Source organism: Paenibacillus gyeongsangnamensis (genome assembly GCF_027533625.1).
GTDB lineage: Bacteria > Bacillota > Bacilli > Paenibacillales > NBRC-103111 > Paenibacillus_G > Paenibacillus_G gyeongsangnamensis.
On the sequence record NZ_JAQAGZ010000001.1, the window covers coordinates 288358 to 403700 of the forward strand.

The following is a 115343-nucleotide window of genomic DNA, read 5'->3' on the forward strand; positions in this document are numbered from 1 at the left end:
GAATGGACCAGCCCGGGAGATTTCGGCAGCAGCAGCAGGGGGACGTACACGCCGGAATGGTGGAGAACCGGGTTGAACCAATACGGTCATCTGAAGGTGATTCGCGTTCGGGAGGAAGGAACGTTTATCGACGGTCAGCGAGTCACGGGGACGAAGCTGAGTAATCTTCCGCTCGACCGAAACTACTGGACGCTCAGGATTGCTGTGGAAGAGGGGGCGGAGCATGTCGGCGGCTTAACGCTGTATGGAGAAGGCTTCGGCAACTACAACCAGGATGTGCTGTTCCGGGTTTATTACCGGTAAGAGACTATAGGGGTCCGCACATTCGTCACGGGCCGGTTCAGTAAAATCCCGGCTGCCGCGGGAAAGCAGCCTGAAGTGATCCTCCGGGTACATTTAGCGAAGCCGGGTTCACTAGTAGCGCCTGGAAGTTCACTACGCCCAGCCATGCCGTGCGATGGCCGACTTTACCGAACCCAGGCTCACTAGTAGTGAACTCTGGTTCAGTAAACTCCCGGCTGCCGCGGAAAGTTGATCATAGAAATCCAAAGTCTCGGCTATGTTTGGCAAAAATGTACTACCCATGCAAAAATATACAAACTGCCGGGAGCCGTTCGTACAAAATAATCCAATTGTATGGAATTTCTCTAAGCGATAAGGTGAAAAGAGAGTTTTTCCATCCTATTTCCATTCTATGGAATGACCGACACAAGCCAAGCCACTTCACGTGCCAGGAGGTGAGATCGCCTGCTGAGAGGAAAATTTTATCGGAGAAGCCTCATTCTCATTTTGATCATTACGAGCATTCCCGGTCTCATTACCGGCGTTCTGATTTACAAATTTGCCGGCGGGCGGATCGAGAACGAAATGGTGCAGCTCCATAAAAATCAGATCGCGCGCCGCGCGGAGCAGATGGATAGCCAGCTCTCCTTCCTGGAGCTGTCGCTTTCCCATTGGGCGTTCGATACGAAATTCGATTACGGTTTGAAGGAAACCGATTTTTTCAAGCAGTTCCAGAGCACCAAGGATTTGACCAAAACCTTGCTGCTGATGCAGGGTTCCCTCCCTCTGACGAGGCGTATCGAGCTTTATGCGGAAGGGCTGCAAACCGTCCATTTCGATCCGGAATTCAGTCTCGTAACGCCGGATTCGGAACCGAACAGCGAATTCCGCAGGCTGCTTGCCGGGGACGGTTCCGTCTACTGGACGCAGCTGCCGGCCGGGGAACGCAAGGAGATCGCGCTTGTGCAAAAAATACCGGGCACCTCGCCGGAGCCGTTCGGCGTGCTAGTGGCCCGGCTCGACCGTGACCGGTTGTCCGAGCTATTGAAAACGCTTGCTCCGTACGATGACGGCGAAGCGCTTCTGCTCGACGCCGGAGGCAAGCTGCTGGCCGCTGCGGGAAGCAGCGCACTCCCTGCGGGATTTCAAGAGCTGCTGCTCAAGGAAGCGGCCCGCCGTGCCGGGACCGAGCCATCGTTCCTGCTGGAAGTTGGCCGCAGTACCTATTCCGTCTCGACCGGCACCTTCGGCCGGATCGCTTCGGATTGGACGTATGTCTCCGCGGCTCCGATCAATGCGATGACGGCTCCCGTCCTCTTCTTGTCCAAGGTCATCGCCGCCGTAAGCGCAGCCGGACTGCTGCTGGCAGCGATTCTGGCCTGGTTCGCCTCCAATCGCATTTACCTGCCCTTGGGCCGTCTTCTCCGGATGCTGACGGAAGGGAGTGCGGTTGCCGCTATCGGCCGGGAGGATGAGTTCAAGCTCATCGAGAAGGAGTGGCGGCAGCTGAGCGGGGAAAGCTTGGCCCTACGGCATAAGCTGGAGGACCAGCTGCCGCAGGTGCGGGAGGGCTTCCTCCTGCAGCTGGTCTACGGCTATTTATCCGCCAGCTCGGAGGAGGATTTGCGGAGGCGGATGAGGCAATACGGCTGGGCGGTAGAGGACCGCGTCTACCGGGTGCTGGTGCTCCAGCTGACGGGCATGACCCAAGCCGATCAGAAGGGCCGATTCTCCCCGGGCGATGAGGGGCTCGTCACCTTCGCCGCCGCGAATATGATCGGGGAGCTTGCGGCGGAGCGCTTCAACCAGGCGGAGGTCATCAATTTCCACAATTTGACCGTCGGCCTGCTGCTGCTGATGCCTGCGGAACGCTCCTCTTCGTCTGCGGTCTACGAATTGGCGGATTCGCTCACGCAAGCGGTGAACCGCATGCTGAAGATGCGGGTGACGCTGAGCATTGCCGCTCCGACCGCCGAGGTGAAGGCGATTCCGGCGCAATTCGACGAAGCCCGGATTGCGCTCAGCTACCGCATGTTCGGGCATGAGAACCAGCTGATCGATCTGGAGCTGCGGCATGCCGGCGAGCCGGAGCGGGGCTTTCAATATCCGTTTGCAGAGGAACGGGAAATGATCCAGGCCATGCGCACCGGCCGGCAGGCGGAGGCGGAAGCTGCCGTTTCGGTTTTCCTGCAGGCGCTTACAACCGGCGGGGCCAAGGAGGTCGAGGTGCAGCAGGGGCTGCTGAACCTGCTCGGCAGCCTGCAGCATGCGGCCATGCAGTCCGGACTCAGCCCGGCGAAGCTGTTCAAGGGCAGCAATCCGTTCGAGCAGCTCGCATCCATTCACGAGGAGGAGCAGATCCGCTCGTGGTTCGTGTCCAAAGTCATCCGCCCTTACATTACCGCGATGGAGGAGCGGTCCGACGATCAGGTCAAGAAGATGATCGAGGAAGCGATGCTGTATATGCAGGAGCATTACCGGAACGATATTTCTCTTGACGAATTGGCGGAGCATTGCGGCACGAACGTCTTTATGCTGAGCCGCTCCTTCAAGCAGGTCACAGGCAAGAACTTCATCGATTACTTGACGGAGCTGCGCATGGCCAAGGCCAAGGAGCTGCTGCGCAATTCCGAACGGAAGATCAACGACATTGCGGAGCAGGTCGGCTACCAGCACAGCTATTTTAACCGCATCTTCAAAAAATACGAAGGCATTACCCCGACTAGGTATCGGGAGAACAGCAGAACGTAAGGCCATAAGGCGCTCCTGATCGCACAGGAGCGTTTTTTGTTCAAAATAATCGCACTGCTGCAAGAAAGTTCCAACGCCTTGCCCCGCCTGCATTTCACAGGATCAAAAATGTCCGATTGCATCCAAAATCATGCTGCCGCACAATGAGTCTAATTCAACAACCGAAAGGGGAGAGACGATGGAGCATACGACGGCAAACGAACGCACCCTGAATAAGAAAGCGCATACGGACAGCAGGGTGCTGCGGCGGCTTCGAAGGGACAAGTGGCTGTATGCGCTTCTCCTTCCGGGCGTGCTGTATTTTCTCGTCTTCAAGTATGTCCCCATGTGGGGCGTGGTGCTGGCATTCAAAAATTATCAGCCGTTCCTCGGCTTTTGGAAGAGCGAATGGGTTGGCCTGGAGCACTTCCGCAATTTCTTTCAGAATCCGGACTTCCTGAGGCTGATCAAGAATACGCTGCTCCTGTCCTTTTATAATCTGATCTTTTTCTTTCCCGCTCCCATTGTGCTGGCGCTGCTGCTGAACGAAATCCGGGTATCCCTCTACAAGCGGACGATTCAGACCTTGATCTACGTCCCTCATTTTATTTCGATGGTCATCGTGGCAAGCATCAGCTACGTGTTTCTGACGACGGAGGGGGGCGTCGTTAACGAGCTGCTGCAGCAGTATACAGGGTACAAGATCCAGTTCCTGGCCGACCCGCATTGGTTCCGGCCGCTGATCATCGCGCAGACGGTCTGGAAGGAATGCGGCTGGGGGACGATCATCTTCCTGGCGGCGCTGGCCGGCGTCGACGCGGAGCAGTACGAGGCGGCCATCATGGACGGCGCGGGCCGCTGGCGCCAGCTGTGGCACATCACTTTGCCCTCGATCCGCAGCACCATCGTGATTCTGCTCATCCTTCGGATGGGCGATGTGCTGGACAACGGCTTCGAGCAAATATACCTGATGACCAACGCCTTGAACCGCGAGGTGGCGGACGTTTTCGATACCTACGTGTACCTGATGGGGATAACCCAGGGGGCGTTCAGCTACAGTACCGCGGTCGGTTTATTCAAGTCGGTCGTCGGCGTCGTTCTTGTGTTCGGCAGCAACTTTCTGGCCCGCAGGTTCGGGCAGTCCGGCATCTATTGAACAAGGAGGCAGACCTTCATGGCCCGAACGTATACAAGCATATCCGGCACCATATTCGATTGGTTCAACTATGTTTTTCTGGCGGTGTTCGCCGGATGCACCGTCATTCCGTTTCTGTACGTGATCGCAGGCTCCTTCGCCTCGGATACCGAGCTGACGCAGCGGGCGTTCTTCATCATTCCACACAGTTTCTCCATGTCCGGGTACCGGTTCATTTTTTCATCCGATACGTTGTTCCGGAGCATCGGCGTTTCCGCTTATATTACGATCGTCGGCACGCTGGTCAATCTGCTCTTTACCGTGACGATGGCGTATCCGCTCGCACGCAAAGACTTGATGGGGCGAAACACCGTGCTGAATCTGGTCGTGTTCTCGATGCTGTTCTCCGGCGGAATGATCCCCACGTACCTCGTGGTCAAAAGCCTCGGTCTTCTCGATTCATATTGGGCCTTAATGCTGCCGGGTGCAATCGGGGCGTTCAACCTCATCGTGGTCAAGAACTTCTTCCAGGAGCTCCCTCCCGGGCTGGAGGAGTCGGCGAAGATCGACGGCTGCACCGAGATCGGGGTGCTGTGGCGCATCGTGCTGCCGCTGTCCAAGCCGGTGCTTGCCACCTTCGGCTTGTTCTATGCCGTCGGGCATTGGAACAACTTCTTTTCGGCGCTGCTCTACATCAACGATCCGACCAAATGGCCTCTGCAGGTCATGCTGCGGCAGATCGTGCTGCTTTCTCAAGCGACGATCGGCGACATGTCCCAGCTCGACCCGAACTTCGTACAGCCGCCGGAGCAAACCGTCAAGATGGCGGTCATCGTCGTCGGCACGATTCCGATTCTGCTCGTTTACCCATTTCTGCAAAAGCATTTCGCCAAAGGCGTGCTGGTCGGCTCCATCAAGGGCTGAACGGCTCCTAATACAAGCTTGAAACGACAAGGGAGGTTATGTAGTTTATGAACAGACACAAGATGAAGCGCCTGGTATCCGGCGCCGTTATGACGACGCTGGCTATGTCCGTGGCGGCCTGTTCTCCGGGAGCAGGCAAGCCGGCGGAGGGAGGAGGCGGGAAAGCCGCTTCCGGCAAAGACGGCCCGCTTGATATCAGCATCATGGCGCCGATTTTCAAGACGACTTATCCGAAGGATCACAGTCCTGTAGCCGCCGAGCTGGAGAAGTACACGAATGCGAATATTCATTTCGAATGGACGCCGAACTCCTCGTACGGGGACAAATTCAACATTACGCTGGCGTCGGGCAAGCTGCCGACCGTGATGGTCGCCCTGGACAAAGGGGCCAGCTTCGTCAATGCCGTCCGCTCCGGCGCTTTCTGGGAGCTCGGGCCGTATTTGAAGGACTACCCGAACCTGAGCAAGGCGAATCCGATCGTGCTGAACAATACGTCGATCGACGGCAAAATCTACGGCGTATACCGGGCGCGGGCTTTGGGCCGGAACGCGATCGTTTACCGGAAGGATTGGCTCGAGAACCTGAACATGCAGCCGCCTAAGACGATCGACGACTTTTATCAGATGCTGAAGGCCTTTACCTACAACGATCCGGACAAAAACGGCAAGAACGACACGTACGGCATGGTCGTCTCCAAATGGACGGGGGGCTGGGCCGGGCCGCTGGATCAAATCGCTCTATGGTTTGGCGCGCCGAACAAGTGGGGGGAAGATGCCGGAGGCAAGCTTCAGCCGGCTTTCCTGACGAAGGAATATATGGATGCGCTGAAGTTCATGAAGAAGCTGTATGACGAGAAGCTGATCAACCAGGACTTCGCCGTCTTTGATACGGCCAAATACAACGATCCGCTGAACAATAGCCAAGCCGGCGTCATCGTCGACGTGGCGGATGCGGCTGCGCGCATCGAGGATAAGATCCATCAGGCACAGGAGAAGGCGGGCAAGGATGACAAGAGCAAGCAGTTTATGGACGTTGTCGGCTCGGTCAGCGGACCGAAAGGATTGCGTGCGCTCCCGACCTCCGGCTACGCGGGAATGATCGCGATTTCCAAATCCGGCGCCAAGACGGAGAAGGAGCTTCGCCAAGTGCTTGGGTTCCTCGATAAAATGAACGACGAGAAGGCGCAAATACTCTCCGGCAACGGCATCGAAGGGAAGCATTACACGAAAGTGCAGGGCGGCGTCGAGCCTTCCAAGGACACGAACCTGCTGGAGTCCGAGCTGGAGGGCTTGAACCAAATTCTGAACTTCCTGCCGGAGGACCGCACCTTGAAAGTCGTACAGACGCCGATTCGACAGAAGCAGGACCAGGTGCAGAAGGAGAACGAGAAAATCGTCGTGCCGAACCCGGCGGAGCCGCTCATCTCGAACGTGTATACGCAGAAAGGGCCGCAGCTTGACAACATCATCAACGATGCGCGCGTCAAGTTTATCGTTGGCCAGATCAATGAAGCCGGCTACCAGGCCGCACTCGATCTATGGAAGAAAAGCGGCGGGGACGATTACGTGAAGGAAATCAATGAGCTGTACTCCAAGTCGAAGTCAAAATAAGCCGGATTCGGTATAGTACCTGATGTGGCTGCAATGGGCATCCCCTTACGAAAACCTTCCCGTTTCCGTAAGGGGATGCTTGCGCTTGCAGATCGGGAGCCTGTTTATTCCGGCTTTAATAAGCAAGAATATACAGGCTTCGGACGGCGTCCTCCGGCCTAAGAGCCGGCGATGGCTTGCCGCTCCCGGAGCGGGAGCTTATTCAGCACGAGTCCGTAGGATTCCTCCAGCATCTGCAGCAGCTCCGCCTCGGGCACCCGCCCGTTCAGTAAGACAGTGTTCCAATGCTTCTTGTTCATGTGATAACCGGGGATGACCGTCCCGGCGTACTGCTCCCTGGCGATCCAAGCCGTCTCCGGATCGGTCTTCAGGTTGGCGCTGGGCTGCCCCTGATAGGCTCCGAGCAGGGCAAACATGCGGCTTCCGACAAAAAGGACCGGCATCGCGGGATCGAACGGATAACGGACCTCCGTTCCCGGAAGACTCAAGCCGCGGGTGATGAGCTGGGCATGGTTCACGGCGGGTATTCCTCCTTACCTAATTCCATCCTCTCATTATAGCAAACTGGCAAATGAATGATAGAAAAAGGTGAATTTAGAGCAAAACCAGATGAACAATCTCCATATTCATGAGCTTTCCTTTTGTTACAGGATCGTCCCGCTGTCATAGGAACCAAGATAAACGTTTAGCGGGCGCTGATCTTGGACTGCCCATTTTTTGTTCATCGTTCATAGGACTGAGCAAGATATGGTCATTGATGAATCAGCCCCAGTTTTGTATGATAAGTGAATGGATGATAGAGCCCCGCGGATCCTTGCGCATCCACGGGGTTTCTTTGCGTAGAGGTGACAAACGGTGCTGCAATGGTTCGAATTGAAATGGAAGCGTTCTTTGGGGCGAAAAACGATTTTGCGAAATATGATGATTCTATCCTTGTTCGCATCGATAATTCCTGTTATCGCGGTCGGGTTCGGAAGCTATTTGTTTTCGGCTTCCGTCGTGCAGAGCGAAGTCAATGGGTCGAATTTGCGAATATTAAATAATGTATCCTCGACGATCGACTCGGCGCTGGACCGCATTCAAAACAATGCGATTCAAATGCTGCTGGGCAGCTTTTTCACATCCAATTTAACCGATCTGAAGCAGACGAATTATACGGGTTTCTATTCCAGCATCTCCCGCGAATTGGCCGCACTCCAAAGCGGTAATAAGGAGGCGAGCGATATCGCGATGTATGTGCCTGACGAAGGGTATCTGATATCACCTAACTACGGCGGACGCCGAATTACCGGAGAAAAAGAAAGGGAGGCTCTGCAGCAGGAGCTCGCTTCCGAGGATCAAATCAAATGGATCACCGGTCCTTATCCCAATCTGCCCGGATATGGCGGAAACGGCGTTACCTTAATCGCCAAAGTACCGCTGCAGTCGAATAAACCGATTGGACTTTTGTTTATCCGCATTGAAGATTCCATGTTCCGCAGCATTTTGGACCGCTTTGTCAGCTATCCGAATGAACATATGTACATTTTGAATGCAAACGGCGAGCTTGTCGCCTCAACCGGAAAAGAAGCAGTCCCTGAGGGACTGTCCAGTCGAGTTAAGGGCAGTGAAGGCGGCGTCAAGCGTTCTTTATTCGAATGGAATGGAACCGAGTACATGGTGACGCCATCCATTTCCGAAACATACAAGTGGCAATACATGGACATGGTGCCGGTCAAGCAGCTTAACGCGAAAGCGGGCGGAATTGCCTTGATTACAATCAGTATCGTCGTTATTGTTCTTATGCTCGGCATATGCTTTGTACTTTGGGGCACGCGCCGTGTATATCGGCCGATTGAACGGCTTATCGACCATGTGAAAGACGGTGCGGAACAGGCAGCCGATACGGACGAGATCGGCTTCGTCCGTATGCGTTGGGCCGAGCTTAGCAGCACGACAAGCAAGCTGCAGCTGAGATTGAGGGAACAGCAGCCCCTGCTTCGCGAATCGTTTGCGCTCCAGCTGCTCCAGGGCCGTTACCAGCATTATTCGGGCAATCAGCTGGTCGGCATGCTTCGCAGGTATGAGGTGCCTGCCGGCAGGGAGCACTTCGTCTTCGTCATCGCTTTCGATGCGCATCACGGAGAAAGCTCCCGCTTTCAGGAGTCGGACAACGAATTAATTGTTTTTGCAGTGAAAAATATGACATCCGATTTGTTGCGGTCGCAAGAAATGGAGGGCATCGTCATCAATCTGCTGAACGATCAGGTGGCTGTGTGGCTGTTCCCTAATGCGGAACAATCGGTAAGCGGGCTTCCAGATATCAAATCGTCCGTCGAACGGATTCGGATGCTGATTTCCGATTATTTGGGTTTGCCGGTATCGGTAGGATTGAGCCGTCCGACGGAAAAAATCGAAGAGCTGCCCGAGCTGTATGAGGAAGCCGTTCTCGCCGTCCGCTCGCGGATTATTGTCGGGAGCAGCCAAGTCATAACCCATGTGATCGGTGACTCGGAGCTTCATTACCGTTATCCGGTGGAGATTGAAACGCATCTAGAAAACTCTCTACAGCTGGGTGACCGGAATGAAGCGGAACGGATGCTGAACGAATTCGCCAAGTCGATGCAAAATGCGGTGCAAGAGCCTGAGCTCGTTCAAATGTCCTATTACCGGCTGCTTATTGCCGTCACACGTACTTCCTATTTGCTCGGACTGGATTCGGCTCAGCTGTTCGGGGAGAAAAACATCGATCCCTATACGCAAATCCGCAAAATTAACAGCATCCATGAACTGAACCATTGGTTCAGGGATTACTTGATTGAGCCGGTCACCGCATATGTGCGTGGCAAACAGGATCAAGAGCACGTGCAATTGATCCAAAAGGTCGTGCGGTACATCGAGGACAACTACCACTTCGATTTGTCGCTCGATCAATGCGCCCAAATCTGCGGGCTCAGCCCGCATTATTTGAGCAAGCTGTTCAAAAAAACGATGGACCTTTCCTTCATCGAATATTTGACGAAGTACCGGCTGGATCGGTCAATTGAGCTGCTGCGCGGCACGGATTTGACCATCGCCGAAATTGCGGAGAAGGTCGGCTACCAGACCAAAAATTTTATCCGCGTCTTCAAAAAGCACATTGGCGCAACGCCAGGCCAATTCCGGGAAGCCGATAAGGAATAAGCGTGAAACCGCATCCCCATCTTTTGTTCTACGGCATCAAAAGAAGACAATAAATGCGCATCGATACGATGAGGGGCCTCTGCAGGAGGCTCCTATTTTGTTACCGCCCTGTGCAAGAATTGGTCATTGCCGGCGGGGAACGATCTCCTGTACGATCTGACATGTGCAAGTCGTAGAATGGCTTGCGGTCATTTACATCAAGGTGCGAGGTGAGGGTATTGTCGGAATGGTTATCGGGATGGGCGGCTGCGGTAAAACGAGATAAATATTTGTATGCGATGGCGGCGCCCGGGTTATTGTTTTTCATTATTTTCAAATATGTCCCGTTGTGGGGATTGCTGCTTGCCTTTCAAAATTATTCACCCTATCTGGGCTTCTGGAACAGCGAATGGGTCGGTTTGAAATATTTCAATGAGTTTTTCGCCAATCCTGAGTTCCTGCTGCTGTTTCGAAATACAATGGCGATCAGCCTGCTGAACATTGCATTTTTCTTTCCGATACCGATTGTGGTAGCGCTGCTGCTGAACGAGGTTAGAAAGCTTGCATTCAAGAAGCTCGTGCAAACCGTCATTTATTTGCCTCATTTCCTTTCCTGGGTCATCATTGTCGGGATCTGTTTTCTGATTTTCGGTCAAGGCACGGGCATTGTGAATCAGTTGATCAGATCGAATGGCGGACATTCGATTGAATTTCTGACGAATCCGGACTTATTCTGGGGCATGCTGACAGCACAAAGCATATGGAAAGAAGCCGGATGGGGAACGATCATCTTCCTGGCCGCGCTCGCCGGCATTAATTCGGAGCTGTATGAAGCCGCGCAAATCGATGGCGCGAACCGCTGGCAGCAAATGCTGAACGTCACCATTCCGGGCATCCGCAGCACTATAATAGTTCTGCTCATTCTACGTCTGGGCCAGGTGATGGAAGTCGGTTTCGAACAAATTTATTTGATGATGAGCGGCCCGGTTGCTCACGTTGCGGATGTTTTCGATACGTATGTTTACCGGGTAGGTATCCAACAAGGCAGATTCAGTTACGCGACGGTTGCCGGACTGTTCAAATCGGTGGTCGGGCTTATTCTGGTCATCTCCGCGAACAGCCTCGCGAAAAAATTCGGAGAGGAGGGGTTGTACTAGGATGAACAAGAGTCTAGGATCCGACATTTTTACGGCGTTTAACTATACGATATTGACGTTGTTCGCTCTGGCCACCTTGCTGCCGTTCATTTATGTCATCATTATTTCATTTACGGATCCGACCGAATATTTGACCAAGTCTCTTGTGCTGATCCCTGAGACATGGAGTCTGTCGGCGTACAGGTTTATTTTCTCGACCAACGCGTTTGTGAAAGCGATGGGGGTCAGCGGTTTTCTGGCTGTCGTCGGCACAGTGCTCAGTTTGATCGTCACCAGCGCGCTTGCTTATGTGCTTTCGCGCAAACGGCTGAAGGGTAAAACCTTTTTCCTGGTCATGATCCTTTTATCCATGCTCTTCAATGCAGGCATGATACCGAACTATTTATTGGTGGACAGCCTCGGATTGATCGATTCGCTCTGGGCGCTTATTTTGCCGGCCTTAACGAGCGCTTGGTATGTTTTCCTGATGAAAAACTTTTATCAGGAGATTCCGGATGAACTGGAGGATGCCGCGAAAATTGACGGCTGCTCGGATGTCGGCGTCTTTATCCGAATCATGCTGCCTGTCTCGGTGTCCGCGCTTGCGGCTTTCGGCTTGTTCTATGCGGTAGCGTATTGGAACACCTATTTCAGCGGCGTGCTTTATATCAACAGCGATTCCATGCGCCCGCTGCAGGTGCTGCTGCAGATGCTGCTCATTTCCGCGTCGCAATTCGGCGATCCTTCGGTCGCGGCTATGATGGAAAGCGAGAAGACCGTTCCGCCGCAAGTCATTAAAATGGCGGCTGTCGTCATTTCTTCACTGCCGATCGTCATCGTGTATCCGTTTTTGCAAAAATATTTCGTCAAAGGCATGATGGTCGGTTCGGTGAAAGGCTGATTGTGAACCGCACCTATTGAAAGGGGTGATTTGAGCCAATATCGCTTCATCGCTTCGAATTAATGAATGACTTGGGCAAGCTAAATAAACGGGAGGGTTCGTATGAAAACTATGGTAAAGAAAATGACTGTCATCGTTACAGCTGTCGGCTTAGCCGCCACACTCGCAGCTTGCGGCAACACAACAACGGACGGTAAACCGGCTGCAGGAGGAGCATCTAGCAAACCGGCGGTACCGACGGATATTTCCGTTACGACGCTCGCCTTTGCCGCTGCGCCAACGGGAGAATTGGAAGCGGTAAAAAAGCTGAACGAAAAGTTCAACGTCAACCTGAAGCTGAGCTGGATTCCTTCGAATACGATTACGGAGAAGCTGAACGCGCTGCTTGCTTCCAGAGATTTGCCGGACGTGCTTTTCCTTGAAGATTTCAATTATACGCCTGCGTTCCTTAATGCCGTAGATCAAGGCGCGTTCTGGGATTTAACGCCTTATGTCAAAAATTATCCGAACCTGGCCAAGTATCCGGACAATGTATACAAGAACGCTTCTGTCAAAGGTAAGCTCTACTCGCTTCCGCGTGTCAGACCTTTGGATGGCCATGAAGCTTTAATCATTCGCAAGGACTGGCTCGACAAGCTTGGCTTGCAGGCGCCAAAAACGATGGACGAATTGAGTAAAGTTATGGAGGCGTTTACCAAGGGCGATCCGGACGGTAACTCCAAGGCGGATACGTACGGTATTGCGCTGTCAGGCTCTCCAGGACCAGCCGGCTATGTGTTGTCCATGTTTGGAGCGGGTACGAAATGGAAAGAAGAAAATGGCAGCTTGACGCCATACTGGTGGACGCCGCAAGCGAAGGAAGCGCTGGCTTTCTGGAGCAAGGCGTATAAAGCGGGCACCATCCTTCCGGATATGCCGGTGCTGAAAAACGGTCAAATCAAGGACATGATTGTCCAAGGTAAAGCCGGTATTGCGATAGGTAACGTTTACGATGCTTACAAATGGAATCAGGATCTGCAGAAAGCCAATCCGAAGGCGAACCTTGTCGCCTACGAACTGCCGAAGGCTCCTGACGGCAAAGCTTATTATGAGCAGGCGAGCGGTTTTTACGGGCAATTCCTGATTAACAAGAAATCCGTGGATGAAGCCAAGCTGAAGAAAATTTTGGAAGTATATGACTACACAGCTACAGAGGAAGGCTACAATCTGGCCGGCTACGGAATTAAAGACACCGATTACACGCTGAAGCCGGACGGAAGCATCGAGCAAACCGAGGAAGGCAAGAAAAAGGGCTACGGTGGCGATACGACCGTCCAATGGCTGACTGGTTACTTTGATAAATATAACCGTGCGAAAGTGCCGGGTATGCCGACCGATGTGCTTGAGCAAAATAAAAAGCTGATCGATGCGATTACTTCGATTCCGGATCCGACTTACGGTGTAGCCAAATCGGCGCCATTCAAAGAAAAAGGCGCGGATTGGGATAAGAAAATTAACGATATGCAAGTTAACGTCATCATCGGTAAAAACTCGCTCGAAGACTGGGATAAATTCGTGAAGCAGTTCCAAGCTGATCCAAGCTTCCAGCAGCTGTAAAAGAAACAAATGACGGCTACAAAGAAAAAATGAAGAAGTAAAGCAGATTGGCAGACCCGACTACGTTACTTAGTCGGGTCTGAAATCAAAAAGCCGGGTTTTCTCAAAAAAAGGATATGAAAGCTAAATATCGTCGATATACAAATCCCGTCACAGGCTTTACATTTATATTACGCTTTTAATAATAGCTTAAGAGGTGATGATGAATGAGGAAAGTAAGCGTGCTCGTAGTCGTTTGCTTATTATTCAGCATATTCGCATCAAACATCTTTAACTTTGAAAGCGCTATCCACAGAGCGGAGGCGGCAGCAGTGAACTTGATGACAAACGGAAGTTTTGAACAGACAACATCGGTTTTGGACGCCAATTGGAGCGGCGTCACCAGTCCCGCTCCGGCAGGCTGGGGGTTATGGATTCCAACAGGTAGCGGGAAAGCGCCGAATCAAACAGTCAATGTAACCCTGGATCCGACACAGTATCATGAAGGGAGTAAGTCCATTTTATTTGACGCTTTCGCGACAAGCCGAGTATCTGTTAGTCAAAGCGTTACGTCGGTAACAGCAGGTAAATCCTACAGACTTAAAATGTGGGTAAAAACCGACAACGTTACAGGCACTGGCGCTTACTTCAGAACGCAATATTATAATACGAGTAAAGTGGGGGACGGGCCTGCATCAGCCAAATTGCTCGGCACGAACGATTGGACCTTGCAGCAAGTTTTTATGACCATACCGGCGGGCGTAACGAGGTTGGTGATTGAACCGTTCCTTGAAACGGGCAAAGGTAAAGTATGGTTTGACGATATTAGTCTGGAGGAATATAACGGGATAACAGGAATTGCTTTGGATCAAACGGCCTTTTCCATGGCTAAGGGCAGCACGGTTACGTTAACGCCAACATTCATACCGGCGAGTGCAGCCGATCAATCGGTTGTCTGGAGTTCCAGCAATCCGAACGCAGCAACCGTAGACGGCAACGGGATCGTAACTGGAGTCGGGTTAGGCTCTGCCACAGTCACGGTGGCAACACCGGACGGAACGATTAAAGCGCAATGTCTCGTTAACGTCGAATCGGACGAAACTATTCAATCATACAGCCAGCTACGGCTGAAATGGTACGATAAATTAACTGGAGGCATCCATAACAGTACGGATGACCCGGATATTCAAGCTAACCTGTCCAAATTAGCCGACAGCGTAACCAATTCAAATGCAAACGGATACTGGGATCTCATGAATAATGCAGCCAATCGGACATCTGTGTGGAGCGATTTGTCCAGCACGACGGATACGGCTCAAACTACAAGTTCTTACGGCAGGTTGAAAGCCATGGCGCTCGCTTATTCGATCGAAGGCTCAAGACTGTATCACAATGCGGCGCTGCGGGATGATATCGTCAGTACGCTGGACTGGCTGTACGCCAACCGTTATAACGAAACCAAGGGCGAGATCAGCAATTGGTGGGACTGGGAAATCGGAACGCCGCAAATCCTGAACGATATTATGGTGCTTATGTACGATGATTTGGCACCGGCGCAAATCACCAAGTATATCAAGGCTATTGACCGTTTCGTTCCGGACCCGAAGAAGCGGACACTCAACAATGTCACGGAAACGGGAGCCAACCTGCTTGATAAAGCGTTGGTTGTAACGATGCGTGGTGTGATCGGCAGCAATAGCGCGAAAATTACGCAAGGACGCGATTCCATCGGACCGGAGTTTGCATATACGGACCATGGAGACGGCGTTTATAAGGACGGATCGCTCGTTCAACATACCAACATTGCGTACACAGCGGGATACGGGGCCGTATGGCTCAGCAGGGCCGCAGATATGACGTTTTTGCTGAACGGCTCGCCTTGGCCGGTAACGGATCCGAATGTTAACCATGTCTATGACTGGGTTAAGGATACCTTTGAGCCGATTATTTATAAAGGTCTTTTTATGGATATGGTCAACGGCAGAGGCATCTCCAGACAAAGCTCCGGAAGCGCCAGAAGCACCATTGTCACTTTACTTCGATTAGCTGAAGGGGCCCCGGCGGATGTAGCCTTATCGATTAAGCGAATGGTGAAGGAATGGATCGGTTCGGATACGACGTATGCCAACTATTATGACGGACTTGGGATTTATGAACTGACCTTAGTCAAAAGCGTGATGAATGACGCCGGGATCCAGCCTAGAGGAGAACTGATCAAAAATCAAGTATTTGCGGGGATGGACAGGATCGTCCATTTGCGCGACGGCTATGGCTTCGGGCTCAGCATGTTCTCGAACCGCATTTCTGATTTCGAGAAAGGCAATGACGAGAACTTGAAAGGCTGGTACACGGGTATCGGGATGACTTATTTATATGATAAGGATCTCAACCAGTACCGGGGTGATTTTTGGCCAACGGTGGATTCGTTCCGGCTGCCCGGCACGACTACGGACGGATCGGGCAAAGGCGTAAAGCCCGGCGAGTGGAAAAGCTACATGAATCCGAGAACATGGGTCGGCGGCTCCTCGATCGACGGTCTTTACGGCGCCGCCGGCATGGACTTCTCGCTTTCACAAACGACGGGAAGCGATCTGCAGGGCAAAAAGTCATGGTTCATGTTCGACGATGAAATCGTCGCGTTAGGCGCCGGAATATCGAGTACTACTGCCGGAACTCCGCCGGTAGAGACGATCATCGATAACCGCAAGCTGAACGATGCGGGCGATAACACGCTCACGATTAACGGCACCGTAGAGTCCAGCCAGCTCGGTTGGTCGGAAACGATGAGCAATGTAAAGTGGGCTCATTTGGCCGGGAATGTGCCGGGTACCGACATCGGCTATTATTTCCCTGAAGCTTCTAGTGTGTATGGTTTGCGCGAAGCGAGAACCGGCGCTTGGAAAGACATTAACAGCGGTCAGTCGGCGACTCCGGTCACGCGTAATTATTTGAGCCTAGCTTTTGAACACGGGACTGCGCCTTCGAATGCTTCCTATTCGTATGTGATACTGCCTCATAAAAGTCCGGCGGAGACGGCGCTTTACAGCAGCGCGCCGGACGTCGAGGTACTGAGCAATACGACGGATGTACATGCGGTCAGGGAGAAGAAGCTCGGCATTACGGCGGCAAATTTCTGGAATCCGGCATCTGTCGGTTATATTTCAGTGTCCAATCCGGCATCGGTGATGGTGAAGGAAACGGAGACGGAACTTACCGTAGCGGTATCCGATCCGACGCAAAAGCAAAGCACGATTGCGCTTGAACTGAACAAAGCAGGCTTATCAGTCGTTCGTACCGATGACACGGTCTCAGTCGAGCAGACGGTGCCGTCGTTAAAGCTGACTGTTCAAGTCGCAGGATCACTCGGAAAAACGCATGTCGTCACGTTCAAAAAGGATACGACGCCTCCGGTAACGACGGATAACGCGAAGCCGGGATGGCAGCGTACGGCGCAAACGGTAACGTTGACCGCAAGCGATGACGCCAGCGGCGTGCTGAAGACATTGTACAGCCTTGACAACGGCACGTTTACGGAAGGAAATACGATTACACTTGCCGAAGACGGCGTACACCAGATTCTATACTACAGTATCGACAATGCCGGAAATCAAGAAGCAATCAAAACGGCGGTCGTCAAAATCGATACGACAGGTCCTATCATCGTGCCGACCGTCACGATGGACGTTTACTGGACGGATGGGGGCACTCTACAGTTCGATATCTCTGATCCGGTAAGCGGTGTGGCAAGCGACTCCCTCGTATTGGACGGTGTTCAAGTCGCAAGGCCGTTCGCGTTCAGTCCATTATCGCTCAGCATCGGCGAACATACCGTGCTTGTAAAAGCAGTTGATGCCGCCGGCAACGAAACCAACGCTTCTTTCTTTTTACATGTACGCACGGATGCCGACCATTTGGATGAAGCTGTTCGATTTGCTTTTCAGCAAAGCTGGATCGCAAACGAAGGGATGATGAACAGCCTGTTGTCGAAAATCGAAAGCATTAGGCGGCAAGCCGATCGGACACAGAAGAAGAACGAATGGAATGCGCTTGAAAATCACATTCGCGCACAATCCGGCAAAGAGATTGATGCGGCTTTTGCTGAAAAATTATTAAACGTCATCGCATATTTAAAATCTTAGTACGAAAATGTCCGGGAATTGGCGTTGACCGCCAATCCCGGGCTTCTTCGTGCGTATTAAGAGTTCGCATTTTTTGCATTTCCGGTGAGCATAAAATGATCATTGTAGAGACGGCGACTCTTTTTGTATACTCCCCGAGAATGACTGAGCAGGAGGCGAAGGAAGTGTCAGAGGATTATCAAATGACAATGAATGAAATGGAATTGGCCAGGCCGACAAAGCAGCAGCTGGAATGGCAGGATATGGAGCTGGGTATGTTTTGTCACTTTGGCATAAATACCTTTTGCGATCAGGAGTGGGGAGAGGGTGCGGATTCGCCGGAGCTGTTTAACCCAATCTGCTTGGACGCGTCGCAATGGGTGCGGACGGCGAAGGCGGCCGGATTCAAATATTTTATTTTAACGGCGAAGCATCATGATGGCTTCTGTCTCTGGCCGACCCGAACGACCGATTATTCGGTCAAGTCAAGTCCATGGAAAAATGGACATGGGGATGTCGTCAGAGAATGTGCGGAAGCGTGCAAGAATGAGGGAGTCGGGTTCGGCATTTATGTATCCCCATGGGATCGCCATGAGCCTTGCTATACGGATAAGGAAGCCTATGACGATTTTTATGCAGCGCAGTTGACGGAACTTTTGACGCAGTATGGTCCCTTGGTTGAAGTTTGGTTCGATGGCGCAGGCTCCGAAGGAAGGGAATACGACTGGGCTCGTATTATCGGATTAGTGAAGCAGCACCAGCCGGATGCCATGATTTTCAATATGGGAGCTCCGACGATCCGCTGGGTGGGCAACGAGGATGGCGTAGCGCCATATCCGTGCTGGAATACAGCTGAAAGCGCCAGGGTCAGTATGTTCTCGAATGAATCGTTGTCATGGCTGCCGGATACGCCGGCTTGGGTTCCCGCTGAATGCGATGTTCCGATTCGGAAGGAGCGCTGGTTCTGGCAACCGAATGATGAGAACAGCTTATTAAGCTTGGAGCAACTGATGAACATATACTACCGCTCGGTGGGGCATGGCTGTAACCTGCTGCTCAATGTAGCTCCGGATACAACCGGTTTAATGCCGGAAGCGGATGTGAGTCGTGTTCTGGAGCTGGGAGAAGAAGTGCGGAGAAGATTTTCAGCGCCTGTTGCCCGGACAGCGGGTTCAGGACAAGTTCTGGAGCTTGCTTGGGAAGCAGAGCAAGTCGTCGATCATGCTGTCATGATGGAAGCAATCATGCATGGAGAACGCGTTCGAGCCTATGTTCTTGAAGCATGGCAGCAGGATCAATGGGTGGAACTGCTGAGCGGAAGCGCGATCGGTCATAAGAAAATCGATCGTTTCGCGCCGGTCAAGACGAGTAAGGTACGGCTTAGCATATTATCGAGCGTCGGAGAAGCGCAGCTTCGCGACTTTGCCGTTTATTTTAGTTGATTAGAATTTATAAGTTTTCGTAAATTATAGCATCGCATCAACCTTGGTAAACGCGCTGGTCCTTGTAAGACAAGGACGGCGTAGCCGTTTATCCTAGGCGGGTGCAACTGAGAGGAGAATTGGTATGGAGAAAGTGGAACGTGTCATCATCATCGGTTGGGACGGTGCAGGGAACTTCGTTCAGGCGGCGAATACGCCTGTTCTGAATCGATTTGTCGCGAGCGGGAGTCAATGAAAGTACCACCAACCATTATCACTAAAGGAGAGGTTTCTTTGTATCTCTCAAATATACCATGGACCAACTCTGTCTGCCAATGGACTTAGAGGAAGACATCCCCAAAACCACCTTGTTCGAATCGTCAACACAGCTGTGAATCGTTTAGACGACTCCATTTTCGCAAAAGCTATCCCGGTGGTGGTCGACGACAGCTACCATCCTAAGATGCTCGCGAAAGTCATCATCTACGCCTACAACCAGCGAATCTACTCCTCTCGTCAAATCGCCAAAGCTGTCCGTGAAAACGTCATGTTCATATGGATTGCCGGAAGACAACGTCCGGATTTCCGTACCATCAACCGGTTTCGTTCTGAGCGAATGAAATAAGTATTAGAGACCTTGTTTACAGCGGTCCTTCAGTTTATTACCGAGGAAATGAAGGATAGCAAAAGCTGAATTTAGAGCAAAACCAGATGAACAATCTCCATATTCATGAGCTTTCCTTTTGTTTACAATGAAATGGCAAACAAAATGGAAGGGTGAGCAAGCCATGACAGCACCATATGCTTCGCAGCCGGATATTTCCCCTGATCTTGAGTTATTTGACCGGGATTGGATATTGCGTCATGCCGAGGAAGCGATGAAAGAAAGCCCGGTGCATATTACCGATGCGGTCGCAGAGCAAAGCGAGGGGGGCCCGCACGATTTTTACTCCAACGGGGATTATTGGTGGCCTAACCCGGATACGGCCGACGGCCTGCCCTACATTCGCCGGGACGGGGAAAGCAACCCCGGCAATTTCGACAGCCACCGCGTGCTGCTGCGCCGGATGCGGACGAGTGTCGCCCACCTGGCGGCAGGCTATGCGGTAACGCGGAACGAAGCCTATGCGAACCATGCGGTCCGGCTTCTCAAGGAATTTTTCCTGGATGAAGCGACGCGGATGAACCCTCATCTGCTGTATGCCCAAGCCATTCCGGGCATTTGCTCCGGCCGCGGCATCGGCATTATCGATACCCTGCATCTGGTCGATATCCCTTTTGCCGTAAGAGCCCTGCAGAACTCGCAGGCGCTTTCTCCCGAGATCGAAGCCGGCTTGAAGCGCTGGTACGTCGACTATTTGGAATGGATACAGACGCACCCAAACGGGATTGAGGAAATGAACGCGGACAATAACCACGGGGTTTGCTGGTTCGTGCAGGCGTCGGCCTTCGCTTGGTTCACCGGCGACGAGGAGGTGCTGGCGTTCTGCCGCAGGCGGTTCAAGGAGACGCTCGCGCCGCTGCAAATGGCCGCGGACGGCAGCTTCCCGAGGGAGCTTGGCCGCACGAAGCCTTACGGGTATTCCATCTTCGTGTTGGACAATATGGTAACGCTGTGCCAAATTTTATCGACGCCGGAAGACGACCTATGGTCCTTTGAGCTCCCGGACGGCCGGGGTATCCGGAAGGCGCTCGATTATTTGTACCCGTATCTGATCGACAAGAGCACCTGGCCGCTCCCTCCCGATGTGGAGCACGACGAAGGATGGCCGGCCAAGGTGCCGGCGCTGCTCTTTGCCGGACTTGCATTGAAGGAGGAGGCTTATATCCGGCTGTGGTCGTCGCTCGACCCGGATCCCCAGGATCCCGAAGTACGCCGCAACATCGCGATTCGCCAGCCTATTCTGTGGCTAGTCTAATAAGATATTTGCCATGGTACCCGGTGGGGTATCCCATTCCGGGAACTATCGCTCCTTCAGGGGATACCCGCCTTCCAACCTTTGCATTTTATGCATATCCGGGTTTCTCGTCAATCTGAGGCATTCCTTAAGACAAGGAGTGCCTCTTTGATATTTTATGCGAACGCGAACGATTGCAGCGGCGCCGCCAAAGGCAGGCCCTCCCGCCGCTCGAACGCCTCCCGGCTCTCCGCGGTTTCGTAGTTATAGTTGTAGTGCATCAGAACGAGCTTGCGCCGGACGGGCTCCGGAAGCGACCGGAGGTCCGCAAGCGAAGCGTGCGAGGCGATGGTAAGATCCCATAGGTGACAATCATGAAAAATACGCTCCACGGCCGGTTCGATCCTGCCGAGAAGATCCGAATCGGCAAGGGCGTCGCCGCTGAAGTGAAAATACGGCTTCGCCCATAAGCCGTAAGATACCATGGACGGCACGTGGCGGGTTCGGACGCACTCAAAGCGGACACCCGAGAGCTCGAATACCGGGTCTTCACTGTCGATAAGGCGAAGCTCGAAATAATGCTCCAGCTCGCGAACGCCGCCCGTGGTTAGCGATAGGCCGCTGCGAACGCTGCTCCACAGATCGCCGATCAGGTCAGATACGATGTATAGGGACGGTTTGGCATCATTGCCGTGCATCCGCCGGTGAATTTCGTGCCAATAGGCAAATTGCTGGATGCCGTTGATATGATCCTCATGAAGATGAGTGACGAACATATTCGTAACCTCATGCAGCCCGAGCCCAAGGCGTTCCAGCGCGGAAGCGTTGGATGCGGGGCAATCGATCATCAGCCGCGTGTCGTTCCATTCCAGCAGGGCGCTGTTATGTCCAAGGCTGCGGGGGTAAAAATCACCGGTACCGAGGAAAGTCAGGTTCATGTTCAAAGGCTCCTCTCGCCATAAAGAATGCGTACGAGCTCATCTTACACGATGTTTCTTTGGAATGCATCCGGCCGGGCTGCATTGCATTTGATTCCGGGGAGAATTCACGGTTGAATTGTATGCCTTGTCTGCAGTCGGTCGTTTGCTGTGCGGATTGTCCCGCAGAGCTCTGCGTACTGCAGCCGCTTTTCTTTTCGCTGCGGAAGCCTTGAGGGAATACCCGTCAAGCCGGAGGCGAAGACTAACCGGGAAGTGCCCTATAACCGAGCGTTTTTTCCGCTCCGCTAAAGGATGATGGACAGTGAGAAGATGGATTACCGTCCTATGCACCCTGCTGCTGCTCTTATCTTGTGCGGGCCGGATGGCCGCCGCTCCTCAGCCGAATGCGTTCCCTGGCGGAGGATTGGAGGAGGAAGGCGTATACATCTTAATCGACAAGAAAGCGAACCGGCTGACGCTGTTCCTCAACGGGCGTCCGCAGTATTCGTTCCCCGTGGCGACAGGGCGGCGCAAGGAGCTTACGCCCGTAGGGCGGTTTCGGATCGTAACGAAAATCGTCAAGCCTTGGTACGTACGCAAACAAATTCCGGGCGGTTCGCCGCACAATCCGCTCGGTACGAGGTGGATGGGGCTGGACGTACCCGGCACCGGCGGATATACTTACGGGATTCACGGCACGAATCGCCCCTACTCGATCGGGCACGGCGCTTCTTCAGGATGCATCCGGATGCACAATAAAGACGTGGAATGGCTGTTCCGCCACGTTCCCATCGGAACCGTGGTCGTGATCAAGGAATAAGCATCGTAAAGGAAACAGGATGAATACAAGCGGTCGGACCCGGACATGCTATGTTTCAGCGGTGAAAAGAGAGGTGTGGTTCCGTTGAGCAAGCAAACGGGTTATGCCAAGGAAGCTGCGTCGAATCGAAGATAGAAGCGGAGGGATGTGCCAAAGAGCGGTTATTGTAGTACACGTACTGCAATCGTGATGAGGTAAGACCCGAGCTGAAGCAAAGATTTCGAAGGCAAGTGCCCAATATCAATTCACCGCTGGAAGGACTCCGAAAGGAGTCCTTTTTCCTGTTCGACAAAAAACGACGGCTTTACAATGAACCGTTTTCAACGAACTCTTTTTTTTTTTGCCGCGATAACATGCTGTAACTCCGTGGTTTTTCACACATTTTTTACATTTAGATCATAGTTTCATCATGAATGTAGATTAATTTGAACATAGGACACTGCGCCTATTTTGGGGACAGCTTCATCCTTCCGAACCGACCCGTGTCAGGACGTAAATAGGCGTTTTCACAATGGGCGCAAACCGAAGAAGATAAGAATGCTCAGCCAGCGAAGGTGCACATGGAGGGTAAGTTCATATGATCAGGTGGATCCAGAACGTATCGAAGAAATGGTTGGTAACGACGGTAGCGGTTATTGCGGTCATTGCCGTAGTTGGCGTTACCATAATGTACGGCGGCTGGGGCAAAGGAACCCAGAGTAGTTCAGGCGCTCAGCCTTCCAAAGGAGGGCAGCAGCGGGGCGGTCCGCGGTCGTTCCCGGTTCAAACGCAAATCGTCACGATGCAGGATGTCGGAGGCAGTCAGGTATTCAACGGGTCCATCAACCCGCAGTTTACGACGAACGTGTCCTCCCGCGTAAGCGGAAGAGTAACCGAACTAATGGTGAAGGTAGGCGACCGCGTCAAGACGGGACAGCCCATCGCCAAGATCGATACGACTCAGATTCAGCAGCAGATCGAGCAAAGCCAAAGCTCGCTGGCACTCAGTCAGGCTAATTTGCAGAAGGCCGCTCACGATCAGGCGAACGGACAGCTTGCTGCGCAGCGGACAAATGAAGTGAATAAAGCCGGATATGATAAAACGCTGCAGGATGCACAGAACGCGGTGGCCACCGTGCAGCAGCAGGTAGCCGTGGCGCAAGTCAACTACAATAAGGCGATATCGGATCAGCAGAACGCCATTGCAGCCGCCAAGCAAGCGGTAACCGTAAACCAGCAGGCATTAAGCAATGCCGTCAATTCCTATAATCAAGCGTTAACGACGGCGCAAAACAATTTGAACTCCACCCAGGATTCGCTGCAGAATTCCCAGATTTCCTCGACAAACAGTCTGGAGTCGCTGCAGCTTGCCGCCCAGCAGGCGGCTGTCAACTACCAGAATACGGTAAACAACGGCAAATCCACCAGCTCGGATATCGCAGCCGCGCTGCAGAAGCTGCAGTCCGCCCAGCTCGCTCTGCAGCAAGCTCAGGAATCGCCGGCTTCCAGCGTGTCCACGGCCCAGAGCGCATTAACCAAAGCGCAGGCCGATTTGGCGGCGGCGCAAAATTCCCAGACGGTCGTTACGGCGCAGGAACAACTCAACAGCAGCCTGCTGGCCCTTTCGACGGCTCAGAACAATTTGTCCGTGATCACGGATACCAACCAGCAATCGCTCCAATCGGCCCAGCTGGCAGCGAAGAATGCTCAAACCACTTATGAGAACAGCGTAAAGAACGTACAGGCTCAGCTAAGCAAAGACGAGCAAGCGTACAATGTGGCGAGCTCTACGGATAGCGTAGAGGTATCGCAGGCTTCGTATCAGCAAGCCTCCACCAATCTGAAGGTGCTTCAGGAGCAGCTGCAGGACGGCGTGCTGATGTCCCCTGTCGACGGGGTCGTCACGGCTCTTAACACGCCGGTCGGACAGAACGCGGGGAACAACGGCAGCATCGTCTCCGTCGCCGCGCTGGACCCGGTCATTGCGACGGTGAACGTCTCCGAGGCCAATATAGGCAAAATCAAGGTTGGCATGAACATGAAAGTGAACGTGCCGACGCTGAATAAATCGTTCGACGGCGTCGTATCGGCTGTACGTCCGACACTTGATCCGACAACCAAATCGTACGGCGTCGATGTGAAAGTAACGGATCCGAAGAATGAGCTTCTTCCGGGCATGTTCGCGACTTCCAGTCTGACGAGCGAGGGACGCAAAGCGATCATGATCCCGGCGAACGCGGTAATCAACCAGGCGAGCGGCAACGCGGTATATATCGTCCAGGACGGCAAAGCCAAGAAGGTGGCCGTCAAAATCGGAACGATGACCAGCTCCCAGTTTGAGATTACGAGCGGGCTGAAGGAAGGCGACGAGCTGGTTGTGATGGGACAAGAGCTTCTGTCCGACAAAGCTGCGGTTCAAGTCGTTCAGCCGGGACAAGAGGGCCAAGCTGCACCAAACGGCCAACAGGGCGGCAAAGGCGGACAAGGCGGCCAGCAGCAAGGCGGCCAGGGCGGTCAAAGCGGCCAGCAGGGCGGCAAGAACGGTCAAAGCGGCCAGCAGGGCGGCAAGAACGGTCAAAGCGGCCAGAACGGCCAAGGCGGCCAGAGCAACGGCCAAAACGGTCAAAGTGGTCAGGATAACCAAAACGGTCAGCGCCAGCATAGAGGTCAAAATGGCCAGGGTGCCCCTAACGGCCAGGATAACCAAAGCAGTCAAGACAGCCAGAGCGGCCAAAACGCCCGCCGTCAACAGAATAATCAGAACGGCCAAAACGGCCAGAGCGGCGGCCAGGCAGATCCAGGCGACGCTCCGGCAGGTAACGGCAGCAGCTCAGGGCAAGGTGCGAAAGCGGGTGGAGGGCAGTGAATTTAGCTAATTTTTCAGTCGATCGCCCCGTCACGATACTAATGATCATGATCGCCCTGCTCGGACTGGGCTCCATAGCGGCACCGCTGCTTCCGGTCGACCTTTATCCGAACATGGACATTCCGACGGCCAACGTATCGGTCAACTGGACGGGGGCTTCGCCCGCTCAGGTGGAAAAGCAGGTGACGAGCCTCGTCGAATCGGCGGTCGGGACCATCGCTAATGTCTCTCAGATCACCTCCAACTCCAGAACGGGTTCAAGCAACGTCAGCGTCGATTTCAACTACGGCACGGACATCAGCCAGGCGACGCTCATGATGCGGGATAAGATGGACCGCGTCAAAAGGCAGCTTCCTACGGATGCCGACGCACCGGTTATCTCGCGCGTCGATCCGAACAGCCAGCCGATCATGAACCTGTCCGTTTACGGAAAAGATGTGGATCCGATCACGCTGCGCGATATTACGGACAACATTGTCAGCCCTGCGGTACAGAGGGTGGACGGCGTGGCTTCGGTCGGCGTCACCGGGGGTCGAACGCGCCAAATTCAAGTGATCCTGGACCAAAACAAGCTGACGCAGTACGGGCTTTCCATTAATACGGTTTCGTCCGCGCTGAGCAACGACAACCAATCGCAGGATGCGGGGCTCGTGTACCGCGGGAATCAGCTGGTCACCTTGACAATCAACGAGCAGTTTAAATCGACGGCCGAAATTCAGAAGGTCAGGGTATCGTTGGGCAAGGGGCAATCGATTTCCATCGGCGAGCTGGGACAGGTGGTCGACACCTACACGGACGTGTCCTTCGACGCCCGCCTCAACGGGCAAACGAGCGTCGGGGTCTCGATCCTCAAGCAATCGGACGGAAATACGGTGGCCGTAGCCAATAACGTGCGGAAGGCCTTGTCGGATATTCAATCCAAGCTGCCGAGCGGCGTGAAGATCGCCGTGATCAGCGATACGTCCACCTACATTAAAAATTCGATCAACACCGTTATCGACCATACGCTGCTCGGCGGCATTTTTTCCGTTATTATTCTGCTGCTCTTCCTGAACAGCGTTCGGGCTACGCTGATTATCGGCGTCGTTATCCCGATTTCGGTCATCAGTACGTTTACGATGATGTATTTCGGCCATCAAACGATCAATATCATCACCTTGGGCGGCCTTGCGCTCGGTCTCGGCTCGCTCGTCGACTTTGCGGTCGTCGTCCTGGAAAGCATATACCGCAAAAAGGACGAGGGCTTATCGCCCATCGACGCCGCCAAGAAAGGCACGGCCGAAGTCGGTACGGCGGTGCTGGCCTCCGCGCTGGCCCAGATCGCCGTATTCGCGCCGGTCGTCTTTATTAACGGTGTGATCAAGAACTTCTTCTCCCCGATGGCGCTGACTGTGAGCTTCTCGCATATCGCGGCATTGTTTGCGGCGATTACGCTGGTGCCCATGCTGGCGGCAAAGATTCTTACGAAGCATCATGACGAGACGCTTCCGGAAGGACGCTCGTACAACCCGGCCGTCTGGTTCGGCCGCGGCTTGAACCGCTTCACCCGCGGGTATGCGGCTCTGCTGCGCTGGTCTCTGCTACACCGCTCGGTCATCATCGTGACTACCCTCGCAATGCTCGTAGGAAGCGTTTATTTGACGAAGTTCGTGGGCAATGAAATCATGCCGAAGACGGATGAAGGTCAATTAAACATCTTTATCAGCATGCCGCAGGGGACGAAATTCGAAATTACGAACCAAATGGCTTCCGCCGTGGAAGATAAGCTGAAGACGATTCCGGAAGTGGATACCGTCTTTACGACCGTCGGGAGCAACGGCGGCGGCGGCTTCCAGATCGCGTCGACGAACTCCGCGAACCTTACCGTCACGCTGAAGCCGGCGAACGAACGCAAACTGACGACGGCACAAGTGGTGGATCAGGTCCGAAATCTCACGCAGGGCTATCCGGGCGCGCAGATCAACGTCTTCAGCCGTTCCTCCGTTCGTTTGCCCGGTCTCGGCGGCGGCGGTGGCGGCGCTGACATTACAGTCAACCTGAACGGTCCGGATTTAACGGTGCTGGGCAAGCTGGGAGATACGGTAGCCCAAGCGCTCAAGGATATTCCCGAGCTTCGCAGCGTTCAGAATACGCTCGATCGCAACATTCCCGCATTTACGATGACCATTGACCGCGATGCGGCCGCTTATTACGGCGTAACGCCGCGGGAGGTTATGACGGCGCTGCGGAACGCGTACCAAGGGAACGCGGCAACGCAGTATAAAGCGGGGGATACGCAAATTTCCGTCCTAGTGCAGCTCCCTAAAGATTTTACCAACAATCTGGAGAACTTGAATCAGCTTGTCATTATTTCGAGCAGCGGCGCGCAAGTTCCCGTCAGCGCCGTAGCCAAGGTGGAGACCGGCTCGAGCCCGGTTCAAATCCGCCATAACAATTCGCAGCGTTTGGTTACAGTGACTGCATCGCTCGTATCCAATGCTACCCTGATCGATGTCGCCAAGGAAGTGCAGGCGCAGCTCGATACGATTCAGCCGCCTGACGGATATTCCATTACGCTGGATTCGCAAGCTAAAACCAATTCGACCTTCAGCAGCCTGTATTGGATGCTCCTGCTTTCCGTCGTACTCGTGTACATGGTTATGGCCAGCCAATTCGAGTCGCTGTACGGTCCGTTCATCATCATGTTCTCCCTGCCTCCGACTTTTATCGGCGCGATCTTCGGGCTCTGGGTGACGCATCGGACCATCAACATGAACTCCGTGATGGGGATGATCATGCTGATGGGGATCGTGGTGAACAACGCTATCGTGCTTGTGGATTATACCAACCAGTTAAGAAAACGCGGTTTGCCGTTGTTCGACGCTTTGATCGAAGCGGGTAAAGTGAGGCTGCGCCCGATTCTGATGACGACCGCGACAACGGTACTGGCGATGATGCCGCTGGTTATCGGGTTCGGCGAAGGCGCGGAATCGCAAGCGCCTATGGCCACCGTGGTTTCTTTCGGGCTCACTTTGTCGACGATGGTAACGCTCGTCCTGGTTCCTGTCGTATATACGTTATTGGATGGGGCTATGGGTTCCATCAAACGACGGTTTAAAAAATCTGCCCCTCCATCATTGCCGGCGGATCCGACAACGTCTGCTTAATCCGGGACTTTGGAGACGAGAAAACAAGCATGGAGGAGATAAAAACAATGAACCGGACATTACCTCGCAGTAATCCTATAAAGCGGCAGCTCAAGCATTTGTATTTTTTATTGGCTTTGCTTCTGCTGTTCGGCTCCATACTGCCAGGCGGCAGGGTATGGGCCGACGACGTGGCGCCGGTCCCTGCGCCGGGTATTGCGCAAATCGCCGGAGGGCTCAGCCATACGGTGGCGCTTCGAACGGACGGCACCGTATGGACTTGGGGCGACAATAGTCACGGCAAGCTGGGAAAGGTCCAGGTCCCGAGCCGATACTCACCTAACAAGGTCAATGAACTGAGCGATATTGTGGCGGTCGCCGCGGGAGCCAACCACTCGCTGGCGTTAAAGAAGGACGGTACGGTATGGGCCTGGGGACAAAATTCGGCGGGGCAAGTCGGCGACGGAAGCAATGTCGACCGGATTACGCCCGTTCAGATTACGTCCTTGTCCAACATCGTCGCGATTGCCGCAGGCGTCAACCACTCCGTCGCGCTGGAGAAGGACGGCACCGTTTGGACCTGGGGGGATAACTCCAAAGGCCAGCTCGGCGATGGAACCTATGTCCTGCAATACAGTCCGAGGGTCGTGCCGGATTTGCCGCGGATCATCGGCATCGCTTCCGGAGCCTATCATGTACTGGCCATATCCCAGGATAGAACGGTTGTAGCTTGGGGCGATGACACGAACGGCCAGCTCGGCTACGGGGCAAGCGGCGGGACGCTGAGCAGCAGGGTCTATGTGAACTTCCTGAGCGACATTAAGCAAGTGGCCGCAGGTCTCAATTTCTCGCTGGCCCTTAAGAACGACGGAACGGTTATGGCCTGGGGCTCGAATTATTACGGTCAGCTCGGATCGGGGAGCTCGGAGGACAGCAATAACCCCGTACCGGTTCTCGGCTTGACCGACATCAGCTCGATTACTGCCGGAAACAACCATGCGGTTGCTCTAAAGAACGACGGAGATGTGTATACCTTTGGCCTGAATAACTTCGGTCAGCTCGGAAGAGGCAGTCTGCAAAACAGCGCAGTTTTCACCAAAGCTTCCGGTTTGAACCAGGCTCAAGCGGTCGGTGCGGGACCGTTCCAGAGCTATGCGGTCCGTTCGGACGGCACGGTTTGGAGCTGGGGCAACAACACCATGGGACAGCTGGGTGACGGCACCACCACGAACCGGATCCTTCCGGCCGTGATCCCGAACTTTAGCTTGACGGCTCCCGCTTCGGACAGCGGAAGCAACTCGACCGGCGGCGATCCGTCTTTTAGCAATACTGCTATGGAGCTTCCAATTTCTTCAGGAGACAGCTTCAATCTGCTATTGAAGAACGGCAAGGTATGGTCGTGGGGCGACGGTACCTATGGACAGCTTGGGACCGGCAAGAATGCATTCAAGAATACGCCAAGCGCGATCGACGGCCTCACTGATGTTGCGGCACTGGCGGCCGGGGCCAATCATGCGGTCGTTTTGAAGAAAGATGGAACCGTATGGTCCTGGGGGCAAAATCAGTTCGGCCAGCTGATGGACCAGACGACGACGGGGAAAAATGTTCCCGCGCCGGTTCCGTCGCTGAAAGATGTAACCGCTGTGGCCGCAGGAGCCAATTTCACTCTGGTACTGAAAAAGGACGGCACGGTATGGGCCGCCGGCGACAACACATACGGGCAGCTGGCCGACGGCACCTCGGACAGCAAGTCGGCTCCGCAGCAGATCAGCGGTCTGCCGCAAATTAAAGCCATTGCGGCGGGAACCTATTATGCTCTGGCGCTTGCTGCCGACGGCACCGTGTGGGCATGGGGCGATAATAGCAGCGGCCAGCTGGGCGACGGCACCGTGGCTCCGCGCCGCAATGCCGTGAACCTATCCGGCTTAAATGGGGTGAAAGCCATCGCCGCCGGCCGGGGTCACTCGCTCGCATTGAAAGCCGACGGGACCGTCTGGACATGGGGCTACAACGCCTTCGGCCAGCTGGGCGACGGCAGCACGACCAACCGCACCGCGCCTGTGCAGGTCATGGATCTGCCGCAAGTCGTGTCCATTGCCGCCGGTTCTTATCATTCCCTGGCATTGAAGTCCGACGGGACGGTCTGGGCTTGGGGTTACAACGTATTCAATCAAGTCGGGGACGATTCGACGGTCAATCGCTCCAAGCCGGTCCAGGCCAAAGGATTGTCCGGCATCAGCTATATCAGCGCAGGAGCGTATCATTCGGCGGCATTCGCTTCGAACGGCACGGTATGGACCTGGGGGAGCAACCTGCTCGGACAGCTCGGCGACGGAGGCTATAAGAACCGTACGGTCCCCGGCATCGTGAGCGGGTTCCGGCCCGTCATGACGGATTTGGCCGGACACTGGGCTCAGGGTATCATCGCGGCAGCATTGGAGAAAGGGTATGTGGACGGCTACGAGGACGGTACGTTCCGTCCGGACCTTCCGATTACCCGGGCTGAGCTCGCGAAGCTTACGGCGGCGGCGCTTCGTCTGCCGACACCTAATGCGGCTTCCGGCGAGCCTTGGTATCAGCCTTATGTTTCGGCGTTGACGGTTGCCGGCTTGTACGGGGCGAACGACGGTGGAAGCGATTGGAACGCGCCGGCGACTCGCAGCGACATTGCGCTGCTTGCCGCTCGCGCGATAACCAAGGAGTTGCAGGGGCCAGGAGTCACGGTGGACAAATCGTATGCGATGCAAATCGCCGTGAAGAAGGGAGTGCTGCAAGGACTCTCGGGAGGACAGCTGGCTCCGGATGAAACGACGACGCGTGCGCAGTCGGTTACACTTGTGGAACGAATCTTGTCCGTTAATTCCGGCGTTACGCTGCAGCCGGATCCCGATGCGCTGAAGCAGCTCGGACTATAAGCTTCTTCTTATTCGAACCGCACCCGTAATTCCGCTGTGAATTGCAGGGTGCGTTTTTTTGCCGTCTCCGGCATATACGACGCAAAAAACCTAGCGGTGATTCGCCAGGCTCCTTCCCGGGTGGGATACTCCGCCAAGATCCCCCGGAATGAATGAATGGAAGAAGATAGGCGGATACACATGCCGTTTGCCGCGGTGGGCATATGATAACGTAGCGAAAACCCATCCTACACGGACAGGAGCTACAACCATGCATAAACATGACGCCGTGGTGCTCATCCTGGTACTCTTCATTTTACTGCTGATAGCAGCGCTGCTACTGATCTAATTGCATAGCTTTTTGTACATCGGAAACAGCCGGGACCTCTTGCGGGAACCCGGCTGTTTCTTTGTACCTAGTGGGGTGCAGCGGATTAGAAACCTTTATATTGCGGTTCTTCGTTCTCCAGCTGCGTCACGCGCGCGTTGACTTGATTCACGATTTGCTGCGTTTGATTGGCGCAATCCTGGAACAGCTTTTTCGCTTCTTGGTTTTGCGTTCCAAGTGCGAAGGTTTCTAGGCTGGCTTGAGCGCTTTTTAGTGATGCCAGCGTCGTTTTTACTTGGGATGCTACGGTCATGTCTCTCACCTCCATGAAGTAATGTGCTTCAAAACGGACCGTGTCATAAGTGTAAAAAATAACCAAAAATAACGAAGCACGGTTTGACAAATAATCTAATTGTTGCGTAAGCGAGATGATTTGCAAAGGAGAGAAAACATGGATTGGATGCAAGTGGTTTTCAAATCGCTGGGCGCCGTGGCGATGCTGTTTCTGATCACAAGAATATTGGGGAAAAAACAAATCTCCCAGCTGACCTTTTTCGAATATATTACAGGAATTACGCTCGGAGAAGTGGCGGGCTTTATTTCGACGGATATGGAAGCCCACTATATCAACGGAGTGGCGGCGCTGATCGTTTGGTTTCTTGTCCCTTACTCTCTGGAGCTGCTCACCCTGAAGAGCAAGCGGCTCAGGGAATGGTTCGAGGGCAAGGGTACTGTCATGATCAAGGAAGGCAAAGTGCTCGAGGATAATTTGAAAAAAGAACGGTATACTGCCGACGAGCTATTGGAGCAGCTGCGCACGAAGAGCGTATTCAACGTAGCGGACGTGGAGTTCGCCATACTCGAGGCGAGCGGCGAGCTGAACGTTCTGCTCAAGAAAGACAATCAGCCGCTGACGGCGAAGCATCTCGGCATTCAGGTCGCTCCGGAGCGGGAATCCCAGGCCGTCATTATCGACGGCAACCTTATGGACGAGCCGCTGGCCACGGCGGGCCTCAGCCGGGAATGGCTTTTCACCGAGTTGGAGAAAATAGGCGTTACCTTGGAGAATGTGTTCATCGGCCAGGTTGATTCCTACGGGCAGCTGTACATCGACGTGTACAACGATATGCTGCAGCTTCCGCAGCCTTCCGTGAAGCAGCTTCTCATGGCCACGCTAAAGAAATGCGAAGCGGACCTGGCCTTGTTCGGGCTCTCGACGAAGAACGAAGACGCCAAACGGATGTATGAAGGGTGTGCCGAGCAGATGGGCCGGGTCGTGGAGACGATGACTCCGATCCTGAAGCGATAGCGGGCCTTGCGAACGAATCTGAAGGAGGAACTCCCATGTCAACGAAATCGAAGATGAAGAACCTCACGTGGACCCAGCAGGAATACCAAGAGTTTGCGAAGCAGAGGGAGCCCGCCAGACCTCTATTCAAAAATTGCATCCGCGCTTTCCTTGTTGGCGGATTCATATGCCTGATCGGACAAGGGCTCATGGAGCTGTTCATCCATGTGTTCGGATTTACTCAGAAGACGGCGGGCAATCCGACGGTGGCGGTGCTGATCCTCCTCTCGGTCGTGCTCACCTGCTTCGGGGTCTATGACAAAATCGCCCAATGGGCGGGTGCCGGCTCCGCCGTCCCGGTCACCGGCTTTGCGAACTCGATGTGTTCCACCGCGCTCGAGCATAAAAGCGAGGGCTACGTGCTCGGCGTCGGCGGCAACATGTTCAAGCTGGCCGGCTCGGTCATCGTGTTCGGAACAGTCGCGGCGTTCATCATCGGCATCATTCACCTTCTCCTCGGAACGGGGGCGAAGTAAAGAATGCTGCAGGGAAGCCAAAGCTGGAAATTTAACAAGCGTCCGGTCATCATCGGGACGGCGACGATCGTAGGTCCGGACGAAGGGCACGGGCCGCTCGGCAACGAATTCGACATCGTCCATGCCGACACCTTGATCGGTCAGGACAGCTGGGAGAAGGCCGAGAAGAAGATGCTGGAGGAAGCGGCCAAGCTGGCCGTGGAAAATGCGAAGCTGACGAAGGAAAAAATCCAATTCTACGTCGGCGGCGATCTCATGAATCAGATCATCAGCAACAGCTTCGCGGTCAAAACGATGCAGACGCCGTACCTCGGCATCTTCGGCGCCTGCTCGACCTCCATGGAAGGGCTGGCGCTGGCATCGCTCATCGTGGAGTCCGGATACGGCCACAACGTCATGGCCGGTACTTGCAGCCACAACAGCACCGCGGAGAAGCAGTTCCGGTATCCGACCGAGTACGGCTCGCAGAAGCCCCCTACGGCGCAGTATACGGTGACGGGAGCCGCCGCGGCGGTCGTGTCCAATCACGGCCACGGACCCGTCGTAACCGGAGCTACGATCGGCCGCGTCGTGGACATGGGCATCAAGGACCCGTTCAATATGGGGGCGGCGATGGCTCCGGCGGCGGTCGATACGCTGCAGGCGCATTTTCGGGATTTTGCCCGGGAGCCCGGTTATTATGATCTGATCGTGACCGGCGACCTTGCCAAGGTCGGGTATGGCATCGCCTGCGATTTGCTAGAGAAGCACAAGGTGCCTATGAACCAAACGACGTACTATGATTGCGGACTGATGATTTACGATTTGGAGAAGCAAAACGTCCAAGCCGGCGGCAGCGGCTGCGGGTGCTCCGCAACCGTCACCTACGGGCATATCCTGAAACGGATCAAAAAAGGCGAACTGAAGCGGGTGCTGGTCGTAGCTACGGGAGCGCTGCTGTCCCCTCTGTCGTTCCAGCAAGGGGAGAGCATTCCGGGCATCGCCCACGCCGTCGCCATTGAAAGCGGGGTGCACTAACCATGAATTGGATGCAGTTTATATGGGCCTTCGTGATCGGCGGAGCGATCTGCGTCGTCGGGCAGCTGATGATCGACGTCATGCGGATGACTCCCGCGCATACGATGAGCGCGCTGGTCGTTGCCGGAGCCGTTGTCGACGGTATCGTCATCGGCAATAAAAGCCTGTACGACCGGTTTATCGAATTCGCCGGCGCGGGAGCGACCGTACCTATCACGAGCTTCGGCAACTCGCTCGTGCACGGCGCTCTGGGCGAGCTGAAGCATCACGGGGCGATCGGCATCATCACCGGGATTTTCGAGGTGACGAGCGCGGGCATTTCGGCAGCGATCATCTTCTCGTTTCTCGCCGCTCTCGTTTTCAAGCCGCAAGGCTGACGGTCACAGTTTGGAATCAGAAGCTTCAAGCCCGAGCGGCTTGAAGCTTTTTTGCATTTTTCCCCTGGAATGTGGTTTTTTACAAACAAATTCGGAGAATTTGCATGTATACGGCGTTTTTTAAATCTTGTAAAATGTAGGATAAGCTTCTTTTTCATTCTAAGCAGTGGATCGAACGTTTTACCCCTCTTTTAGCATATAGGATGAGCTGTATTTTTTACTTCAAGGAGGATCAGGAAGATGGAGACAATGACCAAGGACCACGCTCCCGCGCTCAAGCGGATTCAAGCCAATTTGGAATCTTGCATCCTTGGCAAGACCGATGAAATCATGCTGCTCTTGACCGCCATGCTGGCCGGGGGACACGTGCTGCTGGAGGATGTTCCAGGTACAGGCAAGACGGTGCTGATCAAGGCGCTTGCCAAATCGATCAGCGGTCAATTCCGCCGTATTCAGTGTAATCCCGACCTGCTGCCGACCGATATTACCGGCGTGTCCATCTATCATCCGAAGGATGAAGTGTTTCTGTTCCGTCCGGGTCCGATCATGACGAATATTCTGCTGGCGGACGAAATCAACCGCGCCACGACCAAGACGCAGTCCGCTCTGCTCGAAGCGATGGAAGAACGGCAAATCACGGTGGACGGTGGGACGCACGATTTGCCGCGCCCGTTTCTGCTGCTCGCCACGCAGAATCCCATTGATTTTGAAGGAACGTACATGCTGCCGGAGGCGCAGCTGGACCGGTTCATGATGAAATTCAGCCTTGGCTATCCGGATGAGCAGACCGAGACCCGCATGGTCGTCTCCCAGAGCGTTGCGCATCCACTCGACTCCTTGGAGCCGGTGGCGGACGTCGGGCAGATTCTGGAGATGCAGGCGCAGGCGAAGCAGGTGCATCTCGAGGAAGCGGTAGCCGAATATTTGGTAACGATTACGCGGATGACGAGAGAGCATCCCGCGATTTACCTCGGAGCGAGCCCGCGCGCGACGCTGGCACTCGTGCAAGCCGCCAAAGCCTACGCTCTTCTGCAGCAGCGAGACTATGTCATTCCGGACGACGTGAAGTTTCTGGCGCCTTACGTGCTTGGACACCGGATTCTTCTTCAGGCGGAAGCGCGCATGGAAGGCGCCACGGTTCTTTCCGTGCTGGAGTCGGTATTCGGACGGGTGAAAGTCCCGGTACGTTGGGAGAAGTGAGCCCATGAGAACTTCCTTCGCCCACAAGCTGGCGGACCGTCCCCGGTTCAGCCGAAAGTTCTGGGCTGTGGCTGCAGCCTTTGTCGGCAGCCTCGGATTTCTACTGTTCCAGGGCGGGAAGCTGGCCTTAATGCTCTTCGTCATCATTTCGATTCTTAATATTTATTTGCTGCTCGGGCAGTGGAGCGGCATCAAGCGGACCCAGGGCGTCCGCAGTCTGACGAATACGGAATTCGGGGCGACGCTGGAAGCGGGGGGCTCGCTCGGCGTTAAGATTCAGCTTCAGATTCCCGGCTTCTGGCCGATGCCTTACGTTTTCGTACAGGACCATTTGCTTCATAAGAACGGACACGAGCTCACGTTCGAGGCGACGCTCGTGCCGGATTGGCGGCGGCGCGGAGTATGGGAATACAAGACGCCGGCGCTCCGCCGGGGCCACTACTCGTTCGGCCGCACGGAATGTGTAACGGAGGATATATTCGGACTGTTCGAGCACCGCGGCGAGCTGGATCTTCCGCAGAGCATCGCCGTACTCCCGAAGACCGTTCCGATCAAGGAATGGAAGCAGTTTCATCAGATGATGAAGGGGACGAACCATCATTCCACCACGACCCGCGCCGTGCGGGAGACCACGCAAATCAACGGGGTGCGCGAGTATATTTACGGGGACCGGATTTCGCGAATTCACTGGAACGCTACGGCCAAGACGGGAAAGTGGAAATCCAAGGAGTTCGAACGGGAATCGCTGCCGAAATCTTATCTGATGATCGACCGGCACAAGCGCGCTTACGAGGACCCGGAAGAATTTGAGCTGACGGTGTCCGTAGTGGCTTCGCTCTTTCAATACGGCGCGAGCCGAAGCCTCTCGCTCGGCTTGATTTCGAGCGGAGCGGCATCGGTGTATTTTGAGCCGAATAAGGCCCAGGCGCAGCAAAAAGCCGTCCAGCGGCATTTTATCGATGTGGAGGCGGACGGGGCTTACAGCATCCGGCAGGTGCTGAAGGAGAAAGTGCAGATGATGGTGCCGGGCAGCTTCGTCGGGCTGATCAGTCCGGTGAGCGGCGAGCCTATGCTTCAGGTTCTCCTCTGGCTGAAGCAGCAGCACCTGAACCCGTGCCATTTCTGGGTCAGCTCGAATAACGTACAGAAGGAAGCATGGCTGAAGCAGCTCCAATCGCGAGGCATTGCCGGATATGCCATCAGCGGTTTGGCCGAGCTGCCGGTCTTGCTCGGAGGGAGGAACGTATGAAATCCGCTCCTAAGCGCTGGCTTCGGACCCTTCTATGGCAGGATTGGCCTCACCGGCTGACCGTCCTGCTGTCCGGGTTGTTTCTGCTTCAATTTGCCATCTGGTTCTCGAAGGAAGACGGGCTATGGCTGCCGGAGACGTTTGTGATTGTCGAGCTTACGCTTCTCGTCACCATGATTCTGGAGCATTTGCCCCGGATGCACTGGCTGCTTCGGGGATCGCTGCAGCTGATAGCCATCGTCGCGATTCACGTGCTCGTGCTCCGAAGCTACGGAGTGATCGAGCCGATGCCGCTCAGCAGCTTCTTTTCCTCGAGACTGTTCTTGAATTTATATGAGCTTACGCCGTACTTGTGGTTCGGGCTCGGCACCTGGGTCGTATACTTGACGATCATTTGGTGGGTTGAGGTCAAGTGGCGCGTATACGTTCTGATGATCGCAAGCGTGCTCGTTCTGAGCGTGCGCGATTCGTTCTCGTCGATCTTTCTCTGGCCCCAGGTCGCGATGATGGTCGGCTGCGGGCTGTTCCTGCTGATCTTAAGCCATTTTCAACAGCTTCGCCGGCGCGATTTGTCCGCATGGAACTATTTGGCCGAGTATCCGATTTCCATCGCTTTTCCGGTAATTGCGCTTGTTAGTCTGACGGTGTTCGTAGGAGCGGTTATGCCGGAGGTGGGACCGCTGGTAACCGATCCTTACACGGCTTGGCGAACCTATCGCGGCGAGCCGATGAGTTTCACGACCGGCAAGGGCGTTCAGGTCTCGCAGGCTGACCCGCGGGACTCGTCCTCCGGCTACAGCCGAAGCGATTCGAATTTGGGGGGCGGCTTCCAATTCGATTATACGCCGGTCATGTCGGTCGATACGACACACCGCAGCTATTGGCGCGGCGAGACGCGCTCTCTTTATACGGGTAAAGGCTGGGATGAAAGCGATTCGGAGAAACGCGGAGCATGGAATCCGGTGAAGCCCGATAATGGGCTTCCGCCCGATCCTCGGCTGGCGGGTTCGAAGCTGAAAACGATCGAGGTGACGCAGAAGGTTACGCTGCAGACGGAGGAACGTTTTCCGGTGCTGTTCGGAGCCTATGCCTTGCAGCGGGTAACGGATTTGAACGGCGAGAAGGCGAGCTTCGATCCCCTCCAATGGTCGGCTCAGCAAGGCGAACTCCGATTCAGCGAACGTCAGCCCTATCCTAAGACGTATACGGTCGTGTCGCAAATGCCGATCATTGACGAGGAGGCGATGCGATCGGCTTCTCCTGAGCCCACGGGACGCGAATGGCAGGAATACCTGCAGCTCCCCGACAATTTGCCCGCAAGGGTAAAGCAGCTGGCGGCCGATATTACGAAGGATGCGGCGAATCCTTATGATAAAGCGAAGAAAATCGAGCAGTATTTGCAAACGAATTTCAGCTACACGAACAAGCCGGATTTGACGAAAGGGCGAAGCCGGGATTTCGTAGACCGCTTCCTGTTCGAAATGAAGGAAGGCTATTGCGATTATTATTCCACCGCCATGGCCGTAATGGCGCGATCGATCGGGCTTCCGTCCCGTTGGGTCAAAGGCTATGCCTCCGGCTCTACGGCGCTGGATCAGGAGCTGATGGGATTCGGCGCGGATCAGGGATTGATCGATCCGGACGCCGCTGGCGTGTATACCGTCCGCAATTCGGACGCGCATTCCTGGGTCGAGATCTATTTCACGGGCTACGGCTGGGTGCCGTTCGAGCCGACGGCCGGCTTTACGCTTCCCCGTGCGGTACAAGCGCCGGAGCCGAGCGAGGCCGTTCAGCCCGTGACGCCTGCGGCTCCTGAATCGGCCCCGGACGCTGCGCCGGCCGTTCAACCTCATTACGTTTGGTATAGTCTTATTGCTGCAGCCGTGTTGGCGCTGCTCGGCTTGCTCGGCTGGAAGCTGCAGGTGATCGAGCTGGTCCAGGAAAGAGCGCGCCGCCGCCGGGCTTCGCTGCTTAAGCAGAAGGTCATCGTGGAGTGCGAACGCATGCTCCGCATCTTCCGCCGTAACGGATACGTGCGCGAGGAGCATGAGACGCTTCGTGAAGCGATCCGCCGCTGGACTAAGCAAAGCAAGTGGATGAAAGCCGATCTGGATTTGATCCTGCAGGTGTTCGAGAAGGCGAAATACGGCCGCTCGGACATTACCGAAGAGGACTTGCGGCATACGGCGCAGTCGGTCGAGAAGCTGCGGTCGCAGCTGTAGAATGTACTGGGTAGATAGAGAAGACGAACGGCAGCCGGCTGTTCGTCTTCTTGTTTTGTTGGTTCATGCTTACGAAGCGAATTTACTGAGTAAACCGAAGCTCTGGCTACTATAAAAGACTCCGATAAAGAGTATTCTTAATTCGCAAGGCGCAGCGGGAAGCGGGCTGAAGAAACCGGGTTTCACATGTCCTGCGGAGTGCCTTGCTGCCGGCGTTATCCGGGTTAAGCAGGCAATGCGGACGGCCATTCCGGGCACGGAAGGCCGCCGGTGCATCCGCGGCGGCCGCAGGGCTTTCTTTTTGCAACAAAAAGGACTATTATGGTATAGTTTGCGTATACAGGCCAGTCTTATGAGGTGAAAGGATTGCTCAAAAAGCTGATTCCGAGCTTGCAAGTGACCACCATTTACGATATCGACTTGAATGATTTGTGGCAGAAGGGCTGCCGTGGCATCATTACGGATTTGGATAACACGCTGGTAGGGGCCAAAGCGCCGCTTGCCACGCCGGAGCTCATCGATTGGCTCAAGGTGGTGGGGCAGATCGGGTTTCAGGTGGTCATCGTGTCCAACAATCGCGAGGCCCGGGTGACCCGGTTCGCGGAACCGCTCTCCCTGCCGTTCATCTACCGTGCGAGGAAACCGACGAGCCTTTCCTTCCGCCGGGCGCTTCAGATGATGAAATTGCAGCCGGAGCAGACGGTGGTCATCGGGGATCAAATGCTTACGGATGTGCTTGGCGGCAACCGCATGGGTTTATATACGATACTGGTCAAGCCGATTTCCTTGGTCGACGAGGGCTTCTTCACGAAGGTGAACCGAAGAATCGAGAAAGCGGCGTTAACGATAATGAAAAGGTAGGGAATCTATGAAGTTACATCAAGAAGGCGGCACGGAGGCCGCCCGTTGCGCCGGCTGCGGCGTCAATCTTCAGACCGGGGACGCATCGAAGCTCGGCTATGTGCCGGAGCAGGCGCTCGCGAGGACGCCGGTCATATGCCAGCGCTGCTTCCGGATCAAGAATTACAACGATGCGGCCGGTTATACGCTGGATCAGGACGATTTTCTGCGGTTGCTGAATCATGTGGGATCAACGGATTCGCTTGTTGTAAATATCGTTGACTTGTTCGATTTTGAAGGCAGTATGATCGCCGGACTCCCCAGGTTTGTTGGGAACAACCCGATTGTGCTCGTCGTGAACAAAATCGATTTGCTGCCCAAGGTGACCAACTATAACCGGATCGTTAACTGGGTGCAGCGGCAGGCGAAGGAGGCCGGGCTGAAGGTGGTCGAGGTTGTGCTCTGCTCAGCCAAGAAGAACATGGGCTTCGAGCGCGTTCTTCAGGTGCTCGACAGCTGCCGGAACGGCAAGGATATTTATGTTGTGGGGGCCACGAACGTCGGCAAATCGACGCTGATCAACCGGCTCATTCGCGATTACAGCGATTTGGACGCCGAGCTGACGACGTCGCAGTATCCGGGAACGACGCTCGATTTGGTGAGGATTCCACTGGACGACGGCTCGTATATCATCGATACGCCCGGGATCGTCTATAAGCACCGGTTAACCGAGCTGGTGGAGAAGAAGGATCTTCAGAAGCTGATGCCGGACAAGGTGATCAAGCCGCTCGTGTACCAATTGAACGAGAAGCAATCGATCTTTTTCGGAGGCTTCGCGCGGTTTGATTTCGTGCAAGGGGAACGGCAGTCCTTTACCTTCTATGTGTCGAATGCAGTGCCCCCGCACCGGACGAAGCTGGAGCGGGCGGACGAGCTCTACGCGGAGCATAAGGGCGAGCTGCTGGCCCCTCCGACGAGAGAGGATCTGGAGCAGCTTCCGCCGTTAACGAAGCATGCCGTCCGCGTACCGAAAGGGAAGCAGTTGGACGTATCGATCTCCGGTCTCGGCTGGGTGAAGGTCAACGGGCTGGAAGGCGCGGATTTGGCGGTGCATGTTCCGAAAGGAGTCAAGGTGGCGGTTCGGGAGTCGTTGATCTAAACTCCCGGCGCCACCCTGTTTGCGCTTGAACTTTGGGAACGGAGGAACGAGAGAACAATGGGGAAACAGCCGCTTGACAGTCATACGATTATGTACGGGGTGTTCGGCGATCCGGTCCGGCACTCGAAATCTCCGATTATGCTGAATCACGCTTTCGAAGCGTCCGGCATCAATGCCGCATATGCCGCTTTTCACATTGCGCCGGGTACGTTGAAGGACGCGGTAGCGGGAATTCGCGCTCTTGGCTTCCGCGGCGCGAACGTCACGATTCCTCATAAAGTGGAAGTCATGGAGTATATGGACGAAATCGACGAGGGTGCCCGCATCATCGGCGCGGTGAACACGATCGTCAATGAAGGCGGCCGTCTGATCGGCTATAATACGGACGGCATCGGCTACGTCCGTTCCTTGATGGAGGAAACGGGCGTGCGTTTAAAGGGCCGCAAGGTGCTGATGCTGGGAGCCGGCGGCGCGGCGCGCGGCGTAGGCTACGCGCTTGCGCAGCAGGGGGCGGAGCATATTTATATCGCCAACCGGACGGAGTCGAAAGCGGCGGAGCTCGCCGATTCGATGTGCTCGTTCTGCCGCGCCTCCGGAATTGGCTTGGATCGCATCAGCGAGGTGGCTGCCGAAGCGGCGCTCATCGTAAACAATACGTCGCTTGGCATGCATCCGCATGTGGACGAGGTGCCGATGGATACGTCGCTGATCGCTCCGCAGACGGTGGTCAGCGATCTGGTGTACAACCCGTTAATCACGCGTTTCCTCCGGGAAGCGAAGGAGCGGGGTGCTATTATTCATAGCGGCCTAGGCATGTTTATTTATCAAGGCGCCTACGCCTTCGAGTATTGGACGGGACAACCGGCTCCGATCGCCGCCATGCGGGAAGTGGTGGAGCAGTCGTTTCAGGATTAGACCGATTTAGGCCCGGTCTCATAGGCGGAAGCCGCGACCGGGTAACCATTCCATGAATAGAGGTAGAACAACTCGATGTTAACAGGCAAACAAAAGCGTTACCTTCGCTCCATGGCGCATCATCTGACGCCTATCTTTCAAGTGGGCAAAGGCGGGGTGAACGACCATCTGATCCGGCACATCTCCGAGGCGATTGAAGTCAGGGAGCTGCTCAAAATTTCCGTGCTGCAAAATTGCATGGAGGACCGCGACGAGGTAGCGGCAGAGCTGGCGGAAGGAGCCGGCGCCGAGCTCGTGCAGGTCATCGGCAAGACGATCGTCCTGTATAAGGAATCGAAGGATAATAAAACGATCGTGCTCCCGTAGTCCAAGGCTAACGTCATGGGTTGAGGGGCGCCAAGCGATAAGAGGGTGAGCGGGATGAAGGTCGGCCTGATGGGGGGCACCTTTGACCCCATACATATCGGGCATTTGATTGCGGCTCAATGCGCCCTGGAAGCGGCAGGGCTGGACGAGGTATGGTTTATGCCTACGAATGTCCCGCCTCATAAAAAACAGCTTCCCGGAGCGACGCCGGAGCAGCGCTGGGAGATGGTGAATGCCGCGGTGGAGGGTCATCCGGCCTTTCGGGCGATCGATGTGGAGCTGCGCAAGGGTGGGGTTTCTTACAGCGTCGATACGGTGAAGCTGCTGATGCAGCTATATCCCGGACACCGTTTTCACTATATCGTAGGTGCGGATATGGTGCAGTATTTGCCCAAATGGTACAAGATCGAAGAGCTGGCGAACCTGGTCGTCTTCATAGGGCTAAGCCGTCCCGGCTACGGGACGGAAGAAGAGGCGCTGCCCGAGCCGATCCGCGATTCCGTACGGATGGCGCGGATGCCCTTGATTGAAATCTCATCCACGGAGATCCGGAAGCGGCTCGCGGAAGGAAGGCCGGTGCGCTATCTGGTGCCCGACCGGGTAAATCAGTACATTGAGGTGAACCGTTTATATGAATCGTGATGAGCTGATAGAATCCGTTCGGTCGCAAATGCCCGCGAAGCGGTGGGAGCATACCGAGGGCGTTATGTCCACCGCCGTGATGCTGGCGAAGCGTTTCGGAGGCGACCCGGCTCGTGCGGAGCTGGCGGCGATTTTGCACGATGTCTGCAAATATTGGCCGGTAGAGGAGCAGGGGCGTGTCATTCGGGAAAACGGTTTGCCGCAGGATTTGCTGGAATACGACAAAGAGCTGTGGCACGCCCACGCCGGCGCCTGGGTGGCCCGGGATCGGTACGGGGTGGGCGATGAAGAAGTGCTGGATGCGATTCGTTACCATACGTCAGGCCGGGAGAACATGACACTGCTGGACAAAATCGTTTGTTTGGCCGATTATATGGAGCCGGGGCGCGATTTTCCAGGCGTGCATAATATTCGGGAAAACGCCGAACATAGTCTTGAGAGGGCGCTCCTGGCCGGGTTCGACGGGACGATCCGTTTCCTGCTGGAGAAGGGGAAACGGATCTACCCGCTGACGGTGATGGCCCGCAACGGGCTGCTGCTGGAGCTTCAGAAGCAGGATGCGAAATGATTTGAAGTGAATGCTTACGAAGAAGGCTTTGCTGACGCAAAGCCCTGAGGAGGAAAATAAATGATTCAACCCGACGAGCTGATGGCTCTGGCGGTCGACGCGGCCGAGGACAAGAAGGCGATGAACGTCATAGCGCTCAATCTGCGAGGCATTTCCCTCGTGGCCGATTATTTCATTATTTGCCACGGCAACTCGGAAACGCAGGTGCAGGCAATCGCGACCGAAATCCGCAAACGCGCGGAGGAGAATGGAGCCAGGCTCCGCGGCATGGAAGGAATGGATACGGCCCGCTGGGTGCTGGTCGACCTTGGCGACGTAGTCGTTCATGTCTTCCATCGCGATGACCGCGAATATTATAATATAGAGCGGCTGTGGTCCGATGCGAAAGTGGTCGAACGGGTATGAGGCTGGAAGCCGGTAAGGTCGTACGCCTCGATGTGGCACGTGAGGTCTCGCCTCACGGCTATTTTTTAACCGACGGGAACGTGGATATTCTGCTCCATTACAGCGAAGCGGTCGGCGAAGTGAAGCCGGGCGAGCAGGTCGATGTGTTCCTGTTCTACGATACGCAGGACCGGCTGGCGGCAACGATGCGAAAGCCGCTTATTTCCCTCGGGGAAGTCGCGCTGCTGGAAGTGGTGGATTTCCATCCGCGCTTCGGCTGCTTTCTGGAGATGGGCCTCGGCCGTCACCTGCTGCTGCCGTTCCGCGAGCTGCCGGAGCTGAAGGAGCTTCGCCCGCAGGTCGGGGACAAGGTATTCGTTGTGCTTACCCATGATCGGCAGGGGCGCCTCGTTGCCAAAGTGGCCGGTGAAGAGGAGCTGAAGAAGCTCATCTTCGCCGCTCCTACAGATTGGCGGAACCGCCAAGTCGAGGCCAGAGTGTACAAGCCGCTTCAGATGGGTACCTTTGTCGTCTGCGACGGCGGGGTCGTCGGCTTCGGGGTCATCGGACTCATTCATTCCACGGAACGGACCCGGCTGCTGCGGCTTGGAGAGCAAGTTCAAGTCCGGATCACTTATGTCCGCGAGGACGGGAACGTCAACCTGTCGATGCGGGATCGCAAGGAAGTGGGCCGCGACGAGGATTCCGAGAAGCTGCTTGCGTTCATGCGGGAGAGGCCGAACGGGGCGATGCCGTATTCCGACGAAACGCCGGCAGACCTCATAAGCCAGCGATTCGGGATGAGCAAATCCGCTTTCAAGCGAGCGATCGGCAAGCTGATGAGGGAAGGCCTCGTATATCAGGACGGCAGCTGGACTCATTTGAAAAAGGATAACACTGAGCCGGTTTCCGATTGATGTTCGGGGCCGGTTTTTTGCTGCTGCGGCTTACATTCGGAACGCGGAACAGGAGGAAGAAGCGGTATGGCTTATGAGCAATTTGCCTATTTGTACGACCGGCTGATGGAGGATATGCCTTACGGAGAATGGCTGCACTTCGCCGGCCAATGCTGGGATAAATACGGCAAGCCGCGGCGCATCGTCGATCTCGGCTGCGGAACCGGCAGCATGGCCGTTCCTTTGGCACGGCAGGGCTTCGAGGTGTACGGCATCGACTTGTCCGATGACATGCTGGCGGTAGCGCAGCACAAAGCGGACGAGGAGCAGAGGCGAAGCGCGTTTGCGCCGGGAGGCTCGGTCACCTGGCTGCAGCAGGATATGCGGGAATGGGAGATCGGCCGTCCGGCGGATGCCGTACTTTCCTTTTGTGATTGCGTCAACTATTTGCTGGAGGAAGAGGATGTCCTCTCTTCGTTCCGCAGCGCTTACGCGGGTCTGAAGCCGGGCGGAATTTTTGTGTTCGATGTCCATACGCCTTACCAGCTGGAGGCCTATGCGAAGACGCAGCCTTTTTTCCTCAACGAGGACGATATCGCCTACATTTGGACGAGCGACTATGATCCGAGCCGGGTCGAGATTGAGCACAGCTTGACGATCTTTGTGAAGGAAGGCGCCTACGACGAGACGGGCTCGGACGACGCGCTTACGGAGCGGTTTCATCGGGTCGAGGAGCTGCACGTGCAGCGGGCGTATGCGCTTGACTGGATCGAGCGGGCATTGAAGGAAGCGGGGTTCCGGGAAACGGAAGTCTATGCCGATTTTTTGTGGAAAAGGCCGACGGCGGAAACGCAGCGCGCTTTTTTCGTAGCGGTGAAATAGTAAGGAGCTGGAGAAGGGGCTTTGCGTCGAGAGACGCAGAGCTCTTTTTTTATACGAAAATTTCCGAGTTGCCGTTTTTGAACCGATTGCGAACAAAACATAATCCGTACTTCGTCAAAATTCGGCATTGGTGAAATCATTTATAATGTCATATAAAATGACATATAATTACCATCCATGTTCGGGATAAAAAACTGGAAAAGCTAATTCTTCTGAATGTTTCAATGAAAACACGAACATATTTTACATAAACTAAATTAATGTTCGCTTTTAAATTGAATAATCGCCTAAAAACAAAAAAATAATTTTCGAATTATACTTGAAATATTCGTTTACTTAAGTTATTGTAACATTATAGAAATGTTATTAAAACTAACATAAAATAAAGAAATGATTTTCGTTGTCAAAAAAATTATAGCTTTTCAAATTTAAAGTGAATAAATATGACATGACTGGAGTGGTTGCCATGAAAAAGAAACTGGTTCTTATCGGTAACGGGATGGCGGGAGTGAATGCGGTCGAGCAGCTGCTTAAGCTGGCGCCGAACGCTTACGAGATTACGGTATTCGGCAGCGAACCGCATCCGAATTACAACCGGATCCTGCTGTCATCCGTGCTGGCCGGGGATGCCGACATCAAGGACATCGTTATTAACGATTGGGATTGGTACAAGGACAACGGCATTACGCTGCACGCCGGGCATACCGTAAGCAAAATCGATACCGCCCGCAAGGTCGTTCAAACGTCCAGCGGGATTACGGCAGCTTATGACGATCTGATCCTTGCTACCGGATCGCTTCCATTCATGCTTCCGCTTCCGGGCGCCGACAAAGAAGGGGTTATCGCTTTCCGCGATATTCAAGATTGCCAGACGATGATCGAAGCTTCGAAGAAGTACAAGAAAGCGGTCGTGATCGGCGGCGGCCTGCTCGGACTTGAAGCGGCTCGCGGGCTGCGGAACCTCAATATGGAAGTATCGGTGGTACACATTTTCAAATATTTAATGGAACGTCAATTGGATGAGACGGCTTCCTCGATGCTCCGAAGCGAGCTGGAAAAGCAAGGTATGCGGTTCCTCCTGGAAAAGAACACGGACTCGATCCTCGGTAAAAAACGCGTTACCGGCGTCCGGTTCAAAGACGGTACCGAAGTGGATGCCGACCTCGTGGTCATGGCGGTCGGAATTCGGCCGAACGTTGCGCTGGCGAAGGAAAACGGCATCGAAGTGAACCGCGGTATCGTGGTTAACGATTATTTGGCAACAAATGTGCCGAATGTATACTCCGTAGGCGAATGCGCGGAGCACCGCGGTGTAGCGTACGGGCTCGTAGCCCCGCTTTACGAGCAAGGCAGCGAGCTGGCGAAACGACTGGCCGGCGTCGAGTCCGCAGGCTATCAGGGCTCGGTCGTTTCAACGAAGCTCAAGGTATCGGGAGTCAACGTGTTCTCGGCCGGCCAGTTCACGGATGAACCGGGTACACGCTCGGTGCGGGTGCAGGACGATTTCGAGGGCGTGTACAAGAAGGTGGTCATCAAAGACGGCAAGGTCATCGGTTCCGTGCTGTTCGGCGATACAAGCGACGGCTCCAAACTGTTTGCGATGATTCGCAGCGGCGAGGATGTGACAGGCAAGGAAAAACAGGTGCTGCTTGGCGACAACGCGGGTGGGGGAGCGAAGTCGGGACTGGATTATGTTGCGGCTATGGCGAACGATGAAATTGTCTGCGGCTGCAACGGGGTATCCAAAGGAGCCATCGTGAACGCCATTCAGGAAAAAGGCTGCGCGAGCGTGAACGACATCAAAGCCTGCACGAAGGCATCCGGTTCCTGCGGCGGCTGTAAGCCGCTCGTTGCGGATCTTCTGACACTTACCCTTGGCGTGGACGGAGTCAAAACCGTAAAGGAAGGCATCTGCGGCTGCACGGAGCACAGCAGAGATGAAGTGGTGGAAGCGATCCGCAGCATGCGTTTGACGACGACGAAAGAAGTCATGAACGTGCTGGAATGGAAGACGGAGGAAGGCTGCTCCAAATGCCGCCCTGCCCTGAACTATTATCTGGGGATGGCGTGGCCGGAAGAGCATGAGGATGAGAGGGATTCCCGCTTCGTTAACGAGCGCAATCACGCTAATATCCAGAAGGACGGCACGTACTCGGTAGTGCCGAGAATTTACGGCGGGGTCACTTCACCGAAGGAGCTCAAGAAGATTGCCGAGGTTGCGGAAAAATACGACGTGCCGATGGTCAAATTCACCGGCGGGCAGCGGATCGACTTGCTCGGCGTGAAGAAGGACGATTTGCCGAAAATGTGGGCGGATCTCGACATGCCTTCCGGTTACGCCTACGGCAAAGCGCTGCGCACGGTGAAAACCTGCGTAGGCTCGACGTTCTGCCGGTTCGGCACCCAGGATTCGATCGCGATGGGCATCGAGCTTGAAAAGCGGTTCGAGCGGCTGAACACGCCGGCGAAGGTGAAGCTGGCCGTCTCCGGCTGCCCTCGGAATTGCGCGGAAGCGACGATCAAGGATTTCGGTGTCGTGGCGATCGACGGCGGCTGGGAGCTGCATGTAGGGGGCAATGGCGGGGTGAAGGTCAGAGCAACGGATCTGCTGTGCAAAGTTAAAACCGAAGATGAAGTAGTGGAATGGGCAGGCGCTTACCTGCAGTACTACCGCGAGAACGCCAAATGGAACGAGCGGACCAGCGAGTGGGTGCAGCGGGTTGGTTTGGATACGATATCGGCAGCCTTGGAGAAGAAAGAAGACCGGGAGGCGCTTGTCGCCCGCATCGAGAAGACGCTGAGCCTCACGACTGATCCGTGGAAAGAAATTATCGAAAAAGACCAGCTGCGGGCGACCTTCGAGGAGCTGCCTTCACCGGAGCTGACGGCGGCGAAGCAGTAATAAATAGAAGATGGGGAGGAACCTGAAAATGAATCGAGTAATCATTGGACATCATACGGAAATTAGCGAAAGACGAGCGCGGGTGGTTCACGTCGGCGGGGTGGAGATTGCCGTATTCAAGCTTTCAGACGGCGGCTTTCGGGCCATCGAAAACCTTTGTCCGCATAAAAACGGCAAGCTGTCCGAGGGAATTGTGTGCGATCATCACGTTTATTGTCCGCTGCATGACTGGAAAATCGATCTGAATGACGGTTTGGTACAGGCGCCGGATGAAGGCTGCGTGAGAGCCTATCGCGTAGAATTTGACGAATCGACAGGAAATATCGTGCTGCTGCTGGAGGATTCCGGCAGCCTGGCATCCTAACATCTATTGCCAAGAGGAGGATTAGACGTGAGCGAACGGTTATTGGAAGGAAAACGGGTAGTCCTCACGGGTCCTCGCAAGGCGGAAGAGCTGGGCCGGCTCGTAGAGAAACAGGGCGGCATTCCGCTGGCGCGGCCTGCCCAGGGAACGGTAATTTTGCAGGATGAACAGGTGCAGGCCGAGATGGTCCGCTTGCTGCAGGAAGATTATGACTGGTTCATTTTTACAACGGGGATCGGGATGGAGACGCTGCTTGAAACCGCCCGGAAGATCGATGCGGAAGCCCGTTTTTTGGAAAAACTGAAGGAGGCCAGGATCGCCGCTCGCGGTTATAAGGCGGTCGGGACTCTTAAGAAGCTTGGTCTGATGACTGCGGCGCGGGATGACGACGGAACCACGGCCGGTTTGGTGCGTGCGCTCGCGCCCTTCTCCTTCCGTGAGTCTCGGGTGGCGCTGCAGCTGCACGGAGACCCCGCCCCGCGCTTGGTGCGGTTTCTTGAGGAGCAGGGAGCTTCCTATCACGAAATACTTCCCTATGTTCATACGCCTCCGGAGACGGAAGCGTTGGAGGAATTGGTCGGGGATATTTTAAACGGCAGGGCGGACGCGGTGATGTTTACGAGCGGTCCTCAGGTCCGGTTTTTATTCAAGCATGCGGCAGCGACCGGACGGATGGTGGAGCTGCGGCAAGCATTTGAACAAGGGACGGTAGCCGCCTCCGTAGGGAAGTTCACGGCGGAGTGCCTGCGGGAAGAAGGCATATCGCGGATTGTGGTGCCGAAGGAAGAAAGAATGGGCAATTTGGTCATCGCACTCGGAGAATACTATGCGGACGGCAGCCATTTGTATTAAAGGGCAATAGTCGTTGCACGGCGCCTGGAGAGTGTGACACTGAACGGGATTGCTATCCTGACAAGTTTCAGGATCAAGAAAGGAGCGGGTCGCATGGATTATGTGAAGCCGGAGCAAGTCGTTGAGCAGATGGTGCAGGCCGGCGTTAACAAAGCGAGTTTGTCGATAAAAGATTTGATCGTACGGGGCTTTCTGGGCGGGGCCATTCTGGCATTCGCTACGACGCTGGCTTTCACGGCAATGGCTCAAACCAAGCTTGGACTGGTTGGCGCGCTTGTTTTTCCCGTCGGGTTCGTCATGATTGTGCTGCTGGGCCTGGAGCTCGTCACGGGGAGTTTTGCGTTGATCCCGCTGGCGGTTCTCGCCAAACGGACTACGGTGGGGAAAATGTTGAACAATTTCCTGTGGGTCATTGTGGGACATCTGCTGGGTTCTCTGGTATATGCTGCGTTATTTTACGCGGCGGTCACCAATTTCGGGCATGTCGGCGACAACGCGGTCATTCAAACGATCATCAAAACAGCCGAGACGAAAACGAACGGCTATTCGAGCCTTGGCTTCGACGGTATGGTGGCCGTATTCGCCAAAGCCGTCTTATGTAACTGGATGGTGACGCTCGGTGCGGTGATGGCGATGACCTCCACATCGACTGCAGGTAAAATCACGGCGATGTGGCTGCCGATTCTTACATTTTTTGCGCAAGGCTTCGAGCATGCCGTCGTCAACATGTTCGTCATTCCGGCGGGGATGATGTACGGCGCTCACGTGACCTTCAGCGGCTGGTGGCTGTGGAATCAAATCCCCGTGCTGCTGGGCAACTTTGCGGGAGGCGTCCTGTTTACCGGAATTCTTCTCTATATTACCCATCTGAAGAAAGACGCTTCTCTCACCAAAAATCAATCGAAGGCCGCCTGACTCTTCGGATATTTACGCTAACCGTAAGAGCAGCTGCAGGATGCACAAAATGATAGCCCATAAGGGCAAGGCTAAGGCTATCCCGTTCAATAAACCGCGCATGCCGTTCCTACCTTTCCGCGACTGCCGTAATACGTCCCAGTATTTCCAGGGGGCAGGCAGTCTAATCGCGGAAGGCGGACGGAAGTAGCGGTTTATTAGGGTGCTGGGCAATGAACCGACTTGACAGCAAAGGGGTTTCAACCTATAATCTAAAGCAATTGCATACGATCTAGCATGGCAGTGACAGGAAATAGTAGCTCTCGCACGCTTCAACAGAGAGCCGGTGGAAGGTGCGAACCGGCAGGCGGGCGGCGGTGAACTCATCCGGGAGCCAGAAGGTGAAGCTGTTACGGCGGGATCCGCGGTGACCGTTATAGCCGGATCGTTACCCCGCGTTAAGGGGCTGAAGTGGACAACGGCAAAGCATGCCTGTTGTCAACTAGGGTGGTACCACGGGAAACATAAGCCTCTCGTCCCTAGCGTTGCGCTAGCGATGAGGGCTTTTTTTGTTGATATTGAAGGAGGAGCAAGGCCATGGCACAGGATAACAAAGAGAGAGAGCCGCAGGGCTACAACCCGCTGGCGGTCGAACCGAAATGGCAGAAGTATTGGGATGAGTACAAGACGTTCAAGGTATTGAACAATGACAGCAAGCCGAAATTTTACGCGCTCGATATGTTTCCGTATCCGTCCGGAGCGGGGCTGCACGTAGGTCATCCGGAAGGCTATACGGCTACGGACATCGTATCCCGGTATAAGCGGATGCGAGGCTACGACGTGCTGCATCCGATGGGCTGGGACGCCTTCGGTTTGCCGGCCGAGCAGTACGCGCTCGATACGGGCAACGACCCGCGCGAGTTCACGATCAAGAACATCAATACGTTCCGTCGTCAGATCAAGTCGCTCGGCTTCTCTTACGATTGGGACCGCGAGATCAGCACGACCGATCCCGAATACTACAAGTGGACGCAGTGGATTTTCATCCAGTTGTACAAGAAAGGCCTGGCCTATGTCGACGAAGTTCCGGTCAACTGGTGTCCGGCGCTCGGTACCGTACTGGCGAACGAAGAGGTCATCGACGGTGTCAGCGAACGCGGCGGCCATCCGGTCATCCGCAAGCCGATGCGCCAGTGGATTCTGAGGATTACCGAGTATGCGGAGCGCCTGCTGGAGGATCTCGAGGAGCTGGATTGGTCCGAGAGCATCAAGGACATGCAGCGCAACTGGATCGGCAAGTCGAAGGGCGCGGAAGTGACGTTCCCGATCGCGGATCACGACGGCGATGTGCTGAAGGTGTTCACGACTCGTCCGGATACGCTGTTCGGCGCGACTTACTGCGTATTGGCGCCGGAGCATGAGTTGGTAGGCCGCATTACGACGCCGGAGCAAGCGGATGCGGTGAAGGCATACCAGGAGCGGGCAGCCCGGAAGAGCGACCTTGAGCGCACCGACCTGGCTAAGGACAAAACCGGCGTGTTTACCGGCGCCTATGCGGTGAACCCTGTGAACGGCGAGCGGACGCCGATCTGGATCGCGGATTACGTACTGGCCGGCTACGGCACGGGAGCGATCATGGCGGTGCCGGGACATGACCAGCGCGACTACGAGTTCGCGAAGCAGTTCGGCCTGCCGGTAATTCAGGTCGTACAGGGCGGCGACCTCGGCAAAGAAGCATACGCCGGCGACGGTGAGCATATCAACTCGGGCTTCCTGAACGGAATGAACAACGAACAGGCGATCGGCCGGATGATCGAATGGCTCGAGGAGAACGGCAAAGGCCAAGGCAAGGTGACTTACCGTCTGCGCGACTGGCTGTTCAGCCGCCAGCGTTATTGGGGCGAGCCGATTCCGATTCTTCATCTGGAGGACGGCACGATGAAGACCGTTCCGGAGGATCAGCTGCCGCTGCTGCTGCCGCAGGTCGACGAGATCCGTCCTTCCGGTACAGGCGAGTCGCCGCTGGCGAACGTGACGGACTGGGTGAATACGGTCGATCCCGAGACGGGCATGAAAGCTCGCCGGGAGACGAATACGATGCCGCAGTGGGCGGGAAGCTGCTGGTATTATCTGCGCTTCATCGATCCGAAGAACAGCGAGTCGTTCTGCTCGCCGGAGCTGCAGAAGAAATGGCTGCCGGTCGATCTGTACATCGGCGGCGCCGAGCATGCGGTGCTCCACCTGCTGTATGCCCGCTTCTGGCACAAGGTGCTGTACGATCTCGGCTTCGTGGCGACGAAGGAGCCGTTCCACAAGCTGGTGAACCAGGGCATGATTCTCGGCGAGAACATGGAGAAGATGAGCAAATCCCGCGGCAACGTCATCAACCCGGACGAAATCGTGGGCCAGTACGGCGCGGACACGCTTCGCATGTACGAAATGTTCATGGGCCCGCTGGAGGCGACGAAGCCATGGAACGCGAACGGCGTAGAAGGCACGTTCCGGTTCCTGAACCGGATCTGGCGGCTCTTCGTCGGCGAAGACGGCCAGCTCAGCGGCAAAATCAGCTCGGACGAGGAACTGGGAAGCGAAGTCTTCAAGCGGATCTGGCACCGCACCATTAAGAAGGTGACGGAGGACTACGAAAATCTCCGCTTCAATACGGCGATTTCACAGCTGATGATTTTCGTCAACGAGGCTTACAAAACCGACCGTCTGCCGAAAGCGGCGATGGAGCATTTCGTGCAGATGCTGTCGCCGATCGCGCCTCACATCGCCGAAGAGCTGTGGGAGAAGCTGGGTCACGGCGGAACGGTAACCTACGAAGCATGGCCGGTATACGACGACGCTTGGACCGTGGACAACGAGGTCGAAATCGTCATTCAGGTGAACGGCAAAATCGTAGAGCGCGCAACGATCGCGGCGGATGCCGACGAAGCGGCGATGCAGGAGCTCGCCGGCGGCCTGGATAAGGTGAAGGACGCCCTCAGCGGCAAGACGGTCCGCAAGACGATTGTTGTCAAAGGCAAGCTGGTCAATATCGTAGCGGGTTAATCCCGGTTAAAAATAAAAAACCGCTCTGCAGCTGCAGACGGTTCATAAGGAAAAGACGTGAAAGCATCGCGTTTACTCGATTTGGTTCCCGAAAAAGCGGGCTTCCACCTTTTCCACATCTTCTTCGTATTTGGAATGAGTTGTGCGGATCAAGTCGTCAAAGACACCGCCCAGCTCATTTTCCATTATACGGAGTCCTTCGGCCGTAATGCCGCCGGGGACGGCGACCCGTTTTTGCAGTGAAGCGGGGGTAAACCCTCCGGTGGTCAGCAGCTTGCCGGTGCCGAGCGCCATTTCGCTGACGAGCAGGGTCGCCTCTTCCTCCGATATGCCGGTGGCTTGAACCGACGCATCGATGAACCTTTGCAGGAAGTAGGCTAGGAACGCCGGTCCGCAGCTGGAGAGGTCCGAGGAGATGCGCGTATATTGCTCCGATACCCGGAGCGGGGAGCCGACGTGCGACAGCAGATTTTCCAGAAGCTCTTTATCTTCGGGAAGCATGCGGTCGCTGTAAATGCACAGCGACGCTCCGCTCAGCACATAGTTGGTGATGCTCGGGATCACCTTGGCAATCTTGCAGGGGACGATCCCCTCCAAATGCCGGATCAGCACCGGACTGGTGATGGAAACCAGAATTTGGCCGGCGTGGACTACGGCTTGGATTTCGTCGAGAACCGTCTTATATTCAAGCGGCTTAACGCACACGAACACGATATCGGATAAGGATGCAGCCTCCTTGCCGGTTGGGGTTACATGCAGGCCAGGATATTGCTCGGCAAGTCTTTCCGCCTTCGCGATCGTTCGGTTGGTTGCCGTGATTTGCTCCGGATTTAGCGCACCGGATCGGATAAAGGCTTCAATGAGTATCGACCCCATGCTGCCTGTGCCTATGAATCCTACTCGCATGACCATCCCTCCTGTAAAGATTGCAGCCTCTTTCATCCCTATGCGCGGAGGGGGTTAATTATGCATTGATTTCCATAAACCGAAAGCGGGGTGAATCCATGTTACGCATATACGGCGGCAGCCGCTGGGGTTACGGCGCGGGAGCCGTTCTGCTGTGCGCCTTCATTACGGGGCTTCTGGTTTGGAAGCCCTGGGTGAGCGGGGCGGCGCTGTCCGGCTGGAAACCGGCCGACGAGGAAATGCGCGTGCTGCTGGAAAGCCAGCGCGAATTGCGCGAGGCCGGCAAGGGGCAAAAGCCGGAAGCGAGGAAAGAGGAAGGAGGAGCGAAGAAGCCTGCAGCTTCCGGTACGGCCGCTCCTGCTCCGCCGCAAGCGGGTCCGGAACCCGGCGCGCCTCCGGGAGCGGGAGAGAGTACAGCGTCAGCGGCTGACAACGGGCCGCATGCCGCACCGGGCCATAAGAAGGCCGCCCCCGGGGCAGCCGGAGCGAAGCTCGATCTGAACCGGGCCACGGCGGCCCAGCTCGAAGAGCTTCCGGGTATCGGCCCGAGCCGCGCCCAAGCGATCCTTGAGCTGCGGAGCCGGCTCGGCGGCAGGTTCAAACAGGTGGAACAGCTGCTCGAGGTAAAGGGCATCGGAGATAAAATGCTCGCCAAGCTGAAGCCCTACGTTACCGTCGATCCGAATCCATAGTGTTCCTGCGGGAGCACTTTCGTTTTTGGCAGGAATATGAGACAATGGGAGAAGAATTATACCATTATCTGCTATAATCCTGAGGAGGAAACGTCCGAATGACTGAAGAACGTAAGCTTGCACCTGAAACCTTAGCTGTTCATGCCGGGCAGGAGATCGATCCTACCACGATGTCCCGGGCTGTACCGCTTTACCAAACAACCTCATACGGCTTCCGGGATACCGACCATGCGGCGAATTTGTTCGGCCTGAAGGAATTCGGCAATATTTATACGCGCATTATGAATCCGACCACGGACGTGTTCGAGAAAAGAGTGGCGGCCCTCGAAGGCGGACTCGCCGCGCTCGCAACGGCTTCCGGACAAGCCGCCATCACCTACTCCATCCTGAATATCGCCGGCGCGGGAGATGAGATCATCTCTTCCTCCAGCCTGTACGGCGGGACTTATAACTTATTCGCCATTACGCTGCCGAAGCTCGGCATTAAAGTGAATTTCGTGGATCCAAGCGATCCGGAAAATTTCCGCAAGGCGATCACGCCGAATACAAAGGCCGTGTTTGCGGAGTCGATCGGCAACCCCAAGGGGGATGTGCTGGACATCGCGGCGGTAGCCGCCGTCGCTCATGAGAACGGCATCCCGCTCATCATCGACAATACGTTCCCGAGCCCGTACTTGTGCCGTCCGATCGAGCATGGAGCCGATATCGTAGTCCACTCCGCCACGAAATTCATCGGCGGGCACGGCACGTCGATCGGCGGCATCATCGTCGACGGCGGCCGGTTCGACTGGAAGGCGAGCGGCAAGTTCAGCGGCTTGACCGAGCCGGATCCGAGCTATCACGGCGTCGTATATACGGAAGCGGTCGGACCCGTCGCTTATATCATTAAAGCCCGCGTGCAGCTTCTGCGCGATATGGGGGCGTCGATCTCGCCGTTCAACTCCTTCCTTCTGCTGCAGGGACTCGAGACACTGCATCTGCGGATGGAGCGGCACAGCGCCAACGCGCAACGCGTCGCTGAGTTCCTCGAGAAGCACGAGGCCGTGGAGTGGGTCAACTATCCTGGACTCCCGAGCCACCCTTCGTATGAGCTGGCGCAAAAATATTTGCCTAAAGGGCAAGGCGCGATTATGACCTTCGGTATTCAAGGCGGCATAGAAGCCGGCCGGAAGGTGATCAATGCCGTGAAGCTGTTCTCCCATCTGGCGAATGTGGGCGACTCCAAGTCGCTGATCATCCATCCGGCCAGCACAACGCATCAACAGCTGACCGAAGAGGAGCAGTTAACGGCGGGCGTTCATCCGGGGATGATTCGCTTGTCCATCGGAACGGAAGCTATCGATGATATCATTTACGACTTGGATCAGGCGATTCAAGCAAGCCGGCGATAAAGGAGCGAAGCCATCATGACGGCCCGCAAGGATTGGGATACTTATTTTATGGACATGGCTTATATGGCTTCTACCCGCTCACAGTGCAACCGCCGCCATGTCGGCGCCGTGCTGGTTCAGGGCAAGAAGCTGCTCGGAACGGCGTACAACGGCGCGCCCATGGGAGTACCCGATTGCTCTGAGGCCGGCTGCATGCTGGTGGAGGAATACGAACTGGTGCGCGGAGAAGAAGGGGAGAAAGTTGTCAAGAAGCAGCGCTGCATTCGGACGATTCATGCGGAGCAGAACCTGCTCCTCTTCACCGACCGGGAGGACCGGGAGGGCTCCGTCGTTTACGTAACCGACCAGCCGTGCTGGACCTGCGCCAACATGCTCGCGAACAGCGGCATCAAGGAAATTGTTTTTCACCGTCCTTATCTGAAGGACAGCGAGAAGGTGACTACGCTTATGGAGCGTAAGGGGATCGGCTTCCGCCGTTTGGAGAGCTACGAGCCTCCGGCAGGAACGTTGACCGAAGTGCATCATTGAACAAATGTGATCGAATGGGGAAGAACCTCTTGGCTGCGGATCGCCGCAGGGAAAGGGGTTCTTTTTTATGGTATGGGATGGCGTGCAATCCTGGCTGCGCAGCAGGCCATTGGTCGTCTTCGCGCTGCTGTGGATAGCGGGATACGCGGGGGCCTGTTCCCTGGAGCTGCCCTGGCTCGATATCCGTACGAGTCTGGTTTCCGGAGCCTTGCTGGGGGCTGCGGCCCTGTTCGGGTCAGGCCTTTGGAAAAAGCCGCTGATCGCTCTACTCATAATCGCGACGGCTGCGGCCTATTACGGGCAGTACGATCAGGGCAACCGCTCGCAGCTTGCCGGAGTGGTTACGGAAGAAGCGGAGCTGGCGGGGAAGATTTCGGTCGCTTCGCCGGTTCAAGTAGACGGGGACCGGGTTTCTTTTCAAGCGGTGGCGGAGAGCCTGATCGTGAACGGGGCGGAGACGCCTGCCCGCGGAGAGAGGCTGCAGGTGTCGATAAGGTTGCTTAAGCGGGAGGAGCAGGCGCTGGCCGAAGCTTGGGAGCGCGGCGACCGGCTGGAGCTGTCGGGAACGCTTCGCGCGCCGGAAGGCGCTCGCAATTTCGATGGCTTCGATTACCGCCGGTACTTGCGTTTGCAGCATATCCATTGGCAGTTGTCGATCAAGGGCTTGTCCACGGTGACTGCGGAAAAACTGGGGTGGCGCGACGTCGGCTTCTGGAACCCGCTCCGACATGCGGACCGGCTGCGGCAGCAGCTGGGAGATCGGATCGAGCGGCTTTTTCCGAAGGAACAGAGCGGATTTATGAAAGGCTTGCTGATCGGAATGGCGGAGGACTTCGAGCCTGCACAGTTCGATATGTTCTCGAAGCTCGGATTGACGCACATCATCGCCGTTTCCGGACTGCACGTGGCCGTTTTTCTCGGGTGCGTGCTATGGGTGCTCCGCCGGGTCGGTTTGACGAAGGAAAAGACGCTGCTCATCTGTATAGGCCTGATGCCGCTCTACATCATTGCAACGGGAGCGTTGCCATCCATCATCCGCGCGGGGGTGATGTCGATGATCGGTCTATACGCGGCCTACCGGGGCAAGCTGAAGGACGGATTGCACGTCGCTTTGGGCGCAGGAGTGCTCATTCTGTTCTGGGACCCGTACTTCATGTTGAACGTGAGCTTTCAGCTTTCTTATTTGGTGACGCTGGGACTGATTGTCGGCGTGCCGCGGGTCAGCCGGCTTATTCCCGTTCGGCAGGCAAAGCTGCGGGATGCGCTTTCCATTGCGCTGGTAGCTCAGTTCATGTCCTTTCCGCTGACGATCTATTATTTCAATCAATTCTCGTTTCTGTCTCTGGAGGCGAATCTGCTCATGGTTCCGGCCTTCAGCGCATTTACAATGCCGGTCGGCATGATCGCACTGTTCGCGGGCATGGTATGGCTGCCGGCCGGTTCCGTCATAGCATGGGTTGTAGCCAAAGGGAACGCGCTGTTCTTCTGGGCGATCGGACTCATGGGCCGGTGGGATACCTTTCAGACGATATGGCCGAGCCCGAACGGCTTATGGATCGTTGTTTATTACAGCTTGGCTGCCATTCTCGTATACTCGCTTACGGTGTGGCGGAAGACGAGGGATGAGGCTCGCTCTCCGAAAGCCGGACCCAATCTGCTTACGGCCGGTGAAGAGATCGTGCAGCACCGTCTTCGTACGCTAACGATCGGAGGTCTGCTGCCCTTGAGCGGCCTTGGCCTTTGCATTTGGCTCGCTTACGGCTATGCGCCGGAGATGGGGAGGCCGCAGGGCGGGCAAGTGCAGTTCATCGATGTGGGGCAAGGGGACAGTATCCTGATTCGTTCGCCGGCGGCCGGGAAGGTCATGCTCATCGATGGCGGCGGGACGGTCACGTTCAGGAAGCCCGGGGAGGAGTGGAAGCAGCGGCGGGATCCCTACGAAGTAGGCAAGAAGCTGCTCGTGCCCCTGCTGAAGAAGCGGGGCGTGCAGCGCATCGATTATTTGCTGCTGACGCACCAGGATGCGGATCATTACGGCGGGCTGCAGGCGGTGCTGGAGCAAGTTCCCGTGGACAGGCTGCTCTTTAACGGAACCTTGAAGCCCGGGGCGGAGGTCGAGAAGCTGTTCTCGACGGCGCTTAGCAAGGGGACGGAGCTCATTGCCATGAGGTCGGGCGACGGCCTTGTGCTGGACCAGAGAACAAAGCTCGATTTTCTGTATCCTCAGCCCCAAGATGAAGCTATCCGGCTCCTGAAGGACCAGAACCCGAGCTCCGTCGTCTTTTATATGGAGATGGACGGAACGAGATGGCTGTTCACGGGAGATATGGACCAGGCGGCGGAACGGCTGGTACTGCAGCAGGGTACGGGCGGCGTCGTACGGCCGATCGACGTGATGAAGATCGCCCATCACGGCAGCAAGTCCTCGACGTCGCCGGAGTGGCTCTCCGCTTGGCAGCCGAAGCATGCTGTCATATCGGTTGGAGCGCATAATGTGTACGGTCATCCGAACCCGGGGGTGCTGGAGCGGCTGACTAATGGCGGGACGGCCATTCACCGGACGGACCGGGACGGCGAGGTGCAGATGGCGGTGAAGGGAGGCCGGATCTTCATCCGCTCCAAGCTGAAGGAAGCTTCTTGATCATTTCGCTTTTATTCCGGCATATTTTACGACGGGATATTTTTCCTTGTGCAGCGCGTTCATCAGTTCCGGTCCTACTCGTAAATTGTCCTCTATCAGCTGGCGGGGGGTTAATGCCATCCACTGGTTCAGCGATAAATCCGAGAACCGGTCACTCTTAAACATCTCAAGAAACCAGAGGCTTTGATTACCCGTATTCTGGACGTAGTGTCCGTTGGCGAATGGGACGTATCCTACGTCGCCGGCCCGGATATTGAATGTGCGGGCCGTTCCGTTTGCGGCGAATACCGTCATACGCCCCATGCCCGTAAGGTAATATTGCCATTCGTCATTATTGGGATGCCAGTGCATTTCTCTCATGGCGCCCGGCTTGATTTCGACGAGCGCTGCTGCAATTCTTGTGGAAATCGAAAAGTTGGATGAATCGGCTATCCGTACGGTTCCGCCTGGAGTGATGATGGGTTCCTGCGCAAGCAGCCGATGGGTAAACGTCCTCGGTACCGAACCGTACGGGTCAGGTATCTTCTGGCTTTCGAGTGAACCGGGAATTTCCGCTTGGAAAATGTATCGCTGCTCCTGCGGGATGCGGGCAAAGGCGCTTTCCGGAACGCCGAAATTCGCCGAAAGCACGTCTTTCGGCGTATGTGCGAACCAATCGGAGATGGAGAGGGTATCGAAGTCCGAAAAATGCCCGTCATCGAAGACGAGCAGAAATTCGCATCCTTCCTCGAGTCCCTGAATCGAATGCGGAATACCAGGGGGGAAGTACCACAAGTCGCCCGCTCCGACGTCGGCGATAAAGTTCCGCCCATCCTGGTCCACAGCAGTGATGAGGGCCCGCCCCCAAATCATGTAGGACCATTCGGCTTGCTTATGCCAATGCAGCTCGCGTACCCCGCCCGGCGTCAGACGCATATTGACCCCTGCCAGCGTGGCGGCAACGGGCAGCTCTCTAATCGTCACTTGCCTCGACCAGCCGCCGTGATTTAGCTGCATCGGTGCGTCGGAGAAGGAGAATTTTAAGTTGGGCATCGTTCCTGCATCGGTAGCCGGCGGAACCAGCATGTCGGGGTTTTCACGGTCGCGCATCACATCGCGGGGACCGGGGTCTGTTGCCCCTGCGCCGTCATTCCGGATGGGCTGCGGAATATGTCTATCATTTTGAGGCGAATTGCTCATGAATGCCAAGCTCCTCTCAGTCTTCGTATTTTATATAAACTATGAGGCAAGACATGGACAATATGTAAGGTACAGTCGAAAATCCGCTATGCCGGATAATCCAATAGGATGCTCATCCGAGCTCCAGGGAAAGCTACGGATGAATATGAATTTCAAGCGGATGCATAAGCGAATGCGGGATCTTGCTTGATTGGCGTCCTTGTGTTATATTTCTAGTTTGTGCGGGATCCGCGACCCCCAGTGTCGCCGGGTTTCTGCGGGTGGGTGAGGGAACTTTTGACAAAGGAAAACCAATGAAAGCGAAGTCCGTTTCCCGCTTAAAAGCAAGTTTAATGGTGCTCGCGGGAGCATCGTCCTACGGCATATTGTCTACCTTCGTGAAGCTGGCCTATGAAGCGGGGTTTACTCCGTCCGAGGTGACGGGCAGTCAAGTGACGCTCGGTGCGGCCGCGTTGTGGCTGTTCAGCATGCCGCTCTGGAAGAGAGTACGGGATATCTCCGTACGGGACCACCTGAAGCTACTCGGCAGCGGCGTGTTTACCGGACTTACCGGCGTGTTTTATTATTACTCGCTGACGGCGCTCGACGCCTCGTTTGCTGTGCTCCTGCTGTTCCAATTCACCTGGATGGGGCTGATGCTGGGGTGGGTGCTGCACGGTGCGGCGCCGAACCGGTTTCAAGTAACCGCCGTCGCCATCGTCCTTGCGGGGACGTTGCTTGCTTCCGGCTTGCTCGGAGGGCTGCCGAAGCATATCTCTTTGTACGGCATTGGGTTGGGATTGCTGTCCGCTGCTTGCTACACGCTCTTCATGTATTTCAGCGGCCGGGTGGCGGTAAAGGTGCCTGCACTGCTTCGCAGTACTTGGATGATTACCGGTGCCGCGCTTATTGTGGCTGTGATTTATCCGCCTCAGTTTTTGTGGAACGGGGCGCTTGGACAAGGGCTGTGGATTTGGGGCGGCCTTCTCGGCTTGTTCGGCATGATCATCCCTTCTTATTTGTATGCAAAAGGCGCTCCGTATCTTGAAACCGGCCTTACGGCGATACTCGGCTCGGTGGAGCTGCCCGTGGTCATTCTATGCTCGGCGCTGCTGCTGAAGGAAAAGACCGGCATGCTCGAATGGATCGGCATTGCTCTCATTCTGGCCGGCGTGATGGTGTCGCAGCGAAAAGCTGCTCCCGGAGCGCAAGCCGAAGCCTAGCCGGGACTATCACGGTCACGTCAGTATTCTTTACGTTCGTATCCCTTTCGATATCGCGGCACCGATTGCCGCGGTCGGAAGGGATTTTTTTTTACTCGTTCTTCCCTATATACCGCTTTGCTAAAATTTGATATTCTAAATAGAGTTTATTTTCGGTGCAACATTATTGTTATTCGTCCCGTTTATATGGTTGCAAGAGAGGGGGATCCCAGTGGTAGCGCCAGAACTAATAAAGGCTGCCCAATCGGGCGATCGCGACGCTCTAATTACCCTACTGCGTGAAATAGAGAACCATGTCTATCGGACCGCTTATTACATTCTGGGCAATGAGCAGGATGCGATGGACGCCGCACAGGAAGCGTTAATACGAATTTATACCAAAATCAACTCGTATGAAGAGAAGGCTCAATTCAAAACGTGGGTGCAGCGGATCGTCACTAATTTATGTATCGATAAGTTCCGAAGAACGAAGCCGACCGTATCCATCGAACAGCACGAGATGAGCTTTACAGCTAGTCAAACCGTGGAAGACGAAGTGATGTCGTCTTATATTGCCCAAGATATCCGAGAGGCGATCGACAAGCTGCCGGAGCATCACAGGACGGTGGTGGTGCTCCGGTACTTACAGGACTTCTCCTACAATGAGATCGCGGAATCGCTCAATTTGCCGATCAATACGGTGAAATCGTATTTGTTCCGGGCAAGGCAGCAGCTGCAGACGATCTTGAGGGAATATAAAAAACCGAGCAGGGACGCGGTGCGGGGTTGATGAGGATGAATATACGAATCGGTCAGAAAGGTAGTGTACGGGGATGATGTGTCAAGAGGTGATCGAACTGATGCAGAGATACCTGGACCGGGATCTCGATGAAGCCGAATACGGCAGGATGCTCGAGCATCTTCAGCAGTGTACGGAATGCATGGAGCTGTTCGAGCGTCTTGTGAATGTATCCAACGAATTGGAGAGTCTGCCCAAGGTGACACCGCCCTACAGTTTAGTGGATGCCATCCTGCCGCAGCTGGAGCAGTTGGGGCCGCAGGAGGCCGCCGCTTTAGCTTCGGAAGGCGAAGGTGCGGAAATCCGCGACAGGGAATGGATGTCGGCTGAGCAGCCGGCTTCGAAAGCTTCCGGACGAACGGGAAAATGGCGGAAGCAAGTGAAGGAATGGATTTCCTTTCCCGTATTTGGAGGCGTTGTGGCTGCGGGCTTGGTGTTCGGATTTTTCCTGTTCCAGCAGCAGCAGTCCGCTCCTTCCCGGGACGCGGGACACCTGATGTCGTCACTTGAGGCTTCCAAGGTGACGAAGTCCGGAGCGGCGCAGGACAAGGCTGAACCGAAAGCGGCGCAAAAGCAGGCGCCCAATACGGCCTCCCAGCCGCAGACCGGCAGCGCAGGCTCCGGGGCGGCGAATTTCCGGGCGCAGGAACCGGCAGTGCCGAATGTGGCAGATTCGGCGGCATCCCAGGTGCCGGCAGCCGGAACGGGGAGCCCTGCAATCAAGCCGGGAGCGAAGCAGGCGCCGCCGGCAGCGAAGGCGCAGCCGCAGGCCGACGAACCGGCGGCCGCTCAGCCCGAATCGCCTGCGCAGAGCGATGGCGATGCGAATGCGGTCAAACCGGATGTGTCCAAAGGAGACGCCGTCCAGCCGCTGACGCAGCCGGTGCAGCCCAAATCGCAGCCGGTGAAGCCTGCTCCTCAGTCAAAGGGGTCGCAATCCTTGATGGCGGTCCCCGATAACAGTGCCCCCGCTGCAGGCGACACAAGCTCCGGCGGCGCTGTTGACGGAGGCGCTTCCGCATCCTCTAGCGCGGCCGGCTACAGCTCCTCGGCTGCCGCTTCGGGAGCAAACCAGACGCCGAACCCCGCTGCGGATAAGCCGGGCGCGGAAGCGGCTCCGGCGCCGGATGCCTCCAAGGGGAATCGGACGACGATGGGCATTGCTTCCATTACCGCAGCCGGCCAGCAGCTCGCGGCTCCGGACGGCACTTATACGGCAGTGGTTCAGGACGGCCGGGTGATCGTAAAGGATAAGCAGGGAAAGACCGTTTATTCGTCCAAAAACAGCTTCGGCAACTCGGATCAGCTGGAGCTCGTATCCTGGTCGGCAGACTATCAATTGACATACCGGCTGAGATTAAACGATACTTCATTCAAGTCATTTGTCATCAACATGAAGGATTTAACGGAAACGGAACAATAAAAATATGCGCTCCAAGCGCTCACGTTTCCCGGAGCGGCGCGTATATATAAAGTAAGGAACCGACAATCCGCGTCGTATGACCGTCCGTGCGAAAGGTTTCTAGAGCTTTTCCGGGACGTTTATATAGATGGGTTTCGGACAAAGGGATTAGGTCAAGCCTGGTAGGTTTTGACGTAATCCCTTTGTTGTTGTTATCATGGGACAAGAGAACGAGCTTAGCAGTTAGAGGAATGGTGACCCGAACGAATGGATTACAAAACGGCGCTTAAACAAATCCAAAAAGGGCAGTACGCCCCGATCTACGTTTGCTATGGCTCCGAGAGCTACCTGGTGCAGCAGCTGATCGAACAGCTGACGGATCGGCTGATCGAACCGGATCAGCGGGCGTTTGGCGTTATGAAATATGATTTAACGGAAACGCCGATCGACGCGGTGATTGAGGAAGCGGAGACGCTGCCGTTCATGGTGCCCCGGAAGCTGGTTATCGCAAGCAATGCCCTGTTCCTGACGGGGGCGAAAGAGAGCGCCAAGGTAGAGCATAAGGTGGACAAGCTCGCCGAATATGTAAAGTCGCCCGCCGATTTCTCCATCATCATACTGACCATAGATGCCGAGAAGCTCGATGAGCGCAAAAAGATCGTCAAAGCCTTAAAGGAAGCGAACGCGCTCATTCCCTGCTTGATGCTCTCCGCCGATGAGCTGGGGCACTGGGTGCATCAGGAAGCGGAGAAGGCCGGCTTTTCCTTTGCCCCGGGAGTGGCCGAGCAGCTTATTCTTTATACAGGAACCAGCCTCCAGGCACTTACGAAGGAAATCGAAAAGTGCGCGCGGTACATCGGACGCGGCGGTACGCTAGTCGCTTCGGATTTGGATCAGCTCGTGACCCGAAGCATCGAACAAAACATTTTTATTCTGATCGAATCGATCGTTCAGCTTCAGCTGGAGCAAGCCTTTACGATGCTGAGCGAGCTTCTGCGCCGAAGAGAGGAGCCGATCAAGATCGTTGCCCTGATCGCACGTCAATTCCGCATCATGTACCAGGTGAAGGACTTGATGCAGCAGGGCTATTCTCAGCAGCAGATCGCCGGACAGATCGGACTGCATCCTTATGCGGTCAAGATCGCCGCAGGTCAAGCCGGACGTTTCGAGGCGAAGAGGCTGGCGCAGATTTTGCAGCAGCTGGCGGATTTGGATTTCCAAATGAAGAGCGGACGCATTGACAAAGTGCTCGGTCTCGAAATGTTCCTTTTAAGGTTAGTGGCCTAATCTTCGCGCACAAAAAAGACCATGTCGTCCGGATGGACAGCATGGTCTTTCTTTCATCGTGTTCGCTTGGATTAAGCTTGAGCGGACAACGCGTTCAGCTTCTTAGCTAAGCGGGACTTTTTGCGGGCAGCGGCATTCTTATGAATCAAGCCTTTGGTCGCTGCTTTATCCAGCTTTTTGCTGGCAGCGATCAGAGCTGCTTTAGCGTTGTCCACGTTGTCGCCGGCAGTAGCTGTTTCAAATGCTTTCACAGCCGTGCGGAGAGCGGATTTGTGGGAAGCGTTGCGAAGACGGCGCTTCTCGCTTACTTTCACGCGTTTGATAGCGGATTTAATGTTTGGCATGACGTTCACCTCCTACTGCAACTTGCAATGAAACGATAATCGGTTCATTTGTTGACAACTCTTGATATTTTATCACGACCGATTTCAAAATGCAATACAAACGCCCAGCGCCGCTAGAAAAGTTTTGCATAAGCCTCCTGCCTTTGTCACACAATATACCCGCGTATATTCGAAAGGAGACGGATGAATGATGGATTTGGATTTAAGCGCTTATTCGGTGCGGACCGATCTGGCCTTGGAGGCGCACGATTTGGCTTCGTCCTCCGGCACCCCGATTCCCGGCGTACATACCTCCGAGTTCGATCAAGAGGGGATTCGCGTCAGTCTCATCGACATTACCTCCCAAGAAGGCTCCCGTGCGCTGGGGAAGCTGCCGGGTCATTATATAACGATCGAGGCGCTGGAGCTCCGAAATAAAGATACCGATTTTCAGGATAAGGTGGCCACGGTATTTGCCCAGCAGTTCGAGAAATTTCTTCAAAAACTGAATATTGAGCCGAACGCGAGCGTGCTGATTATCGGTTTGGGCAACTGGAACGTAACCCCGGACGCGCTCGGTCCTCTGGTTGTGGAGAACGTCATGGTAACGCGTCACTACTTCGAGCTGATGCCGGGGCAAGTAAGCCCGGGTTACCGTCCGGTCAGCTCCGTTGCGCCGGGAGTCCTGGGCACGACCGGGATTGAAACCGGCGAAATCGTTCAAGGCATCGTGGATAAATCGAAACCGGATTTGGTAATCGCGATCGACGCGCTCGCATCTCGTTCGCTGGAGAGAGTGAATACGACGATCCAAATCGCGGATACCGGGATTCATCCGGGGTCCGGCATCGGGAACAAACGAAAAGGGCTGACGCTGGAGACGCTGGGCGTGCCCGTCATCGCGATCGGAGTTCCAACGGTTGTGTTTGCTTCGACGATCGTCAACAATGCTTTTGATTTAATGCAAAATCATTTCCGTAAGCAAACGGCGAATACCGGCCAAATTCTCGGTCTCTTGGACAACATGCAGGAGCAGGAGCGGCTGCAGCTGGTCAAGGAAGTATTGAACCCGCTGGGCCACGACCTTCTCGTTACGCCCAAGGAGATCGACCAGTTTATCGAGGACATCGCCAATATTATCGCCAGCGGGCTGAACGCGGCGCTTCATCAAGCGGTGGATTCCGATAATGTCGCTGCTTATACACATTAATTTGGGTTGTGTTACATTGCATCAGTACTTCTGTCTGTATGCACTATTAGTCGAATGCACTGGAAGACCTCGGTCTCCGGTGTATTTTTTATAAGGGAAGTACAGCAGGCAAGATCATTTGTAAAGGTATCAGCCTCAATCGAGCCGTCACAGTCACCAACGTCACGACACTACCATCATCGCCGTCACCTTACTGCCACCATCGCGGTCAGCCTCACGCCTCCCTACTGCGCCATTGTCACGTCAGGTATCTCTATATCCATCGAAGGCCTTATAACCACTATCCCATTGGCTCATAATGTAACAGTAGATTGCCTATATCGAAAATTTATGACTCAGCTCGCTATGCGTGAGATCAGTCGGTCATAAGTAATCCTTGGAGCATTACAGCATAGATGGATGGTCTCGTTGAAGTGAGAGTCTCTTCGACAAGTGAGGTTATGGCGGAAGCAAAATTCGTCCAAATAAGCCTGCAAATGTTTTCGCCCCAATCCATGAAAGGTGCTGTTGATCCATAGACGCAATTTGGTGAAGAGTGTGTTTAGTAAGCCTGAGCGATTACGATCGTAACGGCCTGCCGCAACGAGAAGATTTGACTCGGTCAAATCTACATGCTGCCCGGCAAAGACTTCCGTTCCGGAACGAAGAATATGCTTATTTAACAAATTCTTTTTGTGGACGAGCTTCATTTTGAGCTGTGCGGCTTGTCCATTCGTATCCAAGGAAGCGCCAACGAGCAATGGGTTCTCTTGAGCATGCCTGTAAACGCTGGGGTTATAGGGACGCCCGTAAACGGCCGATTGGACCATTACTGTACCGGTCAGGAGGTTCATAGCATCCTTCTCGCTCATGGCATTTCGGATTTTGTGAAGCATGAGCCAGGCCGTCTTGTAGGTAACGCGGATTACTCGGCTCAGTTCCATTGCGCTTGTGCCGCAATCGGTTCGGGAGAGCATAAAAAATGCCGTGAACCATTTCCTTAACGGAGTACGGCTTCCTTCCATGATAGTGCCGACTGTGAGAGAGTTCTGATAACCGCAATAATGGCACTCGTAAAGCGGCAGTCGACGGGTCGAAGTCTTGGAAGCGTGTCCGTGCCCGCAATTCATGCAGGAAAAACCGTTCGGCCACTTGATATGAAACAATTGCTCCGCACAAGCTTGCTCCGAATCGTATTACTGAAAAAATTGCTCCCAAGTTAATTGCATCATTTGGCATGAGCTCCCTGTCTATAGATCGGTTATTTTCTTCAATTATACCAAACATATGTTCCTAATTCAAATAAAAAAGGATTTATATGGATTTTAAAAGCGAGAGCTCGTTTAAAAGTAAAGGTATGTCATACAGATTGTTATCGATGATTTGTTCTGAGTCGTTGGGATAATGGCAGTAAGCGAACGAAGGGGATAGGCATGCCTCGGTTACGTATATTGGCTGTACAAGCAAGTGAACGAATTGCAAGCAAGCAATGCTCGGTTAAATCATGGTGCAATAAGTAAGAGCGTGAGAGAGTTAGAGAGTCAGAGAGTCAGAGAATCAGGGAGTCAGAGAGTGTGTGTGAGTGGTTGAGAGAAATAAGCCGGCAAAGTCCTCTTTCCGGATTGATTCGGGAGTGAAGGAGAAGTTTAAGTAAGTTTGTCTTAATCTATACCTACAGGAGGCTTTAACCATGCTTGAAAAAATCGGCGTATTGATAGAAACGGTGAGGGTTCCCCGATCAAAGTAGGCAGCGAAATTGAGCAAATGAATTCCAGAAAAAAAGACGAGATCCTAAGGAGCCTCGATACGATTAAAAAGGATTTGAGCGCAATCGACGAATAAATAATGAACCCGATAGGCATTCCAACGCGAATCCATCTAATGCCGCTAGAGGGATTCTTCCTAACGGGAGCAAGGAGGATGTAAGCCATGCACAGAACGATTGAATCTGGGGACCGAGGGAAAGCATCCGTGCGGCGAAGCGTCGGCCAAACGGTTGACCGCCCGCCGGAAGCCGGAGGGACAAGGAGCCGGAAGACTAAATATAATAGCGTTGTGCCGCGGATGAATTGGGCGGATTTTGCCTGCAGCCTGTACGTCCGGTTTCAGGATGATGAGGTCCCGGCCATGGGGGCACAGCTGACTTATTATTTGATTCTCGCATTCTTTCCTTTCCTGATCTTTGTCATTGCCTGCCTGGGCTTCACGAATTTAACGGCGGACGATGCCATTGGTTTCTTCGCGCACGTGCTTCCGGACATCTCGAACAAGGCGATACAGGAGGCGTTCAAGCAGATCGAGCTGTCCAGAAGCGGCTCGCTCCTATCGATCGGGCTGATCGCCGCCCTGTGGTCCGCTTCCAGCGGACTGGACGCCATCGTGAAGGCGCTGAACAAAGCCTATGACAAGGAGGAAACGAGGCCGTATTGGAAAGTAAAAGGCATTTCAGTACTGTTTACGATCGTTCTCGCGTTGATGATTCTGATCAGCTTCGTGCTGCTCATCTTCGGACGCATGATCGGAGAGGCGCTGTACAAATGGACAAGGCTTCCCGGCAATTTCGACATGATCTGGGGCATCGTCCAGTATGTCATTCCGCTCTGCACCCTGGCCTTTGCCTTTGCTCTTCTCTACCTGTTTACGCCGAATCAGAGGCTGAAATTCAAGGAAGTGATCCGGGGAGCGGCCTTCGCTACGATCGGCTGGATTGTAACGTCCATGCTGTTCTCGGTTTATGTGAATCATTTCGGCAGCTATACGAAGACGTACGGCAGCATAGGGGGCATCATCGTGCTCCTGACCTGGCTCTACTTGTCCAGCATTGTTCTCGTACTGGGCGGGGAAATCAACGCGACGCTTCATTTCGACCGGTTCGGCAAGGTGAAGCGGGAATCCAAGAAATTTGCGCTTTCCTTGCCATGGGGCGGGAAGAAACAGCATAGCGCCTGAATGGGCGTTAATAAAAAGCTCTGCACAGCCACGTTCGTTATCCGGACAGGCAGTGCGGAGTTTTTTTGTTCCAGGCTGAATTCTAGCAAGAGTTTGCGTTTCTCCTGTTCTATCTTCTATCGGAGGCTCATAGAGTTGTTAATAGAGAGGCCGACCGGCAGCTCGCTGCATGGAAGAAGTTCAAGGAGGAATGGATCCCTATGAAATGGACAACCGTCACATTAAACCTCGGCAAGTATAGAAAAATGAGCCAAGCCCTCGGTACGTACACCCGCACGATTTCGCTCCTGATGACCGGGTGCGTCGTATTTTTTGCCGCCTTCGGCGTGCTGGGCTACGCCCAAACCCGGATGACGGCGAAGGAGCCTTCTTCTTCCATGAAAGGGCTCGCCGCATCGGTATCCAGCCGGTTCTTTATGGATATGCTGGGGATGGAGGTTCCGCATTTGCAGACGGACCGCAAATCGTTCACTTTCTCCCAATCGAATGTGTCCGGGTTCCTATTCTCGCTCTTGACTGATATCAATCCGAGAGATCCGAAGACGCTCATTTCCCGGGAGGTGCCTGGGCTCGGACATGACGGCTCGGTGCTGCTGAGCAATATCGCCGGCGATTCTCCGGAGGATTACGGTCCGAAGGGAGAGTGGATCAAGCCCGGCGAAGCGGGGGATCCGGGCTCCATTACGGCCAACCCGGGGTCGCCGAATACGGGGCAGGTACAGGGCCCGTCCTTGCCGTTGCCGGCAGCCCAGCCTCCGAAAACCGCGGGCAAGAACGTCGCCTTCATCTATCAATCTCATAACCAGGAATCCTATCTTCCCGAGCTTCCCGGCGTCAAGGACCCGGACAAAGCCTACGACGCTAAAGAAAACGTGACGATGGTCGGATTGAGGCTGGCGCAATCGCTGGAGAAGGAAGGCATCGGCTCGGTGCATTCGGATAAGAACTATCCCGCGATCGAGAAAGGCTTCAATTATTATTATTCCTATAAATATTCGCTCAAGACGCTTCAGGAAGCATCCGCCGGGCATCCGGATTTGAAATATTATCTCGACATTCACCGCGATTCGCAGCGCCGCGATAAGACGACGGCTTCGATCAACGGATTGGATTATGCGCAGATTTATTTCATCATCGGAGGAAAGAATCCGAGTTGGGAGCAAAACTATGAATTCGCCAAGCAAATTCACGAGGCGGTAGAGAGCAAATTCCCCGGCATTTCCAAAGGTATTCATGCCAAGAACGCCGAGGGCAACGGCGTATACAATCAAAACTTCTCCCCGAATAGCGTCCTGATCGAGATTGGCGGCGTAGATAATTCAATGGAGGAATGCTACCGGACGGCGGATGCTTTGGCAGTCGCGATATCGGAAGTGATCCAGAAGGTGGAAAAGGTGGACGCTCCCGCCGCCGGCAAGGACGGGAAGAAAGCGAATTGATCGCGCATAAGGCCAGGCGTGGGTTTACTCAGGCTGCTCAGGCTACTTAGACCTAGGGATGCTGGTGCTTGGGTTACTTAGATCAGGGATATGGGTGATTGGACTACTTAGATCAGGGATGCGGCTGCTCGGGTTACTTAGACCAGAAATACGGGAGCTCGGGCTATTTAGACCAGGGATACAGGTGCTCGGGATACTAAGGCCAGGGATAAGGGGGGGCCTTCGGATGAAGGGCGCATTAAAAATGGTGGCCGCCGTCATGGCGATGGGCTTCTGCATCTTGTTCGGCGTATCGCTCGCTACCCAGGGGACCGAACGGATCCAGGGTCCTATGTTCAAGACGCAGGGGGCAGGAGGAGCGGATAAGACGCAGCCGAGGGCCTACTCCACGGCACCCGCCGGTAAGACGCCGCCCACGGAGCCGGCTAAAGCCCCGGATAAGCCGAAGACGGCGCCCCCGCAGCCGGAGCGGCCCGAACGAGCGGAGACCGTTCGCGATACCGGGGTAAATCGAGTAGGCAATAAGACAGGGGATCTGCTGCAGATTGCGGCTTATCATGGAATCCGCTTTTTTGTGGAAATGATTGAGGCCATTATCAGCTGAGCGGGACCGCCCTTCCGGGATCATCATTGCTGTAAACCCCCTCAACTGCTATAATTAGAAGTATTGTAAATTTGCAGGTGAGTGAGGGTTAATCTGACAATGGATATCCAAGCCAGACAAAAGAAAATAAGAAACTTCTGCATCATCGCCCATATCGACCACGGGAAGTCCACGCTGGCCGACCGTATTCTCGAATTTACGGGTGCGCTCACTTCACGGGAAATGCAGGATCAGGTGCTCGACCAAATGGATTTGGAACGGGAGCGGGGCATCACGATCAAGCTGCAGGCCGTAAGATTGAGCTACAAGGCGGATGACGGCGAAGAATATATATTGAACCTGATCGATACTCCGGGACACGTCGATTTTACGTATGAGGTTTCCCGAAGCCTTGCCGCCTGCGAGGGCGCTTTGCTGGTCGTTGATGCGGCTCAGGGCATCGAAGCGCAGACGCTGGCCAACGTTTACCTGGCGCTCGACAACAACCTGGAGATTTTGCCGGTAATCAACAAGATCGATTTGCCGAGCGCCGACCCGGAGCGGGTCAAGCAGGAGATCGAGGACGTCATCGGCCTCGACGCAAGCGATGCAGTGCTGGCCTCCGCCAAGGCCGGGATCGGGATCAAGGAAATCCTCGAGCAGGTTGTACAGAAGGTGCCGGCGCCGCAAGGCGAATCGGACAAGCCGCTCAAGGCGCTGATCTTCGATTCCCATTACGATCCTTACAAAGGAGTTATCGTCTATGTGCGCGTCATCGACGGCTCGATCCGTTCCGGCTCGAAGATCAAGTTCATGGCGACGGACAAAACGTTCGAGGTCATCGAGGTCGGTGCCTTCAAGCCGCGGATGGGCATTGTCGATTCGCTCGAGGTTGGCGACGTAGGCTTCATCGTCGCGGGCATCAAGAACGTAGGCGATACCCGCGTGGGGGATACGGTAACGGATGCGAAGAATCCGACGTTGACGCCGCTCCCGGGCTACCGCAAAATCAATCCGATGGTCTTCTGCGGATTGTATCCGATTGAAACGAGCGACTACAACGATCTGCGCGAAGCGCTCGAGAAGCTCCAACTGAACGATGCTTCACTCAGCTTTGAGCCGGAAACGTCAACAGCGCTTGGCTTCGGCTTCCGATGCGGCTTCCTCGGACTGCTCCATATGGAGATCATCCAGGAGCGGATCGAACGCGAATTCAACATTCCACTCATTACGACGGCGCCGAGCGTGGTTTTCCGCGTCACGCAAACGAACGGAACGGTAATGAACATTGAGAACCCGTCGCTATTCCCTGAGCCGGGCAAGATCGACTTCGTCGAGGAGCCTTTCGTCAAGGCGCAAATCATCGTTCCGAATGATTATGTAGGGACGATCATGGAGCTGTGCCAAACGAAGCGCGGCGAATACATCAATATGGAATACCTGGATACGACCCGGGTCACGCTGACCTATGACATCCCGCTGTCGGAGATCGTGTACGACTTCTTCGACCAGCTGAAGTCGGGAACGAAAGGCTATGCGTCGTTCGACTACGAGCTGTCGGGCTATAAAACGTCCAATCTCGTGAAGATGGACATTCTGTTGAACAATGAGCAGGTGGACGCCCTGTCGTTCATCGTGCATCGGGACCGCGCGTATAACCGCGGACGCATCATCTGTGAGAAGCTGCGCGAGCTCATTCCGCGCCAAATGTTCGAGGTGCCGATTCAGGCCGCGATCGGACAGAAGGTTATCGCCCGTGAAACGGTTAAGGCGATGCGGAAGAACGTTCTCGCGAAGTGCTACGGCGGCGATATCTCGCGGAAGCGGAAGCTGCTCGAGAAGCAGAAGGAAGGCAAGAAGCGGATGAAGCAGGTCGGCAGCGTCGAGGTGCCGCAGGAAGCGTTCATGGCTGTGCTGAAGATCGACGAGAATTAATTGAAGAGGCAGGTGCGGCTTGTTTCGGAGGCTGCGCCTGCTTTTAACTTTTATAATCCGCAGGAGGTGGAACGGAGCATGAGACAAAGAACGGAAACGCCGGCCGCGGTGTACATTCATATCCCGTTTTGCACGAACAAGTGCCATTATTGCGATTTTAATTCTTATGTGCTGAAGGGCCAGCCTGTGATGGATTACCTGGATGCGCTAGAGCGGGAGATGGAACGGACGGCTCGTGAGGTGCCGCCGGGGACCGTCGAAACAATCTTCGTCGGAGGCGGGACGCCGACGGTGCTGCTGCCGGATCAGATGGAGAGCTTCCTGAAGCGGGTGAAAACGTATTTTCCTAATGTTGCGGAAGATTACGAATTCACGATGGAGGCGAACCCGGGGACGACCGACCTGGAGAAGCTGCAAGCGATGAAGGAAGGCGGCGTGAACCGGATCAGCTTCGGCGTACAGTCCTTCGACAACGGGCTGTTGGAGCGGATCGGACGCATTCACAATACGGACGATGTATACCGGAGTCTGGAGAATGCTCGAAAGGCGGGGTTCGCCAACATGTCCATCGACCTGATGTTCGGCCTGCCGGAGCAAACGGTCGAGGTGATGGGCCGGACACTGGACGAAGCGCTGGCGCTCGGACTCCCGCACTATTCCATATACAGCTTGAAGGTGGAAGAAAATACGCTCTTCCATACGCTGTACCAGAAGGGCGAGCTGCCGCTGCCGGAAGAGGATGACGAGGTGGAAATGTTCCTTCTCATCATGAACCGTCTGCAGAGTGCGGGCTACGGGCAGTACGAGATCAGCAATTTCGCGAAGCCGGGCTTCGGCAGCCGCCACAACGCGATGTACTGGCGCAACCGGAGCTATTACGGCATCGGTGCGGGCGCGCACGGCTACGTGCACGGCTGGCGGCATGTGAATATTAAGGGCGTGCAGCCCTATATCGATGCGACGAAATCCGGATTCCCCCATCTGGAGCGGCATGAGATTACCGCAGAAGAAGCGATGGAGGATTTCATGATGGTCGGGCTGCGTATGCGGGAGGGCGTCAAGCAGGCGGATTTCGAGGCGCAATTCGGGCGCGGCTGGGATGCGGTGTTCGGAAGCGTGCTCTCCAAGCTGACCGGGCAAGGACTGCTGGAGCCCACGGCGGAAGGGTACCGGCTTACCGATCGGGGCGTGCTGCTGGGCAACGAAGTGTTCGGACAATTTTTAGGAGCGGTCGAGGCAAAAACATATTGATCAATTTATACGTTTTGTTGTATATTTATTCATATGTTTTCTTCCAAGAATTTTACGTCCGATAGGTGGGATTGGCTATGACCGTAACCTGCAGAAAAGCGACGGAGCAGGACGTCGATACCTTATACGAAATTATTAAAGGCTATGCCGAGCAGGGCATCATGCTGCCGCGTTCCAAGGAAATGCTGGAGCGTCAGATCGACACCTTCGTCGTGGCGGAGCTCGGAGAGCAAATGGTCGGCTGCGGCGCGCTGACTCGGCTCGGACAAGATCTGGTCGAGATCCGCTCGCTCGGCGTGACGGATGGCCACAAGGGCCAGGGGATCGGGAAGAAGCTGGTCAACTTCCTGATCGGAGAGGCGCGGGAGCAGGGCATCCCGAAAGTGATGGCGCTCACGTACGAGGTCGCTTTTTTTGAAAGGAACGGTTTTCATGTCGTCCCGAAGGAAATCTTCCCGGAGAAGGTTTGGACCGACTGCATCCATTGCAAAAAGCAGCACTGCTGCGACGAAATCGCCGTCCTGAAACGGCTGGATTGACTTGACACAGACCCTCCGGGTCTGTTATTTTTATAGAAGATGTTAGCACTCGTTAGCAAAGAGTGCTAACGAATCCGGAAACGAAGAAGGATAAAGGTGGGGATGAAGCGCATGTTGACCGAACGCCAACGTCACATTTTGAGTGCCATTGTAGACGATTATATTCGCTCTGCGGAGCCCGTAGGTTCCCGAAGCATTTCCAAGCGAGGCAATGTGGGATTCAGCCCCGCCACCATCCGCAATGAAATGTCCGATTTGGAGGAAATGGGCTTTCTGGAGCAGCCGCATACGTCGGCCGGCCGCATTCCTTCCCATAAGGGCTACCGATATTATGTCGATCATTTGATGCATTACGGCACGCTGGCCCATCAAGAGGTCGATTTGCTCAAGCAGTTTTTCGCAGAGAAGATGCAGGAGATGGAGCGCGTCATTCAGCATGTGGCGACGATGCTGTCGCAGCTGACCAATTACACGTCCATCGTCATGGGACCGGAAGTGCTCGGAACGACCTTGAAGCATCTGCAGATCGTCCCGCTGAGCGAACGTACCGCCGTCGCCATTATCGTTACGAACACAGGCCAGGTGGAGAACAAGACGCTGACGATTCCCGAGGGCATTCCGATGTCCGAGATCGAGAAGTTCGTCAACCTGCTCAACGCTAGGCTGAAAAATGTGCCGCTGTTTCATTTTAAATCGAAGCTGTATACGGAAATCGCCGCCGAGATGAGCAGCTACGCTTCCGGCTATGAGGAGCTCCTGACGATGCTGAATCATGTGATGGATCACAGCGAAGAGGAGCGCATCTTCACTAGCGGCACGACGAACATGCTGACGCAGCCCGAGTTCAAGGATGTCGACAAGGTGAAGAGTATCCTCGATTTGCTCAGCGAAGCGCCGAAGCTTGTGCGGCTCCTTGACGGCGTGTCCGGGGGGAGCGGCGTTCAGGTCAGGATCGGAAGCGAGAACGCGATTGAAGCGGTGAACGATTGCAGTCTGATTACGGCAACCTACTCCGTCAATGGGCAAATGCTCGGTACGATCGGCATTCTGGGACCGACACGGATGGATTATGGAAAAGTGATTTATTTGCTCGACCATCTGTCTAAGGATATGACCCAAGTGATGGAGCGCTGGTATAAATGACGCAGCTGAAGACGAACGGCCACGACGGCGAGGAGGCCTACGCCACGCTGCTCAATAACGCCAATGCGATCCGCGCGATCTGCTCTGCGGTCGAAGGCACGCTTGGGCCCAAGGGGGTGGATACGATGCTGGTCGGCGCGGCGGGCGAGGTGATCATCACGAATGACGGTGTCACGATTCTGGAGAAGATGGACGTGACGCATCCGGCAGCCCGGCTGCTTATTCAAGTGGCCCGCTCCCAGCAGCAGCAGGTGGGCGACGGGACGACGACGGCGACCGTGCTGGCGGGCGCCCTCGTATCCGAGGGCGTCGCCCAGGTCACGCGGGGCGTTCCCGTAGCCAAGGTGGTGCGTGGTATCCAGGAGGGCGTGTCGGAAGCGCTGAAGCTGCTGGCCGGGCGCATCCGGCAAATCGCCGGGGTCGACGACCCGCTCCTTTACCGGATCGCGTATATCGCGGGACGGGAGCACGAGGATCTTGCCGGCCTGATCGTCCAAGGTGCCAAGCGGCTTGGCGCAGCCAAACTTCGGGAGGAGCACTTCCGATTCTCGGACGTTGTGCTGTCGCATAGCCGCGCAGCCAACGAAGTGTGGCCGGGGCTGCTGATCCAGAAGAAGCCTGCGAATGCGCAGATCGATTTTCCTCCCGATACGGCGAACGTGCTCCTGTTCCAGGATGCGTTCGAGCCGGAGGCGATCGACGAGGAGGCGCTCATGACCGACGCCGGCTTCCAGAAGCAGATGCAGCTGCGCGAGCAGTTCCGCGCGATGCTGGAGAAGCTGATCAGCCTGCGCGTCGGCTTCGTCGCTTCCGAGCGCGGTATCGACCCCGAGGCGGAGCAGTTCTGCACCGACCACGGCATCCTGCTGGTGCAGCGGATGCCGCGGGCGGAGCTTCGCCGCCTCGCGGAATATACGGGCGCGCGGCCGATCCGCCGCAGCGGGCTGCGCAAGCCCGCCGCGGAGCTGGCGGGCTATCTCGGCTACGCCGGGCACGTCGCCTACGACGAGCGGCTCGAATGCGTCCGAGTTGCCGAAGGCAAAGGTCGGGCGCAGGTGTCGATCGTCGTAGGCGCCAGCACGAGCGAGATTGTCGGCGAGCGGCTGCGCATCGCCCGCGACGCGGCTTCGGCCGTGCAGGCGGCGCTGCGCGGCGGCTGCTTGCCTGGCGGCGGAGCCGCCGAGCTGGCCGCGGCGCACGAGCTTGAGCGGCACCGCGAGACGGTGCAGGGCATGGAGGGCTTCGGCATCGCCGCCGTAGCCCAGGCGCTGCGAAAGCCACTGTCGCAAATGATTGTAAATGCCGGCTACAATCCGCTGGAGAAGGTGGAGGAGGCGAAAGCCGCTCAAATCTCGGCGGGCAGCGACAGCTTGGGTATCGATTGCGATACAGGGGCGGTTATTGATATGATGGAGCATGGCGTGGTCGACCCGGCGCAGGTGAAGCTGCATGCCCTCCAGGCGGCGGGGGAGGTCGCATCCGCGGTGCTGCGAATTCATACCGTGATCAAGATGCGCCAGCCCCGTTCCGAGGAATGACGCGACGGTTTCGCTTCATTCCGGCTGGTTACAATAATAGAGAGAGTATCTTTCGGATTTGATTAAGGAGGTGACAGACATTGACTACGGAACATAAAGAGTCCCAACACGAAGGGCTGGGCGCTGAGAACCCGGAAACGGCAAAGCCAAACGCAGAAGGCGCTACATATGAAGACAACGCAGCGGAAGCGGCGAATGAAGCTGCAGAAGCGTCCGAGGCTCAACAGGCTGTCGAAGCGGAGCTGGAGAAATTCAAGCAGCTCGCCGAGGAGAACGCGACCCGGACCCTTAGGGCGCAGGCCGATTTCGATAACTTCAGAAGACGCACGCTGAAGGAAAAGGAAGAATTCGCGAAATACGCGTCCCAGAAGCTGATCGAGCAGCTTCTGCCGGTTGTCGACAACTTCGAGCGGGCCCTTGCGACCAGCAAGGAAACCAAGGACTACGACGCCCTTGCCAAAGGGGTGGAGATGATTTTCCGCCAGCTCGACGGAGTCCTTTCAAATGAAGGCCTGCAGCGGATGGAAGCGGTGGGAACCCCGTTCAATCCGGAATTTCACCAGGCGATCATGCAGGTGGAATCCGAGGAGCACGAGGAAGGCATCGTCGTGGAGGAAGTGCAGAAGGGCTATATGCTGAAAGAGAAAGTTCTGCGCCCGGCGATGGTGAAAGTAAGCTCGTAATCCATCCCTATACATCATACAGCAATTCGTCGGAACGACGACCTATAAGGACTATAAGGAGGCCATTCCTATGAGTAAAGTTATCGGTATTGACTTAGGTACGACGAACTCTTGCGTAGCCGTGATGGAAGGCGGCGAAGCGGTAGTTATTCCTAACGCGGAAGGCAACCGCACCACGCCGTCCGTTGTCGGCTTCAAGAAAGACGGCGAGCGCGTCGTCGGCGAAACGGCGAAGCGCCAAGCGATCACCAACCCGGACCGCACGGTCATTTCGATCAAGCGCCACATGGGTACGAACCATAAAGAAACGATCGACGGCAAAGACTACACGCCGCAAGAAATTTCCGCCATCATCCTGCAAAAGCTGAAGGCCGACGCCGAAGCTTACCTCGGCCAAACGGTAACCCAAGCGGTTATCACGGTACCGGCTTACTTTAACGACAGCCAGCGTCAAGCGACGAAGGATGCAGGCAAAATCGCCGGCCTCGAGGTGCTCCGTATCGTCAACGAGCCTACGGCGGCGGCACTCGCTTACGGCCTGGAGAAATCCGAAGACCAAACGATTCTTGTGTATGACCTCGGCGGCGGTACGTTCGACGTATCGATTCTGGAGCTGGGCGACGGCTTCTTCGAGGTTAAAGCGACGAGCGGCGACAACCGTCTCGGCGGCGATGATTTCGACCTAGTGATCATCGATTACCTCGTAGCCGAGTTCAAGAAAGAGCAAGGCATCGATCTCAGCAAAGACAAAGCGGCCGTTCAACGGCTCAAGGATGCGGCGGAGAAAGCGAAGAAAGAACTGTCGGGCGTCCTGACGACGACGATTTCCCTTCCGTTTATTACGGTAGTCGACGGTGTGCCTCAGCACTTGGAGGTTAATCTGACCCGCGCAAAATTCGAGGAAATTACCTCGCAGCTCGTGGAAAGAACGATGGGTCCTACCCGTCAAGCGCTTAGCGATGCAGGCCTCACTCCGGACAAAATCGATAAAGTCGTTCTGGTCGGCGGTTCCACTCGGATTCCTGCCGTTCAAGAAGCGGTGAAGCGCCTGATCGGCAAAGAGCCTCACAAAGGCGTTAACCCGGACGAAGTGGTGGCGCTCGGCGCGGCCGTTCAAGCGGGCGTATTGACAGGCGACGTGAAGGACGTAGTTCTTCTTGACGTTACTCCGCTCTCGCTCGGTATCGAAACCGCAGGGGCCGTATTCACGAAGATGATCGATCGCAATACGACGATCCCTACGACCAAATCTCAAATCTTCACCACCTATGCGGACAATCAGCCTAGCGTGCAAATTCACGTGCTGCAGGGCGAACGCGCGATGGCGGCGGACAACAAAACGCTAGGCCGTTTCGAGCTGAACGATATTCCTTTGGCGCCTCGCGGCATTCCGCAAATCGAGGTTACGTTCGATATCGACGCGAACGGCATCGTGAACGTATCCGCACTCGATAAAGGCACAGGCAAGAGCCAAAAAATTACGATCACGTCCTCCAGCGGCTTGTCCGACGAGGAAATCGACCGCATGATGAAGGACGCCGAGTCCCATGCCGACGAAGACCGCAAGCGCAAGGAACTGGTGGAAGCCCGCAACTCCGCGGACCAGCTTGTCTATTCCGTAGACAAGACGATCAAGGACCTCGGCGACAAAGTCGATCAAGGCGAAATCGACAAAGCGAACGCGGCGAAAGAGAAAGTGAAGAAGGCTCTGGAAGGCGATAACCTGGAAGAAATCAAAGCCGCTTCGGAGGAGCTTACGCAAATCGTCCAGCAGCTGTCCGTGAAGCTGTACGAGCAAGCGTCCCAGCAGGCGCAAGCCGGCGGCGCCGAAGGCGCAGGCCAAGGCGCGGCAAAAGGTAAAGAAAACGTAGTTGACGCCGACTATGAAGTAGTGGATGATAAGAAATAAGGTTAGCAGTCAAAGCCCAAAGTCAAAGCCGGTTCGCCGGCTTTGACTTTCCGTTTGGATACATCCGTTTTGCGGCGCTGCCGGTAACGCTGGTCAGGCGGCCTAATGCGATTGGGCTAATGATAGATTTCCGGTCATCATGGGAACAGGAGTGGAGCAATGAGTAAACGCGACTTTTACGAAGTGCTTGGTGTCCCCAAGGACGCTTCGCAGGAGGATATCAAGAAAGCTTACCGCAAGCTGGCCCGCCAATACCATCCGGACGTGAATAAAGCGGACGATGCGGAAACGAAGTTTAAGGAAGCCAAAGAAGCTTACGACGTTCTGAGCGACGACCAGAAGAAGGCGCAGTACGACCGGTTCGGCCACGTGGACCCGAATCAGGGGATGGGCGGCGGCGGCTTCGGCGGACAAGATTTCGGCGGCTTCGGCGATATATTCGACATGTTCTTCGGCGGTCAAGGCCAGCGGCGCAATCCGAACGCGCCTCAACGGGGGAACGACCTGCAGTATACGATGCAGATCGAGTTCAAGGAAGCGGTGTTCGGCAAGAAGACGGAAATTCAAATTCCGCGCACGGAGACGTGCGATACGTGCCACGGGAGCGGGGCAAAGCCCGGGACCCAGCCGGAGACGTGCGGCGTTTGCCACGGTACGGGACAGCAGGAGGTTGTGCAGAATACGGCGTTCGGCCGCATCGTGAACCGCCGCGTCTGCTCCAACTGCCAGGGGCAAGGCCAGATTGTCAAAGACAAATGCTCGACGTGCCACGGCACGGGCAAGGTCAAGAAGCAGCGCACGATCTCGCTCAACATCCCGGCGGGGGTGGACGACGGCGCGCAGCTGCGGGTCAGCGGCGAAGGCGAGGCCGGCACGCGCGGGGGCCCGGCCGGCGATTTGTACGTCGTCATCCGGGTAAAGTCGCATGAATTTTTCGAACGCGAAGGCGACGACATTTATTGCGAGGTGCCGTTGACGTTCGCGCAGGCGGCGCTCGGCGACGAGATCGAGATTCCGACCTTGACGGAGAAGGTCAAGCTCAAGATTCCGGCGGGCACCCAAACGGACACCTATTTCCGCCTCAAAGGCAAAGGAGTTCCGCGACTGCGTGGCTACGGTCAGGGCGACCAGCACGTGAAGGTCGTCGTTGTCACGCCGACGAACCTGAGCGACGAGCAGCTCGAGCATTTGCGGGAGCTGGCGCGGCTGAGCGGCGAGCATACCCACGAGCAGAACCAGTCGATTTTTGAACGAATGAAGAAAGCATTCCTGGGCGAATAGCCCGCACAGCTGAAGGGAGCGATTCCGGCCGGAAACGGCTGGGATCGCTCCTTTGTGCATATTCGCGCCTGATTTGAAGACAATAAAAGCAGGTTTCGTCATGTGGAGCGGGCGGAACAGGATTTCGAAGAAGGAGGTGCTGCACGGGTGGAACCATTCGTCAATCAAGCTGCGCAGGTGGGACGGCGTCTGCCGAAGGGGAAGAACGAGAATGTGGAATTTTCCTCGGAGCTGGCCGATCAGGACGACCGGGAGGCTCAGGAGCGTGCCAGGCAGGCCGATGCCCGCCAGGAGCAGGAATAACGATAAACGAGGTGCTTGAGATGGCGGAAAAAGGCATTCTTGCCTATTTCAATTCGGTTGCGGAGGCGCAGAGCTGTATTCCGAAGCTGAAGGCGCTGCGCGCGATCGATATTCAAGTGGATCGGATCGGGACATATCCCGGGGGCGGGATATCCGAAACGTTCAATCCGCTTAGCAACAATTTCCCAGGACTTACCTACTTAACGTCTGCAGCGGCGCCGATGGACCGGGATGCAGGCATATTGACGGCGGTGAACGTGGATGCGAGCGGAATGGCGGACGGAAGCCGTGAGCTGCTCACGTCAGATCCGGACGACATGACGCGGCGGGACACGCTGCTGACGGTCGTCTTGGACGAGGCTTCTTACGAACAAGCTCTGCGTGTCATCCGGGAGGCCGGAGGCCGCGAATAAACGCAGCTTCTGGCTGCTGCGACAACGGCTTTTCGCAGATCGGTTTCTGCGGGAGGCCGTTTTTTGCCGAGTGCGAGTTCCGCTAGTCAAACTTTTGTTCGGGCGTCCTTTGTTGTATACTAGGTCTTATGTGGTTTTGAATGAATTTGTGGGGGGTTTTACCAAGGTGCGTTGGCATGAAGTTACGGTACATACAACGGAAGAAGCGATCGAAATGATTTCGAATTTCATACACGAGCTCGGCGCGGGCGGCGTATCGATTGAGGAATCGGGCACTTTGAACAAAGAGCGGGACACCTCGCTGGGACAATGGTACGAGCTGCCGCTCAACGATATTCCGGAAGGCCGCGCGGTCATCAAGGGCTATTTCTCCGAAGGTACGGACATGACCTCCATCGTGGAGCAGCTGAAGCGCTCTATTGCACAGCTAAGCGAATACGATATCGATACCGGCGAGCCGATCTACGAGCTGCAGGATGTGGACGACGAGGATTGGGCGAACGCGTGGAAGCAGTACTTTAAGCCGATTCGGGTGACCGAGCGGCTGACGATAAAGCCGACTTGGGAAACGTACGAGGCGGGTCCGGAGGAGCTCGTGCTCGAGCTGGATCCCGGGATGGCGTTCGGCACCGGGACGCATGCGACGACGGCGCTCTGCCTGAAGACGCTGGAGCAGGTCATTGAGGGCGGTGAAGACGTCATCGACGTGGGAACCGGCTCGGGCATTCTTGCGATCGGGGCCGCGAAGCTGGGCGCGCGCCATGTGCTGGCGCTGGATCTCGACCCGGTTGCGGTATCGAGCGCCGCAGAGAACAGCCGTCTGAACGGAATGGAAGGGCAAATTACAGTTCATCTGAGCGACCTGCTGGGCGTACTTCGTGGACAAGGCGGAGACGCGATCGGCGTACGGCTTCCGGTACAGGTGGTGGTGGCGAATATTCTTGCGGAGATCATTCTGCTGTTTGTCCAAGACGTCTATGATGTGCTCGCACCCGGCGGCACGTACATTGTGTCCGGAATTATCGTGAGCAAGCGTGCCATGGTCGAAGAAGCGCTGACCGCCGCGGGCTTTACGGTTACGGGCAGCAATGAGGACCAGGATTGGGTCGTGCTAGTAGCAAAGAAAGGGTAAGCGGGTGAGCGAATGGATTGGAGTTCCTTTTTAGCGTTTCCGCTGCAGCATTTGCCCTTCATCTTCCTGGTGCTGATGCTGAGCTTCTCGGTTCACGAATTTGCCCATGCCTATATGGCTGACCGGTTCGGGGATCCGACTCCCCGGTCCATGGGCCGGGTAACGCTTAATCCGCGGGCGCATCTCGACATACTCGGGATAGTATTCTTCCTTGTCGTCGGGATCGGCTGGGCGAAGCCGGTGCTGGTTAACCGGGGCAAGTTCAAGCGTCCCCGCCTGATGGGCATCCTGGTTTCGTTCGCCGGGCCGCTGAGCAATCTCGTGCTGGCGTTCGTCAGCCTGCTGATCATGTACGCGCTTGTGAAATTCGGCCTGCTGGACGACATGACGCGGGGCATTAGCCTCGCTTTGAAACTATTTTTCTATTATATGATTACGCAAAACATTTTCTTGTTCATACTGAACTTAATTCCTTTTCCTCCGCTGGACGGCTACCGGATTCTGGAGGATTTGCTGCCGCGGAGCATTATGATGAAAGTGAAGCAATACGAGCAGTGGCTGTTCTATGCCATCCTGCTGATGTTCTTTATTCCGCCGCTGCGGATGGTGACGATCGGACCGATTTTTTCCCTGCAGTTCAACATATTGGATGCGTTCCACCGGCTCGCTTCGCTGATCTTCGGCTTCGGCATCCGGTTCTAGCCATCATACAGCAATTTCAACCATTGACCGCCGAAATTATGGCGTTTTCGCCGTAAACGTAGTAAGATGAGGATTGGCCGTTTTGTTACTTGCAGAGCGGTCCGATTCATTTTTTGGATAAGAAGGGTAATTTCCGGCATGCAAAGATATTTTATTGACCCGGCTCATTTTAAGGAGACCGAGGTGCTGATCTCAGGGGATGACGCCCACCATTTGAGCCGTGTGATGCGGGCGGAGCCGGGGGATGAAGTCATCGTCAGCAACGGTCTGGACCGCGAAGCGCTGGTGCGCATCCGGACGCTGGATAAGGAAGGCGTGACCGCTGAGATCGTAGAGCTGCTTCCGATGCTTAGCGAGCCTGCGGTCGACGTATGGATCGCGCAAAGCCTGCCTAAGGGCGACAAGATGGAGACGGTCATTCAAAAGGGGACCGAAATCGGCGCGGAACGCTTCATTCCGTTCATTTCGGAGCGGACCGTCGTTCAGCTCGACGCGAAGAAGGAAGGCAAACGGCTCGAGCGCTGGAACAAAATCGCCAAGGAAGCGGCCGAGCAGGCGCACCGGAATCGGGTGCCCGAAGTTGAGTCGGTGCATTCGTGGAAGGAGCTTCTGAATCGCGCGGCTAAAGCGGATGCGGCCTGGATTTGCTATGAGAAGGCCGGAGCGCAAGAACTGCGGAAGGCGATTCGCCAGGCGCTGAAAGACTCGCCTGCAGTACGGTCGAAGCTGCTGCTCGTTGTCGGACCCGAAGGCGGGTTCAGCGAGCGGGAAGTGGAGGCTGCGGAGGCGGCGGGCTGCGTGACGGTCGGCCTGGGCAAGAGGATACTTCGAACGGAGACGGCCGCGATGGTCGGTCTCACTTGCATTTTATATGAAGCCGGAGAGATGGGAGGAGAAGATTGATATGCCGTCAGTCGCATTTCATACACTGGGCTGCAAAGTGAACTTCTACGATACGGAAGCGATTTGGCAGCTGTTTAAGGCCGGAGGCTATGATCAAGTCGATTTTGAATCGACAGCCGATATTTATGTCATCAATACTTGCACCGTAACGAATACGGGCGACAAGAAGAGCCGGCAGATGATTCGGCGCGCCATCCGCCGCAATCCGGAAGCGATCGTCGCGGTAACCGGCTGCTACGCGCAAACGTCGCCCGCCGAAATTCTTGCGATTTCCGGCGTGGATCTCGTCATCGGGACGCAGGACCGCGATAAGATCATTCCTTACGTGCAGCAGCTGGAGAAGGAGCGCCAGCCGATCAACGCCGTGCGCAACATCATGAAGACGCGGTCGTTCGAGGAGTTGGACGTGCCGGATTTTGCGGACCGGACGCGCGCTTTCCTGAAGATCCAGGAAGGCTGCAACAACTTCTGCACCTTCTGCATTATCCCTTGGTCCCGCGGTTTGATGCGGAGCCGGGAGCCGGAGAGCGTGCTGAAGCAAGCCCGGATGCTCGTGGACGCCGGGTACCAGGAGATCGTCCTGACCGGCATTCATACGGGCGGCTACGGCGAGGACATGGAGGATTACAGCCTGGCCAAGCTGCTGTGGGAACTCGATAAGGTAGAGGGCTTAAAGCGCATCCGGATTTCCTCGATCGAGGCCAGCCAGATTACGGACGAGGTGCTGGAAGTGCTCCAGAAGTCCGATAAAATGTGCCGTCACCTTCACATCCCGCTGCAGGCTGGAGACGATGACGTGCTCAAACGGATGCGCCGCAAGTATACAACGGAAGAATTCGCCCAGAAAATCGAGCACATCCACCGCATTATGCCGGGCGTGGCGATTACGACCGACGTTATCGTCGGCTTCCCGGGCGAGACGGAAGAGATGTTCCTGAACGGGTACCGGTTCATGGAGCGGATGGGCTTCTCCGAGATGCACGTCTTCCCTTACTCCAAGCGTACCGGTACGCCGGCCGCGCGAATGGAGGACCAGGTGGACGAGGAAGAGAAGAACCGCCGGGTGCATGAGCTGATCGACCTGTCCGAACGGATGCAGCTGGAATACGCGCGCAAATTCGTTGGCGAGACGCTTGAGGTGATCCCGGAGCGGGATTATAAGGGGCAGCCGGGTAGCGGCTTGATCATGGGTTACTCCGACAATTACCTGCAGCTCGTCTTCGAGGGGAGCGAGGATTGGATCGGTTCCGTATGCCGCGTACGGGTGACGGAAGCCGGCGTCAACGAATGCCGCGGCGAGCTTGTCGGCACGCCCGAGGGGCTGATGGTTCGGCCGGCGGCTCCGATCGGCGGCGTACGCGAAAGCGGCGCGATACCGGGCCAAGCAGCCAAAGCCATCGTGTAATCCCGGCCTGGCCGGATTCAAGCTTCGTTGTTGTTCGCAGAGGATTTCATTCCCGCGGCCTTGCGCGGGGTGGAATCCTTTCCATTCATATCGAGGGAAAAGGTGATGTCGATGAAGGAAATATCGGCGGGAGGCGTCGTATACCGCAGGACGGGCAATGAACTTCAAGTACAGATGATTCAGGATCGCTACGGCAAAATTACGCTCCCCAAAGGCAAGATGGAGCCCGGCGAAACGGTGGAGCAAACCGCCCTGAGAGAGATTCTGGAGGAAACCGGCATTCAGGGCGAGATCGTTCATCCGCTGGAGACGATCACCTATCAATTCACTTTGTCCGGCGTCGGTTTGGTGGATAAAGAGGTGCATTATTTCCTGGTCGAGGCTACCGGCGGCTCTCTGCAGGCGCAGGTGGAGGAAATCCGCGGCGTGGAGTGGCTGCATCCGCTCGAGGCCTGGAATCAGCAAATTCATTCCGGCTACGGCAATAACGATTCGGTATTAAAGAAAGCGCTGGGCGCGCTCGGTTATGAAGTGAACGAGTAATGTTGAAGCTGCGGGTGATGAACGGAATCGGCAGTACGACGGCTTACTGGCTTACAAAGCCTAAGCCGGATCAGAAAGAAAGCAGGAGGCCTTTATAATGGCTGTTGTCATATTACAGAAGAAACGAAAAAAACGGATCGAGGCCGGGCATCCCTGGGTGTTCAAATCCGAGATCGATCGGATCGAAGGGGAAGCGGAGCCGGGATCGCTCGTTCCGGTACATAGCCATAACGGACAGTATTTGGCCACGGGATACGTGAACCCTGCGTCGCAAATTACGGTAAGGGTTGTTTCGACCTCCCCGCTGGAGGCGATGTCGCAGAGCTGGTTCGCAGATAAGCTTAAGATTTGCCGCGAGCTTCGGGAACGGTTCGTACCGGGTGCCGAATCGTACCGTCTCGTTTACGGCGAGGCGGACGGACTTCCGGGTCTGATTGTGGACAAGTTCGAGAAGGTGCTTGTCGTCCAGATTTTGACGCTGGGTATGGAGCGGGCACGTTCAGAGTTAGTTGCAGCTCTTGTGGAGGTTATGGCGCCGGCCGGCATCTATGAACGGAGCGACGTCGGCGTTCGCGAGCTGGAAGGTCTGGAGCAGCGGAAGGGGCTGCTGTACGGTGAATGCCCGCGGCACGTGACGATCAGCGAGAACGGCCTGCTGCTTGAGGTCGATATTTACGAGGGGCAGAAAACGGGGTATTTCTTCGATCAACGGGAAAACCGCGCCGCATTGGAACGGCTGATGAAGGGCTGGGGCAAGCGCAGCGGCATCACGGTCGTCGACAAGCTGGCGGATGACGGAACCGTCACCAAGGTGCCCTTCAATAAAAGCGGCAGCGAGGTGACCTACCCGTACTGGGACGGCGCAACCGTGCTGGAATGCTTCTCGCATACCGGCAGCTTCACGCTGCATGCCTGCAAATACGGCGCCAAGAAGGTGACGTGCCTGGATATTTCGGAGCATGCCGTGGAGACGGCCAGACGCAATGTCGAGCTGAACGGCTTTCAGGACCGCGTGGAGTTCGTGGTAGCCGATGCGTTCGATTACTTGCGACAGCAGGTCAAAGGGCTGGAGGAGCGCCAGGAGCGAGGGGCGGCGGACCGCAAGAAGGTGGATACGTCACAGAAGCTGGCGGGCGGCCGGACTTGGGATGTCGTGATACTCGATCCGCCGGCCTTCGCCAAGTCCCGCGGAGCGGTCGAGGGCGCTTGCCGCGGATACAAGGACATCAATCTTCACGGGATGAAGCTGGTGAACGAAGGCGGCTTTCTCGTCACGGCGAGCTGCTCTTACCATATGAAGCCCGATTTATTTCTGGAGACGATTCACGCGGCGGCCGTGGATGCCGGCAAGCAGCTGAGGCTGCTGGAATTCCGCGCGGCGGGGGCGGATCATCCCCGCATATTGGGCGTGGACGAAGGAAATTATTTGAAGTTCGCCATCTTTGAAGTGCGCAGCAGATAAGCAGCGTGTGCGGAACCTGTCCATAAGGACGGGCTGAGCTTGCCCAGAAAGTCGTGAATTGAGGTAATAGATGTTACGAGGGGGTGGGGTATCTACCTCCGGTCGCTGTTGTCTGCAGGAAATTTTTATTCGAAGCCCTTAGCAGCGGGGATTTCCCGCAGACAAAGGCGAACGCTATTGCTCCTCCAGTAGATACCCCACCTTCGTATGTATCTCTATTCTTGTCAAAAACCACTTTCTAGGGCACTCTGAGCCTGTCTTAAGGGACAGGCTCTTTTTGTAATTATGTAAGGGAATGTTTGTTCCCCTATTGTCGGGTGTGGTATACTGATTGTAAAAACTACCTTTTTCCCAATTGGGTCAAGCTTGGTAGAATGATAGAGATCTTAAGGAACACGTTATCGGAGGTGGGCGGCATGGCGTTTCGTTTCGTATTGGGCCGGGCCGGAACCGGCAAGACGGCTTATTGTCACCGGGAAATTAAAGAAAGGCTGCTGGAGAGCCCTTCCGGACGGCCCATGATCTGGCTTGTGCCGGAGCAGGCTACATTTCAGGCGGAATATGCGCTTGTTTCTTCACCGGAGCTAGGGGGGACATTGAGGGCGCAGGTGCTTAGCTTCAGGCGGCTGGCTTGGAGGGTTATGCAGGAGGTCGGGGGCACGGCAAGGCTGCCGATCGATGAGACGGGCAAGAAACTGCTGCTTCACAGCATTATACATAAACAGAAGGACAAGCTTCGCCGATTCAATACCTCGGCGGACCAGATGGGCTTCCTAGACGGGCTGAATCAGTTGTTCACCGAGCTGAAAAGATATTGCGTTTCGGCCGACGGGCTGGCGCAGTTCTGGCAGGAGCGAACGAAGAAGGAAGGAGTCTTCCGCGGGGGCGGCCTGGATGATAAGCTGCATGATTTGCAGCTGCTCTACGGCGAGTTCGAATCGGAGCTGTCCCGGCTGTATTTGGACGGAGAAGATTACTTGACCTTGCTTGCGCAGCAGGTGCAGCAGTCCGAGTACGTCTGCGGATCGGAAGTTTGGGTAGACGGATTTCACGGGTTCACTCCCCAGGAATTTGACGTGCTGGTGAAGCTCGCCGCCTGTGCGGATAGCGTAACCTTGACGCTGTGCCTCGACCGGGATTATCCGGCGGGCAGCCAGCCGCACGAGCTCGATTTGTTTCATCCGACGGCCCGGACGCTGCTGCAGCTCCGGCGGCGGCTGGACGAGCATGGGATTCAGGTGATGCCGCCTGTCGTATTGCCGTCGGAGCCCCCGGTCCGATACCGGAGCAGCCCGATGCTTGCTTACCTGGAATCGCATTGGGACGACCGCGTGAAGCAGCCTTATACGCCTTCTCAGGAGGAACGGTTCGCCCCGGCGTCCGTTCATCTGTCCGCAACGGTTAACCGGCGGGCGGAGGTGGAGGGTGTCGCGCGCGACATTGTGCGGCTCGTGAGGGATGAAGGCTTGCGCTGGCGCGATATCGCCGTTTCCGTAAGGGACGCGCAGGCGTACGGGGATCTACTCGCCGGCACGCTGACGGATTACGGGGTGCCTCACTTCTTCGATCAGAAGCGAACCGTGATGCATCACCCGCTTGTGGAGCTGATCCGCTCTTCCTTGGAGGCGCTGCGGACGAATTGGCGGTACGATCCCGTCTTCCGCTGCGTGAAAACCGGCTTCTTCCTCCCGTTCGGCCAGTCACGGGATAAGGAAACAGAGCTAATAATCGATAAGCACGCGATGGATCAGCTGGAAAATTACGTGCTGGCCTTCGGCATCCAGGGCAGCCGCTGGACGGCGTCCGAAGATTGGCGGTATTCGTACCGGACCAGTCTGGAGCAGGACGATGAACAGATGCGGGAAGCGGAGCAGGCGTTCCTTCGCAAGATCAACGCCTGCCGGCGGTTGATTGCTGACCCTCTGGCAGCGCTGCATTCGGCAATGAAACGCCAGGCTACCGTGAAGGAGCGGGTGGAGGGACTGTATGAGCTGCTCGTATCGCTTCGTGTTCCGGACAGGCTGGAAGCCTGGAGCCAGTCCGCGCTTCGCGACGGTCAGGCGGAGAAAGCCCGCGAGCACGCTCAAGTGTGGGACCGCGTGATGGATATGTTCGACCAGCTCGTTGAGCTAATGGGAGACGAGTCGATCTCGCTCGACCTGTTCAGCGAGCTGATCGAGACAGGGTTTGAGAGCATGAAGCTCGGTCTCGTACCGTCCACGCTGGACCAGGTCCTGATCGGAAGCATGGACCGGACGCGTTCGGGCCAGGTGAAGCACGTGTTTATCGTGGGTGTGAACGAAGGAATCATGCCTGCCCGGATGACGGAGAACGGCGTGCTGTCGGAGCAGGAGCGCGAGCAGTTGACGGAAACCGGTCTGACGATGGCGGAAGGCAGCCGGAGAAAGCTGCTGGACGAATTGTTCCTTATTTATTGCGCTTTCTGCACTCCTTCGCAGGGGCTTTGGCTCAGCTATTCGCTGGCGGATGAGGAAGGCAAGACGCTGCTGCCTTCCGATGTGCTGCGCCAGGTGAAGAAGCTGTTCCCTCAGCTGAAGGAGCGTCTGCTGCTTAACGATCCGCAGTCCTCCTCGGCCTTGACGGAGCAGATGGAGTATGTGGCGCATGCGGACAAATCGCTGTCCCTGCTGGCCGTGCAGCTCAAGATGTGGATGAAAGGCGTGCCGATGAGCGGCGTGTGGTGGTCCGTTTACAATTGGTTCGCCCGGCAGCCGGAATATGCGGGCGCGCTCTCGCGCATGCTGGAGGCGGTCACGTATTCGAACCGGGCGGCGGAGCTGCCGCCGGAGACAAGCCGCGAGCTTTACGGCGATCTCATCCGGACGAGCGTATCCCGGATGGAGCGCTTCGTCGCTTGCCCTTTCTCGCAGTTCGCCTCGCACGGACTGCGGTTGCAGGAACGTCGCGTCTTCCGGCTCGAGGCGCCGGACATCGGACAGCTGTTCCATGCGGCACTGAGCATGTTCGCGGATACGGCGATCAAGGAAGGCGCCGATTGGGGCGCCATGTCTCCGGAGCAGGTGCGGGACCGCGCCGCCCTTGTGGTCGATCTGCTGACGCCGAAGCTGCAGGGCGAGATTCTGCTGAGCTCGAAGCGCTACCGGTATATCGCGCGGAAGCTGACGCAGGTGGTCGGTCAGGCGGCCCTCATGCTGGGAGAGCATGCCCGGCGAAGCGAATTCCAGCCGATCGGACTGGAGGTTGGGTTCGGAACCGGCCAGCCGATCCCTCCGTTGTTCTACGAATTGAACAACGGGGTAAGTATGGAGCTGAGAGGCCGTATCGACCGCATCGACCGCGCGGATACCGAGCGGGGAACGCTGCTGCGGGTCATCGACTACAAGTCGAGCTCCAAGCCCCTTAATTTAACCGAAGTGTATTACGGGCTCTCGCTGCAGATGCTCACATATTTGGATGTCATTCTGACGCATGCTCCGGTCTGGCTGGGTAAGGAAGCGATGCCTGCCGGCGTACTGTACTTTCAAGTACATAATCCGGTTCTGAACGCGAGCAACCGGCTCTCGGTAGAAGCGGCTGCGAAGGAAATCAAGAAGAAGTTCAAAATGAAAGGTCTGCTGCGCGACGATCCGGACATCGTCCGGATGATGGACAGCGGGCTCATTCAATCGAGCGGTTATTCCGAGCTGCTCCCTGCGGCGATCAAGTCCGACGGCAGCTTCTACAAGAGCTCATCGGTGGCGACGGACGGCCAGTGGGACACGCTAAGGCGCTACGTGAAGCGGACGATCCGGGATATCGGATCGTCGATGACGGACGGATGCATCGATATCGCGCCGTACCGGATGGGACAAGCCACCGCATGCATGAATTGCGCTTACCGGCCGGTCTGCCAATTCGACGCCCAGCTTGAAGGGAACGCCTATAAAGGGTTGCCGGCGATGGGGAAAGACAAGGTCTGGGAGCTGATGGAGCGTCATGCCGGCCGGGAAGATATCGGTCTTCGGCTGGTCCGGGACGCGGCGGAGGAAGGAGAGAAGAAAGCATGATCGGCAAAATCCAAAAACCGGAAGGCGCAAACTGGACGGATGACCAGTGGGATGCGATCTCCATCCGCGGGCATTCGATGCTTGTAGCCGCCGCGGCGGGCTCCGGCAAAACCGCCGTACTGGTGGAACGCATCATCCGCCGCATAGCGGATGAGCAGGATCCCGTAGACGTGGACCGCCTTCTCGTCGCCACCTTTACGAAGGCGGCTGCGGCCGAAATGCGCCACCGCATCAGCGAAGCGCTGGAGAAGGCGCTGGCCCGCGAGCCCGGCTCCGATCACCTGCGTAGGCAGCTCGCTCTGATTCAGCGGGCATCGATTACGACGCTGCACTCCTTTTGCATGGAGGTGATCGGAAGGTATCATCAGCTGATCGGGCTGGATCCCGGCTTCCGCATCGCTAACGAGACGGAAAGCGCCTTGATGCGGCAAGATATCCTGGAAGAGCTGTTGGAGGAGCGGTACGGCCTCGCCGAGGAAGGAGACGCCTTCTGGCGGCTCGCCGACACGTTCAGCGGAGATAAGAGCGATGCCGGGCTGTTTCAACTCATTCAAAGGCTGTACGACGATTCCCGCAGCCATCCGTGGCCGAATCTGTGGCTGCGCGAGCAGGCCAGCGCGTTCGAGTCGGGACTAGCCTCGGACGATCATCCTTGGCTAACCAGCCTCCGGGCTTCGGTAAAGCTGGAGCTGCTGGGCGTTCAGGCTTTGCTGCAGGAAGCGGCGGCGCTGACCGGGGAGCCCGGCGGACCCGAGCCGTATATGGCGAATCTGGAAGACGACATGACGGTCGTTTCTTACTTGCTGGAGCGGGTGCAGGCGCCGGGCTGGGATGTACTGTATCATGCGTTTCAAGGCGCGGCCTTCGGTAAGCTGAAGGCCTGCAAGGGCGACGCCTATGACAAAGCGCTTCAGGAGCAGGTGAAGGAGCTGCGGAATGAGGCCAAGGAACGTCTCGGCAAGGTGAAGGAAGAGCTCTTCGTGCGCACGCTGGAGCAGTTCGATGCGGAGCTGAAGGACATGGCTCCGCTGATGGTCTTGCTTACGGAGCTGGTGATTGCGTTCGGAGAGCGCTACGGTAAGGCTAAGATGGACAAGAGCCTGGTTGATTTCTCCGATTTGGAGCACTTCTGCCTGCGCATCTTATGCTCGGAGGACGCCCAGGAGGGGCAGCTGTCGCCTTCGTCCTCGGCAATGGACTACCGCGAGCAATTCGTCGAGGTGCTGCTGGACGAATACCAGGATACGAACCGCGTGCAGGAAGCGATCGTGGAGCTGATTTCCCGCCAGTCGCCGGGGAACCGGTTCATGGTCGGAGACGTCAAGCAGAGCATTTACCGGTTCCGGTTGGCGGAGCCGGGGCTGTTCCAGGAGAAATACAAGAGCTTCCGCAAGGACGAGCCGGAGCCGGGACAGCGGATCGACCTGGCCCGCAATTTCCGGAGCCGGCGCCAGGTGGTCGACGGAACGAACTATATTTTCCACCAAGTGATGAATGAAGCGGTAGGCGAAATCGCCTACGACGACCGGGCGGAGCTGGTGTACGGCGCAGGCTATCCGGACGATCCGGAACCGGGACGGTATGACGCGGCGGCTGAGCTGATTCTCATCGACCGGACGGCGGGGGCAGAGGATGCTGCCGGATCCGCCGCTTCGGAAGAGGATGCCAACCGGGCGGAAACGGCCGACGGGACGGAGGACGCCGCTGCGGAGCATGCTGCCGAAGAAGCACGCGATTTGGATGCCGTACAGCTGGAAGCCCGATATATCGGAGCGCGGATCCGGACGATGCTGGGCATGGACGGCGGTCAGCCGATGCGGGTGTTCGATAAGGCTCAAGGCATGCGGGCCGCCACCTTCCGCGATGTGGTCATCCTGCTGCGGGCTACGCAGCAGTGGGCGCCGGTGATGATCGAGGAATTGAAGCAGATGGGCATTCCGGCTTATGCCGAGCTTAGCACGGGCTATTTTACCGCAACGGAGGTTCAAGTGCTGATCTCCCTGCTGAGGATCATCGACAACCCGTATCAGGACATTCCGCTTGCCGCCGTGCTTCGTTCCCCGATCATCGGTCTGAGCGCCTCCGATTTGGCCCGAATCCGTATCTACAGCAGGCACAGCGCCTTTTATGATGCCGTCCGCGCTTATGCGAAGGAAGAAGCCGAAGAGGGCAAGGACCCCGGGCTCATGAAGAAGCTGTCCGGGTTCCTGCAGCAGCTGAGGAGCTGGAGACAGCAGGCCCAGATGGGCTCGCTCGCCGATTTGGTCTGGGATATTTACCGGCAGACGCATTATTTCGACTTCGTCGGCGGGCTGCCCGGCGGGCAGCAGCGCCAGGCGAACCTGCGCGCCTTATACGACCGGGCCCGCCAATATGAAGCGACGTCCTTCCGCGGGCTGTTCCGATTCCTGCGGTTTATCGAGCGCATGCAGCTCGGCGGCGGCGACCTAGGAACGGCCCGGGCGCTGGGGGAGCAGGAGGACGTTGTGCGGATCATGACCATTCATAAGAGTAAGGGACTGGAGTTTCCGGTCGTCTTCGTTGCGGGCTTGGCGAAATCGTTCAACCGCCGGGAGCTGACCGATCCGTTCCTGCTGCATAAGGAGCTGGGCTTCGGTCCGAAGACGCTGGATCTTGCGTCACGCGTCAGCTATCCGACGCTTCCGTGGCTTGCCATCAAGCGCAAGATTCAACTGGAGATGCTGGCGGAGGAAATGCGGGTGCTGTACGTGGCATTGACCCGCGCAAGGGAGAAGCTTTTTCTCGTCGGCTCGGTTAAGGGAGGGGACAAGCTCGCCGCATCTTGGGCCCGCTATGTTCGCCATGAAGGCCGCGAGCTTCCGGATGACGCGCTTGCCAAAGCCCGGTGTTATCTTGATTGGATAGGTCCGGCCATCATCCGCCATCCGGACGGGGAGCTGCTGCGGGAAGCGGCCGGCATCGATTTTATCCATAGGCCCTTCCTGGCAAATGAGACGTCGGAATGGAGAGTGGAGCTGCTCTCTCCCGATCCGTTCGCCGCACTGGCGGAGGCAGCCCCTACGGTCATGGCCGCGGAGGATAAGCTGCAGTCGGTGCTGCGGCTGGAGCCCGTGAGCGAGACGGAGCGGTGGGAGCAGGAGGTGTGGCGCCGGCTCTCATGGACCTATCCGCATCAGCAAACGACCAAGGTGCTGTCCAAGACGTCGGTTACGGAGCTGAAGCGGTTATCGGAGCATCACAAGCTGATGGAGCTGCTTATGGAGGAGCCGGAGGTGCCGGTCTGGACGGGAGCGGATGCTTCCCCGGATACGGATACGGATACGCCGCCCGCTCCTTCTGCGCCGGCTTCACTCACGGCAGCGGGAGGGACGGTTCCCGCCGGCGGGGGGAGCTATCGGCCCGCCATCGTCCGCCGACCGCGCTTCCTCGAAGAGCGCAAAGCGAATGCGGCGGAACGGGGGACGGTTTTCCATTCCGTGATGCAGCATATTCCGCTAAGCGGCTCCGTGGACGAAGCGGCGGTCAGAATGACGCTGGACCGGATGGCCGAGCGGGAGCTGCTTACGGACGAGCAGCGGCCGCTGGTTGACCCGGCCGTCATCGTTTCGTTTTTCGAGAGCGTCTTGGGCCGCCGATTGCTTCAAGCTGCGAAGGTGCATCGCGAGGTGCCGTTCAGCTACGGCGTGCCGGCGAAAGACGTTTATGGCGCCGGGTCGACCGGTTTGGCGGATGAAACCGTCATGCTGCAGGGCGTCATCGACTGCGTATTCGAGGAGGAAGCGGGTCTCGTGCTTCTCGATTATAAGACGGACCGGCTGAAAGGGAGCAAGCCGGAGCGAATCGCGGAGGGGTACCGGCTCCAGCTCGACCTGTATGCCCGGGCGGTGGAAACGATTTGGAAGCGGCCGGTCATCGGGAAATATCTCTTTCTGTTCGACGGCGCTCATATAGTCGAGCTGTAACGGGGCTTGACCTGGAAGTCCGGTGAATATGCAGCGGAGCGGGCGGAATCGTTCTGGAGCAGCGATCGGAAGAATGATCCGCTCGTGCAGCGGCCTCTTCATTCACCGGACTTCTAGATAGGCCGGCGTCCGCATAGCTAAAATAGTGTAGAGACATGCCATCCAAGGGGGAGACATCGACATGATTAAGGCGGAAGCGGATCCGAAGCGTACGGGCGGACGAGCGGTCGGAAGCAAAGGGAGAAAGCTCTGGATAAATCGGCTGTCGGTCCTGGTGGTGTGCGCCGGACTGCTCTTCGGCCAGGGGGAAGTCCGCGCCGATGCCGTCTGGGACCATTGGAAGGCGGCGGATGCAGCCGTGAGCGCAGGGAATCCGGAGACGGCCGTGCCGCATTGGATTTATCTTGCGGACCATTACGCTTCGATCGGGGATTACGAGAATGCGGCGTTGTTCTGCGGACGGCTTGATCAATATTATGACGGCGTCAAAAATTACGAGCAGGCCATCCGCTACTATGAGCTGGAGAACGAATACTGGCTCAAGGCTGGGAAGGATTGGGGCGCTGCCAAGCTACAGCGCGCCGAGCAGCTCCGGACGACGATATACGCTTACATCTCAACGGATGAGGAGCAGCTGCTTCGAAGCCGCGCAGCCCCGGCCGGCGGCAAGCTGGCCAAGTTCGAGCCGGAATACGGAGCGTATATCGGGATGTATCCGGAGCGGGATCCGAAGATGCAGAACTTTTACGACCGCTCGGAGCAGTTCTACGGCAAGAAGCATGCCTTGTATCTTGCTTATACGCAGGTAGGCAAAGACTTTCCGAAGCAGTACGCGGCCCGGGCCAAGCAATCGGGAGCGGCGCTGCAGATCGGCTGGGAGCCGGCCGCCGGGCTGGACTCCGTAACGGACGATACGGTGCGCCACTGGGCGCGCGATGCCAAAGCGGCGGGGATTCCGATCTTCCTCAGGTACGCCAGTGAAATGAATGGGGATTGGGTTCCATGGCACGGCGACCCGAAGAAATATATCGAGAAGTTCCGAATGGTTCACGAGATAATGGCCCAGGAGGCGCCGAATGTCGCGATGGTGTGGAGTCCCGGGGATGTGCCGATGTATTCGATGGATGCCTATTATCCGGGCGACGATGCGGTCGACTGGGTCGGGGTCAGCATGTACACCGAGCCGTACGAGAACGGCGACCCGGCGCAGGGCAATATGCAGGCGACGAGTCCGGTCGAGCGTCTGGATCATTTGTATAAGACGTATGCGGACCGCAAGCCGCTCATGATCAGTGAAACGGCCGTATCCCATTATGCCAATCTTCCGAAGGAGTCGTTTACCGACTACGGGCTGCTCAATCTTCAGCGGTTGTACGAGGTTATGCCCTACAAGTACCCGCGGCTGAAGTCCATCACCTATTTCAACGTCAATTTGGAGATGAAGGAATCCAAGAACGATTACTTGCTTCGGGATAATGACGCGATGCTGAAGCTGTACTCCAGAATGATCGCTTCACCATACTTTTTGACCAAAGTGGAACAGGGAGCGAAGCCTTCGGACAGCCGCGGCTTCGTGCCGCTGACGGCGGGGCAAGCGTTCGCCAAGCAAGCGAAGCTCATCCCGTTCGTGAAAATTCCGGATGTGTATATCGGGAAGCTGGAATACACGTTAAACGGCCGTCTGCTGGATACCCAGACGGCGCCGCCATATGGCCTGGAGCTGCAAGCCGGGGATGTGCCGGAAGGCTCCGTACTGCAGATTACGGCCTATACGAAAGACGGGGCCAAAGCCGGCTCCAAAAGCTTTCCGCTGTCTTCCCGCGTATCAGTCACCGTGGACGGCAAGGATTTACGGTTCGAACGCCCTCCGGTCATCCGTGACGGAAATACGCTGACGCCGCTGCGTGCGATCTTCGAGGCCATGGGGGCCGAGGTGCGTTGGGATGCCGGGAGCCAAACGGCCACTGCAGCCAAGGGGAGCACGACAGTATCGGTCCAGATCGGCAGCGGGACGGCCAAGCGGAACGGGCAGAGCGTCCCGCTTGAAGCTCCGGCGCAGCTGATCGACGGCTCCACGATGGTGCCGGTCCGCTTTATCGGCGAGGCGTTCGGCGCCGTCGTGCAATGGAACGGGACCGCGCGAACGGTCGATATCCGTACGGACGGTAAAACGGTCGGCGCCTCCGCCGCCACCGGCGCTGCGGTAAACCGGGCTACCGTTACGGATAGGGGTACCGCCGCCGCCCAAGAACCCATAATAAAACCCGATTCCGCTAAGGAATCGGGTCTGTTTGGCCGGATGAAGCGCATGGCCGCTATCGTCTATGATCAACTGCGGGCATGGTTCGCAGCCTTCGTTTAATGAAACCTTAGGTTCCGATGATTATCTTTGCAGAACCAACGCTTCTTCCAGAATCGACTTGGCCGCATGACGTCCGCTGGAGAAGGCGCGTTCCGCCAGCTCCCCTTTGCCTTCACAGCCGTCCCCGCAAAAATAAAACGGCACATTCTCCACACGGGTCGGCAGCAGCCGGTTGCCTTCGATATTTTTGACGCTCGCTACCATTGCCTTTTTGGACACCCGCTTCACTTCAATGGCATCCCGCCAGCCCGGATAATGCTTATCGAACAAAGCCTCCATCTGCTTCGTCTTGTCGTCCAAATATACCTTTCGCTCCGCCTCGTCGGCGAACCGGTCGCTTAAGTAGGCGATGCCCTGCAGCAGCTGGCCGCCCTCAGGTACGAGCGTATGGTCCGTCGCCGATACGTCGCTGATGAACAGTTTGTTATCCATGTCGGAAATATAGCTGAACGGTCTGGCAACGACATGCTTCAGCCCGACGTCGTACACCATAACCTCGGTAGCGGTGTTGTCTTCATAAGGAGCAAGGAACGGCTCCCAAGGCGTCCCTTTCAGCAGCTTGCAAACTTGCTGCACCGGCATGGCGAAGATGACGCGGTCGAAGGCCATTTCGCGGTTTTTCGTTTGCAGAATGAATTTCCGGTCGGCATAGCGGATCGCATCGACGCCTTCCTGAACGGCGATTTCCCACCGTCCGGATTGCTCGATTTTGCTGCGAAGCTGGTTCGTGATGACGGCCCAGCTGCCGAGAACGTAGTTTACGGGCCGGCTGGAGAGAAACAGGTTATGATAATATTCGCTGATCGTAGCGCCCGGCACCTTGCGGGCTTCTTCCGGCGTAATAAAGAAGTTGGAGCAGACGAGATGCTCCCAGAGCTCCTTCACATCCTCATCCGCGTCGGATTGCGCCAAATAATCTCCCAGCGTATCGTAATTTTTTACATTGTGGATGTTGGCCATAATCGCAGTGATTTCGCCGACGAAACGCACCTTTTGCATCGGATTGAGCAGTTCGGTGCGGAGCAGATTGACGAAATCCAGCGGAGCCGGCGTCAGCTCGCCGTGCTTGGCGTACATGACTTTCCTTTTGTCCACCTGCTTGGAGCTGAACGACAGCCCCAGTTCTTTTTCCATCGTCGTCAGGTTGTGGCGGTCGATGCCGTAAACGGCATGCGCTCCGTAATTCAAAGTAAATCCGGCTTTCTCGTATGTGAAGGCGCGTCCGCCGAGCTGCGGGCTTCTCTCGAATAGGATTCCTTCGACTCCCGGGCTCTCCGATAAATAAGCGGCGGCCGTAAGTCCGGCCAAGCCTCCGCCGATAACGGCGATTTTCATGATGCGTTCTCCCTTTCTTTCCGGCTCCAGGGCTGCGGCGGGCGGCGCTTCATGCGAGCGCAAGCCTGACCATGCCCAGGCCAATTGTTTCAATAATAGCTCTTTCAGGTTCAAATCTTCGCGGGCGCACCAATATTGAAGCGTGCCCATATACACGGTGACTAGCAGCCGGGCTTTGGCCGGATCCGGCAGCCAGCGCAGCAGGCTTTCATAGAGTGTCCCATATTCCTCGTCCGCTTCCGCTTTCAGCGCATCGTTTTGCAGAGACAAGGAGGTTAAGCTGCGGATCAGCTTCGGATAAGCTTCAATGCCCTCCGCCAAATCCAGCAGCAGCCGGTTAATATGGGCTTCCAAGGAAGTCACCTGGGAAGGGGTAGCCTTGGCCCAAGCCTGAATCACGGTGATTTGCCTCCGCGGAATTTCGCGCAAAATTTCGTCCTTCCCCTTGAAATAGTGGTAGAACGTGCCTTTGGACGTATGGGTCGCGCTGATGATATCGTCCACCGAAACCTGCTCATAACCCCGTTCGACGAATAGGCGCAGAGCGGTTTCCATCATATACTCCCGTTTCTTGCGGGTAGCGGTCCTCATGAAACGATTCAATTCCGCGCTCTCCTTCCGCATCAACCTTTCTGAGCTCTATTATAGAACGAAATTAGACTCGAAGTCTACTTTGAAAACGCGGAATTCAAGCCGTATGGTTGCGCTTTCCCTTGGCAAAGCGATAAAACCCCGGTTTTCATTCGCGCCCCGTGCTTGATCGGCTGAATATAACGGTGAGAAAGGCCGTCCGCCGTTCGTTTCTTCAATTGTTCCGGCAAATAAATAAACTGCTGGTCTGTTTTTGACGGTATTAGGCGCTTCAGCACGGCTGATGGCGGAACGCAAGGCCCGGCATCGCGGATGGTCCGCAGGACATTTTATTTTTTAACCGGAATGCGTTATAATTAGAAAGGAAGTGATTACCGGACGATTGGAGGTCGGAGCATGGATTGTATCTTTTGTAAAATTGTCGAAGGCACGATTCCGTCAAAGAAAGTGCTGGAGAACGAGCATGTTGTGGCCTTTCATGACATTCAGCCGGCGGCGCCCGTACATATTCTTATCATTCCCAAAAAACATTTTGCAGGGATGAACGATGCCCAGGATTCGGACTGGCCTCTTATCGGAGAAATACACCGGGCCGCGCAGCAAATCGCCAAAGAACAAGGCGTTGCGGAGACGGGCTACCGATTGGTGAACAACTGCGGCAAGGATGCGGGGCAGGTGGTATTTCACCTGCATTATCATCTTCTGGCGGGTGAGAAGCTGGGCGGCCTGAACGCAAAATAAGGCTGCCGTCCCGGGTGGAAAAGAGTTTAACGGATTAGGTTGACACCCACTTTCAGTTTCGCCTATAATGAAGTTTGATGAATGTCTTTTTTTTCGTCTTGGACGGTCTGTTCGGAGGGAGGGAAAACTGGTGTCAGAAACTCGAGTTCGCAAGAATGAAACTATAGATGCTGCACTCCGTCGCTTTAAGCGTTCCATCGCGAAGGATGGCGTATTGGCGGAAGTCAAGAAGCGCAAGCATTATGAGAAGCCTAGCGTGAAGCGCAAGAAGAAGTCAGAGGCTGCTCGCAAGAGAAAGTTCTAGGAGGCTTAATCGATGAGCTTAAGCGAAAGATTAAACGAAGATATGAAGCTCGCGATGAAGAGTCAAGACAAGTTTAAACTCTCCGTAATCCGTATGGTTCGTGCCGCTATCAAGAATATTGAGATAGATCAGCGTAAAACCTTAGATGACCAAGAAGTGCTTGACGTCCTGAATCGCGAGATCAAACAGCGAAAAGATTCCCTCCAAGAATTTGAAAAGGCCGGTCGTGACGATCTAGCGGACAATCTGAAAGCGGAAATCGCCATCCTGATGGAATACATGCCCCAGCAATTAACGGAAGAAGAAGTAAAAGCCATTGTACAGCAGACCATCCAAGAAGTGGGAGCTTCTTCCAAGGCGGATATGGGTAAAGTCATGGGGGCTTTGATGCCTAAGGTCAAAGGACTGGCTGACGGCAAGGTCGTCAATCAGTTCGTTCAGCAACTTTTGTCATGACAACAACAAGAAACACTCCAGCATTGCGTGGGGTGTTTCTTTTTTTTGAATCGAAATTGGAAATGCTGCGTAATACCCGATTAGGAACCGATAATAATCCTAAGGGAGGTGGCCGACATGACGCATATAGCGCGGCGGCGGTTCTATGCCTGGCTCGTTCTGGGCCTGGCGCTTCTCCTGCTGATCGTGCCCGCTGCGGCTTCGGTTTCGGCTGAAGGAGCCCCGGCCGGCGGAGCGCCGGCGAAATCAGCGCCAGTGGTCGTCATACCGGTTCATCAAACAATCGAGAGCGGACTCCAGCAGTATATGGAGAGGGCCTTCCGCGACGCGCAGGACATGAGAGCGGTTGCAATTATTCTTGACATCAACACGCTCGGCGGGCGTGTCGATTCGGCGGAAGGCATCGGCGAGCTCATCCGGGGCAGCAAAATACCTACGGTAGCGTATGTGCACGGCAAGGCGGCCTCGGCCGGCAGCTATATTGCGCTGAACGCGGGTAAAATCGTGATGGAGCCGGGCAGCTCCATCGGCGCGGCGGCTGTTGTGGATGCAGCCGGCAATGAAGTGCAAAGCGCCAAGGTGGTGGCACACTGGTCAAGCGAGATGAAAGCAGCCGCGGAGCTTCGCGGACGCAACCCGCAAATCGCGGAAGCGATGGTCGACAAGAATGCTGGAGCGAGCCTGCCGCAGCTCGGACGCGAGCTCGAGAAGGGCAAGATCCTATCGCTGACCGCTGAAGAAGCGCTCAAGGTGGGCTACGCCGAGAAAGTGACCGGTAATTTGCAGGAGGTTGTTGCTCTCTCCGGCGGAGAAGGTCATCCGGTCGTCTCGTTAAACCCGACCCCGGCGGAAAACTTCTCCCGGTTCATTACCCAGCCCTGGGTATCGACGCTGCTGCTCCTCATCGGGATTGCAGGCGTAGCGATCGAGCTGTTCGTTCCCGGCTTCGGGCTTCCCGGGATTCTGGGACTACTCGGCTTCGGCCTCTATTTCTTCGGGCATTATATTGCGGGGTTCGCCGGCGCCGAGGAATTCATCCTGTTCGCCGGAGGCGTCGTGCTGCTGCTGATTGAGGTATTCGTCTCCAGCTTCGGGATCCTCGGCATTCTGGGCGCCATCTGCTTGTTCAGCAGCGTCATCATGGCGGCTTACAATACGGCGCAGGCCGCGCTGAATCTGGGCATCGCCTTCGTTCTGGCACTGATCGTCGTCATTGTCGTCGTCCGCATCTTCAAGCACCGCGGCGTATGGAACCGGTTCATTCTGAAGGACCGGCTGACGACCGACAAGGGGTATTCCTCCGCCGAAGAACGCAAGGAGCTGCTGGGTCAACAAGGGACTTCGCTTACGCCGCTTCGTCCCGCAGGCACCGCTTCGTTCGGGGAACGGCGGGTGGATGTCGTCACGGCAGGCGATTTCGTTGCTGCAGGCCAACCGGTGGAAGTCATTCACATCGAAGGGTACCGCGTGGTCGTGAAGGAAGTCAAGAAGGTTTAGTTGTTGCTCGTTTATTCGAAGGAGGAGTCTAGTATATGGATTCGATGGTTTATTTCTTGCTATTGGCGGCGATCGTCATTATCGCTTTGTCCGTCTTTTTCAGCTTCGTGCCGGTCATGCTGTGGGTTTCCGCGCTGGCGTCCGGCGTTCGCATCGGAATCATCACGCTGGTGGCCATGCGTCTTCGCCGCGTCATTCCGAGCCGGATCGTGAACCCGATGATCAAAGCGACGAAGGCCGGCCTTGATGTCACGATCAATCAGCTGGAAAGTCACTTTCTGGCGGGCGGTAATGTAGACCGGGTCGTGAACGCCTTGATCGCCGCCCACCGGGCGAACATTCATTTGGAATTCGAGCGCGCCGCTGCGATCGATTTGGCCGGACGCGATGTGCTTCAAGCGGTGCAAATGAGCGTTAATCCGCGGGTGATCGAAACTCCCGTCGTATCCGCTGTCGCCAAGAACGGGATTGAAGTGAAGGTCATCGCCCGGGTGACGGTGCGCGCCAACATCGACAGGCTCGTCGGGGGAGCCGGAGAAGAAACGATAATTGCCCGCGTCGGCGAAGGGATCGTTACTACGGTCGGTTCAAGCGACTCGCATAAGGACGTGCTGGAGAACCCGGACAAAATTTCCCGTACCGTGCTGGGCAAAGGACTCGACGCCGGTACGGCATTTGAAATCTTGTCCATCGATATCGCCGACGTGGACGTAGGCAAGAACATCGGCGCCCATCTGCAAACCGAGCAGGCCGAAGCCGACAAGCGGATCGCGCAAGCTAAGGCGGAGGAACGCCGCGCTATGGCGGTCGCGCAGGAGCAGGAAATGAAGGCGCGCGTCATCGAGATGAAGGCGAAGGTTGTCGAAGCCGAATCCGAGGTGCCTCAGGCCATGGCGGAAGCGCTTCGCGAAGGGAAGCTCGGCGTTATGGATTACATGAATTTGAAAAACATCGATGCGGATACGCAAATGCGGTCGTCCCTCGGCAAAATGAGCGGCCAGCCGAAGGACGGCGAAGAAGCTTAAGCGGCTTCTGTGCCGGTAACGGGAGGGTTACCCAATGTCTCTCATTGATTTTTTGCTGAAAAACTGGATCTTCGTTGTCATAGCTTACATGGCGGTCAGTGTGGTCGTCAAACGCATGCGTCCGCCATCATCCGCCGAGGCTCCGCCGAAGAAGGCTCCGGCAAAGCCGGCCCGAGGCATGCCTCCCTTCGGAGGCGGTGGCTTCGGCTGGCCGGGACAACCCGCTGAAACCGGGATGACGAAAGCGTCGAAGGCAACGCGCCCTGCCGGCAGCAGCGCCGTTCCCGGATCCCATCCCGGGGATCCAGGGCCGAAGGCGGATCCGGCGTATGAGTCCCCCGCCGCTCGGATGGAGCGCGGGGAAAGCCGCCGCACGTTACCGGCCGCGCCAGACGGAGCGGTGAAGACTGCAGAAAGGGCGGAGCCGCTGCTCTCGCCCCAGGATGCCGCCCGAGGCGTCCTTTGGGCCGAGATTCTCGGTCCGCCACGGGCCAAGCGCCCATATAAACGCTAGCGAAATGGCGGCGGACTATTCGCCGGGCACCGGATCATCGGACTATGGTCCGGTGCATTTTTTTTGCTCGAGTTAGCGCACTGAGAAAATGAAGAGGCAGTAATCTCAGAGTACAAGTGTTCGCGCAAATCCCATCATCAAAGCAAAGGACCTGGCGATAATCGCCGGGTTTTTCTGCGTTTCGGCACCTCCTTGCTTCATAAATACCGGATACCTCGCATAAGGTGTAAATAGCCTTATTGCGTGGAGGAGGTTAAGTATGCGCAGCCTAACCCGAAGATTCAACCAATGGACCGCCAAACTGCTCGACCTGCCTCAAGATGTCGTGATGGACTTGCCTCGAATGACGCTCATCGGCAACATGCAGCTGTATATCGAGAATCATCGGGGAGTGCTTCACTTTTCGAGTGACGAGCTCAAGCTGGCTCTTAGCAAAGGGCGGCTGGAAGTGTACGGCAAGCAGCTCGTTATCCGCGCGATTTTGTCGGAGGAAGTGTTTATCGAAGGCACAATCCATGATATCAAATATATCCCGTAATCGGCGAAGGGGGAGCCATTGTCGTGAATGCTACTTTTTTTCAACGCGTGCGAGGTTATGTGCTGATTGAAGTGAAGGGGAAGCAGCTGGAGAAGCTGCTGAACCGCCTGACGGAGAAGCGGCTGTCCTTCTGGGATATCCGGTTCCTTGAAGAGGAACGGGCGGAGATGCGAATCGCCCTGAACGATTTTTTCCGGCTTCGCCCGCTCTTGAAGGAGACAAGCTCCCGCACCCGGATCCGCGGACGCTACGGCTTTCCGTTCCTGCTGGCCAGGATGGAGAAGCGCAAATTTTTCTTTGCCGGGATCCTTGGCTTTTTCATCGGCATTTATCTGCTCTCCTCGGTCGTATGGCAAGTCCGCGTGGAAGGCAACGAGAAGCTTCCGACGGAGCAAATTCTTGATGCGGCCCAGCAGGCGGGCATTCATCAGCTGCAGTGGAAATTCCGGCTGAAGGACCCTTCCGAGCTGGCGCGCCAGCTTCAGAGCCGGCTGCCTGCCACGGCTTGGGTGGGGGTGGAGGTTCAAGGCACGAATGTCGTCATCAAAATCGTCGAATCCAAAATCCCGGATAAACCGCCGCTGATGAACCCGCGCCATTTGGTCGCCTCGAAGAACGCGATGGTGACGCAGATTTTTGCGGAGAAGGGCCGGCCTGCCGTTAAACCGAATACGTATGTCCGAAAAGGGGACATCCTCATCTCCGGCATTCTGGGGGATGAGACGAATGCCTCGACCGTCGTGGCGAAAGGATTCGTGAAAGGGATCGTATGGTACAAACCGACGGTGGAGGTGCCGCTGACCCGGACTTATAAAGTGTATACGGGGGAGGCGCGCAAGCGATTTTATCTGGTACTCGGCAATCGAGGTCTGCAGCTGACCGGCTACGGCAAAATTCCGTACGAGCAGTACGAGTCCATCCCCGAACGCAAAACGCTCGGATGGCGCAATTACACGCTTCCTGTCGGATGGATCAACGAGAAAATCATGGAGACGCGCACGGAAGAGCAGCCGATCGATCCGAAGGAGGCCCGCGCCACGGGTTTGAACCAGGCCAGAGCCGATCTGCTGGCTACCGCAGGCAAGGATGCGCGTGTCGTTTCGGAAAAAATTTTGCATGAAAAGGCGGAGAATGGTAAAGTTTATATGGAAGTGCTTTTTGAGGTCGAAGAACCTATCGCTGAAGAACAGCCGATCGTTCCATAAATAATAGACGTAGTATTTTTAATAAAAGGTTTCATATCAGTTGAACTGTGCGAAGGCGGAAAGCAGCATCATTGCCGGAGAGTTTACGTGCCTCATTTGAAATCGAATGTTAACTTTGGAACATTTATTCAAAAACATTCGATTTCTAAAGAGGCCGGAGGCAGTGATGACTGCTTGGAGACGCAGCGCTGCACAACGGACATGTTACTTTTTTAAAAATCCGGAGGAGAGAAAGCCTGTTGATCGACCATGGGACAACCGTGAAAGTACCACTCAAAAACCCGACCGAAGCGCAAGCGCTGTTCGGACCGGGAGATAAATTCCTTCATCTGATCGAATCGGAATCGGCCGCCAAAATCTACACGCGCGAAGAGGAGATTACGATCACGGGCGACGGCGCGGAAACCGCTCGCCTGGAGCAGCTGTTCACCGTGCTTCTGGAGCTTGTACGCAACCAGTACGTTCTGTCCGAACGGGATATTCACTATGCGCTCGACTTGTCCAAGCAGATGAAGACCGACCAGCTGCTGGATCTGTTCAAGGGCGAAATCGCCGTCACCTACAAGGGCAAGCCGATTCGTGTCAAGACGATCGGCCAGAAGCAGTACGTCAGCGAGATCAAGAAGAAAGACATTGTGTTCGGAATTGGTCCGGCCGGTACCGGTAAAACCTATATTGCGGTCGTTCTGGCCGTAGCGGCCCTTAAGGAAGGTAAGGTCAAACGGATCGTGCTGACCCGTCCGGCCGTCGAGGCGGGAGAAAGCTTAGGCTTCCTTCCCGGGGATTTGCAGGAAAAAGTTGACCCTTATTTGCGCCCGTTGTATGATGCACTTAACGATGTGCTCGGTCCCGAGCAGGTGCTCAAGTCGCTTGAGCGCGGGCTGATTGAGATTGCACCGCTGGCTTACATGCGAGGCAGAACGCTGGACGACTCGTTTATCATTTTGGACGAAGCGCAGAACACGACGCCGGAGCAAATGAAAATGTTCCTGACGCGTCTTGGCTTCGGCTCCAAGATGGTCATCACGGGCGATGTCACCCAGATCGACTTGCCCCGCGGCAAGACGTCCGGACTCGTCGAGGCGCAGCGCATTTTACGAAAAATCGAAGAAATCGGATTCATCCTCTTTGCGGAACAGGACGTCGTACGCCACTCTTTAGTGCAAAAAATCATCGTGGCCTATAATGATGATCAAGAAGGCTGAGAAAGGGCTGACCTTTCGTCATGACGAACCGCCTTTCCATACAAGGCAAATATCAGTACCGGCTTGCCGGCTGGAGATACAGCGCCATCGTGCGCTTTCTTCTGTTTTTAGTGCTGGCGGCCGTTTGCTATTTCGCATTGGTGCACCGGGTCGTTCCTCAAACCTATGACATCCAGCTCGGTTCGATTGCCGAGAAAGATATTTTGGCGCCAAGGCCGATCGAGAATGCGGTAGCCACGGAGAAAGCGAAGGAAGAAGCGGCTCAGAAGGTTCAACCGGTGTATCAGATCGTATCGCTGCGGAACGAAGCGGCGCTTGACTCGGTATTCGAGAAGCTGCTGCAGATCAATGCCGATCCGGACGTGTCCCAGGCCGATAAGGTCAATATTTACAAAAGCGTCATCCCTACGCTGATCCGGGATCATTTGGACCGCCAGTTGAAAGCCTATACGGATAACGGCCAATACAACGCGCAGCTGTTGTCGGAGATGCGCAAGCAATTGGCGGACCAGCAGTACCGGATCCCGGAGGAAACGTTCTACAAAATTCCGAGGCTCTCCAAGGACGACCTGGCGGAAATGCAGCCGGTCGCCAAGGAAATCGTCATACGGCTCATGAATGAGCAGGTGCTGGAGGCGCAGACGGCCAGGGCCAAGGTGGCGGAGCTGGTGAACGCGTCCAACCTGACGAAGAACAACGCGCGCGAGCTGGTTCAGGAGCTGGTACGGGCGGCGCTCTCCCCGAACAAATTTTACGATCAGAAGGGGACCGACGAGGCCAAGGGACATGCCCGGGATATCGTAAAGGCGGTATATATCAACAAGAATGAAGTGCTCGTCGCCAAAGGCGAAAAAATAACGGAAGAATTGTATCAGCGCCTTGCTTCTTTGGATCTCCTGAGGGACGAGGCGAGCTATTGGCCGAAGGTCGGCTTGCTCTTATTCCTAGTACTGTTAACGTTCGTTGTCTACATGTTCGTCCGGCAAAGCCCGCTGCCCATCAGCGGCAATAACGTTCAACTGCTGATGCTGATCCTGATCCTCAGCATGACGGTCGCCTTCATGAAGGTGTTCTCGATGTTTCAGAACCTCGATTACCCGTATATCGCCTATTTGGCGCCTACGGCGGTCGGGGCGATGCTGGTGACGATTCTCCTGAATGCGCAGCTGGCGTTCGTCGCAGCCGTGTTTATCGGCGTTACTGCCAGCATCATATTCAATGCGGAGCACCTCCAGGTATTTGATTTCAAATATGGTCTCTTGGCGCTGACAAGCTCGTTCGCAGCGATCTTCTCGATTCAAAGGGCCAGCCAGCGCTCCTCGATTCTCAAGGCCGGCATGATGGTTTCGCTGTGCGCGCTCGTGATGGCCGCGGCCCTGCTGCTGCTGGATGAGCACGATACCAAAAGAAGCGCGATCTTTGCGGCATCCTTCGCCCTCGGCAGCGGGCTGTTGACGGCGGTGTTCGTCATCGGGCTGCTGCCGTTCTTCGAGATGGCCTTCGGTATCCTGTCGCCGCTGAAGCTCGTGGAGCTGTCGAACCCGAATCATCCGCTGCTTCGCAAGCTGCTGACGGAAACGCCGGGGACTTATCACCACAGCATCATGGTCGGGAATTTGTCCGAAGCGGCTGCGGAAGCGATCGGCGCCGACGGGCTGCTGTGCCGGGTTGGCGCGTATTACCACGATATCGGGAAGACGAAGCGGCCGAGCTACTTCATTGAGAATCAGAGCGGGATGGAAAACCCGCACGACCGGATCGATCCGGCCCTCAGCAAATCGATCATCGTGGCGCATGCCAGGGACGGCGTGGAGATGCTGAAGGATGCGGGCATCCCGAAGCCGCTGCGCGATATCGCCGAGCAGCATCACGGGACGACGTTGCTGCAATATTTTTATCATAAAGCGGCGAAGCAGGCGGAAGAGAAAGGTGAGCCCGGTCCCGAGGAAACGGATTACCGGTATCCCGGGCCGAAGGCCCAGACCAAGGAAGCGGCCATCGTCGGCATCGCCGACTGCGTGGAAGCCGCAGTACGCTCCTTGCGCAACCCGACGGTGGAGCAAATCGATTCCATGGTCCGCAAAATCATCAAGGGCCGGGTGGACGACGGACAATTTAACGAATGCGATCTGACCATCAAGGAACTGGATCAAATCGCCAAAACTTTAAACGAAACGCTGCTCGGCATTTTCCACTCCAGGATCGAATATCCTACGGATATGCCGAATCACAAGCAGGACCAAACGAAAGAGGGGAGCCCATGAGCTTACAATTGGCATGGATCAATGAGCAGGAAGGGTTTGACATTACGGATGAGCTGGCGGCGAAGCTCGAAGAGCTGCTCCGTCTGGCAGGCGAATCGGAGCAGGTGACGGATGGCGAAGTCGCGCTGACGTTCGTGGACGACGAGGCCATCAGGGAGATCAACAAGCAGTACCGCGGTCTCGACAAGCCGACCGACGTGCTTTCCTTCGCCATGCAGGAGATGGGTGAGGACGAGATCGAAATCCGGTATGACGAGGATTCGATGGACGATGAAGGCGGTCTCCGGGATGCGGCGGCGCTTGAAGGCGAAGAACTGGAAACGTTCGAGGAGCCGCTCGGCGATATTATCATCTCCGTGCCGCGGGCGATCGCTCAAGCCGAGGATTACGGACATTCCGTGGAGCGGGAGCTCGGCTTCCTGTTCGTGCACGGCTTTCTTCACCTCATCGGCTACGATCACCAGAGCGAGGAAGAGGAGAAGGAAATGTTCGGCAAGCAGGAAGCGATCCTGCAGAAAGCGGGACTGACCCGGTGAGGCAGCCGGTGAAGTGGCAGCGCAGCTTCCGCTACGCTTACGAAGGCGTGAAATACGCACTAGCCACGCAGCGCAATATGAAGTTTCATTTCTTTGCCGCGCTGATCGTGCTCGCGCTCGCTCTTTATTGCCGCTTGACCAAGTACGACGTGCTGTTTATTCTGCTGGCCGTAACCCTCATGATTGTTACCGAACTGATCAACACCGCCGTGGAAAAAGCCGTCGACCTGGCCATGCCGAACCTGCATCCGCTCGCCAAGATCGCCAAAGATGTAGCTGCAGCGTCCGTTCTGGTATCTGCGGCTTTTGCCGCTGTTTCGGGAATGATCGTGTTCTACGAGCCGCTGGACCGGCTGTTCTTCCGCGTCAAGAGCGCCGAAGCTGCGGATTTGACCGCCGGAATGGTTTGGATTCTGCTGTCGCTGATTATCCTTATCGTTATTGTGGTGGAAACCCGCTTCTCGGAGAAGGGCCGGTGGGTTAGGCCGAGCCTGCTGACGGCCGTGGCGTTTGCCATCGCGACGCTGATTTTGTTCCGGACCCAATCTTCCCTTGTGACGCTGCTGGCGTATTTCCTGGCCGTCATGTTGACGTTCGTCCTTTACGACAAGCGCCGCAGAGGCTTTCCGTCGCTGCTGCTCGGAGCGGCGCTCGGCATTTTTTTGACCGTACTCGCGGCTTGCTTGTATGAAACGATATAATTGAAGAAGCAACCCATCCCAAGATTTGGACGGAGGAACCGAAAAGTAATGTCAGCCAAGAACAACGACAAGGAAGGCAAAGCCTTCAAATCCGGCTTTGTAGCCATCATCGGCCGCCCGAACGTAGGCAAGTCCACCTTGATGAACCAAGTGATCGGGCAAAAAATCGCCATCATGTCGGACAAGCCGCAAACGACGCGTAACAAAATACACGGCGTCTATACGACGGACGAGGCGCAAATCGTCTTCCTGGACACTCCGGGAATACATAAATCGCAGTCGAAGCTCGGTGATTATATGATGAAGGCGGCGGAAAGCGCGCTGAGCGAAGTGGAAGCGATTCTGTTCCTCGTCGACGTCGTGGAAGGGATGGGCGGTGGAGACCGTTACATCATAGAGCAGCTGAAAAAGGTGAAGACGCCGGTCATTCTTGTCATGAACAAAATCGACCAGGTGCATCCGGAGCAGCTGCTGCCGATTATTACGAGCTATAAAGATTTGTATCCTTTCGCGGAGATCATTCCGATCTCGGCGATGCACGGCAGCAACGTCAATACGCTGCTGGAGCAGGTGATCAAATATTTGCCGGAAGGCCCGCAGTATTACCCTGCCGACCAGGTGACGGACCACCCGGAGCAGTTCGTCTGCGCCGAGCTCATCCGCGAGAAGATTCTTCATCTCACCCGCGAAGAGGTGCCGCATTCCATTGCCGTCGGCATCGAGGACATGAAGGTGGAGGAGAATGGGGTCGTTCACATCTCGGCCGTCATTTATGTTGAGCGGGATTCCCAGAAGGGCATCATCATCGGCAAGAAAGGCGCTATGCTGAAGGAAGTCGGGCAGAAGGCGCGGGCGGATATCGAAGCGCTGCTCGGGTCCAAAACGTTTCTGGAACTGTGGGTCAAGGTAAAGAAAGACTGGCGCAATCAGGAGCGCGTGCTGCGTGATCTCGGATTCCGCCACGAATAGACGAACGCCTTGTTTCAGCTCGAGGACCAGCGGTTTAATATTAAGCATACCAGTATTTGTTCAGCATACTTCGGACCCTTCAGGCCCATCCTAATCCTAGTTTCAGGTACCGCCGTCATGTCCCAAGGAAAGGATGATACTCATGAGAGACTTTTCGTGGAAGTATTTTTCAATGACTGGAGATGTGGATGCTTACCTGCTGTATAAACAATCGCTGGAGGAAGAGCAAGGAGAACCGGAAATCGAAGAGGATTCGGCTGTAAAGGCGGCGGCCGATCTGCTTCACTAAGCAAGTTACGGGCTTGGCCCAAGGAGAGCTGCCGCATGCAGTACAGAGTGCAAGCCATCGTGATCCGCAGTATGGATTACGGCGAAGGCAATAAAATTATGACCTTGTTCTCACGGGAGCAGGGGAAAATGAGCGTGGTCGCCCGCGGCGCCAAGAAGGTGAAGAGCCGGCTTGGCTCCGCGTCTCAGCTGTTTACATTCGGCGATTATTCATTTTTCAAATCAGGACAGCTCGGGACGTTGAATCATGCGGAAATCATCGAGCCGTTTCATAAGATTAGGGAAGACTTGCATAAGGCTGCCCATGCCTCTTATCTGGCTGAGCTTACGGACCGGATGATGGGGGATCAAGAGGGTCAGCCTTTCTTGTTCGATCAGCTGAAAGCAAGCTTGCAGGCGATTCAGGAGGATAAGGAGCCGGAGATCGTCGATCATTTATACGTGATGAAAATGATCGCCTATGCCGGCTATACCCCGGAGCTGGACGATTGCGTCGGCTGCCGCGAGGCGCGGGAACCGGCGGCGCTCAGCGCCGTATTGGGCGGCATCCTTTGTGAGCGCTGTCTTGCCAGAGACCCGCAGGCGATACGCATTTCGCCGGGAATTCATAAGCTGCTCCGGCTGTTCGTCCAGATGGATGTCCGGCGGCTCGGGCAAATCGACGTGAAGCCCGCGACGAAGGAAGCGCTGAAGCGTCTTGTCCGGACGTACTTTGATACGCATGTCGGGTTGAAGCTGAAGTCGCGCGACTTCCTGGAGCAGATGGAAAAGTATGGAATATAAATGGCTGTTTAATCTT

At 55.8% G+C, this 115343-nt stretch carries 93 protein-coding genes, 2 pseudogenes and 1 other annotated feature (1 of these 96 running past the window's edge); of the genes and pseudogenes, 85 read left to right on the top strand and 10 right to left on the bottom strand.

The features are described from left to right. The 5 genes from O9H85_RS01285 to O9H85_RS01305 all read left to right on the top strand — a co-directional run. On the top strand, window positions 1–303 hold the end of the coding sequence (locus O9H85_RS01285; RefSeq protein ID WP_269879803.1) for an ArsR/SmtB family transcription factor. The gene continues 606 nt to the left of window position 1, outside the view; only the last 303 of its 909 coding nucleotides appear in the window; its start codon lies off the left edge, out of view; it ends in the stop codon at window positions 301–303. 486 nt (window positions 304–789) lie between these two features. After that, window positions 790–3033, top strand: coding sequence for an AraC family transcriptional regulator (locus tag O9H85_RS01290; RefSeq protein WP_269879459.1), 2244 nt, complete (start codon window positions 790–792; stop codon window positions 3031–3033). A 178-nt stretch (window positions 3034–3211) separates the two neighbouring features. Continuing rightward, window positions 3212–4168, top strand: a complete 957-nt coding sequence (locus O9H85_RS01295; RefSeq protein WP_269879460.1) for an ABC transporter permease — start codon at window positions 3212–3214, stop codon at window positions 4166–4168. Between the two features lie 18 nt (window positions 4169–4186). Beyond that, window positions 4187–5071 (top strand): carbohydrate ABC transporter permease, encoded by an 885-nt coding sequence (locus O9H85_RS01300; RefSeq protein WP_269879461.1) that lies wholly within the window; start codon window positions 4187–4189, stop codon window positions 5069–5071. Between the two features lie 47 nt (window positions 5072–5118). Then, entirely contained in the window at window positions 5119–6681 is a 1563-nt protein-coding gene (locus tag O9H85_RS01305; protein ID WP_269879462.1) for an extracellular solute-binding protein, read from the top strand. 158 nt (window positions 6682–6839) lie between these two features. On the opposite strand, the gene O9H85_RS01310 is transcribed toward O9H85_RS01305, so the two are convergent. Next, on the bottom strand, window positions 6840–7199 hold the full coding sequence (locus O9H85_RS01310; protein ID WP_269879463.1) for an MmcQ/YjbR family DNA-binding protein: 360 nt from the start codon (window positions 7197–7199) through the stop codon (window positions 6840–6842). Between the two features lie 337 nt (window positions 7200–7536). On the opposite strand from O9H85_RS01310, the gene O9H85_RS01315 reads away from it, so the two are divergent. The 8 genes and pseudogenes from O9H85_RS01315 (at window position 7537) to O9H85_RS01350 (ending at window position 20892) form a co-directional block, all read left to right on the top strand. Next, a complete protein-coding gene (locus O9H85_RS01315; protein WP_269879464.1) occupies window positions 7537–9843 on the top strand; it encodes an AraC family transcriptional regulator in 2307 nt (768 codons plus the stop codon). A 209-nt stretch (window positions 9844–10052) separates the two neighbouring features. Then, the gene (locus tag O9H85_RS01320) at window positions 10053–10979 is read left to right on the top strand and encodes an ABC transporter permease (RefSeq protein WP_409348081.1); all 927 of its coding nucleotides are present in this window, start codon (window positions 10053–10055) and stop codon (window positions 10977–10979) included. A 1-nt stretch (window position 10980) separates the two neighbouring features. Then, complete coding sequence (locus O9H85_RS01325) at window positions 10981–11859, top strand: carbohydrate ABC transporter permease (RefSeq protein ID WP_269879465.1); 879 nt, start codon at window positions 10981–10983, stop codon at window positions 11857–11859. A 102-nt stretch (window positions 11860–11961) separates the two neighbouring features. After that, a complete protein-coding gene (locus tag O9H85_RS01330) occupies window positions 11962–13455 on the top strand; it encodes a type 2 periplasmic-binding domain-containing protein (protein ID WP_269879466.1) in 1494 nt (497 codons plus the stop codon). 320 nt (window positions 13456–13775) lie between these two features. After that, window positions 13776–17573, top strand: a complete 3798-nt coding sequence (locus O9H85_RS01335; RefSeq protein WP_269879805.1) for a polysaccharide lyase family 8 super-sandwich domain-containing protein — start codon at window positions 13776–13778, stop codon at window positions 17571–17573. A 188-nt stretch (window positions 17574–17761) separates the two neighbouring features. Beyond that, window positions 17762–18994: an alpha-L-fucosidase gene (locus tag O9H85_RS01340; RefSeq protein WP_409348089.1), complete on the top strand. Its 1233-nt coding sequence runs from the start codon at window positions 17762–17764 to the stop codon at window positions 18992–18994. Between the two features lie 293 nt (window positions 18995–19287). Further along, a pseudogene (locus O9H85_RS38200) lies at window positions 19288–19595 on the top strand (transposase); the annotation flags it as partial. Between the two features lie 166 nt (window positions 19596–19761). Further along, the gene (locus tag O9H85_RS01350) at window positions 19762–20892 is read left to right on the top strand and encodes an alginate lyase family protein (protein WP_269879467.1); all 1131 of its coding nucleotides are present in this window, start codon (window positions 19762–19764) and stop codon (window positions 20890–20892) included. Between the two features lie 155 nt (window positions 20893–21047). On the opposite strand, the gene O9H85_RS01355 is transcribed toward O9H85_RS01350, so the two are convergent. After that, window positions 21048–21809 (bottom strand): MBL fold metallo-hydrolase, encoded by a 762-nt coding sequence (locus O9H85_RS01355; RefSeq protein ID WP_269879468.1) that lies wholly within the window; start codon window positions 21807–21809, stop codon window positions 21048–21050. A gap of 364 nt (window positions 21810–22173) precedes the next feature. Here O9H85_RS01355 and O9H85_RS01360 point away from each other — a divergent pair, with 364 nt between their 5' ends. The 4 genes from O9H85_RS01360 (at window position 22174) to O9H85_RS01375 (ending at window position 31496) form a co-directional block, all read left to right on the top strand. Further along, window positions 22174–22611, top strand: a complete 438-nt coding sequence (locus tag O9H85_RS01360; RefSeq protein WP_409348090.1) for a L,D-transpeptidase — start codon at window positions 22174–22176, stop codon at window positions 22609–22611. Window positions 22612–23188: 577 nt separating this feature from the next. Next, window positions 23189–25456, top strand: coding sequence for an efflux RND transporter periplasmic adaptor subunit (locus O9H85_RS01365; protein WP_269879470.1), 2268 nt, complete (start codon window positions 23189–23191; stop codon window positions 25454–25456). Next, complete coding sequence (locus tag O9H85_RS01370) at window positions 25453–28602, top strand: efflux RND transporter permease subunit (RefSeq protein WP_269879471.1); 3150 nt, start codon at window positions 25453–25455, stop codon at window positions 28600–28602. The genes O9H85_RS01365 and O9H85_RS01370 overlap by 4 nt, the downstream gene beginning before the upstream one ends. Before the next feature lie 47 nt (window positions 28603–28649). Beyond that, complete coding sequence (locus O9H85_RS01375) at window positions 28650–31496, top strand: RCC1 domain-containing protein (protein WP_269879472.1); 2847 nt, start codon at window positions 28650–28652, stop codon at window positions 31494–31496. Window positions 31497–31909: 413 nt separating this feature from the next. Here O9H85_RS01375 and O9H85_RS01380 read toward each other — a convergent pair whose 3' ends face one another. After that, window positions 31910–32116 (bottom strand): DUF1657 domain-containing protein, encoded by a 207-nt coding sequence (locus tag O9H85_RS01380; RefSeq protein ID WP_269879473.1) that lies wholly within the window; start codon window positions 32114–32116, stop codon window positions 31910–31912. A 138-nt stretch (window positions 32117–32254) separates the two neighbouring features. Here O9H85_RS01380 and O9H85_RS01385 point away from each other — a divergent pair, with 138 nt between their 5' ends. The 22 genes from O9H85_RS01385 (at window position 32255) to leuS (ending at window position 54410) form a co-directional block, all read left to right on the top strand. Then, window positions 32255–33112: a DUF421 domain-containing protein gene (locus tag O9H85_RS01385; protein WP_269879474.1), complete on the top strand. Its 858-nt coding sequence runs from the start codon at window positions 32255–32257 to the stop codon at window positions 33110–33112. 35 nt (window positions 33113–33147) lie between these two features. After that, window positions 33148–33627 carry a stage V sporulation protein AC gene (gene spoVAC / locus O9H85_RS01390; protein ID WP_269879475.1) on the top strand — a complete coding sequence of 160 codons (480 nt, stop codon included), beginning with the start codon at window positions 33148–33150 and terminating at the stop codon, window positions 33625–33627. Window positions 33628–33630: 3 nt separating this feature from the next. Continuing rightward, window positions 33631–34644 (top strand): stage V sporulation protein AD, encoded by a 1014-nt coding sequence (gene spoVAD / locus O9H85_RS01395; protein ID WP_269879476.1) that lies wholly within the window; start codon window positions 33631–33633, stop codon window positions 34642–34644. A gap of 11 nt (window positions 34645–34655) precedes the next feature. Further along, window positions 34656–35021, top strand: coding sequence for a stage V sporulation protein AE (spoVAE, locus tag O9H85_RS01400; protein ID WP_269879808.1), 366 nt, complete (start codon window positions 34656–34658; stop codon window positions 35019–35021). A gap of 249 nt (window positions 35022–35270) precedes the next feature. Beyond that, a complete protein-coding gene (locus O9H85_RS01405) occupies window positions 35271–36221 on the top strand; it encodes an AAA family ATPase (RefSeq protein ID WP_409348091.1) in 951 nt (316 codons plus the stop codon). 4 nt (window positions 36222–36225) lie between these two features. Next, window positions 36226–37470, top strand: a complete 1245-nt coding sequence (locus tag O9H85_RS01410; RefSeq protein ID WP_269879478.1) for a DUF58 domain-containing protein — start codon at window positions 36226–36228, stop codon at window positions 37468–37470. Then, window positions 37467–39692 (top strand): transglutaminase TgpA family protein, encoded by a 2226-nt coding sequence (locus tag O9H85_RS01415; RefSeq protein WP_269879479.1) that lies wholly within the window; start codon window positions 37467–37469, stop codon window positions 39690–39692. Before O9H85_RS01410 ends, O9H85_RS01415 begins: the two co-directional genes overlap by 4 nt. Window positions 39693–40058: 366 nt before the next feature. Beyond that, on the top strand, window positions 40059–40553 hold the full coding sequence (locus tag O9H85_RS01420; protein WP_269879480.1) for a YqeG family HAD IIIA-type phosphatase: 495 nt from the start codon (window positions 40059–40061) through the stop codon (window positions 40551–40553). A 7-nt stretch (window positions 40554–40560) separates the two neighbouring features. Further along, the gene (gene yqeH / locus O9H85_RS01425; RefSeq protein WP_269879481.1) at window positions 40561–41691 is read left to right on the top strand and encodes a ribosome biogenesis GTPase YqeH; all 1131 of its coding nucleotides are present in this window, start codon (window positions 40561–40563) and stop codon (window positions 41689–41691) included. A gap of 57 nt (window positions 41692–41748) precedes the next feature. Further along, the gene (gene aroE / locus O9H85_RS01430; protein ID WP_269879482.1) at window positions 41749–42606 is read left to right on the top strand and encodes a shikimate dehydrogenase; all 858 of its coding nucleotides are present in this window, start codon (window positions 41749–41751) and stop codon (window positions 42604–42606) included. A gap of 75 nt (window positions 42607–42681) precedes the next feature. After that, window positions 42682–42972, top strand: a complete 291-nt coding sequence (gene yhbY / locus O9H85_RS01435; RefSeq protein ID WP_269879484.1) for a ribosome assembly RNA-binding protein YhbY — start codon at window positions 42682–42684, stop codon at window positions 42970–42972. 54 nt (window positions 42973–43026) lie between these two features. Beyond that, window positions 43027–43614: a nicotinate-nucleotide adenylyltransferase gene (locus O9H85_RS01440; protein ID WP_269879485.1), complete on the top strand. Its 588-nt coding sequence runs from the start codon at window positions 43027–43029 to the stop codon at window positions 43612–43614. Then, the gene (yqeK, locus tag O9H85_RS01445; RefSeq protein WP_269879486.1) at window positions 43604–44182 is read left to right on the top strand and encodes a bis(5'-nucleosyl)-tetraphosphatase (symmetrical) YqeK; all 579 of its coding nucleotides are present in this window, start codon (window positions 43604–43606) and stop codon (window positions 44180–44182) included. The genes O9H85_RS01440 and yqeK overlap by 11 nt, the downstream gene beginning before the upstream one ends. Window positions 44183–44242: 60 nt before the next feature. Beyond that, a complete protein-coding gene (gene rsfS / locus O9H85_RS01450; protein WP_269879487.1) occupies window positions 44243–44587 on the top strand; it encodes a ribosome silencing factor in 345 nt (114 codons plus the stop codon). Beyond that, window positions 44584–45483: a CvfB family protein gene (locus O9H85_RS01455; RefSeq protein WP_269879488.1), complete on the top strand. Its 900-nt coding sequence runs from the start codon at window positions 44584–44586 to the stop codon at window positions 45481–45483. The genes rsfS and O9H85_RS01455 overlap by 4 nt, the downstream gene beginning before the upstream one ends. 66 nt (window positions 45484–45549) lie before the next feature. Next, a complete protein-coding gene (locus tag O9H85_RS01460) occupies window positions 45550–46344 on the top strand; it encodes a class I SAM-dependent DNA methyltransferase (protein ID WP_269879489.1) in 795 nt (264 codons plus the stop codon). A gap of 466 nt (window positions 46345–46810) precedes the next feature. Beyond that, window positions 46811–49246 carry a nitrite reductase large subunit NirB gene (gene nirB, locus O9H85_RS01465; protein WP_269879490.1) on the top strand — a complete coding sequence of 812 codons (2436 nt, stop codon included), beginning with the start codon at window positions 46811–46813 and terminating at the stop codon, window positions 49244–49246. A gap of 28 nt (window positions 49247–49274) precedes the next feature. Further along, window positions 49275–49610 (top strand): nitrite reductase small subunit NirD, encoded by a 336-nt coding sequence (nirD, locus tag O9H85_RS01470; protein ID WP_269879491.1) that lies wholly within the window; start codon window positions 49275–49277, stop codon window positions 49608–49610. A 27-nt stretch (window positions 49611–49637) separates the two neighbouring features. Further along, on the top strand, window positions 49638–50462 hold the full coding sequence (locus O9H85_RS01475) for a uroporphyrinogen-III synthase (RefSeq protein ID WP_269879492.1): 825 nt from the start codon (window positions 49638–49640) through the stop codon (window positions 50460–50462). Between the two features lie 93 nt (window positions 50463–50555). Next, a complete protein-coding gene (locus O9H85_RS01480; protein ID WP_269879493.1) occupies window positions 50556–51377 on the top strand; it encodes a formate/nitrite transporter family protein in 822 nt (273 codons plus the stop codon). A 49-nt stretch (window positions 51378–51426) separates the two neighbouring features. Further along, window positions 51427–51567: a hypothetical protein gene (locus O9H85_RS01485; protein ID WP_269879494.1), complete on the top strand. Its 141-nt coding sequence runs from the start codon at window positions 51427–51429 to the stop codon at window positions 51565–51567. Window positions 51568–51650: 83 nt separating this feature from the next. Then, window positions 51651–51900, top strand: a binding site (T-box leader). 53 nt (window positions 51901–51953) lie between these two features. Continuing rightward, entirely contained in the window at window positions 51954–54410 is a 2457-nt protein-coding gene (gene leuS / locus O9H85_RS01490; RefSeq protein ID WP_269879495.1) for a leucine--tRNA ligase, read from the top strand. Between the two features lie 72 nt (window positions 54411–54482). On the opposite strand, the gene comER is transcribed toward leuS, so the two are convergent. Then, the gene (comER, locus tag O9H85_RS01495; RefSeq protein ID WP_269879496.1) at window positions 54483–55316 is read right to left on the bottom strand and encodes a late competence protein ComER; all 834 of its coding nucleotides are present in this window, start codon (window positions 55314–55316) and stop codon (window positions 54483–54485) included. Window positions 55317–55414: 98 nt separating this feature from the next. Here comER and O9H85_RS01500 point away from each other — a divergent pair, with 98 nt between their 5' ends. The 4 genes from O9H85_RS01500 (at window position 55415) to O9H85_RS01515 (ending at window position 60568) form a co-directional block, all read left to right on the top strand. Continuing rightward, window positions 55415–56008, top strand: a complete 594-nt coding sequence (locus O9H85_RS01500) for a ComEA family DNA-binding protein (protein ID WP_269879497.1) — start codon at window positions 55415–55417, stop codon at window positions 56006–56008. Window positions 56009–56106: 98 nt separating this feature from the next. Further along, window positions 56107–57399, top strand: coding sequence for a homocysteine synthase (locus tag O9H85_RS01505; protein WP_269879498.1), 1293 nt, complete (start codon window positions 56107–56109; stop codon window positions 57397–57399). 15 nt (window positions 57400–57414) lie between these two features. Next, window positions 57415–57927, top strand: coding sequence for a deoxycytidylate deaminase (locus O9H85_RS01510; protein ID WP_269879499.1), 513 nt, complete (start codon window positions 57415–57417; stop codon window positions 57925–57927). 67 nt (window positions 57928–57994) lie between these two features. Continuing rightward, window positions 57995–60568: a DNA internalization-related competence protein ComEC/Rec2 gene (locus tag O9H85_RS01515; protein ID WP_269879500.1), complete on the top strand. Its 2574-nt coding sequence runs from the start codon at window positions 57995–57997 to the stop codon at window positions 60566–60568. Here O9H85_RS01515 and O9H85_RS01520 read toward each other — a convergent pair whose 3' ends face one another. Then, entirely contained in the window at window positions 60569–61747 is a 1179-nt protein-coding gene (locus tag O9H85_RS01520) for an oxalate decarboxylase family bicupin (protein WP_269879501.1), read from the bottom strand. Between the two features lie 293 nt (window positions 61748–62040). Between O9H85_RS01520 and O9H85_RS01525 the strand changes: the two genes are divergently transcribed. The 4 genes from O9H85_RS01525 (at window position 62041) to holA (ending at window position 66416) form a co-directional block, all read left to right on the top strand. After that, a complete protein-coding gene (locus O9H85_RS01525; RefSeq protein WP_269879502.1) occupies window positions 62041–62949 on the top strand; it encodes an EamA family transporter in 909 nt (302 codons plus the stop codon). Between the two features lie 211 nt (window positions 62950–63160). Then, complete coding sequence (locus O9H85_RS01530) at window positions 63161–63718, top strand: RNA polymerase sigma factor (protein ID WP_269879503.1); 558 nt, start codon at window positions 63161–63163, stop codon at window positions 63716–63718. A 43-nt stretch (window positions 63719–63761) separates the two neighbouring features. Beyond that, window positions 63762–65150: a zf-HC2 domain-containing protein gene (locus O9H85_RS01535; RefSeq protein ID WP_269879504.1), complete on the top strand. Its 1389-nt coding sequence runs from the start codon at window positions 63762–63764 to the stop codon at window positions 65148–65150. 246 nt (window positions 65151–65396) lie between these two features. Further along, window positions 65397–66416 (top strand): DNA polymerase III subunit delta, encoded by a 1020-nt coding sequence (gene holA, locus O9H85_RS01540; RefSeq protein ID WP_269879505.1) that lies wholly within the window; start codon window positions 65397–65399, stop codon window positions 66414–66416. Between the two features lie 71 nt (window positions 66417–66487). Here holA and rpsT read toward each other — a convergent pair whose 3' ends face one another. Then, the gene (gene rpsT, locus O9H85_RS01545; protein WP_269879506.1) at window positions 66488–66760 is read right to left on the bottom strand and encodes a 30S ribosomal protein S20; all 273 of its coding nucleotides are present in this window, start codon (window positions 66758–66760) and stop codon (window positions 66488–66490) included. Between the two features lie 190 nt (window positions 66761–66950). On the opposite strand from rpsT, the gene gpr reads away from it, so the two are divergent. Further along, entirely contained in the window at window positions 66951–67949 is a 999-nt protein-coding gene (gpr, locus tag O9H85_RS01550; protein WP_269879809.1) for a GPR endopeptidase, read from the top strand. A 335-nt stretch (window positions 67950–68284) separates the two neighbouring features. Here gpr and O9H85_RS01555 read toward each other — a convergent pair whose 3' ends face one another. Both O9H85_RS01555 and O9H85_RS37630 read right to left on the bottom strand, forming a co-directional pair. Further along, complete coding sequence (locus O9H85_RS01555) at window positions 68285–68872, bottom strand: transposase (protein WP_269879507.1); 588 nt, start codon at window positions 68870–68872, stop codon at window positions 68285–68287. A 117-nt stretch (window positions 68873–68989) separates the two neighbouring features. Then, window positions 68990–69106 (bottom strand): annotated as a pseudogene (locus O9H85_RS37630) (transposase); the annotation flags it as partial. Window positions 69107–69857: 751 nt separating this feature from the next. On the opposite strand from O9H85_RS37630, the gene O9H85_RS01560 reads away from it, so the two are divergent. The 22 genes from O9H85_RS01560 to O9H85_RS01665 all read left to right on the top strand — a co-directional run bounded on the left by O9H85_RS01560 (window position 69858) and on the right by O9H85_RS01665 (window position 100375). Then, window positions 69858–70877 carry a YihY/virulence factor BrkB family protein gene (locus O9H85_RS01560; protein ID WP_269879508.1) on the top strand — a complete coding sequence of 340 codons (1020 nt, stop codon included), beginning with the start codon at window positions 69858–69860 and terminating at the stop codon, window positions 70875–70877. Between the two features lie 200 nt (window positions 70878–71077). After that, entirely contained in the window at window positions 71078–72316 is a 1239-nt protein-coding gene (locus tag O9H85_RS01565) for a stage II sporulation protein P (protein ID WP_269879509.1), read from the top strand. 226 nt (window positions 72317–72542) lie between these two features. Next, window positions 72543–72920: a hypothetical protein gene (locus O9H85_RS01570; RefSeq protein WP_269879510.1), complete on the top strand. Its 378-nt coding sequence runs from the start codon at window positions 72543–72545 to the stop codon at window positions 72918–72920. Between the two features lie 99 nt (window positions 72921–73019). Beyond that, window positions 73020–74834: a translation elongation factor 4 gene (gene lepA, locus O9H85_RS01575; protein ID WP_269879511.1), complete on the top strand. Its 1815-nt coding sequence runs from the start codon at window positions 73020–73022 to the stop codon at window positions 74832–74834. Between the two features lie 78 nt (window positions 74835–74912). Next, window positions 74913–76085, top strand: coding sequence for a radical SAM family heme chaperone HemW (hemW, locus tag O9H85_RS01580; RefSeq protein ID WP_269879512.1), 1173 nt, complete (start codon window positions 74913–74915; stop codon window positions 76083–76085). Window positions 76086–76162: 77 nt separating this feature from the next. Continuing rightward, a complete protein-coding gene (locus O9H85_RS01585) occupies window positions 76163–76624 on the top strand; it encodes an N-acetyltransferase (protein ID WP_269879513.1) in 462 nt (153 codons plus the stop codon). Between the two features lie 111 nt (window positions 76625–76735). After that, window positions 76736–77767: a heat-inducible transcriptional repressor HrcA gene (hrcA, locus tag O9H85_RS01590; protein WP_269879810.1), complete on the top strand. Its 1032-nt coding sequence runs from the start codon at window positions 76736–76738 to the stop codon at window positions 77765–77767. After that, window positions 77764–79305, top strand: a complete 1542-nt coding sequence (locus tag O9H85_RS01595) for a TCP-1/cpn60 chaperonin family protein (protein WP_269879514.1) — start codon at window positions 77764–77766, stop codon at window positions 79303–79305. The genes hrcA and O9H85_RS01595 overlap by 4 nt, the downstream gene beginning before the upstream one ends. A gap of 80 nt (window positions 79306–79385) precedes the next feature. Then, the gene (grpE, locus tag O9H85_RS01600) at window positions 79386–79988 is read left to right on the top strand and encodes a nucleotide exchange factor GrpE (protein WP_409348082.1); all 603 of its coding nucleotides are present in this window, start codon (window positions 79386–79388) and stop codon (window positions 79986–79988) included. A gap of 70 nt (window positions 79989–80058) precedes the next feature. Beyond that, on the top strand, window positions 80059–81897 hold the full coding sequence (gene dnaK, locus O9H85_RS01605; RefSeq protein ID WP_269879515.1) for a molecular chaperone DnaK: 1839 nt from the start codon (window positions 80059–80061) through the stop codon (window positions 81895–81897). Window positions 81898–82056: 159 nt separating this feature from the next. Next, entirely contained in the window at window positions 82057–83178 is a 1122-nt protein-coding gene (gene dnaJ / locus O9H85_RS01610; protein ID WP_269879516.1) for a molecular chaperone DnaJ, read from the top strand. Window positions 83179–83325: 147 nt separating this feature from the next. Then, a complete protein-coding gene (locus O9H85_RS01615; protein ID WP_269879517.1) occupies window positions 83326–83481 on the top strand; it encodes a YfhD family protein in 156 nt (51 codons plus the stop codon). A 20-nt stretch (window positions 83482–83501) separates the two neighbouring features. Beyond that, entirely contained in the window at window positions 83502–83894 is a 393-nt protein-coding gene (locus O9H85_RS01620) for a hypothetical protein (protein ID WP_269879518.1), read from the top strand. A 166-nt stretch (window positions 83895–84060) separates the two neighbouring features. Next, on the top strand, window positions 84061–85026 hold the full coding sequence (gene prmA / locus O9H85_RS01625) for a 50S ribosomal protein L11 methyltransferase (protein ID WP_269879519.1): 966 nt from the start codon (window positions 84061–84063) through the stop codon (window positions 85024–85026). A gap of 12 nt (window positions 85027–85038) precedes the next feature. Next, on the top strand, window positions 85039–85728 hold the full coding sequence (locus O9H85_RS01630; RefSeq protein ID WP_269879520.1) for a site-2 protease family protein: 690 nt from the start codon (window positions 85039–85041) through the stop codon (window positions 85726–85728). 138 nt (window positions 85729–85866) lie between these two features. Beyond that, window positions 85867–86631 carry a 16S rRNA (uracil(1498)-N(3))-methyltransferase gene (locus O9H85_RS01635; RefSeq protein WP_269879521.1) on the top strand — a complete coding sequence of 255 codons (765 nt, stop codon included), beginning with the start codon at window positions 85867–85869 and terminating at the stop codon, window positions 86629–86631. A 1-nt stretch (window position 86632) separates the two neighbouring features. Then, a complete protein-coding gene (mtaB, locus tag O9H85_RS01640; RefSeq protein WP_269879522.1) occupies window positions 86633–88036 on the top strand; it encodes a tRNA (N(6)-L-threonylcarbamoyladenosine(37)-C(2))-methylthiotransferase MtaB in 1404 nt (467 codons plus the stop codon). A gap of 111 nt (window positions 88037–88147) precedes the next feature. Beyond that, window positions 88148–88579: an NUDIX hydrolase gene (locus O9H85_RS01645; RefSeq protein WP_269879523.1), complete on the top strand. Its 432-nt coding sequence runs from the start codon at window positions 88148–88150 to the stop codon at window positions 88577–88579. Window positions 88580–88676: 97 nt separating this feature from the next. Beyond that, window positions 88677–90041 (top strand): class I SAM-dependent rRNA methyltransferase, encoded by a 1365-nt coding sequence (locus O9H85_RS01650; protein WP_269879524.1) that lies wholly within the window; start codon window positions 88677–88679, stop codon window positions 90039–90041. A 416-nt stretch (window positions 90042–90457) separates the two neighbouring features. Beyond that, window positions 90458–94069 (top strand): helicase-exonuclease AddAB subunit AddB, encoded by a 3612-nt coding sequence (addB, locus tag O9H85_RS01655; RefSeq protein WP_269879525.1) that lies wholly within the window; start codon window positions 90458–90460, stop codon window positions 94067–94069. Continuing rightward, on the top strand, window positions 94066–98013 hold the full coding sequence (addA, locus tag O9H85_RS01660) for a helicase-exonuclease AddAB subunit AddA (RefSeq protein WP_269879526.1): 3948 nt from the start codon (window positions 94066–94068) through the stop codon (window positions 98011–98013). The genes addB and addA overlap by 4 nt, the downstream gene beginning before the upstream one ends. Before the next feature lie 181 nt (window positions 98014–98194). After that, a complete protein-coding gene (locus tag O9H85_RS01665; protein ID WP_269879527.1) occupies window positions 98195–100375 on the top strand; it encodes a stalk domain-containing protein in 2181 nt (726 codons plus the stop codon). 21 nt (window positions 100376–100396) lie between these two features. On the opposite strand, the gene O9H85_RS01670 is transcribed toward O9H85_RS01665, so the two are convergent. Both O9H85_RS01670 and O9H85_RS01675 read right to left on the bottom strand, forming a co-directional pair. Next, window positions 100397–102313 carry an FAD-dependent oxidoreductase gene (locus tag O9H85_RS01670; protein WP_269879528.1) on the bottom strand — a complete coding sequence of 639 codons (1917 nt, stop codon included), beginning with the start codon at window positions 102311–102313 and terminating at the stop codon, window positions 100397–100399. A gap of 39 nt (window positions 102314–102352) precedes the next feature. Next, a complete protein-coding gene (locus O9H85_RS01675) occupies window positions 102353–102598 on the bottom strand; it encodes a hypothetical protein (protein ID WP_269879529.1) in 246 nt (81 codons plus the stop codon). Between the two features lie 99 nt (window positions 102599–102697). Here O9H85_RS01675 and O9H85_RS01680 point away from each other — a divergent pair, with 99 nt between their 5' ends. The 15 genes from O9H85_RS01680 to recO all read left to right on the top strand — a co-directional run bounded on the left by O9H85_RS01680 (window position 102698) and on the right by recO (window position 115327). Beyond that, window positions 102698–103042, top strand: a complete 345-nt coding sequence (locus O9H85_RS01680; RefSeq protein WP_269879531.1) for a histidine triad nucleotide-binding protein — start codon at window positions 102698–102700, stop codon at window positions 103040–103042. 130 nt (window positions 103043–103172) lie between these two features. Next, a complete protein-coding gene (gene rpsU / locus O9H85_RS01685; protein ID WP_010491812.1) occupies window positions 103173–103346 on the top strand; it encodes a 30S ribosomal protein S21 in 174 nt (57 codons plus the stop codon). 12 nt (window positions 103347–103358) lie between these two features. After that, window positions 103359–103802, top strand: coding sequence for a GatB/YqeY domain-containing protein (locus O9H85_RS01690; RefSeq protein ID WP_269879532.1), 444 nt, complete (start codon window positions 103359–103361; stop codon window positions 103800–103802). A 117-nt stretch (window positions 103803–103919) separates the two neighbouring features. Next, complete coding sequence (locus O9H85_RS01695; protein ID WP_269879533.1) at window positions 103920–105299, top strand: NfeD family protein; 1380 nt, start codon at window positions 103920–103922, stop codon at window positions 105297–105299. A gap of 35 nt (window positions 105300–105334) precedes the next feature. Continuing rightward, window positions 105335–106324 (top strand): flotillin-like protein FloA, encoded by a 990-nt coding sequence (gene floA, locus O9H85_RS01700; RefSeq protein ID WP_269879534.1) that lies wholly within the window; start codon window positions 105335–105337, stop codon window positions 106322–106324. A gap of 34 nt (window positions 106325–106358) precedes the next feature. Beyond that, window positions 106359–106838 carry a hypothetical protein gene (locus O9H85_RS01705; RefSeq protein ID WP_269879535.1) on the top strand — a complete coding sequence of 160 codons (480 nt, stop codon included), beginning with the start codon at window positions 106359–106361 and terminating at the stop codon, window positions 106836–106838. Window positions 106839–107097: 259 nt separating this feature from the next. Beyond that, window positions 107098–107376, top strand: a complete 279-nt coding sequence (gene yqfC / locus O9H85_RS01710) for a sporulation protein YqfC (protein ID WP_269879536.1) — start codon at window positions 107098–107100, stop codon at window positions 107374–107376. 23 nt (window positions 107377–107399) lie between these two features. Further along, complete coding sequence (gene yqfD, locus O9H85_RS01715) at window positions 107400–108581, top strand: sporulation protein YqfD (protein ID WP_269879537.1); 1182 nt, start codon at window positions 107400–107402, stop codon at window positions 108579–108581. Window positions 108582–108823: 242 nt separating this feature from the next. Next, a complete protein-coding gene (locus tag O9H85_RS01720) occupies window positions 108824–109786 on the top strand; it encodes a PhoH family protein (RefSeq protein ID WP_269879812.1) in 963 nt (320 codons plus the stop codon). A 20-nt stretch (window positions 109787–109806) separates the two neighbouring features. Next, window positions 109807–112050, top strand: coding sequence for an HD family phosphohydrolase (locus tag O9H85_RS01725; protein WP_269879538.1), 2244 nt, complete (start codon window positions 109807–109809; stop codon window positions 112048–112050). Further along, window positions 112047–112586, top strand: coding sequence for an rRNA maturation RNase YbeY (gene ybeY, locus O9H85_RS01730; RefSeq protein ID WP_269879539.1), 540 nt, complete (start codon window positions 112047–112049; stop codon window positions 112584–112586). The genes O9H85_RS01725 and ybeY overlap by 4 nt, the downstream gene beginning before the upstream one ends. Continuing rightward, window positions 112583–113287 (top strand): diacylglycerol kinase, encoded by a 705-nt coding sequence (locus O9H85_RS01735; RefSeq protein WP_269879540.1) that lies wholly within the window; start codon window positions 112583–112585, stop codon window positions 113285–113287. The genes ybeY and O9H85_RS01735 overlap by 4 nt, the downstream gene beginning before the upstream one ends. 48 nt (window positions 113288–113335) lie before the next feature. Beyond that, window positions 113336–114256, top strand: coding sequence for a GTPase Era (era, locus tag O9H85_RS01740; protein ID WP_269879541.1), 921 nt, complete (start codon window positions 113336–113338; stop codon window positions 114254–114256). 142 nt (window positions 114257–114398) lie between these two features. After that, a complete protein-coding gene (locus O9H85_RS01745) occupies window positions 114399–114545 on the top strand; it encodes a YqzL family protein (protein WP_269879542.1) in 147 nt (48 codons plus the stop codon). A 35-nt stretch (window positions 114546–114580) separates the two neighbouring features. Continuing rightward, the gene (recO, locus tag O9H85_RS01750; protein WP_269879543.1) at window positions 114581–115327 is read left to right on the top strand and encodes a DNA repair protein RecO; all 747 of its coding nucleotides are present in this window, start codon (window positions 114581–114583) and stop codon (window positions 115325–115327) included. Window positions 115328–115343: the final 16 nt, after the last annotated feature.

Bases quoted from the DNA above. Each gene is read 5' to 3' on its own strand.
- nirB (WP_269879490.1), top strand. From the start codon at position 46,811: ATGAAAAAGAAACTGGTTCTTATCGGTAACGGGATGGCGGGAGTGAAT.
- yhbY (WP_269879484.1), top strand. From the start codon at position 42,682: ATGTTAACAGGCAAACAAAAGCGTTACCTTCGCTCCATGGCGCATCAT.
- O9H85_RS01300 (WP_269879461.1), top strand. From the start codon at position 4,187: ATGGCCCGAACGTATACAAGCATATCCGGCACCATATTCGATTGGTTC.
- O9H85_RS01330 (WP_269879466.1), top strand. From the start codon at position 11,962: ATGAAAACTATGGTAAAGAAAATGACTGTCATCGTTACAGCTGTCGGC.
- rsfS (WP_269879487.1), top strand. From the start codon at position 44,243: ATGATTCAACCCGACGAGCTGATGGCTCTGGCGGTCGACGCGGCCGAG.
- aroE (WP_269879482.1), top strand. From the start codon at position 41,749: ATGGGGAAACAGCCGCTTGACAGTCATACGATTATGTACGGGGTGTTC.
- lepA (WP_269879511.1), top strand. From the start codon at position 73,020: ATGGATATCCAAGCCAGACAAAAGAAAATAAGAAACTTCTGCATCATC.
- holA (WP_269879505.1), top strand. From the start codon at position 65,397: ATGGATTACAAAACGGCGCTTAAACAAATCCAAAAAGGGCAGTACGCC.
- addA (WP_269879526.1), top strand. From the start codon at position 94,066: ATGATCGGCAAAATCCAAAAACCGGAAGGCGCAAACTGGACGGATGAC.
- ybeY (WP_269879539.1), top strand. From the start codon at position 112,047: ATGAGCTTACAATTGGCATGGATCAATGAGCAGGAAGGGTTTGACATT.
- gpr (WP_269879809.1), top strand. From the start codon at position 66,951: ATGGATTTGGATTTAAGCGCTTATTCGGTGCGGACCGATCTGGCCTTG.
- O9H85_RS01480 (WP_269879493.1), top strand. From the start codon at position 50,556: ATGGATTATGTGAAGCCGGAGCAAGTCGTTGAGCAGATGGTGCAGGCC.
- O9H85_RS01635 (WP_269879521.1), top strand. From the start codon at position 85,867: ATGCAAAGATATTTTATTGACCCGGCTCATTTTAAGGAGACCGAGGTG.
- hemW (WP_269879512.1), top strand. From the start codon at position 74,913: ATGAGACAAAGAACGGAAACGCCGGCCGCGGTGTACATTCATATCCCG.
- hrcA (WP_269879810.1), top strand. From the start codon at position 76,736: ATGTTGACCGAACGCCAACGTCACATTTTGAGTGCCATTGTAGACGAT.
- nirD (WP_269879491.1), top strand. From the start codon at position 49,275: ATGAATCGAGTAATCATTGGACATCATACGGAAATTAGCGAAAGACGA.
- O9H85_RS01295 (WP_269879460.1), top strand. From the start codon at position 3,212: ATGGAGCATACGACGGCAAACGAACGCACCCTGAATAAGAAAGCGCAT.
- era (WP_269879541.1), top strand. From the start codon at position 113,336: ATGTCAGCCAAGAACAACGACAAGGAAGGCAAAGCCTTCAAATCCGGC.
- O9H85_RS01505 (WP_269879498.1), top strand. From the start codon at position 56,107: ATGACTGAAGAACGTAAGCTTGCACCTGAAACCTTAGCTGTTCATGCC.
- dnaK (WP_269879515.1), top strand. From the start codon at position 80,059: ATGAGTAAAGTTATCGGTATTGACTTAGGTACGACGAACTCTTGCGTA.
- O9H85_RS01535 (WP_269879504.1), top strand. From the start codon at position 63,762: ATGATGTGTCAAGAGGTGATCGAACTGATGCAGAGATACCTGGACCGG.
- O9H85_RS01385 (WP_269879474.1), top strand. From the start codon at position 32,255: ATGGATTGGATGCAAGTGGTTTTCAAATCGCTGGGCGCCGTGGCGATG.
- O9H85_RS01585 (WP_269879513.1), top strand. From the start codon at position 76,163: ATGACCGTAACCTGCAGAAAAGCGACGGAGCAGGACGTCGATACCTTA.
- yqeH (WP_269879481.1), top strand. From the start codon at position 40,561: ATGAAGTTACATCAAGAAGGCGGCACGGAGGCCGCCCGTTGCGCCGGC.
- O9H85_RS01305 (WP_269879462.1), top strand. From the start codon at position 5,119: ATGAACAGACACAAGATGAAGCGCCTGGTATCCGGCGCCGTTATGACG.
- O9H85_RS01415 (WP_269879479.1), top strand. From the start codon at position 37,467: ATGAAATCCGCTCCTAAGCGCTGGCTTCGGACCCTTCTATGGCAGGAT.
- rpsT (WP_269879506.1), bottom strand. From the start codon at position 66,760: ATGCCAAACATTAAATCCGCTATCAAACGCGTGAAAGTAAGCGAGAAG.
- addB (WP_269879525.1), top strand. From the start codon at position 90,458: ATGGCGTTTCGTTTCGTATTGGGCCGGGCCGGAACCGGCAAGACGGCT.
- O9H85_RS01630 (WP_269879520.1), top strand. From the start codon at position 85,039: ATGGATTGGAGTTCCTTTTTAGCGTTTCCGCTGCAGCATTTGCCCTTC.
- O9H85_RS01645 (WP_269879523.1), top strand. From the start codon at position 88,148: ATGAAGGAAATATCGGCGGGAGGCGTCGTATACCGCAGGACGGGCAAT.
- O9H85_RS01520 (WP_269879501.1), bottom strand. From the start codon at position 61,747: ATGAGCAATTCGCCTCAAAATGATAGACATATTCCGCAGCCCATCCGG.
- O9H85_RS01725 (WP_269879538.1), top strand. From the start codon at position 109,807: ATGACGAACCGCCTTTCCATACAAGGCAAATATCAGTACCGGCTTGCC.
- O9H85_RS01350 (WP_269879467.1), top strand. From the start codon at position 19,762: ATGACAGCACCATATGCTTCGCAGCCGGATATTTCCCCTGATCTTGAG.
- O9H85_RS01510 (WP_269879499.1), top strand. From the start codon at position 57,415: ATGACGGCCCGCAAGGATTGGGATACTTATTTTATGGACATGGCTTAT.
- O9H85_RS01500 (WP_269879497.1), top strand. From the start codon at position 55,415: ATGTTACGCATATACGGCGGCAGCCGCTGGGGTTACGGCGCGGGAGCC.
- comER (WP_269879496.1), bottom strand. From the start codon at position 55,316: ATGCGAGTAGGATTCATAGGCACAGGCAGCATGGGGTCGATACTCATT.
- O9H85_RS01555 (WP_269879507.1), bottom strand. From the start codon at position 68,872: ATGGAACTGAGCCGAGTAATCCGCGTTACCTACAAGACGGCCTGGCTC.
- O9H85_RS01355 (WP_269879468.1), bottom strand. From the start codon at position 21,809: ATGAACCTGACTTTCCTCGGTACCGGTGATTTTTACCCCCGCAGCCTT.
- O9H85_RS01565 (WP_269879509.1), top strand. From the start codon at position 71,078: ATGAAATGGACAACCGTCACATTAAACCTCGGCAAGTATAGAAAAATG.
- spoVAC (WP_269879475.1), top strand. From the start codon at position 33,148: ATGTCAACGAAATCGAAGATGAAGAACCTCACGTGGACCCAGCAGGAA.
- O9H85_RS01665 (WP_269879527.1), top strand. From the start codon at position 98,195: ATGATTAAGGCGGAAGCGGATCCGAAGCGTACGGGCGGACGAGCGGTC.
- O9H85_RS01570 (WP_269879510.1), top strand. From the start codon at position 72,543: ATGAAGGGCGCATTAAAAATGGTGGCCGCCGTCATGGCGATGGGCTTC.
- dnaJ (WP_269879516.1), top strand. From the start codon at position 82,057: ATGAGTAAACGCGACTTTTACGAAGTGCTTGGTGTCCCCAAGGACGCT.
- O9H85_RS01560 (WP_269879508.1), top strand. From the start codon at position 69,858: ATGCACAGAACGATTGAATCTGGGGACCGAGGGAAAGCATCCGTGCGG.
- spoVAE (WP_269879808.1), top strand. From the start codon at position 34,656: ATGCAGTTTATATGGGCCTTCGTGATCGGCGGAGCGATCTGCGTCGTC.
- O9H85_RS01705 (WP_269879535.1), top strand. From the start codon at position 106,359: ATGTCTCTCATTGATTTTTTGCTGAAAAACTGGATCTTCGTTGTCATA.
- yqeK (WP_269879486.1), top strand. From the start codon at position 43,604: ATGAATCGTGATGAGCTGATAGAATCCGTTCGGTCGCAAATGCCCGCG.
- O9H85_RS01695 (WP_269879533.1), top strand. From the start codon at position 103,920: ATGACGCATATAGCGCGGCGGCGGTTCTATGCCTGGCTCGTTCTGGGC.
- O9H85_RS01650 (WP_269879524.1), top strand. From the start codon at position 88,677: ATGGCTGTTGTCATATTACAGAAGAAACGAAAAAAACGGATCGAGGCC.
- O9H85_RS01440 (WP_269879485.1), top strand. From the start codon at position 43,027: ATGAAGGTCGGCCTGATGGGGGGCACCTTTGACCCCATACATATCGGG.
- leuS (WP_269879495.1), top strand. From the start codon at position 51,954: ATGGCACAGGATAACAAAGAGAGAGAGCCGCAGGGCTACAACCCGCTG.
- O9H85_RS01525 (WP_269879502.1), top strand. From the start codon at position 62,041: ATGAAAGCGAAGTCCGTTTCCCGCTTAAAAGCAAGTTTAATGGTGCTC.
- O9H85_RS01515 (WP_269879500.1), top strand. From the start codon at position 57,995: ATGGTATGGGATGGCGTGCAATCCTGGCTGCGCAGCAGGCCATTGGTC.
- floA (WP_269879534.1), top strand. From the start codon at position 105,335: ATGGATTCGATGGTTTATTTCTTGCTATTGGCGGCGATCGTCATTATC.
- O9H85_RS01335 (WP_269879805.1), top strand. From the start codon at position 13,776: ATGACAAACGGAAGTTTTGAACAGACAACATCGGTTTTGGACGCCAAT.
- O9H85_RS01460 (WP_269879489.1), top strand. From the start codon at position 45,550: ATGGCTTATGAGCAATTTGCCTATTTGTACGACCGGCTGATGGAGGAT.
- O9H85_RS01365 (WP_269879470.1), top strand. From the start codon at position 23,189: ATGATCAGGTGGATCCAGAACGTATCGAAGAAATGGTTGGTAACGACG.
- O9H85_RS01690 (WP_269879532.1), top strand. From the start codon at position 103,359: ATGAGCTTAAGCGAAAGATTAAACGAAGATATGAAGCTCGCGATGAAG.
- O9H85_RS01680 (WP_269879531.1), top strand. From the start codon at position 102,698: ATGGATTGTATCTTTTGTAAAATTGTCGAAGGCACGATTCCGTCAAAG.
- O9H85_RS01455 (WP_269879488.1), top strand. From the start codon at position 44,584: ATGAGGCTGGAAGCCGGTAAGGTCGTACGCCTCGATGTGGCACGTGAG.
- yqfC (WP_269879536.1), top strand. From the start codon at position 107,098: ATGCGCAGCCTAACCCGAAGATTCAACCAATGGACCGCCAAACTGCTC.
- O9H85_RS01405 (WP_409348091.1), top strand. From the start codon at position 35,271: ATGACCAAGGACCACGCTCCCGCGCTCAAGCGGATTCAAGCCAATTTG.
- O9H85_RS01380 (WP_269879473.1), bottom strand. From the start codon at position 32,116: ATGACCGTAGCATCCCAAGTAAAAACGACGCTGGCATCACTAAAAAGC.
- O9H85_RS01745 (WP_269879542.1), top strand. From the start codon at position 114,399: ATGAGAGACTTTTCGTGGAAGTATTTTTCAATGACTGGAGATGTGGAT.
- O9H85_RS01620 (WP_269879518.1), top strand. From the start codon at position 83,502: ATGGCGGAAAAAGGCATTCTTGCCTATTTCAATTCGGTTGCGGAGGCG.
- O9H85_RS01325 (WP_269879465.1), top strand. From the start codon at position 10,981: ATGAACAAGAGTCTAGGATCCGACATTTTTACGGCGTTTAACTATACG.
- spoVAD (WP_269879476.1), top strand. From the start codon at position 33,631: ATGCTGCAGGGAAGCCAAAGCTGGAAATTTAACAAGCGTCCGGTCATC.
- O9H85_RS01595 (WP_269879514.1), top strand. From the start codon at position 77,764: ATGACGCAGCTGAAGACGAACGGCCACGACGGCGAGGAGGCCTACGCC.
- recO (WP_269879543.1), top strand. From the start codon at position 114,581: ATGCAGTACAGAGTGCAAGCCATCGTGATCCGCAGTATGGATTACGGC.
- O9H85_RS01485 (WP_269879494.1), top strand. From the start codon at position 51,427: ATGATAGCCCATAAGGGCAAGGCTAAGGCTATCCCGTTCAATAAACCG.
- O9H85_RS01410 (WP_269879478.1), top strand. From the start codon at position 36,226: ATGAGAACTTCCTTCGCCCACAAGCTGGCGGACCGTCCCCGGTTCAGC.
- O9H85_RS01360 (WP_409348090.1), top strand. From the start codon at position 22,174: ATGGCCGCCGCTCCTCAGCCGAATGCGTTCCCTGGCGGAGGATTGGAG.
- mtaB (WP_269879522.1), top strand. From the start codon at position 86,633: ATGCCGTCAGTCGCATTTCATACACTGGGCTGCAAAGTGAACTTCTAC.
- O9H85_RS01375 (WP_269879472.1), top strand. From the start codon at position 28,650: ATGAACCGGACATTACCTCGCAGTAATCCTATAAAGCGGCAGCTCAAG.
- O9H85_RS01340 (WP_409348089.1), top strand. From the start codon at position 17,762: ATGAATGAAATGGAATTGGCCAGGCCGACAAAGCAGCAGCTGGAATGG.